Annotated in this window: 102 protein-coding genes, 1 tRNA gene, 1 other RNA gene and 1 pseudogene (2 of these 105 running past the window's edge); 45 read left to right on the forward strand and 60 right to left on the reverse strand. The window is 50.7% G+C overall.

Going from position 1 to position 115,343, the window contains the following annotated elements:
* The 5 genes from EHT87_RS14920 to lpxK all read right to left on the reverse strand — a co-directional run.
* Window positions 1-799 carry the 5' end (the start) of a PD-(D/E)XK nuclease family protein gene (locus EHT87_RS14920; protein WP_124907451.1) on the reverse strand. The gene continues 2,159 nt to the left of window position 1, outside the view, so 799 of the gene's 2,958 nt are visible here — the first part of the coding sequence; the start codon lies at window positions 797-799; its stop codon lies off the left edge, out of view.
* 176 nt (window positions 800-975) lie between these two features.
* Window positions 976-1,566, reverse strand: a complete 591-nt coding sequence (locus EHT87_RS14925; RefSeq protein WP_124907452.1) for a MiaE family protein — start codon at window positions 1,564-1,566, stop codon at window positions 976-978.
* The gene (locus EHT87_RS14930) at window positions 1,563-2,510 is read right to left on the reverse strand and encodes a DUF1835 domain-containing protein (protein WP_185716234.1); all 948 of its coding nucleotides are present in this window, start codon (window positions 2,508-2,510) and stop codon (window positions 1,563-1,565) included. Before EHT87_RS14930 ends, EHT87_RS14925 begins: the two co-directional genes overlap by 4 nt.
* Window positions 2,511-2,518: 8 nt before the next feature.
* The gene (locus EHT87_RS14935; RefSeq protein ID WP_124907454.1) at window positions 2,519-4,525 is read right to left on the reverse strand and encodes a putative porin; all 2,007 of its coding nucleotides are present in this window, start codon (window positions 4,523-4,525) and stop codon (window positions 2,519-2,521) included.
* 90 nt (window positions 4,526-4,615) lie between these two features.
* The gene (gene lpxK / locus EHT87_RS14940) at window positions 4,616-5,668 is read right to left on the reverse strand and encodes a tetraacyldisaccharide 4'-kinase (protein ID WP_229321113.1); all 1,053 of its coding nucleotides are present in this window, start codon (window positions 5,666-5,668) and stop codon (window positions 4,616-4,618) included.
* Between the two features lie 103 nt (window positions 5,669-5,771).
* Between lpxK and menC the strand changes: the two genes are divergently transcribed.
* Window positions 5,772-6,881 carry an o-succinylbenzoate synthase gene (gene menC, locus EHT87_RS14945; protein ID WP_124907456.1) on the forward strand — a complete coding sequence of 370 codons (1,110 nt, stop codon included), beginning with the start codon at window positions 5,772-5,774 and terminating at the stop codon, window positions 6,879-6,881.
* Window position 6,882: 1 nt separating this feature from the next.
* Here menC and EHT87_RS14950 read toward each other — a convergent pair whose 3' ends face one another.
* The 4 genes from EHT87_RS14950 to EHT87_RS14965 form a co-directional block, all read right to left on the reverse strand.
* Window positions 6,883-7,347 (reverse strand): DoxX family protein, encoded by a 465-nt coding sequence (locus tag EHT87_RS14950; RefSeq protein WP_124907457.1) that lies wholly within the window; start codon window positions 7,345-7,347, stop codon window positions 6,883-6,885.
* A 70-nt stretch (window positions 7,348-7,417) separates the two neighbouring features.
* Window positions 7,418-8,002, reverse strand: a complete 585-nt coding sequence (locus tag EHT87_RS14955; protein ID WP_124907458.1) for a Crp/Fnr family transcriptional regulator — start codon at window positions 8,000-8,002, stop codon at window positions 7,418-7,420.
* A gap of 5 nt (window positions 8,003-8,007) precedes the next feature.
* On the reverse strand, window positions 8,008-8,907 hold the full coding sequence (hemF, locus tag EHT87_RS14960) for an oxygen-dependent coproporphyrinogen oxidase (protein ID WP_124907459.1): 900 nt from the start codon (window positions 8,905-8,907) through the stop codon (window positions 8,008-8,010).
* Between the two features lie 125 nt (window positions 8,908-9,032).
* Window positions 9,033-9,659 carry an AlbA family DNA-binding domain-containing protein gene (locus EHT87_RS14965; protein ID WP_124907460.1) on the reverse strand — a complete coding sequence of 209 codons (627 nt, stop codon included), beginning with the start codon at window positions 9,657-9,659 and terminating at the stop codon, window positions 9,033-9,035.
* Window positions 9,660-10,029: 370 nt separating this feature from the next.
* Here EHT87_RS14965 and EHT87_RS14970 point away from each other — a divergent pair, with 370 nt between their 5' ends.
* The 5 genes from EHT87_RS14970 (at window position 10,030) to EHT87_RS14990 (ending at window position 14,249) form a co-directional block, all read left to right on the forward strand.
* Complete coding sequence (locus tag EHT87_RS14970; RefSeq protein ID WP_124907461.1) at window positions 10,030-10,434, forward strand: hypothetical protein; 405 nt, start codon at window positions 10,030-10,032, stop codon at window positions 10,432-10,434.
* Between the two features lie 472 nt (window positions 10,435-10,906).
* Window positions 10,907-11,434 carry a hypothetical protein gene (locus EHT87_RS14975; RefSeq protein ID WP_124907462.1) on the forward strand — a complete coding sequence of 176 codons (528 nt, stop codon included), beginning with the start codon at window positions 10,907-10,909 and terminating at the stop codon, window positions 11,432-11,434.
* Between the two features lie 107 nt (window positions 11,435-11,541).
* Window positions 11,542-12,324, forward strand: a complete 783-nt coding sequence (locus EHT87_RS14980) for an MBL fold metallo-hydrolase (protein ID WP_124907463.1) — start codon at window positions 11,542-11,544, stop codon at window positions 12,322-12,324.
* Between the two features lie 121 nt (window positions 12,325-12,445).
* Window positions 12,446-13,189 (forward strand): Nif3-like dinuclear metal center hexameric protein, encoded by a 744-nt coding sequence (locus EHT87_RS14985; RefSeq protein ID WP_124907464.1) that lies wholly within the window; start codon window positions 12,446-12,448, stop codon window positions 13,187-13,189.
* A 484-nt stretch (window positions 13,190-13,673) separates the two neighbouring features.
* The gene (locus EHT87_RS14990; protein ID WP_124907465.1) at window positions 13,674-14,249 is read left to right on the forward strand and encodes a DUF2911 domain-containing protein; all 576 of its coding nucleotides are present in this window, start codon (window positions 13,674-13,676) and stop codon (window positions 14,247-14,249) included.
* Window positions 14,250-14,502: 253 nt separating this feature from the next.
* Here EHT87_RS14990 and EHT87_RS14995 read toward each other — a convergent pair whose 3' ends face one another.
* The 7 genes and pseudogenes from EHT87_RS14995 to EHT87_RS15025 all read right to left on the reverse strand — a co-directional run bounded on the left by EHT87_RS14995 (window position 14,503) and on the right by EHT87_RS15025 (window position 19,184).
* Window positions 14,503-15,126, reverse strand: coding sequence for a hypothetical protein (locus EHT87_RS14995; protein ID WP_124907466.1), 624 nt, complete (start codon window positions 15,124-15,126; stop codon window positions 14,503-14,505).
* 122 nt (window positions 15,127-15,248) lie between these two features.
* A complete protein-coding gene (locus tag EHT87_RS15000; protein ID WP_124907467.1) occupies window positions 15,249-15,620 on the reverse strand; it encodes a DUF6567 family protein in 372 nt (123 codons plus the stop codon).
* Window positions 15,621-15,864: 244 nt separating this feature from the next.
* Window positions 15,865-16,485: a hypothetical protein gene (locus EHT87_RS15005; RefSeq protein WP_124907468.1), complete on the reverse strand. Its 621-nt coding sequence runs from the start codon at window positions 16,483-16,485 to the stop codon at window positions 15,865-15,867.
* 89 nt (window positions 16,486-16,574) lie between these two features.
* Window positions 16,575-17,150, reverse strand: coding sequence for a Crp/Fnr family transcriptional regulator (locus EHT87_RS15010; RefSeq protein WP_124907469.1), 576 nt, complete (start codon window positions 17,148-17,150; stop codon window positions 16,575-16,577).
* 332 nt (window positions 17,151-17,482) lie between these two features.
* Window positions 17,483-17,875: pseudogene (locus EHT87_RS15015) on the reverse strand (helix-turn-helix domain-containing protein); the annotation flags it as partial.
* 84 nt (window positions 17,876-17,959) lie between these two features.
* A complete protein-coding gene (locus tag EHT87_RS15020) occupies window positions 17,960-18,565 on the reverse strand; it encodes a hypothetical protein (protein WP_229321115.1) in 606 nt (201 codons plus the stop codon).
* A 331-nt stretch (window positions 18,566-18,896) separates the two neighbouring features.
* The gene (locus tag EHT87_RS15025; protein WP_124907471.1) at window positions 18,897-19,184 is read right to left on the reverse strand and encodes a hypothetical protein; all 288 of its coding nucleotides are present in this window, start codon (window positions 19,182-19,184) and stop codon (window positions 18,897-18,899) included.
* A gap of 44 nt (window positions 19,185-19,228) precedes the next feature.
* Between EHT87_RS15025 and EHT87_RS15030 the strand changes: the two genes are divergently transcribed.
* The 5 genes from EHT87_RS15030 (at window position 19,229) to EHT87_RS15050 (ending at window position 23,386) form a co-directional block, all read left to right on the forward strand.
* Window positions 19,229-19,687, forward strand: coding sequence for a hypothetical protein (locus tag EHT87_RS15030; RefSeq protein ID WP_124907472.1), 459 nt, complete (start codon window positions 19,229-19,231; stop codon window positions 19,685-19,687).
* Between the two features lie 241 nt (window positions 19,688-19,928).
* Entirely contained in the window at window positions 19,929-20,801 is an 873-nt protein-coding gene (locus tag EHT87_RS15035) for an NADP-dependent oxidoreductase (RefSeq protein ID WP_185716235.1), read from the forward strand.
* A 12-nt stretch (window positions 20,802-20,813) separates the two neighbouring features.
* Window positions 20,814-21,731, forward strand: coding sequence for a helix-turn-helix domain-containing protein (locus EHT87_RS15040; RefSeq protein ID WP_124907474.1), 918 nt, complete (start codon window positions 20,814-20,816; stop codon window positions 21,729-21,731).
* Between the two features lie 224 nt (window positions 21,732-21,955).
* Window positions 21,956-22,861 carry a helix-turn-helix domain-containing protein gene (locus EHT87_RS15045; protein WP_124907475.1) on the forward strand — a complete coding sequence of 302 codons (906 nt, stop codon included), beginning with the start codon at window positions 21,956-21,958 and terminating at the stop codon, window positions 22,859-22,861.
* Window positions 22,862-23,047: 186 nt separating this feature from the next.
* Complete coding sequence (locus tag EHT87_RS15050; RefSeq protein WP_124907476.1) at window positions 23,048-23,386, forward strand: EthD domain-containing protein; 339 nt, start codon at window positions 23,048-23,050, stop codon at window positions 23,384-23,386.
* A gap of 301 nt (window positions 23,387-23,687) precedes the next feature.
* Here EHT87_RS15050 and ssrA read toward each other — a convergent pair.
* Window positions 23,688-24,059: a transfer-messenger RNA gene (gene ssrA / locus EHT87_RS15055) on the reverse strand.
* 37 nt (window positions 24,060-24,096) lie between these two features.
* A complete protein-coding gene (locus EHT87_RS15060; RefSeq protein WP_124907477.1) occupies window positions 24,097-24,726 on the reverse strand; it encodes a hypothetical protein in 630 nt (209 codons plus the stop codon).
* Between the two features lie 211 nt (window positions 24,727-24,937).
* Between EHT87_RS15060 and EHT87_RS15065 the strand changes: the two genes are divergently transcribed.
* The 4 genes from EHT87_RS15065 (at window position 24,938) to EHT87_RS15080 (ending at window position 32,391) form a co-directional block, all read left to right on the forward strand.
* Entirely contained in the window at window positions 24,938-28,294 is a 3,357-nt protein-coding gene (locus tag EHT87_RS15065) for a ThuA domain-containing protein (RefSeq protein ID WP_229321168.1), read from the forward strand.
* A gap of 302 nt (window positions 28,295-28,596) precedes the next feature.
* On the forward strand, window positions 28,597-30,003 hold the full coding sequence (locus tag EHT87_RS15070) for a DUF418 domain-containing protein (protein ID WP_124907479.1): 1,407 nt from the start codon (window positions 28,597-28,599) through the stop codon (window positions 30,001-30,003).
* Window positions 30,004-30,030: 27 nt separating this feature from the next.
* Window positions 30,031-31,455 carry a DUF418 domain-containing protein gene (locus EHT87_RS15075; RefSeq protein WP_124907480.1) on the forward strand — a complete coding sequence of 475 codons (1,425 nt, stop codon included), beginning with the start codon at window positions 30,031-30,033 and terminating at the stop codon, window positions 31,453-31,455.
* A gap of 147 nt (window positions 31,456-31,602) precedes the next feature.
* A complete protein-coding gene (locus EHT87_RS15080; protein WP_124907481.1) occupies window positions 31,603-32,391 on the forward strand; it encodes a hypothetical protein in 789 nt (262 codons plus the stop codon).
* Window positions 32,392-32,430: 39 nt separating this feature from the next.
* Here EHT87_RS15080 and EHT87_RS15085 read toward each other — a convergent pair whose 3' ends face one another.
* Both EHT87_RS15085 and EHT87_RS15090 read right to left on the reverse strand, forming a co-directional pair.
* Window positions 32,431-35,766: a PAS domain-containing sensor histidine kinase gene (locus tag EHT87_RS15085; protein WP_124907482.1), complete on the reverse strand. Its 3,336-nt coding sequence runs from the start codon at window positions 35,764-35,766 to the stop codon at window positions 32,431-32,433.
* A gap of 210 nt (window positions 35,767-35,976) precedes the next feature.
* Window positions 35,977-36,513, reverse strand: coding sequence for a GAF domain-containing protein (locus EHT87_RS15090; protein WP_124907483.1), 537 nt, complete (start codon window positions 36,511-36,513; stop codon window positions 35,977-35,979).
* Window positions 36,514-36,708: 195 nt separating this feature from the next.
* Between EHT87_RS15090 and EHT87_RS15095 the strand changes: the two genes are divergently transcribed.
* Together EHT87_RS15095 and EHT87_RS15100 are read left to right on the forward strand one after the other, a co-directional pair.
* Window positions 36,709-37,914 carry a hypothetical protein gene (locus tag EHT87_RS15095; protein WP_124907484.1) on the forward strand — a complete coding sequence of 402 codons (1,206 nt, stop codon included), beginning with the start codon at window positions 36,709-36,711 and terminating at the stop codon, window positions 37,912-37,914.
* An 86-nt stretch (window positions 37,915-38,000) separates the two neighbouring features.
* Window positions 38,001-39,407, forward strand: a complete 1,407-nt coding sequence (locus tag EHT87_RS15100) for a sensor histidine kinase (RefSeq protein ID WP_124907485.1) — start codon at window positions 38,001-38,003, stop codon at window positions 39,405-39,407.
* 61 nt (window positions 39,408-39,468) lie between these two features.
* On the opposite strand, the gene EHT87_RS15105 is transcribed toward EHT87_RS15100, so the two are convergent.
* The 5 genes from EHT87_RS15105 to EHT87_RS15125 form a co-directional block, all read right to left on the reverse strand.
* A complete protein-coding gene (locus tag EHT87_RS15105; protein ID WP_124907486.1) occupies window positions 39,469-40,281 on the reverse strand; it encodes a class I SAM-dependent methyltransferase in 813 nt (270 codons plus the stop codon).
* Between the two features lie 470 nt (window positions 40,282-40,751).
* Window positions 40,752-41,915 (reverse strand): glycoside hydrolase family 43 protein, encoded by a 1,164-nt coding sequence (locus tag EHT87_RS15110; protein ID WP_124907487.1) that lies wholly within the window; start codon window positions 41,913-41,915, stop codon window positions 40,752-40,754.
* A gap of 11 nt (window positions 41,916-41,926) precedes the next feature.
* On the reverse strand, window positions 41,927-42,814 hold the full coding sequence (locus EHT87_RS15115; RefSeq protein ID WP_124907488.1) for a dienelactone hydrolase family protein: 888 nt from the start codon (window positions 42,812-42,814) through the stop codon (window positions 41,927-41,929).
* 604 nt (window positions 42,815-43,418) lie between these two features.
* Window positions 43,419-43,835 (reverse strand): DoxX family protein, encoded by a 417-nt coding sequence (locus EHT87_RS15120; protein WP_124908133.1) that lies wholly within the window; start codon window positions 43,833-43,835, stop codon window positions 43,419-43,421.
* Between the two features lie 122 nt (window positions 43,836-43,957).
* Window positions 43,958-44,530, reverse strand: coding sequence for an antibiotic biosynthesis monooxygenase (locus EHT87_RS15125; RefSeq protein WP_124907489.1), 573 nt, complete (start codon window positions 44,528-44,530; stop codon window positions 43,958-43,960).
* A 229-nt stretch (window positions 44,531-44,759) separates the two neighbouring features.
* Between EHT87_RS15125 and EHT87_RS15130 the strand changes: the two genes are divergently transcribed.
* Window positions 44,760-45,704, forward strand: a complete 945-nt coding sequence (locus tag EHT87_RS15130) for an SMP-30/gluconolactonase/LRE family protein (RefSeq protein WP_124907490.1) — start codon at window positions 44,760-44,762, stop codon at window positions 45,702-45,704.
* A gap of 400 nt (window positions 45,705-46,104) precedes the next feature.
* Entirely contained in the window at window positions 46,105-46,449 is a 345-nt protein-coding gene (locus EHT87_RS15135; RefSeq protein WP_124907491.1) for a response regulator, read from the forward strand.
* A gap of 161 nt (window positions 46,450-46,610) precedes the next feature.
* On the opposite strand, the gene EHT87_RS15140 is transcribed toward EHT87_RS15135, so the two are convergent.
* Entirely contained in the window at window positions 46,611-46,955 is a 345-nt protein-coding gene (locus EHT87_RS15140; protein WP_124907492.1) for a carboxymuconolactone decarboxylase family protein, read from the reverse strand.
* A gap of 617 nt (window positions 46,956-47,572) precedes the next feature.
* Between EHT87_RS15140 and EHT87_RS15145 the strand changes: the two genes are divergently transcribed.
* Window positions 47,573-47,917, forward strand: coding sequence for a nuclear transport factor 2 family protein (locus EHT87_RS15145; protein WP_124907493.1), 345 nt, complete (start codon window positions 47,573-47,575; stop codon window positions 47,915-47,917).
* Here EHT87_RS15145 and EHT87_RS15150 read toward each other — a convergent pair.
* A complete protein-coding gene (locus EHT87_RS15150) occupies window positions 47,914-48,186 on the reverse strand; it encodes a hypothetical protein (protein ID WP_124907494.1) in 273 nt (90 codons plus the stop codon). The genes EHT87_RS15145 and EHT87_RS15150 overlap by 4 nt on opposite strands.
* Before the next feature lie 212 nt (window positions 48,187-48,398).
* Entirely contained in the window at window positions 48,399-49,064 is a 666-nt protein-coding gene (locus EHT87_RS15155) for a YdcF family protein (protein WP_124907495.1), read from the reverse strand.
* A 371-nt stretch (window positions 49,065-49,435) separates the two neighbouring features.
* Here EHT87_RS15155 and EHT87_RS15160 point away from each other — a divergent pair, with 371 nt between their 5' ends.
* From EHT87_RS15160 to EHT87_RS15175, 4 genes are all read left to right on the forward strand, one after another.
* Entirely contained in the window at window positions 49,436-50,209 is a 774-nt protein-coding gene (locus EHT87_RS15160; protein WP_124907496.1) for a hypothetical protein, read from the forward strand.
* 563 nt (window positions 50,210-50,772) lie between these two features.
* Window positions 50,773-51,849, forward strand: coding sequence for a fatty acid desaturase family protein (locus EHT87_RS15165; protein ID WP_124907497.1), 1,077 nt, complete (start codon window positions 50,773-50,775; stop codon window positions 51,847-51,849).
* A 308-nt stretch (window positions 51,850-52,157) separates the two neighbouring features.
* Window positions 52,158-52,613, forward strand: a complete 456-nt coding sequence (locus EHT87_RS15170) for a hypothetical protein (RefSeq protein ID WP_124907498.1) — start codon at window positions 52,158-52,160, stop codon at window positions 52,611-52,613.
* Between the two features lie 15 nt (window positions 52,614-52,628).
* The gene (locus EHT87_RS15175; RefSeq protein ID WP_124907499.1) at window positions 52,629-53,777 is read left to right on the forward strand and encodes an acyltransferase family protein; all 1,149 of its coding nucleotides are present in this window, start codon (window positions 52,629-52,631) and stop codon (window positions 53,775-53,777) included.
* Between the two features lie 108 nt (window positions 53,778-53,885).
* Here the strand turns inward: EHT87_RS15175 and EHT87_RS15180 are convergent.
* The 4 genes from EHT87_RS15180 to EHT87_RS15195 all read right to left on the reverse strand — a co-directional run bounded on the left by EHT87_RS15180 (window position 53,886) and on the right by EHT87_RS15195 (window position 59,113).
* A tRNA-Lys gene (locus tag EHT87_RS15180) sits at window positions 53,886-53,958 on the reverse strand.
* A gap of 112 nt (window positions 53,959-54,070) precedes the next feature.
* Window positions 54,071-56,935 (reverse strand): PAS domain S-box protein, encoded by a 2,865-nt coding sequence (locus EHT87_RS15185; protein ID WP_124907500.1) that lies wholly within the window; start codon window positions 56,933-56,935, stop codon window positions 54,071-54,073.
* A 402-nt stretch (window positions 56,936-57,337) separates the two neighbouring features.
* Window positions 57,338-57,730 (reverse strand): T9SS type A sorting domain-containing protein, encoded by a 393-nt coding sequence (locus EHT87_RS15190; protein ID WP_124907501.1) that lies wholly within the window; start codon window positions 57,728-57,730, stop codon window positions 57,338-57,340.
* Window positions 57,731-57,946: 216 nt separating this feature from the next.
* Window positions 57,947-59,113 carry a beta-propeller fold lactonase family protein gene (locus tag EHT87_RS15195; protein WP_124907502.1) on the reverse strand — a complete coding sequence of 389 codons (1,167 nt, stop codon included), beginning with the start codon at window positions 59,111-59,113 and terminating at the stop codon, window positions 57,947-57,949.
* 160 nt (window positions 59,114-59,273) lie between these two features.
* Between EHT87_RS15195 and EHT87_RS15200 the strand changes: the two genes are divergently transcribed.
* Together EHT87_RS15200 and EHT87_RS15205 are read left to right on the forward strand one after the other, a co-directional pair.
* Window positions 59,274-60,242 (forward strand): alpha/beta fold hydrolase, encoded by a 969-nt coding sequence (locus tag EHT87_RS15200; protein WP_124907503.1) that lies wholly within the window; start codon window positions 59,274-59,276, stop codon window positions 60,240-60,242.
* Between the two features lie 69 nt (window positions 60,243-60,311).
* Complete coding sequence (locus EHT87_RS15205) at window positions 60,312-61,394, forward strand: SDR family NAD(P)-dependent oxidoreductase (RefSeq protein ID WP_124907504.1); 1,083 nt, start codon at window positions 60,312-60,314, stop codon at window positions 61,392-61,394.
* Between the two features lie 134 nt (window positions 61,395-61,528).
* Here EHT87_RS15205 and EHT87_RS15210 read toward each other — a convergent pair whose 3' ends face one another.
* The 8 genes from EHT87_RS15210 to clpB form a co-directional block, all read right to left on the reverse strand.
* Window positions 61,529-63,223, reverse strand: coding sequence for an FAD-dependent oxidoreductase (locus EHT87_RS15210; protein WP_124907505.1), 1,695 nt, complete (start codon window positions 63,221-63,223; stop codon window positions 61,529-61,531).
* Between the two features lie 23 nt (window positions 63,224-63,246).
* Entirely contained in the window at window positions 63,247-63,969 is a 723-nt protein-coding gene (locus EHT87_RS15215; protein ID WP_124907506.1) for an SGNH/GDSL hydrolase family protein, read from the reverse strand.
* Window positions 63,970-64,116: 147 nt separating this feature from the next.
* Window positions 64,117-65,547: a RagB/SusD family nutrient uptake outer membrane protein gene (locus EHT87_RS15220; protein ID WP_124907507.1), complete on the reverse strand. Its 1,431-nt coding sequence runs from the start codon at window positions 65,545-65,547 to the stop codon at window positions 64,117-64,119.
* A 63-nt stretch (window positions 65,548-65,610) separates the two neighbouring features.
* Window positions 65,611-69,090 carry a SusC/RagA family TonB-linked outer membrane protein gene (locus EHT87_RS15225; RefSeq protein ID WP_124907508.1) on the reverse strand — a complete coding sequence of 1,160 codons (3,480 nt, stop codon included), beginning with the start codon at window positions 69,088-69,090 and terminating at the stop codon, window positions 65,611-65,613.
* The gene (locus EHT87_RS15230) at window positions 69,087-70,106 is read right to left on the reverse strand and encodes a FecR family protein (RefSeq protein WP_124907509.1); all 1,020 of its coding nucleotides are present in this window, start codon (window positions 70,104-70,106) and stop codon (window positions 69,087-69,089) included. The genes EHT87_RS15225 and EHT87_RS15230 overlap by 4 nt, the downstream gene beginning before the upstream one ends.
* A 22-nt stretch (window positions 70,107-70,128) precedes the next feature.
* Window positions 70,129-70,809, reverse strand: coding sequence for an RNA polymerase sigma-70 factor (locus tag EHT87_RS15235; RefSeq protein ID WP_124907510.1), 681 nt, complete (start codon window positions 70,807-70,809; stop codon window positions 70,129-70,131).
* 649 nt (window positions 70,810-71,458) lie between these two features.
* A complete protein-coding gene (locus EHT87_RS15245; protein ID WP_124907511.1) occupies window positions 71,459-71,698 on the reverse strand; it encodes a hypothetical protein in 240 nt (79 codons plus the stop codon).
* A gap of 95 nt (window positions 71,699-71,793) precedes the next feature.
* Complete coding sequence (gene clpB, locus EHT87_RS15250) at window positions 71,794-74,439, reverse strand: ATP-dependent chaperone ClpB (RefSeq protein ID WP_124907512.1); 2,646 nt, start codon at window positions 74,437-74,439, stop codon at window positions 71,794-71,796.
* A 278-nt stretch (window positions 74,440-74,717) separates the two neighbouring features.
* Between clpB and EHT87_RS15255 the strand changes: the two genes are divergently transcribed.
* Complete coding sequence (locus EHT87_RS15255; protein WP_124907513.1) at window positions 74,718-75,503, forward strand: hypothetical protein; 786 nt, start codon at window positions 74,718-74,720, stop codon at window positions 75,501-75,503.
* Window positions 75,504-75,580: 77 nt separating this feature from the next.
* Here the strand turns inward: EHT87_RS15255 and EHT87_RS15260 are convergent, their stop codons facing one another.
* The 4 genes from EHT87_RS15260 to pheS all read right to left on the reverse strand — a co-directional run bounded on the left by EHT87_RS15260 (window position 75,581) and on the right by pheS (window position 80,384).
* The gene (locus EHT87_RS15260; RefSeq protein ID WP_185716237.1) at window positions 75,581-76,498 is read right to left on the reverse strand and encodes a TspO/MBR family protein; all 918 of its coding nucleotides are present in this window, start codon (window positions 76,496-76,498) and stop codon (window positions 75,581-75,583) included.
* 71 nt (window positions 76,499-76,569) lie between these two features.
* Entirely contained in the window at window positions 76,570-77,565 is a 996-nt protein-coding gene (locus EHT87_RS15265) for an SDR family NAD(P)-dependent oxidoreductase (RefSeq protein ID WP_124907515.1), read from the reverse strand.
* A 194-nt stretch (window positions 77,566-77,759) separates the two neighbouring features.
* Entirely contained in the window at window positions 77,760-79,055 is a 1,296-nt protein-coding gene (locus EHT87_RS15270; protein WP_124907516.1) for a DUF937 domain-containing protein, read from the reverse strand.
* A gap of 276 nt (window positions 79,056-79,331) precedes the next feature.
* Window positions 79,332-80,384, reverse strand: coding sequence for a phenylalanine--tRNA ligase subunit alpha (gene pheS / locus EHT87_RS15275; RefSeq protein ID WP_124907517.1), 1,053 nt, complete (start codon window positions 80,382-80,384; stop codon window positions 79,332-79,334).
* 215 nt (window positions 80,385-80,599) lie between these two features.
* On the opposite strand from pheS, the gene EHT87_RS15280 reads away from it, so the two are divergent.
* Together EHT87_RS15280 and EHT87_RS15285 are read left to right on the forward strand one after the other, a co-directional pair.
* Window positions 80,600-81,031: a LytR/AlgR family response regulator transcription factor gene (locus tag EHT87_RS15280; protein ID WP_124907518.1), complete on the forward strand. Its 432-nt coding sequence runs from the start codon at window positions 80,600-80,602 to the stop codon at window positions 81,029-81,031.
* 256 nt (window positions 81,032-81,287) lie between these two features.
* Window positions 81,288-81,701 carry a LytR/AlgR family response regulator transcription factor gene (locus EHT87_RS15285; RefSeq protein ID WP_185716238.1) on the forward strand — a complete coding sequence of 138 codons (414 nt, stop codon included), beginning with the start codon at window positions 81,288-81,290 and terminating at the stop codon, window positions 81,699-81,701.
* A 111-nt stretch (window positions 81,702-81,812) separates the two neighbouring features.
* On the opposite strand, the gene EHT87_RS15290 is transcribed toward EHT87_RS15285, so the two are convergent.
* Window positions 81,813-82,502 (reverse strand): outer membrane beta-barrel protein, encoded by a 690-nt coding sequence (locus EHT87_RS15290; RefSeq protein WP_124907520.1) that lies wholly within the window; start codon window positions 82,500-82,502, stop codon window positions 81,813-81,815.
* A 162-nt stretch (window positions 82,503-82,664) separates the two neighbouring features.
* Complete coding sequence (locus tag EHT87_RS15295) at window positions 82,665-83,357, reverse strand: porin family protein (protein ID WP_124907521.1); 693 nt, start codon at window positions 83,355-83,357, stop codon at window positions 82,665-82,667.
* A gap of 201 nt (window positions 83,358-83,558) precedes the next feature.
* On the opposite strand from EHT87_RS15295, the gene radA reads away from it, so the two are divergent.
* Complete coding sequence (gene radA / locus EHT87_RS15300; RefSeq protein ID WP_124907522.1) at window positions 83,559-84,932, forward strand: DNA repair protein RadA; 1,374 nt, start codon at window positions 83,559-83,561, stop codon at window positions 84,930-84,932.
* A 141-nt stretch (window positions 84,933-85,073) separates the two neighbouring features.
* Window positions 85,074-85,913 carry a sugar phosphate isomerase/epimerase family protein gene (locus tag EHT87_RS15305; RefSeq protein ID WP_229321118.1) on the forward strand — a complete coding sequence of 280 codons (840 nt, stop codon included), beginning with the start codon at window positions 85,074-85,076 and terminating at the stop codon, window positions 85,911-85,913.
* Between the two features lie 62 nt (window positions 85,914-85,975).
* Here the strand turns inward: EHT87_RS15305 and EHT87_RS15310 are convergent, their stop codons facing one another.
* Window positions 85,976-86,362 carry a T9SS type A sorting domain-containing protein gene (locus EHT87_RS15310; protein WP_124907524.1) on the reverse strand — a complete coding sequence of 129 codons (387 nt, stop codon included), beginning with the start codon at window positions 86,360-86,362 and terminating at the stop codon, window positions 85,976-85,978.
* A gap of 318 nt (window positions 86,363-86,680) precedes the next feature.
* Here EHT87_RS15310 and pgeF point away from each other — a divergent pair, with 318 nt between their 5' ends.
* Both pgeF and EHT87_RS15320 read left to right on the forward strand, forming a co-directional pair.
* On the forward strand, window positions 86,681-87,445 hold the full coding sequence (gene pgeF, locus EHT87_RS15315) for a peptidoglycan editing factor PgeF (RefSeq protein ID WP_124907525.1): 765 nt from the start codon (window positions 86,681-86,683) through the stop codon (window positions 87,443-87,445).
* An 80-nt stretch (window positions 87,446-87,525) separates the two neighbouring features.
* Window positions 87,526-87,783, forward strand: a complete 258-nt coding sequence (locus EHT87_RS15320; protein WP_124907526.1) for a GlsB/YeaQ/YmgE family stress response membrane protein — start codon at window positions 87,526-87,528, stop codon at window positions 87,781-87,783.
* A gap of 27 nt (window positions 87,784-87,810) precedes the next feature.
* Here the strand turns inward: EHT87_RS15320 and EHT87_RS15325 are convergent, their stop codons facing one another.
* Window positions 87,811-88,578, reverse strand: coding sequence for a biotin--[acetyl-CoA-carboxylase] ligase (locus EHT87_RS15325; protein WP_124907527.1), 768 nt, complete (start codon window positions 88,576-88,578; stop codon window positions 87,811-87,813).
* Window positions 88,579-88,680: 102 nt separating this feature from the next.
* Here EHT87_RS15325 and rsfS point away from each other — a divergent pair, with 102 nt between their 5' ends.
* Together rsfS and ftsH are read left to right on the forward strand one after the other, a co-directional pair.
* Window positions 88,681-89,064, forward strand: coding sequence for a ribosome silencing factor (rsfS, locus tag EHT87_RS15330; RefSeq protein WP_124907528.1), 384 nt, complete (start codon window positions 88,681-88,683; stop codon window positions 89,062-89,064).
* Between the two features lie 168 nt (window positions 89,065-89,232).
* A complete protein-coding gene (ftsH, locus tag EHT87_RS15335; protein ID WP_124907529.1) occupies window positions 89,233-91,263 on the forward strand; it encodes an ATP-dependent zinc metalloprotease FtsH in 2,031 nt (676 codons plus the stop codon).
* A gap of 110 nt (window positions 91,264-91,373) precedes the next feature.
* Here the strand turns inward: ftsH and EHT87_RS15340 are convergent, their stop codons facing one another.
* Window positions 91,374-92,147, reverse strand: coding sequence for a hypothetical protein (locus EHT87_RS15340; RefSeq protein WP_124907530.1), 774 nt, complete (start codon window positions 92,145-92,147; stop codon window positions 91,374-91,376).
* 112 nt (window positions 92,148-92,259) lie between these two features.
* Here EHT87_RS15340 and EHT87_RS15345 point away from each other — a divergent pair, with 112 nt between their 5' ends.
* Window positions 92,260-93,042: a UDP-2,3-diacylglucosamine diphosphatase gene (locus tag EHT87_RS15345; protein WP_124907531.1), complete on the forward strand. Its 783-nt coding sequence runs from the start codon at window positions 92,260-92,262 to the stop codon at window positions 93,040-93,042.
* A gap of 23 nt (window positions 93,043-93,065) precedes the next feature.
* Here EHT87_RS15345 and EHT87_RS15350 read toward each other — a convergent pair whose 3' ends face one another.
* Window positions 93,066-93,797: a carboxypeptidase-like regulatory domain-containing protein gene (locus EHT87_RS15350; protein WP_124907532.1), complete on the reverse strand. Its 732-nt coding sequence runs from the start codon at window positions 93,795-93,797 to the stop codon at window positions 93,066-93,068.
* A 93-nt stretch (window positions 93,798-93,890) separates the two neighbouring features.
* Complete coding sequence (locus EHT87_RS15355; RefSeq protein ID WP_124907533.1) at window positions 93,891-94,724, reverse strand: phosphatidate cytidylyltransferase; 834 nt, start codon at window positions 94,722-94,724, stop codon at window positions 93,891-93,893.
* 167 nt (window positions 94,725-94,891) lie between these two features.
* On the opposite strand from EHT87_RS15355, the gene EHT87_RS15360 reads away from it, so the two are divergent.
* On the forward strand, window positions 94,892-95,407 hold the full coding sequence (locus EHT87_RS15360; protein ID WP_124907534.1) for a hypothetical protein: 516 nt from the start codon (window positions 94,892-94,894) through the stop codon (window positions 95,405-95,407).
* A gap of 69 nt (window positions 95,408-95,476) precedes the next feature.
* On the opposite strand, the gene EHT87_RS15365 is transcribed toward EHT87_RS15360, so the two are convergent.
* Together EHT87_RS15365 and EHT87_RS15370 are read right to left on the reverse strand one after the other, a co-directional pair.
* Entirely contained in the window at window positions 95,477-95,686 is a 210-nt protein-coding gene (locus EHT87_RS15365; protein ID WP_124907535.1) for a DUF2007 domain-containing protein, read from the reverse strand.
* Window positions 95,679-96,635, reverse strand: coding sequence for a CPBP family intramembrane glutamic endopeptidase (locus EHT87_RS15370; protein ID WP_124907536.1), 957 nt, complete (start codon window positions 96,633-96,635; stop codon window positions 95,679-95,681). Before EHT87_RS15370 ends, EHT87_RS15365 begins: the two co-directional genes overlap by 8 nt.
* A gap of 193 nt (window positions 96,636-96,828) precedes the next feature.
* Here EHT87_RS15370 and dusB point away from each other — a divergent pair, with 193 nt between their 5' ends.
* The gene (gene dusB, locus EHT87_RS15375) at window positions 96,829-97,824 is read left to right on the forward strand and encodes a tRNA dihydrouridine synthase DusB (RefSeq protein WP_124907537.1); all 996 of its coding nucleotides are present in this window, start codon (window positions 96,829-96,831) and stop codon (window positions 97,822-97,824) included.
* Between the two features lie 8 nt (window positions 97,825-97,832).
* On the opposite strand, the gene EHT87_RS15380 is transcribed toward dusB, so the two are convergent.
* Complete coding sequence (locus EHT87_RS15380) at window positions 97,833-98,645, reverse strand: glycosyltransferase family 2 protein (protein ID WP_124907538.1); 813 nt, start codon at window positions 98,643-98,645, stop codon at window positions 97,833-97,835.
* Window positions 98,642-99,604 carry a glycosyltransferase family 2 protein gene (locus EHT87_RS15385; RefSeq protein WP_124907539.1) on the reverse strand — a complete coding sequence of 321 codons (963 nt, stop codon included), beginning with the start codon at window positions 99,602-99,604 and terminating at the stop codon, window positions 98,642-98,644. Before EHT87_RS15385 ends, EHT87_RS15380 begins: the two co-directional genes overlap by 4 nt.
* A 266-nt stretch (window positions 99,605-99,870) precedes the next feature.
* Between EHT87_RS15385 and EHT87_RS15390 the strand changes: the two genes are divergently transcribed.
* The 4 genes from EHT87_RS15390 to frr all read left to right on the forward strand — a co-directional run bounded on the left by EHT87_RS15390 (window position 99,871) and on the right by frr (window position 102,815).
* The gene (locus tag EHT87_RS15390; protein WP_124907540.1) at window positions 99,871-100,794 is read left to right on the forward strand and encodes a DMT family transporter; all 924 of its coding nucleotides are present in this window, start codon (window positions 99,871-99,873) and stop codon (window positions 100,792-100,794) included.
* 29 nt (window positions 100,795-100,823) lie between these two features.
* Window positions 100,824-101,324 (forward strand): acyl-CoA carboxylase biotin carboxyl carrier protein subunit, encoded by a 501-nt coding sequence (locus tag EHT87_RS15395; RefSeq protein ID WP_124907541.1) that lies wholly within the window; start codon window positions 100,824-100,826, stop codon window positions 101,322-101,324.
* A gap of 120 nt (window positions 101,325-101,444) precedes the next feature.
* Window positions 101,445-102,161, forward strand: a complete 717-nt coding sequence (gene pyrH / locus EHT87_RS15400) for a UMP kinase (RefSeq protein ID WP_124907542.1) — start codon at window positions 101,445-101,447, stop codon at window positions 102,159-102,161.
* Between the two features lie 93 nt (window positions 102,162-102,254).
* Window positions 102,255-102,815, forward strand: a complete 561-nt coding sequence (gene frr / locus EHT87_RS15405) for a ribosome recycling factor (protein ID WP_124907543.1) — start codon at window positions 102,255-102,257, stop codon at window positions 102,813-102,815.
* A 90-nt stretch (window positions 102,816-102,905) separates the two neighbouring features.
* On the opposite strand, the gene EHT87_RS15410 is transcribed toward frr, so the two are convergent.
* Window positions 102,906-103,106: a hypothetical protein gene (locus EHT87_RS15410; protein WP_124907544.1), complete on the reverse strand. Its 201-nt coding sequence runs from the start codon at window positions 103,104-103,106 to the stop codon at window positions 102,906-102,908.
* A gap of 657 nt (window positions 103,107-103,763) precedes the next feature.
* On the opposite strand from EHT87_RS15410, the gene EHT87_RS15415 reads away from it, so the two are divergent.
* Together EHT87_RS15415 and EHT87_RS15420 are read left to right on the forward strand one after the other, a co-directional pair.
* Window positions 103,764-106,178 (forward strand): TonB-dependent receptor, encoded by a 2,415-nt coding sequence (locus EHT87_RS15415; protein WP_124907545.1) that lies wholly within the window; start codon window positions 103,764-103,766, stop codon window positions 106,176-106,178.
* A gap of 10 nt (window positions 106,179-106,188) precedes the next feature.
* Entirely contained in the window at window positions 106,189-107,259 is a 1,071-nt protein-coding gene (locus tag EHT87_RS15420) for a DUF4249 domain-containing protein (protein WP_124907546.1), read from the forward strand.
* An 82-nt stretch (window positions 107,260-107,341) separates the two neighbouring features.
* Here EHT87_RS15420 and EHT87_RS15425 read toward each other — a convergent pair whose 3' ends face one another.
* The 4 genes from EHT87_RS15425 to EHT87_RS15440 form a co-directional block, all read right to left on the reverse strand.
* Window positions 107,342-108,841 carry a RagB/SusD family nutrient uptake outer membrane protein gene (locus tag EHT87_RS15425; RefSeq protein ID WP_124907547.1) on the reverse strand — a complete coding sequence of 500 codons (1,500 nt, stop codon included), beginning with the start codon at window positions 108,839-108,841 and terminating at the stop codon, window positions 107,342-107,344.
* Window positions 108,842-108,927: 86 nt separating this feature from the next.
* Window positions 108,928-111,789: a SusC/RagA family TonB-linked outer membrane protein gene (locus EHT87_RS15430; RefSeq protein WP_124907548.1), complete on the reverse strand. Its 2,862-nt coding sequence runs from the start codon at window positions 111,787-111,789 to the stop codon at window positions 108,928-108,930.
* Window positions 111,790-112,007: 218 nt separating this feature from the next.
* Entirely contained in the window at window positions 112,008-112,988 is a 981-nt protein-coding gene (locus EHT87_RS15435; protein WP_124907549.1) for a UDP-glucuronic acid decarboxylase family protein, read from the reverse strand.
* 140 nt (window positions 112,989-113,128) lie between these two features.
* Window positions 113,129-114,460, reverse strand: a complete 1,332-nt coding sequence (locus EHT87_RS15440) for a UDP-glucose dehydrogenase family protein (RefSeq protein ID WP_124907550.1) — start codon at window positions 114,458-114,460, stop codon at window positions 113,129-113,131.
* 317 nt (window positions 114,461-114,777) lie between these two features.
* Between EHT87_RS15440 and EHT87_RS15445 the strand changes: the two genes are divergently transcribed.
* A protein-coding gene (locus EHT87_RS15445; protein WP_124907551.1) for an acyl-CoA dehydrogenase family protein crosses the window boundary here: on the forward strand, window positions 114,778-115,343 show its beginning. The gene runs 589 nt beyond the window's last position; only the first 566 of its 1,155 coding nucleotides appear in the window; it begins with the start codon at window positions 114,778-114,780; its stop codon lies off the right edge, out of view.

Here is a 115,343-nt window from a genome sequence, read left to right on the forward strand (position 1 = left end):
TGAGCAATTTTTCTTCCCAGGTCCAGGGGCCGCTCCAGCCGGCGGCTTTGTAACTCCGCAGCATCTTTCCGGCTTCCTGCCGTTTCGATTGCATGTAATACGTGTCGGTGTCCCAGAGCATCTCCGCTTTCTGCGCCTTCACCAGCGTTTTGACGATCTGCTCTTCCGACCGGCTCAGGGCGTTAAACCCCACGAAATACAGTTTTTCGTAGGCCGGATTGTCACGCACCAACTCCTCGATCTGATCGGCCAGCAACCGATACGCCATGCCGCGATAGGCCCAGCCTTTGGCCAGCAGCCGCTCGTGCAGGGCTTCATAGGCGGTTTGCAGATTTTCGAATAATTTGAAATACCGCTGCGTGCCGACGGTTTCGAGTTTGGGCGTGCGACCGTCGGGCAGTTCGAGTCGCCACCGTTCGAGGGCTTTGGCCGCCGTCATGTAACTGAACAGCTCCGAAGGCGAAATCATGTACTGGTCGATGCGGTCGAAATCGGTAAGCAGAACACTCGCCCAGTTCAGAAAACGGCCAAATTCCAGCGATTCATCGATTTCCCTGAAGACTTCAAATAATTCAAACAGCAGACTTACCGGGTCGATCAGCAGCACGCCCGCACTCTGCATGATAAAGTCATCGACGGCCAGGACGTGGGGCGACAAAAACGGCGTATCGGCGTGTTGGCTAAGGTGTTGCTGAAAGGTAGAAACCGCCCGGCGGGTGGGCACAATCACCCACACGTTGTCCATCCGCGTTTCGTGGCGTTGGAAGATGTGCGTGGCAACCTGACTTAAAAATGACATTGACTGGTGCTGGATACAGGCTGTAATTCAGTATCCAGTTTGTTCGATTGAATATCCTTCCATCCCTTAAAGGCGACCTCGACACGGCATCATCCCGATTCAAAAGTCTCTTTCAGGGGGTTTAGGGATAAATGTATAGCCAAAAATACGTCAAAAATGACGGCTTTCCAACCCGATCAGTGAAACCGGTCGCCCCGAATTTCCAGCGTTTTCATAATCTGCGCTTCGGCTTCCAGCAGTTCCTTCCAGCGTTGCCGCACCTGCGCTTTTGGCCGGTATTCTTCCGCCAGTTCGATAAAATTGCGGTAATGCCCGGCTTCCGAAATCATCAGTTCGCGGTAGAATTTCCGTAGATTTTCATCCGTCAGATTTTCCGAAAGCAGTTTAAATCGCTCGGCACTCCGGGCTTCGATGAGGGCATTCAGCAGCAGTTTTTCCATCAACTGCTCGTTGCGGTCACTGGGTTTTCGCAGAATCTGTTGCAATTGAAAAACGTATTCGTCCCGGCGCGGACGTCCCAGCGGAATATTCCGTTTATGCAGTTCTTTCAAAACCCGCTGAAAATGGCCCCATTCTTCGGCCACAACCGGTGTCAGCACGTCGACCAGCTTCTGATGTTCGGGATACTGAACAATGAGCGAAATGCACGACGATGCGGCTTTTTGTTCGCAAAATGCGTGGTCGATCAGGATTGCGCCGAGGTTCATTCCGGCAATGTCCACCCAGCGCGGATCAGAAGGCAGTTCTAAACCCAGGGTTGTGATCATCGCTCCGTCAATTTCTCTTCTTCCCGGTCCCATCGATACGGCGAATCGGCGGTTTGGTAAAAACCGCCCAGCCAGCGTTCCACCGGGTTGAGCACCCGTCGGCCGGCAATCACGTCGGCACCGGCTTCGGTCAGACTCAGGCCGTCGTCGGTATACGCCCAAAGTTTGCCATTCAATTGGCGAATCGTTCCCGCCACGCTCAGATCCGTGATTCCATAAACGCGGTCCTGCTGCAAAAACCGCCCGATCAGACGGTCTTCGGGCAGGGGCCCTTCCATCAAAAACGCGGTGAGCAAGTGCTCGATCAGATTCAGGTTATTGTCGGTGAATGGAAACCGCTGCAAATGAAGAATCAAGGCGGTTCTCAGAAACCGCAAACGGCCGAAATCCGCATCCAGCAGGTTTTGAACCGCCAGCGGCTGTGGTCCGGCATACGCATTCCAGACCTGCACCGCCCGATCGAGTTCCTGACGTGTCAGCTCTTCGGCCTGTAAAAACAGGGTCGCCAGTTGGGCGCTGTTCAGTTGGCCGATGCCCTTAAAAAACGGCACTCCCGGAAAAGAATCGACCGAAACCAGTTTGATTTTAGTCGTTGCCAGCGGGTGTTGGGCCAGTTGCGCCAGCAGAAAAACGAGGTTGATCTGGCAGAATAAATCGTGTTCGAACCAGAGGTAGATTTCGTCATAATCCGCCGGATTGGCCAGTTTTTCAAATTCCCGGACCACCAGTTGATCATAATCGGCCGGCTGGTCAGCCGTTGCGTTGTGCCAGGCCCGGCGAATGTCCCAAAGTTCGGTTACGGAGCGCACATCCGCCTTGACGGGTCCTTCCGACAGGGCTTCCCGCCAGATAACCACGCTGGCCGGATCGGGTTGGCCCACGAGGTTCGATTCGGCAAATGCCCCGGCGGTGGCGTCGCCGTTGAGAATATGTACGGTTTTCACAGTCAGATTTAGTCGAATAACAACCAATGAACTCCAAACGAAATCGCCCGGTTGGCGGTTCGAAAATAAGGTGCACTGTAATAAAACTGATTGAACAGACCCTGGTTGGCGTTCGCCATTTTCACAAAAAGCCGCACCCGGTTGATCCGGAAATTGGCAAACGGTTCGGCCATGATGTAATCGCCCAGCCGGGTTTCATTTTGCAAATGATATTGCTGCGTGAGTGGCATGTACTGATCGGCGTAATAGGCGGATTTGTAATGAAACTGAAACCCTGCCAGCACGTACAACTTCTTGAATAACAGAAAATTATATTCCAGGCGCAGATTACCCAGTAAAGTAGGAATCCGCAGTACATCGCCGTTCGAAACCAGGGTATAATACGCCTGCCCCAGGGCCGTAAACTTCCCCGCGCTGAACCGAAATTCCAGACTCGTCCGCAGAATGCTGAACGCACTCGAAAGCTGTTGCGGAACCCCGGCCGTATCGAAATAAATATAATTTGTCAGCAGGTAATAATCCAGGCCGGGACTCAACGCCAGTTTTCCAAGCTTGACATTCAACTGACCATACGCGTGCTGCGTGCCGCGCAAATCAAACCGCGACGACAACCGGTCCTGGTGATCCCATTGGTACATATTACTGATATACCGGGTTTGAATCAGGGTTGGCGAGGCAAATACGCTCTCGTAACCGGCCGTTAGCAGCCGGCTTTCCAGGCGGCCCTGAAGCCGGAAATCCCGCCCGACCAAATACTCCACTTCGGCGGTTGCCCGCGTCAGGCTATCCGGGAAATAATACCCCAGCCAACCGCCCACAAACGTTTCGAGCCGGCTGCTTTTAAAGCTCGAATCCGGCAAAAACCGCCCTACATTGAATTTATTGGTATAGCCATAATACCGGTTTCGGAGCCAGGCGCGGTAATTGAAAGCCGACCCCCGGGTCGAAAACTGACCTTTTATCCCAATCTGATTCTCCAAAAGTCGAAAAAGCGTGGTTTGACGGGTTTCCAGCGTGTCGAAATAAACACGGGGATAGAAGGTCTTCCGATCCAGATCCGACCGAAAACCGGACGCCAATTCGGTGTCTGTAAACCGGTAACTCTGGGCCCGAAAGTCGATGGTATTGTAAATCTGAAACGCCGTATCGAGCACATACTGCTGATAAAGATGCAGATCGTTGCGGACTTCGTGGGATTTGGCGCCCGTCAAAACGGGTTTCCGTTCCAGATTGGTATTGGCCACCGTGCTGGTGTCAGATGGTTCGATGAGCTCGCCCTTGTCGACCGACCGGTGGTTGATGTTGTTGTAATGGGCCAGTAGCGTGTATTTATCGTTTCGGGAACGGTAATTGGTATGAACGACAAAATTCCAGTTTTCAGTCAGCCGCTGCGTGCCGGTATTGGTGGCCACCCGGGCGGGAAACAGATCATCCGACGTCATCCGTTGTAAATTAAATCCAAGGTTCCAGCGGGCGTGGACGTTTTGCGTAAAGTCGAAATTGATGATGTTTTGCCCGAGTCCGCCCAGCACCAGATCCATGTTGGTATACGGTGACCGGGTGTCGAAATACCGGACGGTTTGCGTCTGATAGCCGTATAAGCCGTAGGCGGAAAGACCCGTTTGCGAACCAATGCCGGGCGTCTGGTAATAGACCGGTCGCAAAGCCGTGCCCAGATACCCCAAATCGACGTAAAGATTATTGTTCCGGTTGACGTAGTTGGCCTGATGAATTCCTTCCAGCGTTGTATCGATCGCAAAAAGCGTTTTCCGGTTGTTGAATACATCACTTTCCAGAAAATAGCGTGTCGTTTTAGGACCGTAAATCATTTTCGTTGAGTCATCGAGAATGGCCCCACCGGCGTTGGCACCCTTTCCGCCCGTCGTCGTGGGTTGCCCGCCCGTCCGGTTGCCACCCTGGGGAAACTGCGGTATTCGGGTGGGCAGCTGCGCCGAAGCCGGACTGATAAACCAAAATAACAGGATACTTAAACTAAGTATATGAAGTCGGGTCATAGTGTCAGAACTGGGATTCCGCCAATTTATTGATTCGCGGTGATTACTTTTTGCGGTTATTAGGTTTTTTTAACAAGCGTAGTCGTCGGGTCAATCGCGTTCGTGCTTACGCGCCAGAACCATTTTCCGAAACTCCTCTTCGCCGTCCAGAAAGTTCACCTCAATCGGCAAGTACTGAAAAGTTGACCTATCGGCACCGGTTTCAGCCAGCAAGGGGGCCAGTTTTACAAAATCCTTTTCAGTGGTCAAAACCGTGCTCCCCGGCGGCAAGGCCCGGCGAATCCGTTCCAGATCACCGGCGGTGTAGGGGTGGTGATCGGCAAACCGCAGATGACGCACGAGCGAAAAATGCTTTCTGACGTAGTTCTCCAACGGTTCGGGTCGGGCAATTCCGGAAACCAATACCACCGGTTTTTGTATTTCGTTCCGGTCGTCCGGCTTCGACGTGGTGAAATCCACCGGGAGGCCGTACCGAATAGCGGTAAAAAAAACCGGTACATCTGCCCGCCCATAGGCCCGGATGTGTTCCCGGATCGTTTTTTGTTCCGCCAAATCCAGCTCATCGGGGCATTTGGTGACGAGCACCACATCCGCCCGTTGGGCCCCGCGCCGTCGTTCGCGCAACCGCCCGCCCGGAAAGGGCCGATCCCGATAAAACGGGCGGTTATAATCCATCAACAGCAAATTCAGGTGCGGCTGAACGGCCCGGTGCTGAAAAGCATCATCCAATATAACCAGCTGGAGATCAGGCTCCGCCAGCAATAACCTCGGAATGGCTTCGGCCCGTTTTTCTCCAACACTGACAATCACCTCGGGTTGATTCGGCAGGCGGATTTTCCCGTGTTTCCGATACAGCAGCAGGGGTTCATCCCCGACCGAATCGGCGGTATCTCCATCAGTGACAATCCGAAAGCCGCGCGTCTTCCGGCCATACCCCCGACTCAACGTAGCGATTGGACCGGCCTTTTTAAACACACTCACCAGGTAATCGACGTGTGGCGTTTTGCCGGTTCCACCAACGGTCAGGTTGCCTACACCAATGGTATAGATAGGCGGTCTTAATATGGTGGTAATATTCCTGTCATACAGAAAGTTACGTAGATCAGTAATACCGCCGTATAACCAGCTCAGTGGGTTCAGCAAATGCGTAAGCACTAAATTTTAAGTAATAATTTATTAACAAGCATATCCAGTAACACCCAAAATTACTACTTTTAATGGTGAATGCCCTCTCTACGCCCTTACTATGAGTCTCAAGGCCGATTTTTTGAAATACACACTGCATTTTACGTTCGAGGCCGGAACGTCACGAGGCATTTTAACCCAGAAAGACAGTTATTTTATTCGCATCAGCGACGACGAAGACCCGTCGGTGGTTGGGTGGGGCGAGTGCGCCCCGCTACGGGGGTTGAGCATCGATGACCGACCCGATTTTGCCGAACAACTGCGCCATACCTGCGAGTTGTTCAACCAGTTGGACCTTCAGCTTTTTCACTGGAACATCCCGATTGTTCTCCAGCTTATCAGTGATCGGTTGCCATCGATTCAGTTTGGATTTGAGACGGCGATGCACGATTACATCAACGGCGGACAACGAACGATTTTTGACACTGATTTTGTCACCGGTGCCAAAGAAATTCCAATCAATGGGCTGGTGTGGATGGGAAAGCCGGATTTTATGCGCCGACAGATCGAGGAAAAACTCGAAGCCGGTTATACCACCATTAAATTAAAAATTGGTGCGATTGATTTTCAGCAGGAATGCGCCCTGCTCGAATCCATCCGTTCCCGTTTCAGCGCTGATCAGATTACGGTACGCGTCGATGCCAACGGCGCCTTCAGTCCAACGGAGGCTCTGGAAAAACTCCATCAGCTGGCCGTTTACGACCTGCATTCCATCGAGCAACCCATCCGTCAGGGGCAACCCGAGCTGATGGCGGAACTCTGCCGCCAGTCACCCCTACCGATTGCGCTCGACGAAGAACTGATCGGTCACATGGAATATGTCGATAAAATGCGGTTATTGAAAAAGCTCCAGCCGCAGTACATCATCCTGAAACCCACGCTGTTAGGCGGATTCATTCATTGCACCCAGTGGATCGAAATTGCCAACCGGCTCGGCATTGGGTGGTGGATTACTTCCGCACTCGAATCGAACATTGGCCTGAACGCCATTGCACAATATACCGCCCAATTTAAAAACCCGCTTCCGCAGGGCCTGGGAACCGGACAACTCTACCGCAACAACATCGAAAGCCCGCTGACGATTGAACACGGTTTTTTAAAGACCGATCTTTCCAAGGCCTGGAATCTGGAGGTGCTGGCCAGCGGCCGGGGTGTTCGGATCGAAGGGTAATTCAGGCTGCTTTTTCCTGACGCAACGCACTCCACCAAATCCAGGCGATGTACAACGGCTGAAACAACAAGCGTGACCAGACATACCAGGGGGAAGCCGGTAAACCACCGGGCGGAGGTAACTGGTTGAGGGCCACATGGATGTTTGCAGGAAACATCAGAACCAGCAGCCCAATCAGTCCCCAGGCCGCCAGTCTCCGAAAACGGGGCAGCAACAGCCCCACTCCTCCGGCTATTTCGGCCATTCCGCTGATGATCACCAGGTGATGCGCGTAGGGTAGCCAACCCGCCACCATGTATTCCATTTTTTCGGGGGTCACCAGGTGCGAAATTCCAATCAGTGTAAAAGCCAGCGCTGCGGCTATGCGGCCTTTTCTGGCCGGCGAAGCCAGTTCCTGCCGGAAGGCGAAGCGGGAAATGAGCCAGAGAGCCGCCCAGAGCGATAGAAGTAACAGAAAGAAAGCCATAGTTTGGTCGAATGGTCTATGGCAAAAGTAGAACGGTAATTTCGGCGTAAAAATGACATAGGTTAGGAAATCACGGCATCACCTGCTTGCGGATCCGGCTCAAACTTTCCGGGTGGATTCCCAAATAGGATGCAACGGTTTTGACCGGAAGCTGCTGAATCAGAGCGGGTTGTTTTCGCATCAGATCCAGATACCGCTCTTCGGCGGTCTGGCTTAAAAACTGAATTTCGCGCTGCGTCCGGGCAATATACAGCCCCTCGGCCAGCAGCCGTCCGACTTTGTTGCTCTCGTCCCGTCTGGCATACAATTCCTGCAAAACCTGGTGAGGAATCCGGAGTGTTTTGGTTGGAAAGAGCGCCTGAATGAAGATCTGCGAAGGTTTTCGGGTTAGAAAAGACATGTAGGACGACACAAAATGGTCGGCAAACCACAAATCCAGGCACTTTTCGCGTCCTTCGTTCACAAAAAAAGAAGACGTTCCCCCTTCCAGAATAAAATACAGGTAATTTTCGACCTCCCCTTCCCGGATCAGAAAGCTTTTTTTGGGATATTCGGCGTATTCGAATGCGGAAATAAAGGGCTCCCACTGCTCCGGTTTCTGCCCGATGATACCGTTCATATACCGTTGAAGCCGGGCGAGGTAGTCTGGATTCATAGTTTTCAGACCCAATCAATTCCTTTTTTCAGCGAGCGCAGCGTTTCCGCTTCCCGACTACCCGGTTCGGGCTGGTAGTCATACACCCAGTTGGCTTGCGGAGGCATACTCATCAGAATGGACTCGGTCCGTCCGTTCGTTTCCAAACCGAATTTGGTACCCCGATCCCAAACCAGATTAAACTCCACATACCTTCCCCGGCGCAGCATTTGCCACGTTTTCTCGGTTTCGCCAAAAGGCAGATCCCGGTTTTTCCGCATGAAATGCGTGTAAATGGGCGCGAAAGAGTTGCCGATTTCCTGAACAAAGGCGAACAAAGCGGCCTTGTGATCGTCATCAGCCGGGCGCAGGTAATCGAAGAAAATACCGCCAATACCGCGGGTTTCCGACCGGTGGCGAATGAAAAAATAGTCGTCAGCCCAGGCTTTGTAGCTGGAATAATAGCCGGAATCATGCCGGTCGCAGGCGGTTTTTAACTGCTCATGAAACCAGCGGGCATCGTCGGCATCGACGTAATGCGGAGTCAGGTCGATACCGCCCCCAAACCAGCACTCGCCCGTACTGAGTTCAAAATACCGGACGTTCATGTGGATGATCGGTACCATCGGGCTGCGCGGGTGAATGACGATGGACACCCCCGTGGCGTAGAAATCAGCGGGTTGCGTCGTATTCATCTGCTTGAGCACCATCTCGGAAGCCGGGCCATGAACGGCCGAAAAAAGCACCCCGCCTTTTTCAATCACGGCGCCGTTCTGGATAATTCGCGTACGGCCTCCCCCACCCTCGGCACGTTCCCAAAGGTCTTCGTGGAAACGCCCGCTTCCATCGGTCTGTTCGAGGGCCTGGCAGATCCGGTCCTGTAATCCGGTAAAAAAATCAGTGATCGTTTGTTTATCGACAGCCATTCGGGGATGATGCGGTTTTTCGGGGGCAAAGATACACGGACCGTCGGACTTTAGGCCGGGCGATTCGTACTAAAAGGCTTCCACCTCAACGGACCAGGCACTCACGGACCCAAGGCCGGCGTACGTCATTCCGTAATTTTCAACGAAAATCGCACGGGCCGGGGCTTGTCAACCATCAACAGCAACCCCTGCTGAGTGAGTTGGTGGAGCAATTTGCTGGCCCGGTATTCGGAAATGTTGACCAGTTGGGCGTATTGCTTGGCGGTAATGGAGTCGGCTTTGCGCAGCGTCTGAATCAAATTGCGGACATTCGATGATTGCAACAGCTGACCATCGGGCGTGGTCTGGTTATTCAGAATCAGTTTGTTCGTCGGAACCGATTTATCTTTGGTCCGGACATAAATCGTACGCTTCCCTTTTTCGTCGATGGCATAATGCGGTTTCAGGTCACTTTCCGCCACTTCGATCAGAATGACTTGCCGCCCCACCTGGTCGATCACTTCGTAGCTCACCGAAATTGCCGGATCGATCAGAAAATCGGTGGCTTTTTCAATCTTTTGCATTTCGTACAATTCCGATTCGACTCCCGACACCCGCCCATCGTCCGACACCCCGATGATGAGCAAGCCCCCCGACGTATTGGAAAAAGCGGTCAGGGTGCGCGCAATGCGATAGGCGGTGTGGATGGTTGATTTAAACTCGAGCCGGGTTCCTTCGCCCTGGGCAATCAACTCGGTGAGGTTATAGCGCATACTCTCCTAAACTGGTTTATACCGGGATTTTGTTCGCCAATTCAAAAATCCAGGTGCCGCTCCGGGTGCGATTTTCTAGTATGGGTATCAGGCATTTATTCCACTAATTACAAAAAATCGCAGTTCATACGTCAAAATCTCCCCTTATTTTAAAATTTATCACCCTATATTTGATTGAGTTCACTATATAATGCGATAGATAATCCACATAAAGCCCGGTTGCATTTGCAGCCGGGCTTTGTAGTTTTTCCGAAAATTGGCCATTATTGCGTCCATTCTATCGGTACCTATCCGCACGACCGTGTACCGGTTGACTTTCCTGTTCAGCCGACTGCCGAAGCTGAACGCCAATCCATCGACTCTGATTCGTATGAAACGACTTTATTTGTGTTTTCTGCTAACGGCTGTTGCCTGTCAGCCAAGTAAAAATGATGAAAAAGACCAACCCAACGCCTATCGCGATCTGTTGATCGACCGGATGATCTGGAAAAAGAGCGAGGTTGCCAACCCGCAGGAAAAACCGACAAACCGGCATTGGTTTACCCTGACCAACACATCCGAAACGTATTTATACCGGCAAATCGAGGTGCGGTTTGATTATTTTGACAGCAAATACCACAAGATCAGCTCCTCAAAAACGACAATCGACAAGGCCCTCGGGCCACGGGAAGCCCTGTCACTTGGTGAAATTGAGGACGGTCCGGTTAATCCAACAGCCCATTCGGCAACCGTCACCGTTGTGAAGGCGAAGTCTGAACGGGCGAAGCCGGACTAACCGATCCGGTGGTCTGTCACTTTAAATACAGATTTAGAGCGTGTTTATTACTCCCTGACAATGAGTAAGATAAAAAATAATTAAAAAAATATCCCCAAAAAAAGGTGATAATTTCTACTTAGGCCCCTCTTATAGATGAAGGAATGCACTTGTATTTCCTTTTAATTAATAGAGATTGGTAAGTGGGACATCCCGGCCTTTTTGGCCGGGATTTGTTTTTAGGGCTGGCTTTCTGAAGCCCAACCGATTAATTTTGCTTAATAAAGTAGACAGAAAGTGGACAAACTATTTATTTAGTGAAATTTGCCAACCCGGAATAGTTATTAAGTATACTTGCCCACTTTACCATCATTCAGACCAAAAAGACTCCTGCGAATGCTGGTATTGCTTTTTTTAGTTGCGACTGTAAAAGCAAAATAATAGCTTTAATTATTAATTGAAGAAAATCCACCTTCATCCACATTTCTGAAGAATGGTACTTATCATAAACGGAACAAGAAAAGGCGTTGAATGGAAGAACTTGGTTTGCTTCCCGGATAATTACGAGGTGGCCTTTGACATCTTATCAAATTATGTAGCGGCCGGTTTAAAGCTATCGGAAGCGACCCTGAACGACGGAGGTTCGTTTCTGAATCTCCCCGTTCGCAGTTTTGACGGGCAGTCCATTAGCCCGCACCTCCAAAATCTACAGAAGGAATGGGAAGACGTTCTGGCCATCAAACCGGAACAAAGGCAAGCGGAGAAGAATAGCCAGTTTAAAGAATGGGACCGGCAGCTGATCACCTATTACGAAAAACAGATAGCGCGGGTTTACAGAAACCTGGCCTGCAACACCAAGGCGATGACAAAGGTTAATCAGCGCCGTGCGTCGGGTCTGGGATTGGAACATTATGAGTCAATGCAGCGCAAATACCTTCAATTGCTTAACCGGTATCAGACTTGCTACAAAAAAGCCCTTGTTCATCTGGAACACCTAGAGAGGCATCAGAGTCTGACGTAACCCGGAACACCCCATAGCCGTCCTTTTTTCAAAAACCGGTGGAAACTGGTACCTCTACCCGTTGATTGCATTGAGGTGATAAGCGGTTTTGCTAACTTTACTGATCTATGTCCCTGTTTATCTCCTCCCTGAATTCTGGCAGCAACGGAAATTGTTATTACGTCGGCAACGAGCAGGAAGCCGTTTTGATCGATGCCGGCATTTCCTGCCGTCAGGCCGAAACGCGGCTCCTGCGGCTGGGCCTGTCGATCCGGACGGTGAAGGCCATCTTTATTTCCCACGAGCATACCGATCACATCAGCGGCCTCTCCCAACTGGCCTCGAAGTATAAATTGCCGGTTTACATTACCGTCAAAACTCTGAAAAACTCCCGGTTATCGCTTGAGAGTGTTCCCGTCAACCCGTTTTTCGGGGGCATACCGGTCTGGATTGGCAACCTGTGCATCACGGCTTTTCCCAAATTCCACGATGCTGCCGACCCGCACAGTTTTATGATCACCTGTCAGGACACCAACGTGGGCGTATTTACGGACATTGGCGTTGCCTGCGAGCAGCTGATCCACCACTTTAGCCAGTGCCATGCGGCTTTTCTGGAGGCCAACTATGACGAAGATATGCTGGAACGGGGCCGGTATCCTTATTTCCTGAAACAGCGCATTCGGGGCGGCAAGGGCCATTTATCCAATCAACAGGCTCTCAACCTGTTTAAAGAGTACAAACCGGCTTTCATGAGTCACGTGCTGTTGTCGCATTTATCGAAAGACAATAACTGTCCGCAGTTGGTCCGGGATTTATTCCTCCCGCACCTCAATAGCACCGAACTGATCGTGGCTTCGCGCTCTGAAGAAACGCCGGTTTTCCGGGTCAGTGCCGCCCGGGAACTGGTATGATCAACCAGAAATACGACCCGTTTGCTACCTACCAGCGGAGGATGACATCAGTTTTGTCAACTCAGGGGGCTGGTTGCCACGGCACAACGTACTCATAAGCGGTTTTAGTTTAGCTTGAAAGGTGATTTTAACGGAATTCGTACAGTTTCTGGCGGAGATTTTCAATACGTCCCTTTATCCACCCGCGGAGCAGGGAGGTCTGTTCCACCAGTCCACCCCAGGCCAGTCAGGCCACCCCGTTCAGCGTGTGGGACTGGCACTCGAACCCTGGCCCGGACTTCCGCAATGGCTCGTTACCCACCGCATCGATACCCTCTGGCTACACCGCCCTTGGCGGCTCGACCTCTCTTTCCTTCCACCGAATACGGCGGTTCTGTATCACCATCTTCCGTTCGATGAACACCTGACGCTAGGGTATAACCGGTGGCTGGCAGAAGCCCTCAACCTGGCCGGAAAGCCCAAACCGCGCCTGGAAGTTATCGGCTACAAACAGATGCCGGGCTACCCTGACCGGCCAATCGGAATGCTGGGCCCGGCGTCAGAACTGGACTTCCGGGGCTGGTGCCATCGGGTGGTGGTCCAGTTTGGCGGGTATGAAGAGGCCCTGCCGGGAACGCAAACCAGACCGGGCCACCTGGCGGTTGTTGGAGCCATGAATACGGAGCTGATCCGGGAAGCTTCGGCGCGGGGCGCGGGTTTGTACCTGACGGGGCAGTATCGGAAATCCGCCCAAAAAGCAGTTGAAGAAACCGGCATTGGCGTTATTGCCATTGGCCACCGGCGGAGCGAGGAATGGGGCCTTCGGAAGCTGGCTCAACTAGTGGCGAATCGCAACGTCGCCATTGTGATGCCCACACCGGAATAAAACCGGGTATGCCGAAAAACCGCCTACGGACGACGCGCCTTGTTCCCCTCACCGGCCAGGTCGTCCACCTGTTCTTCAGTGTCCTATTATCCGGAAGGCTAATCAGGAAGTTCAACTAATCAACCAGCCGCTGAACCGCTTCCCGATCCATGTCGTCGCTGGCTTTCCTGATTTCGCTCCGGTCTAGCTGTATAGCAAGCATAAGCAGCCTAATGGCAGGAACCGGAACCATAGGATCAAAACCTGTTCGAATCAAGCACAAATTGACTTTTAAATTTACTAATCCCTGACGGGCAGGTCCGATTTGTTTCCAAAAAAGGAGCGTGTTTTGGAAGCAGATTGGGCGCACTTTTGTAAAAAATGTGGTGCTCTCCTACCAGTTTACCGGTATTTTCACGTGATTCATTCCCTGGTTTGCGGGATCGTGTTCAGATGCTGTATATTGAGCCCACAAAACGCAAAGCTTTATTTTCTGATGACCACAATGAAAAAAACCGTTCTCTTTTTCGGACTGCTTTTCCTGGCACTGACCGGAGCAAATGCCCAAACGTTTCGGGGTCTCGACAAATCGCCCATGGACATGGCCTATTACCCGGACGATTACGCCCACGACCGTAAATTTGCCCCCGCCAAAATCGGCACTGACAAGGCAATGGTGCGGATTGTCTATAGTCGTCCGGCAAAAAACGGGCGCGAAATTTTCGGAACCAAATTGGCCCCCTACGGAAAGGTCTGGCGGGCAGGTGCGAATGAAGCTCCGGAGATCAAGTTTTACCAGGATGTGACCTTTGGCGGCAAAAAAATAAAGGCAGGCAGCTATGCGCTGCTGACCATACCGAACGAAACGGAATGGACGATAATTCTCAGTTCCGACGTAGACCAGTGGGGCGCCTACAGCTACAACGAAGCCCTGGATGTGGCCCGGGTGTCGGTACCTGTGCAAAAATCGGATACGGTTCTTGAGAATTTTTCGATTCAGTTTGCCAAAAAAGATGCAAAAACCGCCACCATGTATTTGGGTTGGGATACGGTGTTGGTAGCGGTGCCGATTTCATTTTAAACCGCTTTTCGGGGACAAACCGGTGGTTTGTCCCCGAATTGATTCGGACTTCACTTTGCCATTTTTACGGCTATAGCAAAAATAAACCCTGTAAGTCAAGTATTTACAGGGTTTTGTGAAGTGAAGATACAGGGACTATTTTGATTAATAGTTGATTATTTTTTGGAATGGGTTTTTAAACTTCCTGAATTTGCAAAACTTCAGGCATTCCGTATTTGGTGCAAATAACTGCCTTCATTTAATCATTGTAGTTTTAAAAATTAAATCCGAAATGCAGCCCTGGCTCAGGCGTCCATTTGGGCCACTTGTCATCTTTTTCTTTAAAACCATCAGGCATTTCAGTGAAATAAGGACGGCCGGCAACACCAAGTGATGGCTCTATAAAAAACCGGTCCTTAAAGAGTTTAATGTGATAGCCAACTCGATACGTGTTGAATATAATAAAACCATCACCAACCTTATTACCATTTTCATTCTTATATGTTTGCCACATAGGCGCTACGTGTACTGCTGCGTAAAGACCTTTCCAAAAATACCTTTGATAAGCAAGGCCAAAACCATGTTCTCTTATGTAACCAGGAAATTTCTCTTCAGGTGTTCCGTATACCTTGTTATAAAAAGGATTAATACCAAGTGGCCAGGCATGTTTCCACGTTATTAGTTCGAGAGAAATTACATCTTTTCCTGTAATGCGATAGCCTAAATTAAGTTGAGCGAAGCCGGGTGGGTTTACCTTATCTAAATTACCCAATAAAAACATAGTACTACCAACGAACCACTTTTTGTAAGTGCTGTCTGTTTTAGCATATTGTGCTTTCAGTTGGAGCGTACTTGTCATTAGTAAGACAAAACCAATGAATAAAACTTTCTTTTGCATTTCTTTATTAATGGATAGTTAAACGATACTGCAAAAGTAGATTGGCGAGCTACCATCACTCGTTCACTTAAGTTAAGAAATGAAGTTATCCCTAAAATAATACACAGCCCACTTCTTTGAACTTACCTCGTAAATTCAACTACCTGGGCACTCACAGTTATCGTTCTTCTGACAAAGAAAGGAGCAAAACCACTGACGTGTTCCTCTGTCATCACGTTAATTATAGCTTTGGAACCATTCAGTAAGTTGGCTTTCTTCAGCATCGATGAATACGCATTTTCGTACAATTGCCTTTTTTTCATACCGCCAATTGCCAATACATAAGACACCTCCGAACTTCCGCTTACCTGATCAATTACCTTGAAGTTATTCCCACTTAAGTGAACCTCAGTGGCGTTTTGATTATGGTTGGTAACAAGGGCTGTGCCAATGCCACATGAACTAAGAAATGCCGTGAGTAATAACAACATGGAATAAAAGCCGATCTTTTTCATTGTAGTAATTAGTTATTGTTATACATGGATTAAAACTAAAATCTGAAATGCAGGACCGGCTCACCGATAAAGCACTTTTCCACATGTTGTCTTGTACTTTAAATTTTCCGGCATGTTGGTGCACACGGGAACTAAAGTACCCGAGATGGAAGGTTCAATAAAAAATCTATTCTTGAGGAGGGGAAGCTACTGCTGGGAGTTTTAGTATGTTGAAAGGTATCCGGTTAATTTCCCGATTAGGATACTAAAAGTTAAACCCAAAATGAAGCCCGGGTTCAAAAGGAAAGTAGTTAGGCCATTTATTTTCTACTAATTTAAAAGATTCTGGTGTGTTAGTTCTTACAGGCCAATAAGTTAGACCAATAGAGGGTTCAAAAAAGAACCGGTTTTTGAAAAATTTAAGCTGGTAACCCAAACGGAAGGTCAAATATAACGTGTATCCATTTCCAATCTTTTTATTATCCTCATCCCTATATTTTTCAAAAGCATTCAATGCATGAACGGATGTATAGACTCCTTTCCACCAAAAACGCTGGTATGCTACTGTAGGTGCAAGTATGCGTGCATGTCCAGGATAGTTTAGTCCCATTGCATCAAATGATGGTCCCCAAGGGATACCTATTGGCCAGGAATAAATGGATCTTTTAAATTCAAAGGAAACAACATTCTTAGGTGTTATCCTATATCCAAAATTTAATTGTATAAATTCAGGGTTATTTACTTTGGAAAAATTTCCTAACATCAAGAATGTACTCCCAACGAACCACCTTTTGTAAGTACTTTCTTGTTTTGCATATTGTGCCCTCACCTGTAAACGGCTTGCCAACACTAAGGCAAGTCCAATCCATAAAATTTTCTTTTGCATTTCTTTCTTCTTATGTGAAACGATACTGCAAAAGTAGATTGGCGAGATGCCCTCACTCGTTCACTTAAGTTAAGAAATGAAGTTGCTCTTTACTTTTTTTCCAAAATTCTTGCTCGTAGTCTGCTTAAAGATTGAGGTTTGATCCCTAAATAGCTCGCTAGTTGGTGTTGTGGCACACGTTGAATAAGATCCGGTCTATTTTGCAGTAAGTTCAGGTATCTTTGTTCGGGTGAAGAAGTCTTAAAATCGTCAAAATTGATTTGTTGTTTGGCTAACAATTCTTCCGACAAGATTCTACACATTAATTCAAACTTGGGAAATTTACTGTTTATTTCTAGTTCCATATCAGAATTTGAAACGGTAAGAATACTGTCTTCAACACAACTGATGAAATATTTAGAAGGAGCTTTATTGATAACACAATGAGGTGTTAAGGCGTCCATTTCTGTATAGAAACTTGTTGTTTTTTCTTCTCCGTCTATTAGGTAATAAATCCGAATACAACCTTTTAAAACAAAATAACTGTCTTTTGATTTCTGTCCTTCTTTTAGTAAAGTCGTCCCTTTCTTTACTGTGCGAAACAGGTCTAAAGAAAGTATTGCATTCTTCTCATCTTCTGTCAGAGAAATGTATTTTGATATAAAGTCAAATAGTATGTCGTGCATTGTTTTATAGGTTGTTACAATTGTCTTTTACACTTGCCATCGACTCATAAATATACGAACCTTTCGGTTTGTACAACAACATACTAACTAATAATCCATACCTACATCCGGGCCGAAGAAAACAGCCGCGACGGCACCGACACCATCGACATTTACAGCGCTCTGGTACTGACCTCCAACTACATTCCGGAAAACCCGATTTTCTTCAGCCACTGCCTGTTTGTGCCCATCACCGAACAGCAGAAAACCGACGAGCAGGTGGAAGCCTTCGCACGGTTCAAAGACATCGAGCAGGACGGTTTGTCGTTTGTGACGCTGGAAATGCTGAAATACCGGGCGCTGGTAGAAGCCAAGGCTTTCAACCGCTTAGAGAATGTTTCTAAATCATGCCATAACCAGATGCTGCGGACTCCACCAGGTGAAATCACGATGGCTTATTTTTTCAACTCGTTCGATACCCGGAGTTGACCCAAAGCGGGTTGTTCAATAGCCATCTTCAGAACAGCCTGCTCAATGGATTCTTCGACGCGATTTTTCGGGCATGGCTTGCGACGGCTCATTTCTTGAAGTGCCATCTCACCGCCTTGGTTGTAAAGTTCTTTAAAGCGGTAGAAACTATCCCGCGAATAGCCCATAATGCGGCAGGCTTTCGAGACATTTTGAAGTTGATCGGCCAAGTTGAGAATGCCCAACTTGTTCTTGATGATCTTCTCTTGTGTTGTCATTGGCTTAATCGTTGGTTTAAAGTTAGTAAACTTGTAAACTGTCAGATTAAGTCTTGACTAATTCATTTTATGCAAATTCATACCTCATTTAAAAATGCCTCTCGCTTTCAATACCCCTTCTTTCTTTACTTGAAATAACTCATCAACGTAAGCACCCATCAGGCAATATGCTCGGTTGTTTCTAATGGTAAAGTAAGGTTCAGGATACCACTTCTTGATATGTTCAACGTTTAAATAGCTTACATCAAAGGAGACGGGTTCAGCAAATTCAAGCTTTACTGCTTTCAATGATTTACGATGGTAATCGTCAAATTTGTACGGATCTCCACAACTAGCCCATTTACCTTCTTTAGTTTTATAAACATCGAAATATTGATACTTTTCGTGAAACCACTTTTCATTGTGATTAGATACAAATAACAGCACATTGTCAAACTTTGAAAACGCAGGCGTACCCATGTGGTCGTATGCTTCAAAGTCAATTGTGTTTTTTTGATAGCTGCCGTATACCTGCTGAACTACTTTATATTTAGCCTTAAACGCTTCATTAAACGGTATTTGACCTTTAACCACCTTGGGTTCGAATTTATCAACCTTGATTTTCTGACCAACGAAGACAAATAAACTGTCTGATTGCTCTTGCCCAAAAACTGATTGTAAACAAAATAAAGCTAAAAGCAGAGATTTCATCAAGAGTCTCATATAACTGTAATCGCTTGTTGCATAAGTAAAGGTTATGTTAATCAAGAGGAATAACTGACTGCCAATAGACTCCCATTTGACCTCTATTAGCTAGATTACTTTGTTTGAGTTGCTGAATGATAGAATCATAATCTAATCTGTTTTTCAGCAATTGGTTAAGGTTTGCACAGTCCCTAAAGCGGTCAAACACACACTCCCAGTCTGCATAATAACTTAATCAATTTCGTTCTGACCAATCTGATTGTTTAGGATATCTATAATTCGCTTCTCTACTTGTGGATCAAGGTCATTAATACCGCTCAGGGAAGAAGGCGTACCATTAGCCTCGTATCAGCGCTTCGCTGTCCTCTTGGGCAAGATCAGCATAGTGACTGTGCACTTGTTTGTAGGCATCAAATATGCTCCCTGCCTCTAGTTGATCTGTTTTTTCTTCTATCGAACCTTGAGTATTGTTGACATGAAGCAGCAGCTTTCCTTCCATTTGCTCTAACTCATTTATTGTCATGTTAAGAGTTCTATAATCAGCAATTATGTTAATTAATGATCCAATGTAAAAAAGATTGGATGACTTTTTTGCAATTACTCGTTTAATTCTGTCCTGTCGCATCGCCCCCAAATACCCCAGTTTCGCCGGAAACTAGCTGACACCCGATGCTTTCCGGCGATTTTCTTTCCTACGTGGACTACTTCCGGCAGTGGGCCATTGCCCAGCCCGATCTGAAATTTTTCCTCTACGGCGGGGTCGAAAAAGGCATGGACTATGCCCGCTCCTTTCCCAACTTCGACTATCCGATGGCCTGGCTCGAACAGCCCATCATCCTGCCCGGCGATAACTTTGCCGCCAACCACATGGCCGTCTACAAAACCGGCCTGTCGGTGCTGGTGCAGGCTCCGCTCGACGACAACGACGCCCAGGTGGCCGCCTACGGCCAGTCGTTCCGGATCATGCTGGCGCTGCTGAAAAAGCTGCGGCTGGATAAGCGCAGTAAAACCATTCTGTGCGATCTCAACAGCATCCGGCTCGAAGCCGTCAGCCTGCTGTGGGTCGATTCGCACTATGGCTGGCGCATGGAGCTGAATGTGGAAATGAACCTCAACGAATTCCTGTAGCCCTAGCCACCCTGACCCACTACCCGGTCCACCTGACTGGCAACCCAACCAGGCAGTTGTTGACATACCATCCTTTTAAAAAAAAGTTGACCATCCGTTTTTACTAAACCAAAGTCCGATTTGACTAACTCGCTTCGTTCGCCCAAGCCTACTTTTGCTCCTCTAAATTACAGCTACTATGCAAGCAATTGTTTTGAACCAAGCCGGCGGGGTAGACCAACTGACCTACCAAGCCGTTGAAATGCCTGTACCGGAGGCCGGTGAACTCCTGGTGAAAGTAAAAGCCTTTGGCATTAACCCAATGGACTTTGTGGTCCGCAGCGATGAACAAACGCTTACCGCCTTTCTAGGTACCCAACGACCCGCTATTCTGGGCTGGGATGTCGCTGGCGAAGTGGCCGGCATTGGGCCTGAGGTCAGTGGGTTTGAGTTGGGAGATGCCGTTTTCGCACTTAGTAACGGCCGAGCATACGCCGAGTACGTGACGGTGAGTGCTGCGGTGAGTGTTTATAAGCCCGCTTCCGTAAGCTACACCGAAGCAGCGGGCGTGCCTGTCGCGGCCATCACGGCCTGGCAAGCGCTGGTCAAAATAGGCCACATTAAGCCCGGCGACCGGGTGTTGATTCAGGCCGGAGCCGGGGGTGTGGGGCACTTTGCCATCCAACTAGCCAAGCACTTCGGCGCTTACGTGGCAACGACCGCTTCGGCTAAAAACCATGATTTCGTGCGTTCGCTGGGCGCGGATCAGGTCATTGACTACACCCAGGACGTGTTTGAGCAAGTGCTTCAGGAGGTAGACCTGGTGCTGGATACGCTGGGGGGCGAGATTCGCGAGCGCTCCCTGGCTATCCTCAAACCGGGGGGTACGCTGGTCACCATCATTCCCCCTCTGTCCGAGGAGCTTGTTGACAAAGCCCAACAACAGGGCATACAGCTAACCTTGCTGATTGGTCAGTCCAGCACTGAAGATATGCAATCGCTCGCTAACCTGCTAGCCACGGGAGCACTCAAGGCCCATGTCTCAACCGTCTATTCGTTTGACCAAATTGCGCAAGCCCACCAAGCCATAGAAAGTAAACGAACGGTGGGCAAAATCGTTGTGGAGATACCCTAGCTTGTTTGTCCTATGTTCCAGCCCCCGCTTCGCTTTAAGACCATCAGCCAGTTTCATGCGGCCCGCCAGTTGCCCCCGCCCCAACACCCTTGCCTAAGTCTGATTGATGTAACGGGCAGTACCCAGCCCCTGGCTGGTGAGCCCCTTCGCTTTGTTTTTGACTTCTATGCCATCGCTCTTAAGTCGATCTTAGGCGGTCAGCTACACTATGGCCAGCAGCCCTTTGACTTTGACAGCGGCATGATGGGCTTCTCAGCGCCGGGTCAGGTGATTAGCCTGGCCCGGCTTCCTGACCACTCATGGCAACAGGTCGGCTGGCTCTTGCTGGTCCACCCAGATTTTCTATGGGACACCCCTCTCGCTAAGAAAATAACCCACTATGAGTTCTTTAGCTATGCGGTCCATGAAGCGCTGTTTATCTCGGAAAGTGAACGAGCGGTTTTAACCAATCTTATCCTGGCCATCCAGCAGGAAACCCACCGGTCTATTGACGCCTTTAGCCAGGAAATCATTGTCGCTCAGGTGAGCACATTATTAGCTTACAGTGAGCGGTTTTACCAGCGCCAGTTTATCACTCGGCGACCCGTCAGTCATCAACTTCATGATCGGCTCAATGGGTTACTGGATGCGCATTTTGCGGATGAGGCTCTGGCTACTCAAGGACTGCCTAGCGTGAGCCACTTGGCCCACCAGCTCCACGTTTCGCCCCATTATTTATCGAGTTTATTACGCGCCTTGACCGGTTTGAACACCCAGCAGCACATCCATCTCAAACTGATCGAGAAGGCCAAAGAGTTGCTTTCCACTACCTCGCTGACACTCAGCGAAATCGCTTATCGGTTGGGCTTTGAACAGTTGGCCTCGTTCAGTAAATTATTTCGAACCAAGACCGCCGTTTCGCCCCTCGAGTTTCGTCGCTCATTCAACTAATTAATGAAGGGGATCAACCTGAACTGACTGCTCCTCAGCTCAAGGCTTACTAATCTACTGATTTCAGCAAATGCTCGTATCCGTTTACCCTGGGCATATCCAGGTCCAATAACACAAATGAAAGGAACACGTCAGGAAGACCCCTTTAAGCTCAGTTAATAGACTTTGCCCATCTTCAAAGAAAGTAACTTTACCGGGAAAGGTGAATTTGGTAAGTTTGCTCCATGTCAAAGCCCGAGGGTCTGCCCGAATTTTATCAGCACCACTTCCAAAACACCCCGGATACCCGGCCAACAGACCTGGGGCAGGTCAACGTCTTTCGCCTGGAAGAGTCGCTGATCCTCGGCTCCGAGCCTGTGCAGTTCAGCCGTCGCGATTTTTATAAAATCGCGCTGCTACACCACGGTCACAGTGTGTATCACTACGCCGACCAACGAGTAGAGGCAACTGGCCCCGCATTACTGTTGTTTAATCCGCAAATACCGTACACCCGACAACTGCTCTCCGAGGAAATAACCGGCTTTTTTTGCATTCTTCGCAAAGACTTCTTTCAGGAACGCGGGATGACAAACCTCACCGAACAACCTTTCTTCTGGCCCGGGAGCGTCCTTGTCTACCCCCTCACGGGTCCCCAAGCGGTAGAGGTGAGTGCCTTGTTCGAGAAAATGCTGACCGAACTCGTCTCCGACTACCTGTTCAAATACGACCTGCTGCGTACCTATGCCACTGAGTTGCTGCACTACACCCTCAAACTGCGGCCAGCCGATTCCAGTTACCAGCCTCCCGATGCCAAAGTGCGCCTAACGGCCTTGTTTTTAGAGTTGCTCGAACGGCAGTTTCCCATTGAGTCCCCCACCCAGCGGTTTGCCTTACGCTCGGCCCGCGATTTTGCCCAGCAGCTGGCCGTGCACCCCAACCACCTCAACCACTGTGTGCGGGCCACGACCGGCAAAACCACCACCGACCACATTGCTGCCCGCTTGAGCAGTGAAGCCAAAGCCCTGCTGCGGCACACGGACTGGAACATCGCCGAAGTAGGCTACAGTCTGGGGTTTGACGAGCCTGCGCATTTCAATTACTTCTTTAAAAAGCAAACCGGACTCGCGCCATCTGCTTTTCGGCGTCTTTGAATTTGGTAAGTATCCCTGTGAATTCGGTAAACAGCGGCAACGTCATCGACCGACCTTTGCAATCGTTAAACGGGCCGCATGGTGGCAGAAGGTTTTCCTGAAGAGGGGCTTTGCGCTACTCCCAGTGCAGCGGTTTAACCCTGTTTATTCACCAGCATCCGCTTTGTGCGGGTCTCCACTTTTGCCATGATAAAACTGCTTTTTACCCTGAAGCGCCGGGCCGGCATGAGCCAGCAGGCGTTTGAAGACTATCGCCGGGATGTGCATGTGCCGCTGCTACTAGCCATTCCCGAAGCACAGTACATGCGTCGATTCGTCGTCTCTTATCCCATACCCGCCCCTGGGTTTGGCGAGCCGAGTTACGATGCGGTTGTGGAAACTTGGTTTGACAGCCTGGATGACCTGAAGGCGTTGTTCTTTTCTGAAAACTTTCAGACCAAAGTTGAGCCCGACCATTCGAACTTCCTCGACATGACACAAGGTGGGATACTCGTTTCCGAAGAACTCGTCCTTATTGAAGGATGACAAGTGCCGATTGGTAAGACCGTCGCTTTATTTACATCGACCCCTGAATACCTACCCGGGCCAACCCTTTGTTTTGCGCCTTAGGGCGTCGGCGGGCGGTACATTTTCCACGAGACTCAAAGTTTGTGCTCATTCCAAATGGACTCTATTATTGGGGCGTATACGTTCCCGGCGACACCGTACCTAAGAATTTGGCGGTGTTTTGGGGTGGTTCGGACATTAAAATCTTCACTTTTCTTTGCCATTTTTGCGGATATGGCAAGAATAAGCCCTGTAAATCAAGTATTTACAGGGCTTTGAGAAGTGGAGACGCAGGGAGTCGAACCCTGGTCCAGACAAGGAAACCGTCGTGCTTTCTACATGCTTAGATGCGATTGGGATTGTCGGGAATCAGCCAGGCCCGCATCACGCCAGACCTCATCCGTAGGTGCTTGTGTCTTACTCGGCCGTTAACACCATAAACCGAGCCAGCGCTGCGAGTCGATGCCCCCTGATCCAGCCAGCAGCACGTAGGCCGGGGAGACAATGGCTATTGTTTAATCCTCCGGATTAAGCAGCCATGGCGTAGTTATATTCGCCAGTTATTGTGTGAAGGTTTGTTATACAGGAAATGCCCTCAACTCCCGGCATGCTTACACGCAGCAACAACAAGCTGTCAATTCCGGTCGTCCCCAGAAACGTGTACAAATTGTAACGCAAAGGTACAAAAATTAGTTTTCCTTTCCTGCATTGATTTTTTCCGTCGCCATCAGGCTCTTCAGCCAGGCCGTATACAACCCGGTTTCGATTGAAACCGCCCGCCCGGCGTGGGCTTGCCAGTCGCCGAAAAACGTTTCTATCTGCCGCAACATCTCGGCCAGGTGCCCCTCCTCTTCCACAATAATCGACCGGACGTTTACCTTGCTCCCGGCTTCGGTCAACACATCCTGATAAACCGGATAGAGCTCGTCGGCCCGCACCTCGATGGCATACGTCACCAGCAGATAGGCCGCGTATTTTAGTTCCGCTCCGGCCAATCCCAGCGTATCCTTCAAATACCGGCACACCTGCACATCGAGCCGGTTCAGGTAGGCGTGGCTGTCGTTCGGAGCCAGCAGATAAGCCGGTTCGTAAGTCGGGCAATCGGTTTCGGCCACTTTCTGAATCTGTTTTTTCAGATAATACGCATGCCGGGCTTCCTCAGCCGCGTGCTTGAGCATCAGCAAATCAACGGTGGTTTTGGGTTCAGCCGCCGAAATCTTGCGGGCACCGGTATTTTCCATCATCGACAGGGTATTCAGCCAGCGGGCGTGCAGCGAATCGTCGGCCACAATATGGGTTAACAGGTCTGTAAATTCCATCCAAAAATTCGAATTGATATCCTGCAAAGATACGGCACAGGCTTGGGTCACGGACCGTTTTTTTTCGTACTTTTGAAGCTTTGTAAAAGTCTATTTGAAACCCGAATTTTCATAAGGTGGTTTTCAGGACAATACGGTTTTCATTCAACTAACCTCTATGTATTCTTACAACCCCAAATCCCGGTTTCGCTTTCGGGCGCTCCTGTCGTGGATGCTGGTAGGCGGTCTGACGCTATCGGCTCTCTGGTCGGTGGCGCAGGCTCCCCAGAAACGCTTATTGGTTTTCTCTAAAACCGCCGGCTTCCGGCACACGTCGATTCCAGCCGGCCAGTTGGCCATCATCAAACTGGGTAAGGAAAACGGTTTCGCCGTTGATACCACCGAGAATGCGGCCAAATTTACCGAAGCCAACCTGAAACGCTACAACGCCGTGGTCTTCCTGAGCACTACGGGCGACGTGCTCAATGACATGCAACAAGCCGCTTTCGAACGCTACATCCAGGCGGGTGGCGGCTACGTCGGCATTCACGCGGCTGCCGACACCGAATACGACTGGCCGTGGTATGGCAAACTAGTGGGTGGGTATTTCATGAGCCACCCCGGTAATCCAAATGTGCAGGAAGGCGAAGCGTACGTCGTCAGCAAAAACCACGTTTCCATGTTCGGCTTTCCGGATCGCTGGAAAATCAAGGATGAGTTCTACGACTTCAAAAATGTCAACCCCGACGTTACGGTACTCGTGAAAATCGACGAGAAAACGTACAAGGAAGGCAAAATGGGTGACAACCACCCAATGTCGTGGTTCCACGAATACGACGGCGGGAAGGTGTTCTACACCAACTTCGGCCATCCCGACGAAACGTTTTCCAATCCCGTTTACCTGAAGCATTTGCTGGGCGGTATTCAGTATGCCGTTGCACCCAAACTGGATTACACAAAAGCCAAAACGATGCCGTTCCCGGAAGAAAACCGCTTCAACAAAGAAGTGCTGGCGGAGAAACTGGATGAACCAACGGAACTCGTCGTACTCGATAACGGTAAAGTGCTGTTCACCGAACGCAAAGGCGCCCTGAAGGTCTACGACCCCAAGACGAAAGTAACGAAAGTGGTGGCCAATCTGCCGGTTTATACCAAGCAGGAATACGGTTTGATGGGCATGAATATCGACCCGAAATTCAAAGACAATCAATGGTTGTATCTGTATTATTCGCCAGCCGTCGAAAAGTGGAAAACCGATACGGCCCAACACCTTTCGCGGTTTAAATTCAACGCGGAGACGAATGAACTGAAAATGGAAAGCGAGCAGGTTCTGCTGCGCGTCCCCGTAAAACGAAACAACGAATGCTGCCATACCGGCGGTTCGGTGGCCTGGGATCGGTCGGGCAATCTCTACCTGTCGACCGGCGACGATACCAACCCATTTGAATCGAAGGGATTCAGCCCGTCCGACGACCGGCCCGGTCGCCAGAGTTTCAACGCCTTGACCACTTCGAGCAACACGATGGATTTGCGCGGAAAAATTCTGCGCATCAAGCCACTCGATGACGGTACGTACGAAATCCCGGAAGGCAATCTGTTCCCGAAAGGAACGCCCAACACGCGCCCCGAAATCTACGTCATGGGCAACCGGAATCCGTACCGGATCTCGGTCGATCAGCGTACCGGTTTTCTGTACTGGGGTGAAGTGGGTCCGGATGCCGCCAACAACATCGACCGGTTCGGGCCTCGGGGCCACGACGAGGTCAATCAGGCCCGCAAAGCCGGTTATTTCGGCTGGCCCCTCTTTGTTGCCGACAACCGTGCCTACCGCCAGTTCAATTTTGCCGACAGCACCTCCGGCCCGGCCTACGACCCGGCCAAACCCGTCAACCCCTCCAAACTCATCAAAGGGTTGAGCGAATTGCCCCCGGCGCAGAAGGCGTTTATTTATTATCCGTATGCCGACTCGCCCGAATTTGGCCCCATTGTGGGTAAAGGCGGCCGGAATGCGATGGGTGGCCCGGTGTATTATTACGACGATTATGCCGACAGCCCGGTAAAATTCCCCCGTCACTACGACGGCAATTTTTTTGCCTATGACTGGATTCGCGACTGGATTCACCCGGTAACGATGACCAAGGACGGCGATTTCGTGAAGATGGAGACCTTCATGCCCAACACGAAATTCAGCCACCCGATCGATATGCAGTTCCACAAAGACGGCTCGCTTTACGTCCTGGAATACGGCAGTAACTGGTTCGCGCAGAACGACGACGCCCGCTTGTCGCACATCACCTACAACGCCGGAAACCGCAAACCGCTGGTGGTTGCCAATGCCAGCAAAACCGTTGGTGCGGCTCCCTTAGCCGTTAAATTTGACGCCAAAGGGTCACTGGATTACGATGGCGATGCGATTAAATACGAGTGGACGTTCGGACAGGGTTTGCCGAAAAGCACCCAGGCCGCTCCGACCTTTACGTATGCCAAACCGGGTGTCTATTACCCTACGCTGAAAATTACCGACGCGGCCGGAAATGTCTCTTCTACGAAACTGGAAATCCGGGTTGGTAACGAAGTTCCCAAAGTTGAGGTGGCCGTTAAGGGCAACAAAACGTTTTACTTCGACAACAAACCGGTCGAATATGAGGTCAAAGTAGCGGATAAAGAAGATGGCAGCCTGTCGGCCGGAAAAATCAGCGCCGAAGATGTGACGATGACCATCAACTACCTGGAAGGATTCGATAAAACCTTGCTGGCGCAGGGCCACCAGGCCAATGTCGGTTTTGCGACCGGCAAACGACTCATCGAACTCAGCGACTGCAAAGCCTGCCACAGCGTCGACAAAAAATCCATTGGACCGGCTTACCAGGAAGTGGCTAAAAAATACGCCAAAGAACGTCGTGCGGAAATGGTCAATAAACTGGCCAGAAAAGTGATCGAAGGCGGTGGCGGTGTCTGGGGGGAACAGGCGATGAGCGCCCATCCCCAGTTGAAAGAGGACGAAGCGAAAGAAATGGTGAGTTATGTCCTGTCGCTGGGCGACAAGCAGCAGGTCGACAAAAAACCGCTGAAAGGCGTCTACACGGCGCAGGCCAAAGACAAAGACGGTTCGTATCTGTTCTCCGCCAGCTATACCGACAAAGGCGGTGTCGTGATTGGTCCGCTGACGGGCAGTTCGACCGTCGCTCTCCGGAGTGCCAAAATGAAAGCCGCTACCTTCGACGGCGGGAAAGACGTTTCGAAGTTCAAATTGCCGTCGGGCAATGAAATTGCGGCCGGTGCCAAATCGGAGGGGTATTTCTTTTTTAACGATATCGATTTAACCGCCATCCGGAGCCTTACGGTTCTGGGTTCGGCCTCTTCGAAGTACATGGCCGGAGGCAAGCTGGAAATCCGGCTCGATTCGCCAACCGGAACGCTTCTGGGAACCGGCGAGGTGAAAAGCGAAAAAATGGAACCGGTCGATATTGCCTTAAAAACGCCCGTTTCAGGTCAGCACAGGTTGTACTTCGTGTTTGTCAATCCGAATGCGGGTAGCAAGCCGCTGTTTGCGCTGAATGACATTCAATTCAATGCCGAGACGATGTAGACCGGTTTTGCAACCATTTTTTTGACTTTAAAAAGCCGCCGGATGAATCATCCGGCGGCTTTTTGTATAACCAGAGTGCACGAAATTCCGGTTCATTCCATCCTTCAATCATCACCTTCCTGCCTCCCGGGTGGATTTGCGAGACTCATTGCCGTTCGTTCTTTCCGGTAAGTAGAACCGGCCACCTACCGATCCCTAAATAATTCGCGACTGGCGGCAACAAAATCAATATCTTACTTCATTCATTTCGGCGACCTGCCCGCCCCCAACTATGGATTTTCCTTTAACCTAACTGCTTTATAATGAACCCTGTACAAGCATCCCACCCGGACGCGTTTTTGCCCGAAGCTTCGTCTGAGCGGGTTCCCATGCTGGACCTTCTGCGGGGCATGGCCGTCTTGGGAATTCTGGTGACCACAATTCAAACGTTCGGACTCACCGAAGCGCAGGTGCAGCAACTGATTCGCGGGCCGCACGGAGGAACTTACAAACTGGCAACGCTGGTGCAGGTCCTGTTTGGCAACGCCATGCCAGCCCTGTTCACGATGGTTTTTGGAGCGGGAATCCTGCTGTTTCTCGCCCGGCCCAAAACCGCTGCCGGCATGGCGATACCGGAGTTATACATCCGGCGTCAGTTGTGGCTCATTGCCTTCGGTCTCATCAACGCCCTTGGCTTTCTCTGCACCAGCGATCTTCTGTTCTTTTACGGTATCATTGGCGTATTTTTATTCCCTTTCCGGCTTTTATCGACGCGGGCGTTGTTGATAGCAGCCATCATTACCGCGCTGATTTATAGCGGAAAAACGTATTGGAACTTTCGGGAACAGCAGCAAAACTACGAGAAGTTTCAAACCGTGGAAGGGTTGGAAAAGAAACAGAAAAACCTGGAAAAGAAAGGCAAAAAGAATTCGAAGGCAAAAAAACGGGAGCTGACCGATGAACAGAAAGAGGCCAAATCGGCCTGGGAAGGGCTGTTAAACGATCAAAAATTCGATCCTAAGCAGAACGACGCCACCATCAAGGCCATGCGCTCCGATTATTCGACCGTCTGGAATCATCTACTGCCAAAAATTCAGGCCACCCAGGCTCAATATTTCTACCGCCTGGGTTTGTGGGATCTGGCTTCCATGCTTTTGCTGGGAATGGTCCTGTTTCGACGGGGCTTTTTCACCAACCAACTCAGCACCCGGCAGTATGTGATTCTGGCAATCGGCGGACTACTGACCGGCCTGACCCTGAACGGGTTGGCGGCCTTCTCGCATGAATCGCTACTGAGGGATTTCACGAAATACGTGGCAACCAACGGTCTTCCCTGGCATGATGTTTTTCGACCGTTTGCCCAGGCTTTCAGTGCCATGGGCTGGGCCAGCTTGGTGCTGGTGATCTACCGGGCGGGCCTTGTGCTTTGGCTGTGGCAAGCCATCGGTGCGGTTGGTCAAATGGGTCTGACGGCCTACCTGATCCAGTCCGTAATGGGCACTTTATTTTTCTACGGATACGGTTTTGGTTACTTCGACGCCTTGCCGTTCCATCAGCTTTACACGGTGGTTGCCGAAATCTGGCTCCTTCAACTTGTCTTCAGCGTAGTCTGGCTGCGCCATTACCGCCTGGGACCGGTCGAGTGGCTCTGGGAGTCACTTAGTTACGGAAAATGGCAACCGATGCGACGGCACGAAACCAGCCCCGAAACCGCTCGGGCCCTGTCATAACTCTTTCACAAACAGAGACTAATGTTTATGGAAACCACCTCGTCTTCCTTCCTGCCCTCGGATGCGGCTACGATTTTGCCGGCTGACTTGCCGGGCTCTGCCTACGGAGCCGACCGGGATCCTCCGCGTCCGGTTGCCAAATCCGACCGCATCCAGGCCATCGACCTCATCCGGGGTCTGGCGCTGCTGGGCATTCTGATGATGAATATCAAAAATTTTGGCTTTGTCTGGTCCGGTTTCATGACCATCGTCAAGAACCCGGCCAGTACCGACTTTTATACGCTGGCGGTGGTCGATACCGCCTTTGCGGGAACCATGCGGGCGCTGTTTTCGATGCTTTTCGGGGCCGGTATGATTCTTTTCCTGACCAACAAACCGGAAACCGAATCCGGCCCGACCGTTGCCGATTATTATTACCGGCGGTTGTTGTGGCTGGTTTTATTCGGTGTTTTCAACGCTTATATTTTGCTCTGGCCGGGCGATATTCTTTATTTCTACGGCTTGTGCGGTATGTTGTTGTATCCGTTCCGGCGGCTCAAACCGGGCTGGCTAGTGGTTATGGCATTGGTATGCATTGGGGCCAATTACCTGAGAAATGATCTGTGGTACAGTAACATGCGTGAAAACCGGGCGGGCTATCTCGAAGCCGTAAAGCTCGAAAAAGCGCACAAAAAACCAACGGCGAAACAACTGGCCGCCAAAACCGCCTGGGAAAAATTTCAGAAAAATTTTAAACCGGATCCCAAAAGAGAGGCCAAACTGATCAAAGAAAGACGCTCGGATTACGGTACGGTTTTTACCAGCCTGATCCCGAACAACAGCGGCTCCGAATCGTGGGGCGTCTATTTCGGGAGTTGGGATATGCTGTCGATGATGTTTCTGGGCATGGCGCTGCTGGGCTGGGGGTTCTTTTCGAATAAACTCCCTACCTCCACCTACGCCACCACCTTGCTCATCGGTTACGGACTGGGATTTCCCCTTAGCTGGTTCTTTTTCCAAAGCAGTTTTGTCGACTGGCTTCAGGATGCGGGGAAAGTGATCGATACATACCGGGTCGACCCTTTTCAGCTGTACGATGTACGGCGGGCCTTGCTGGCGTTGGGCCATGCCAGTTTACTCCTGCTGATTTACCGTTCGGGCGTGGTTCCCTGGCTCATGAAATCGCTCACGGCGGTAGGGCAAATGGCCTTTACCAACTATCTGATGCAGAGCATTATCTGTACCTTATTTTTCCACGGATATGGGTTAGGTTATTACGGAAAACTAGCCTACCATGAACTTTACTACGTGGTTGCAGGCATCTGGGTTTTTCAGCTCATCGTTTCCCCAATCTGGCTCAATTTCTTCCGTTTTGGCCCGTTCGAGTGGCTCTGGCGCTCGTTGACGTACTGGAAACCGCAACCCATGCGAATCCGGAAAAACACCGAACCCGAAACCGTAGCAGGTTCTTAATCCAGTAGGCTCTGTCTCAACGGGATAGAGCCTCTTTTTACCAGGTATTTACTCAAACCTACCAGGTATTCATTGGGGCTGGCTGTTGATGGATGGTTGACCGTACTTTTAGGGTGTCAACGGACCCTTCATTAACCCAATGAATTCATGAAACTCACTTTCTTACTGTCCATCATCGCCGTTGCGGGGGGCCTGTGCGGGTGCGAGCCCCAGGACAACCCGCTGGTTATAAGTACCTATAACGGCCACACGCTGCAACTCATCGACCATACCACCGTACGGAGCATCGGCGAACGCAACCACCAGGCGGTGTTGATCTTCGACGGAAAATTGGTCAGCGATCAGAACATCGGCTTCCCGCTTTTACCGGAAAACTATTCAGATTGGGTAATTCGCAACTACGACCTCGATCTTTCCAGCCCCGAACAGACGCCCTGGACGGTTTACATGTCACCCAAAACCTTTACTCGGGCCGAATACGACCAGATGATTGCCTGTTTTGAAGTAAAATGGAGTGAATTCGATTCAACGCTGACTAATTTCAGCACGCCGAACTACGGCAAATCCGGTCGCATCGAGCGGATCGTTTATGGCGAAGCGCCCCAACCGATGGTGTTCCGGCCCGCCCGCCTTCGGTATCAAACCGTGTATGGCCCCGATGCCGATCCCGAAGAAACCTTCATCATCAGGCCCGACGGTACCTGGTCGTTCACGATTGCGAGCAACGGCGATGGCAGTCGTTTTGTGGCCAATGCCGCCAATGGAACGCTTTTGGCCAACAATGGGCAGTTGAGTCTCGAAAAACCGTTTGAAATCGACAACCCCATGCTGAGTGTGCGGCCCGATATGATCGATCTGTCCGACCCGGAGTATTTCCAGTCGTTCACCGACTCAACGGGAAAACCACTGCTGAGTGTTATAAAATATCCTTTTTAACAAATCACCTAAAAGTCAGCGCCTTACGGCTTTTGCAAATTACAACACGGGCAGATAAACGCTGAACGTTGCCCCCTGTCCGGGTTGGCTCGTGGCCGAGATGGCTCCGCCGTGGTTGGAGGCCACCTTTTCACAGATCGCCAGGCCAATACCGGTTCCGGCGAACTCGCTTTTCCCGTGCAGGCGTTGAAAAACCTGAAAGATGCGGTCGACGTATTTCTGGTCAAAGCCAATCCCGTTGTCCGAAACGTAAAGGCAATAATAGGCTCCGGCCGACCGGGCGGGTTTTACCGAAGGCGGCAAATCCGTATCGGCTATCATCCGGACACCGACGTGAATCAGTGGGGCCACCGGAACACCGGCCTTGTCCGTCCGGCGAAACTTGAGCGCATTACTAAGGAGATTCTGGAAAAGTTGTTCGAGTTGGGAGGCATCTCCGGGCACCGTGGGCAAGGGTTCCACCGTCACGACGGCGCCGGATTCCTGAATAGCCAGGTCCAGATCCGTCAGAACCGTGTTGACCACCTCGGTCAGCGAAACCGGCTCGATGGTGTCCTGCTGCATAGAAATTCGTGAAAAAGTCAGCAGATCTTTAATGAGTGCCGACATTCTACCAGCCGCCAACTGCATGCGGTCCAGGTAGTTGACCCCATCTCCCAACTGAGCGGTATAGTGGTTTTTAAGCAGATCACCGAACTGCCGGACCTTGCGTAGAGGCTCCTGCAAATCGTGGCTGGCAATATAGGCGAACTGTTCCAGGTTTTCATTGGAACGGATGAGCAGTTGGTTGGATTCGGCCAATTCTTCATTGGTGGTCGCCAATTCTTCAATCGTTGCAGACAACTCTTCGTTGGTTGCGGCTAACTCTTCGTTGGCGGTTTCCAGTTCCTCGGTTCGTATCTGTACCTGTTGTTCGAGGGCGAGCTGGATTTTCCGCTGCTCGGTAATGTCTTGCGCCGTGCCCACCAGTTTAACCGGTTTGCCCTGGGCATCGACAAAGACCTTTCCCTGCGCGTCGATAATCCGCACCTGCCCCGTAAGCCGGTTCACAATCGGATGCTCATTCCTGTAACTACCGGAGGCTCCGGGTTGAACAACGGCGTTGATGGCAGCGGCCACGGACTGCCGGTAGTCGTCGGGTAACGGATTATAGGCTTCGTCCATGCTCTTGGTGTGTTCCGAGAAGCCCAGCCAATTCATAAACCGGTCCGAGTAGGTGAATCGCCCGGTTTCAATATCCATACTCCAGGTGCTCAGTTCGGCCAGTTCGATAGCCCCGCGAAGCGTGCTTTCGGCTTCCTCCACTTTCTGCCGGGCCAACACCTGCTGGGTTACATCGATAGCCACCACCATCACCCCCGAAATACGGGTTGCGCTGTCAGGTTCAGATCCATCACCCTGTCGGGTTTCGTACTGGGGCTGAATGGTCAGGTCAACATAAATGGATTCAAGCTGATTGTTCCGGAAGATAGTCACCTCGGTTTCTCTGGCGACGTAGGGACTACCGGTCGAACCAACTTCCTCTATCAACTGATCGAAACCCTGCCCCTGCAGTTCGGGGAGTACTTCCAGAAACGATTTGCCAATTAATTCGCCGGGTTGCCGACCAACCAACTGCCCGTATAATGGGTTGGCCATTCGGAAACGCAGGTCAATTATGTCGATAATGGCAATGGCAACCGGCGATTGTTCGAATGATTCGAGCAGTTGCTGCCGGTTTTCTTCAATTCGCTGCCGGACAGCAACCCGTTCGGTCACGTCGACGGCCACATTCAGAATGGCGTAAACCTGGCCCTGGTCCGTGGTCAGTGGCTGGTAGGTAAAGGTAAACCAGAAGGTCTGTAACTGGCCATTCACCACCAGATTGGCCGACTGCTCGGCCGATTGATACGGTATTCCGGTGTCGAAGACCTGCTCCAGTAAACCAATAAAAGGCTGGCCTTCCAGTTCCGGCAAAGCCTCCGCCAGCTTCATTCCGATCACGGAAGGCGTTTTTCCCCATAGGGTGATCATCGCATCATTAGCCGTTTCAATGATCAGGTTTCGGGTCGAATACACGGCCATGGCAATCGGAGCTTCGGCAATCAGCCGCCGGAAGCGTGCTTCACTTTCCCGCAGCGACTGTTCGGTATTCTTGCGACTGGTTATGTTGGGGCTCACCGTTGCCAACCCGGTGATCTGATTGGAAACCGGGTCCTTCAGGGTAACGGCATTCCATTCGAGCCAGAACGGTTTTCCGGATTTGGCATTTACAAAGCGGATTTCGTGCGAAAAATGACCGGTTTTCACCAAGCTGGGCAGGATTTTTTCGGCAATGGCCCAATCTTCGGGAAAAATATAGTCCTGGATCTTTTTCCCATCAACGGTGTCCCAACCCAACATTTCCAGAGCCGCCGGATTGGCGTATTCGATCGAGGTATCGGAGGCCGCCAACCCGATGAATTCAGGACTGGCTTCCAGAATGGCAATGAGTTTCTGTTTTTCTTCCTCTGCCAGCTTTTGATCATGGACATCCACCACCGTCCCGATCATTCCCTGGTAATTTCCCTGTTCATCAAAGCGGGGGCTGCCTTTATCCACCACCCAGCGATACGTGCCTTCTTTGTGGCGTAAGCGATAGAGCGCACTAAACGGAATCTGCCTTTCATTGGCTTCAATAAAACAGGCTCCGGTTTTTTCTTGATCATCCGGGTGCGTGGCATCGAGCCAGCCAAATCCTTCGGCTTCTTCGTTCGACTGGCCGGTAAATTCATACCACTGCCTGTTCAGGTACGAACAATACCCATCCGGTTCGGTAATCCAGAGAATGGCCGGCATGGTTTCCGTGAGCTGACGCAAAAAACGCTCACTCTCCTCCAGCTTTTTTCGTCCGGATCCAGAAGTCATTGTCTCTGTGCAGGTTACCAGTACGCCATTGATCTGTCCTTCGTCATCGTAGGCCGGGCTGTAGCTAAACGTCCGGAAACTACCGTCCTGCCCGCCCTTGGGCTGGCCAGGAAAATACGGCTGATCACTCCGGGTGGCTTCGCCGGTAGTCCTGACCTGATCGATCAGCGGCTGGATGGCGGGCCAGCTCTCGGGCCAGACGGTTTCAAATTTCCGGCCCAGTGCGCCGGGATGTTTCCCCGCATTTTCCAGACTGGGGCGGTAGGCGTCATTGTAAAAGCAAATTAGCTCCGGCCCCCAGAGCAGAAATAGAGGAGAACAGGACGAAAGAATCAGGTTAAGTGTCGTTCGCAGGCTCTGGGGCCAGTTTTCAACCGATCCCAGAGGGTTTTCAGACCAATCAAACGAGCGAATAAGGTGGCCCATCTCACCCCCCCTCACTGGAAACTGCGGCAAATCACTAGGGCTATTCGTACTGGTGAAGCTCATAAAATACTCATCCCGTTGGAAACGGAAAAATCCTTTTCGAATGTAAGTCGACAAATTATATTTACTACGAATAAAACGATCAAATTTCGATTAAATGGCCCAAAACTTCCGCATTAAATCGGTGTTTTCCATCAGCCCCTCGCCCACCCCATTCGGATTTCGGATAAACGCCCAGGTTAAAGGTCTGATCTGAATGTATTTTCCGGCCTCTCAGTCAGCCGTCCCATAAGCCGCAATTACCGGCTGCAACTGTGGCAGGATGGCTTCGATCTGCGCCTTTTCTTCAGCAGTCCAGTGTCGGGGATTCCCAAACAGGCAGGGCTGCAAAATCCCCCACAGTTTGTTATCCCGTTGAATGTGAGCATGAACCAGCGCCCGGTGGCCGAATGTTTCCCGCTCAAACTGCCGGTTCAATACGTCGGGGCCGGCAGTGTCCACATCATCGACATAGACCGACGGTTTCATCGCCAGTGCCGCCCGAATCAGCGGGTCTTCGGCGGCCAACGCCCCGGTATCGGCTTGCCAGTTGGGCTGTATTGTATTTTTGTCGGGTATCGTCTCGTTTTTACGCCAGCAAAAAGCAGTTCGCCCCCGCCCCCGATCGGGTTGCCGGACATACAGAAAACAGCGATCGGCGTCGAGGGCCGTTCCCACAACCTGCACCACCTGGTTTAGGATTTCGGCGGGGTTTTGGCCCGATGTAACAAGTTCGTCGATGGTTGCCGACAAGGCGTGTAGCGGTATCATCCGTGTTTAACCCGAAAATCCGGTTTTGGGTTTTCCAGCATGCTTCAGCCAGGCGCGTTGATCCGGTGCCGTCGGGTAAAAAGAGCCGAGGTGGGGTCAACAAATCGGTCGGTTGCGAAAAGCAGGTTGTCGTGCGCCGTACGGTGGTTTTTCCTGTTTAATACCTACCTTTGCAGCCCACTAGGCGAAGTCTGAATGCAGGTAATTGAGGTTGGCCAAAACGCCAGATACCAACGTGAGTTTATCCAGTTTCCGGTACGGCTTTACCGCAACGATCCCTGTTGGATACGGCCGCTGGATACGGATGTAGAAGAGGTTTTTGACCCGACCCGCAACAAGCGGTTCGACAACGGTGAGTGTGTCCGGTATTTGTTGCTCAACGATGCGCAGGAAACCATCGGGCGGGTCGCGGCTTTCGTAGACCGCGACATTGCAAATCTCGATAATGACCAACCGACGGGTGGGCTGGGCTTTTTTGAGTGCATCAACGACCGGGCAGCCGCGTTTCGGCTCTTCGATACGGCCCGAAGCTGGCTCCAAAACCGGGGCATGGAGGCCATGGACGGCCCTATTAATTTCGGGGATCGCGACCGCTGGTGGGGCTTGCTGGTCGATGGCTTCGAACGTGAACCGAACTACTGCATGCCCTACACCAAACCGTACTACATTTCGTTCTTCGAGGAGTACGGCTTTCAGGATTATTTCAAACAGTTCACGTTTGGTATTCCAACCACCTGGTCCAAGCTGACCAGTATGTCGCAGGCCGTTAAAGACCGCGCCCGGCGCATCTACGAAAACACCGATTACAGCTTCCGAACGATTGATAAGCGGCAACTGCCCGCAGCCGCCGAGCAGTTCCGGCATATCTACAACGCAGCCTGGGGGGGGCATAGCGGTGTCAAGGAAATGTCGGCAGAACAGGCTCAGGTACTCATGCAGAAACTGAAGCCGGTCATCGACGAGAAAATCATCTACTTCGCCTACTACGGCGATGAACCCGTCGCGTTTTTCGTTTGCCTGCCCGAACTGAACCAGGTCTTCAAGTACGTAAACGGGAAGCTCGATTGGATCGGTAAACTGAAGTTTTTGTGGCACATGATTCGGAAAACAAACCGGAAAGCATTCGGGGTCGTGTTTGGCGTATCGCCCGCCCACCAGGGGAAAGGTCTCGAAGCGGCCATTGCCCTGCGGATGCCCCACGAAGCGGCACACAATCCAGACTTTCAATATACTGAGCTGGAAATGAACTGGGTGGGTGATTTCAACCCCATTATGGTGCGGTTTGTGAGCCAGTTGGGCTCAACCATTGTCAAAACCCACGTCACATACCGCTATTTATTCGACCGCACCAAACCGTTTAAACGCTGCCCGGTCATTGGTCGACGGAAAGAAAAGGAATAAGTTGATTCGCCAGGGCTTTCGTGGCTTTCGATTAGCCTATATTGCATTTCATTTGATGCGTTGATTTACCAACCTACTCTCAGTTCATGCATTTTACTACCTGGAACCTGCTGTTTACGGGTATGGTCAGTTCAATCCTGTTGCTCAATTTAGTACAGTGGAGTATCTACCGGGAGCGGATTTATGGGCTTTATGCCGTATATATGCTGGCCTGGCTGATCTATTTCAGCCTGCGGGTAGACGGCCTGAACGCCTACGTATCGACGAGCGTACAGAGTTTTGTTCGGGCCACGGCACCCATGCTGGCGTATGTGGTGTATTTCAGTTTTATTGATTCTTTGCTTCAGCTTCGCCGAACGATTCCGCGTCTGCTGTGGCTGTTTGACCGGACAAGAGTTGTTATTCTGGGCTATTTCGGATTGATGGCGGTCGTGTGTTTCGTCTACTGGGATGCCTCAATTTATAACCTGGCTCACATCCTGATTCGCCTGATTATCATTGGGTTGGCGACTTACGCCATTCCGCAAATGAGTCGTTTGAAGGGCGTCGTTCCGCGCTACCTGGCCCTGGGCTCGGGTCTGCTGCTGGCGGGGGCCATTGCCTCTATGCTGATGTCAACAGGGTGGATCTATACCATACGGGCAGACCCGTTCTGGTTTGCACCGCTCACCTATCTGGAGTTTGGAATCATCGGCGAGTTAACCTGCTTTACCTTATTGCTGGGCTATAGCCAGCGGAGGGGTGCCATCAAGAGCGCGATTGTTGAGCAGGTGCTCGCCCGCGAACGGGAGCAACGGCAACGCGAACAGGTTGAAGCCGAGCTGGTTACCGAAAAATTACTGCAACAGATGTCGGCCGTTCAGATGAAGGCGCTGCGGTCGCAAATGAACCCGCATTTTTTATACAACTCGCTGAATGCCATTCGGTTGTTTGTGCTCCAGAATGACAGTGACAACGCGGATAAATTTCTGGTCAAGTTTGCCCGGCTGATGCGGCTCATTCTGGAAAACTCCCGCCAGGAGTGGGTGACTTTAGCCAGCGAACTCGAACAGCTGCAGTTGTATTTAGAATTGGAGCAACTCCGCTTCGGCAATAAATTTGACTTTTCCATCGAAACCGACCCCGCCCTTTCGCAGGAAACCGTGTCGATTCCGCCGATGATTATCCAGCCTTACATCGAAAATGCCATTCTTCACGGTATTGCCTACAAGAAAAGCCGGGGCAACATAACGGTATGCATCCAACCCAACGGCCAGGGGCTGGAATGCAGCGTCGAGGATGACGGGGTAGGACGCCGGAAAGCGGGCGAACTGAAGAGCAAAACCGTCGCTTCGCACCAGAGCGTGGGCCTGAAAGTGACCGAAGAGCGGTTGCAGTTGATTAGTCAGCAAACGGGCCAGCCAAGCCAGGTAGTTATCCTGGATAAAGTAGACGCCAACCAGCAGCCGACCGGCACTAAAGTAGCGATTCACTTACCGATGCTGTCGGACTAATTCGAATCACGTTCAACCGGCCGACGGGCGGTTTGGCTAAAATCATCTTTGGAACCGGGGCTCATCGCACCACCGTCACGCGCAGGAACGTGGCCGGTATGGACGTAGTGGTCTGGTCGGGGCTGGTATTTTGATTGGTAAACAGTTCTTCCAGTTCACGCTGCAAGTCCGAGGCTTTCCCATTTTTTTCAGCGGCCTCAAACGCATTCATGGTGGGGCCGTAGTAGTTTTTGAACTTGCTGACGAATTCTAATGGAGAATACGGCGCGTTAAAGGTAAACGTATCCCTGAGGAAACTGATGTTTTCTTTGGGCACACCGGCTTTTTCAAACCGTTCGATAACATGACTTTCAATACCCCACAACATCGGACTGATGAAACCTTCCGGCGGTGGTGGAGTGTAGGCCGAACTGATCTTTAAAATTTGCGCTACCAGCGTAGGATCGCCCGGAATCCAGTTTCCCATCACAATCCGTCCGCCGGGGCGGGTCACGCGGACCATTTCTTTGGCTACCTCAAACGGCCTGGGTGCAAACATGGCCCCGAATATGCTCACGACGAGATCAAAACTCTGATCCTGCAACTCTTGCAAATCGGTCGCGTCGCCTTCCTGAAATGTGACATTGGTGAGCCCACGCTCCTTGGCCCGTCTGTTGCCGGCTTCAACCAGATTCCGGGCAATATCGACTCCTAAAACCGTAGCCCCCAGTTCGGCTTCGGGAATGGCCGTGGTGCCGTCACCACAGCCGAGGTCGAGCACCTTAACATCTCTGGTGATACCCAGTTGGGCCACCAGTGCCGTCCCGCTTTCGCGCATGGTTTGGGCCAGTTGGGTGAAATCCCCTTTTTCCCACAAAGCTTTGTTTGGATTCATGTCTTTTTTTGATTTAGTGAATGAAGATTATTACCTTTTTAGCCGCCCCTCGATAGCTCCATTCGGCCAGACGGGCCCGCGTCCTTTTCTTACTCTAGTTACTACTTTATTTTCATAAATCAGTAGAGGCCCTTTTCGGGTATCTCGCTGGTTTCATGGACGTTGGATGGTGACGTACCGGATGATTGTCCGCCTTTTGCCCTCCTTCGCGGAATGGAATCCACATGCTGGCATTACCGGGCGGAAGAATGCCCGATTTTGGCCTCAATAGCAATCATACCATACCGGTAGTGAAATTCGCCGGTATCCATTTTGGTCAGGCGCTTTCAGAATCCAGGGTACAAAGGACCGCCTTTTCTCTACCAAAAAAATCACCGAATTCCGTGCTTTTTTGTCACGGAATTCGGTGATTTTTTTGGTAGAGCCAGTGGATAAACCGCTGCGTTACGGGACGACCCAATCAAAGGGACTCACTTAGTATGGACCGCCACGGGTACGCCTGATGGGTATTTTTGAGGGGTCGTGGTGGGACCAAAGACCGTTATTTTGCCATTTTTCACCTGCATGCGGTCAATACAGACCACTCTTTCATCGCCGGTTTTGGCGGTTCTGGCGTGGTAGACGCAGAACATCTCTTTGCGGTCCGGCGAGTAGGCAATGCTGTTGTGCCCCGTTCCCGTAACCGTTCCTCCCTGGTCGGTATTTTTCTGCAAAACCGGATTGTCATCCGACTTTTTAAACGGCCCTAAAGGAGAGGTAGACGTGGCATAACCAATGGCATAATACCGGCCACCGAAATGGTTCGCCGAATACATGATGTAATACATGTTGTCTTTTTTAAACGTAACGGAGCCCTCCGTCCAGCGACGGTTTACTTCGCGGGCCGTAACCGACCGGCTTTCCCATTCGGCCTGTTTGTCGCTGAGCCGCACCGGGGGGCGCAGCAGTAAAACCGGTTCGCCGATGACACCGGAGAAGTCGGGTTTGAGCTCGACGCCGTACACCCAGCTTTCCTCAACTTCCTTGAACCACCCTTTTTTCCGGGCTAAATCGGCCACTTCGCTTTCGACCAGGTGTTTGTAGCAGCAACGCGAATAGTATAAGTAAGCTTTTCCGTTCGATTCGAAAAACACATTGGCATCAATGATGGGATACCCGGGATCAAAAACCGGTTGGTTGGCCAGATCAATGAAAGGCCCGGTAGGTTTGTCGGCCACAGCCACCCCAATACGGAAATTCTCCACTTCCCGGGACGGGTTGACTTTCCATTGCGCACTGTAAAACAGGTAAAATTTCCCTTTCACCTCATACACTTCCGGGGCCCAGTAGGCCCCGTCCCAGCTTGCCTTGGGATCGCTCCAGCCATTTTTGTTATTGTGAAAATACACCTGCCCTTCCGGCTTCCAGTTCACCAGGTCTTTGGATGAATACGCAGCAAATCCCTTATCGGCTCCGCCGGTTCCATACAGGTAATACGTACCCCTGGTATACAGAATGTAGGGGTCGCCAAATTGGACGGGTAACGGATTGGAAAACGTGGTTCCGGCCCTGTCACGAACTGGTGTCGTTTGCGCGTGGGACGGGCGAAACCAGAGGGTGGTGATGCCAAAAAACAAAAACAGGAATCTTTTCATGGGGGTACCTATTACGCCAATTTTGCATTGAAAAAGTCGACGGTCCGTTTCCAGGCCAGTTCGGCCGCTGCTTTGTCATAACGAGGGGTCGTATCGTTGTGAAAGCCGTGGTTGGCATTGGGATACACATAGGCCGTGTACTCTTTTTTATTCTGTTTCAAAGCCTCTTCATAAGCAGGCCAACCGGCGTTCACGCCTTTATCCAGTTCGCCAAAGTGCAGCAGCAGGGGCGCTTTTATTTTAGGAACATCCTCGGTCGCCGGTTGACCGCCATAAAACGGAACCGAAGCCGCTAAGGTGGGAATTTGTACGGCCATCATGTTGGAAATCCACCCGCCAAAGCAAAAACCGACCACCCCAACTTTGCCATTGCAATCTTTGTGGTTTTTCAGATAATCATAAGCGGCTTTGAAATCTTCCAGCATTTCATTGCGGTCGCGTTTACTTTGCAACGCGCGGCCGTCATCGTCATTCCCCGGATAACCGCCCAGTGGGGTTAAGGCGTCCGGCGCAATCGAAACAAAACCGGCCAGTGCCGCCCGCCGGGCAACATCGGCAATGTGCGGATTCAGCCCCCGGTTTTCATGAACCACAACGATGCCGCCGAGTTTCTTTTTCGTATCGACCGGCATCGACAGCAACGCTTTGATGTTTCCCCCTCCTTTGGCAGACTGATAGTTGATGTAGTCCGATTTCAGGCGGGGATCATCCGGTTTGATCTGGATTGCGCCCTGGTAATTGGGCATGAGAAATCCCATCAGGGAGGCCACGGTAATACCGCCTACCGCATACGCAGAGAGCTTTTGTACGAAGTCGCGCCGGTCGATCCGATTGTGTGCATAGTCATCATAAAGGTCGAAAACTTCCTGTTTGACCTCTTCTTTCCTGATTTCGCTCATGTTGGTTTGTTTATGATTTCCTCTAAATTAACGAATTCGACATCATCGGCGTCAGTCCCGTTCCGTAACGTTGCCCGTTGCTGCTACTCCGCTTCCGCTTCTTCCGTCAAAAGCAGGCAGAGGCCCCTATCCTAATCGTTTAGCGTGGCCTTTATTTATCCGCCAGTATTGGACGTCGGTCACCCGGGTTGAATCTACGGGCCGGATGACGGAATAATCGCAGTCGGGCGAGTGTCAGCCGGTTGTTGTTGACCGGGAATGGCGGGTCTGGTTCTGCATGAAGTACATCCGCTGGAACAAACCGGAAGAAGCGTCTGGCGATGCGGGGAAGGGAATCCTTATTTTTTGAAGAAATTTTCAAACACTTTTAACCCGTGCCGGTTATGTATTTGTAAATCGCTGATGGGTGGGGATACTGTGAAAAGTACCTGATTGAAAAAATAACCATCCATAAAGCGGTGACAAGAGCCAGGTGACTTCAAACGTCGTCTGGCTTTCTTTATTTTGCCTCCGGCCGATCGTGACCGGCCGGAGGGATCCGTAAAAAGCCGGAATGGCTACAAGTCCCGTATCGGTGCCTGCCAACAGGCAGACAATGAATCCGTTACCGGCGCAAGGCGGGTTCAAATTCGGCTTTAATCCGTCGATTGGCCGGCCGTATAGCCCACGACCAAACGGTTAACAGCGCAAATACAAGCGGCCCGACCCACTGATAGAAAGCATCTCCGGAAGCGATGTGCGAGATAACCGCCCCGGTTAGCAGGAAAAAGAAACCGGCGTAAGCCCATTCTTTCAGTAGTACGTAGCCGGGCAGGAGGAGAACAACTCCCCCGACTATTTTCCAGGCCCCGATGATTTTCATCGAATACAGTGGATAGCCCAGATGAATAAAACCGTCGGTGTTGAATCGAGCCTGAAAAAATTGGGCAAAACCGCCTGCTTCCATGCCGAATACCAGAAGCCCCGTGATTACCCAGTAAGCCAGGTGCCTCCCCTGGTCTGTTTTGTGATCGAGTACCATGTGAATCAAGTGTTTGGTTGACATGGCCATGATGACTGAGAAGTGATAAATTGGACCGTGGTGGCCCACTTTTTTTGTATAAGGGGTTGAATCGTTCCGAAACGGTCTGTTTTCTGGCTGAACTAGGAGCGGTAGAGCCAGTTGGCAACCAGACGGACATAGCGCGGCATAATCACAAACGTCATGAGTCCGACAATGATCAGGCTCGTCATAAACGGCTTCAGTAACGGAACCCCTGCTAAAAAAGGCAGGGCCGAAAAAACGGGCGCGAGCAGCCAGGAAACCAGAACGGATAACGGAAAAATGGCCGACAGTGTGAGGAGAAATTGTTTGTAAGGCGGTGCGGCTTTTTTGGTTTCGGGTGGCGTAAACCAAAATTCCAGACCGGTTTTTACTTCGATTTTTTCTTCGGTATCCAGAAAAGGACGCACCTTCTCGATCATCTGCCGGCGCGTATCGGACTCCAGCCAGTTCCGCAGCGTAGCTTCCGAAGCAAAGTGAAGCACAATGGTGTAGGCCTGGGTCTGGCCGTGGGGTCGGATGACATTTACTCCCCGATGTCCGGCAGCTCCCTGAGCCAGCGGAACCATCTCCTTTAGCCAGTTCTCATAAGCGTGAATCTGATTTTTGTAGGGACGCTGGACAATGATGGTCGTCACCGCGCTGTCGATTTCAATGGGAATACCGGCTGCCATAGAAAGGAAGTTATGCCGCTAAAAATAGTGGAAAATAAACATACGAAGTCCGGTTGTGCTGCAAAATCTAGGGATGCAATTGTCTGCGAGCGCTGGCCAGCCCCGGTTTTTTAGCGCCCAACGAACGCTTTTGCTTTGCCCTTTGCCCGGTGGATAAGGAAGTCGATCATTACAAAGACGGTTTGTGGCGCTGGCGGTTACTGTATAATTCACCCTAAAACCACATTCGATGAACCGTTCTATCCTTTTTGCTTTTCTGCTTTTAGTCGTCTGCAGTGCCTGCCTAAAAGACCATATTGTTGATCCAATCGAGATCCGGCAATCCAGTTATACGATTCCGGGCGAGACTTTTTTTCCGGAAGGAATTGCGTATGATGCCAGCCAGGGCGTCTTTTATACGGGCAGCCTTGGCAATGGTGATATTCTGAAAGTAGATGTTCAGACGGGGTCGAGTAGCCTGTTTGCTTCCGGAGCGGCTCAGGGACGGGCCACCTGCAACGGTATGAAGCTCGATTCAAAAGGGCGTTTATGGGTTTGTGGGGGCACCCAGAATAAAATTTATGTGCTCAATCCCGATGGCTCGCTGCTCAAAAGCTGGGATCTGTCTACTTTTTCGGCAACCGGATTTATCAACGATTGCATTCTCGATGGTCAGTATGTGTACTTCACCGATTCGTGGAACCAGCAGATTTACCGCACCGGTGTTGCCGATGCGCAACCGGGCGATATGGAACGATGGCTAACCTTTACCGATCAGCAGATTCCTTATACGCCGGGCGGTGTCAACGCCAACGGGATTGTGCTCACGCCCGACGGCGGTTATCTGATTGTGGTGGTCTCGTCCACCGGCAAATTATACCGGATCACGGTCAACAGCAAAGCCATTGCAGAGATTCAACTCGACACCCCCGTAACCGCCGGCGATGGGTTGTGGCTTGAGCAGAACAGGCTGTACGTTTCACGAAATGTGACCAATCTGATTTTCCCGGTAACCCTTAGCAATGATTTTTTGCAGGGAACCGTCGGGGCGGGTTTTGGCAACAACCTGTTGTTTAATACCACTCTGGCCAAAGCAGGCCCTTATTTTCTGGTAGTCAATGGCCAATTAAACCGCCGATCGGGGCCTACACCGCCGGTTTTACCATTTACCGTATCCCGCGTGACTATCCCCTGATCATCATCGACCCAACGACAAAGCCGATACGAAAGTAGCCATCTGCGTGTTGGCTTTTGTAAACTCCGCTTTCAGCAGTGCTCCGGCCAGCCGATGCGTCAATCCTTTCGGCGGCCTTTATCGAATCAGATTGTATTGGCCTTTTATCGCGTTCCTGGCTTATTTACAGTTAAGCCAAGAACGCGATAATGTCAGCCGTTTCTAACCGGAGAGAAACCGTAAAGCGGGTGTACTTATTCTCTTTTCTCACCCGTTTTTTCCGTTTTAAAAGGATCTGGTAGTCACCGCATAATCACCTTCTTTCTCCAAAAAAGAATTTAATTACTTAAAGCGTCAATCGCTCTCCATTTAGCCGGTACTATTCAGTAACTTTAGCAAACAGCAGACATTTCTAAAAGGAATGAAGAATGTATTGATCTGTACATTTGTTGGCCACGCAGATGCGCATTTGCACATGGACAAAGTATTAACCCACATTGGTGCCATTGGCAATCTAAAGTTTTTCCCCAACGATTTATCGCTTTTCAACCATCTATCCAAGACGCAGCACTATCCTGATCTCATTACGATTGACCTTCACCTTCCCTTGAAAGGCGGACTACAGACGCTGAAATCGATCAAAAAAGACCGGAATTGGAAACATATTCCGGTATTAATGACCTGTTCCGAAGCTTCCAGATTTGAAATCCTGGCTTGCTACAATGCCGGCGCGGATTCGTGTTTTGTAGAAACAATCCTTTTTTAATTTTGAAACAAGGCTATAGATTGCTTTGGCTGTATTCGCCATCAAGTGGATAGTAAACCGGTTCAATAAATTAGTAAAGCGGTTTTTAACTACCATTGACTTTCTGCGCAAAAAGTAAAGTTTTGTCCGCGCAGGGTGATGCCTGGCAGTTCAAACCCTATTCAACTGTTCGATGTACTTGCTTCTTCGAAAAGACGCATGGCCAGCAGCCCATTTCCAACGGCACCACCGGCACGAATCGCGGCCGCAATGAACACGGTTTCGGCAATTTCTTCGCGAGTGGCACCGGCCTGAACGGCATTATTGATGTGCGATTCAATGCAATACGCACATTGGGTGGTTAGCGCAACGGCCACCGACATGAGTTCTCGATACTTTACCGGAATGACGCCATCTTTTCGTTCTGCCGTATGCTTGAGGTTAAGAAAGGCCGCAGCCTCTTTGGAAGCCGAACGAATCAGCATGTCGGTATACGCCCGGTCTTTCGGAGTTTGGTATTCGCCCATTGAAGTTTGTAGAAAAGGGTGTACTATTTATAGAAACAACATCATTTCGTTGATGTCGTAAAAGCAAGGTATAAAAATATGACGGATTTCCAGTCTTTAAACGAAGCTCTGGAACCCGCCGGTTTTCGCGGCAAAAACAAACGATTTCAGGTTTTTAAACAAAAGAAAGCGTAGTGGATGGGCAACGGTCAGGGTTAAAAATTTGATTTACCGGCCCCGCAGGCAACTTGCAGATTAATAAGCCCGGAGCTTTGATGGGAAATCTCCCGTTTCTGACGGGCTTTCTCCCGTTTCTGCACCCATTGGCTTGTAGTTCACCGGCTCCCGCTTTACGTTTGCCAGTCCCTTGTGCAAGTTAGGGTGTGAATTACAACTACGCGAAAAGCCAGGCAGGTAGGGCCTGGCTTTTTTTCAAATGCCCGGCCTATCACCCGGAAGACGCGTTCTACGGATGGCGGCCGATTCGGGCGTTCTGAAAAAGACACTCCGTGCTTTCCAGGTCACAAAAGAAATAACACGCACATACCAAGAGAAGCCTACAAAATCTCAACTTTTACCGACGCTCAACGGGCGGACTATTCGCTTAATTTGAAATCACTAATCAAGACCCTAAGCGAATGGATTATCAAACCCAAATCGAGCGGGCCTACCAGGCTTTTAACGACAGAAATATCGACGGTGTGCTGGAGCTAATGCATTCAAACGTCCAGTGGCCCAACGGTTGGGAAGGCGGTTACGTCAATGGACACGATGAAGTAAGAACCTACTGGCTCCGGCAATGGCAGGAAATCAATCCTACGGTAGTGCCGGTTTCGGTGCGGGAGAACGACCACGGACAAATTGAAGTAACTGTTCATCAGGTCGTTAAAACCCATGCGGGCCAGGTGCTGATGGATGGGCAGATTATCCACCTGTATACTTTTAAGGAAGGGAAAATAAGCAGGATGGATATTCAGGACTAGGTTTTATACTTTCTAAGCAATTCCTGAAAAGCCGTTACATATTCGTTAAATTGGCGGGCGAGCCAGTGTTTCCGTTCATTTTCCTGTTGCCAGACCGCTTCCAACAGGTGAACGGCATAATAGACACTGCCCCCATGAAGGACGTGCTCCCGTTGCAGATCCGACACATAGGGTTCGAGGTAATCAGCGATTTCCTTTTTTTCCGAATCCGATAACGGTTTTCGTTCGTCCAGCAAGTGAATAAAATAGGTAACCCGTCGATTGGTCATCGTTTCAGAGTGCCGGTGAATCTGGCGTTTTAAACGATACTTCAATCGCCGAAGGCTTGGGGCGGTTAAGCCTAATGAGCCAACGGCCCAACCCGCCTTCCGTTTTAGTCCTGCAAAGGCAAAACCGGGTTGGTACAAACGGGTTGTGCGTCTTTTTCGGGATAACGAGCTATTACGACTCGGTTATCGGCCCATTCTATGCAGATTGTCAGCTACTTAATCAAATGCTGATCATACCCGGCCGCCACCAAGGCTTCGTAGGCTTCCCAAACGTCCTGCGGTATTTCCTGCGGAATCTGAAACCCTTTCTGAGGATACTCTTTGATACGCTGTAAATCGCCCACCATGATCATAATGATCGCTTCCTGCGACAAATCCGGATTCGAATAGGTCGTCAGGTATTCCTCATAAGAAACCTGCGGGGAGGTGACCTGCACCGATTTTTGGGGCCATACTTTCCGGAAAGTGGCGTAACTCCGGCGTTCCATATACGGCTTCTGTACCAATAGAAAGCTTGCCGGGTCCAGGTTGCGCTCGGCGAGCAGCTGCCGGGTGAAAAGCACATTCTCCCCGGTATTGGTCGATCGATTTTCAATCAGGATGGCCTCGGCTGGAACGCCCAGACTCCGGGCGATCTGGGCAAACTGGTCCGCTTCGGGCTCGCTCCAGAGGGTTCGGGTAATGACCCCAAGGCCCCCGGAAAAGATCAATAGCGGAGCCCAGCCTTCCAGCCAGAGTTGCGCTCCGCGTTCGGCTACCCGTTTATCGTAACTGCAAAGAACCAGGATGGCATCGGATTTTTCTACCGGCTGATTGAGTTGGTGATACTGCCATAACTTTTGGGCCAGCGCGTGAACGGAAGGAGAAATTTGAGACATAAAAAGCACACAATAGGAATAGAACAGCGAAAGGTAGCGCAGCCCATTCAAATTGGCAATCAATTCATCTGATTCCTATCTGTCAGGGCGTTGCCAGCGGTCAGTGCCCATTTTCCATTAAATAAAAAGGTTTAGATTTATCCGCCTTATAATGGTATATTTTCTCCACCTAAGCTACTACGAATCAAGACAAAAGCCCATGATCCTACTTCCGGCTGCAACCACGAAGGTTTTTCCCGATTTCTGAAAGTGGCGACTGTACGCTGGCCGTATCAAACCCGCCCCATCAATCTCACTCAGCCTCCTGCATGGGTACGGTTGTGCCAACAGTTTCCCTGATAAATAATATCTCACGTCCTGCGCACATTCCTATGAAAAAACTTTTATCCCTGCTGATTTTGGTGTTGCTGCTGAGCTGCAACAATTCATTTTACCATGTGGCCACGGTGCAATCCGAACAGGTCAAGCCCATCGACAATAATTTTGTTTTTGAAAATGAGCACCTGAAAGTGGTGTATAACCTGTGGGAAAAAGGCGGTCGTATGCGTTTTTTGTTGTTCAATAAAACGGACCTGCCGATCTACCTTGATTGGTCGAAAAGTTTCATGGTACGCAATGGCACCCAAACCCTCTACAGTCAGCTTCCGGCTTTCACCAAACGAGCTTATGTCGACACGGTTCACTACCAGTATCAACAACTCGATATTTTGCCGTATCGACTAACGGCCCGGTCTAACCAAATCACGGAACTGCCTTCCCGAATTTACGTGGCTATTGCCGATTTCCCGATTCAGCAGACGGTAGTGAATGCAAAAACCAAAGAGAAAGTCATTACGTATTCGCAGGAAAACTCCCCGCTGCGCTTCGGCCAGCAGTTGACCTATTCGTTCGATCAAACCCGCAGCAATCCACATCAAATCACGCATTCGTTCTGGATTAGCCAAATTCAGGTTTTGCGATCCGGTGAGTTGTTCCGACAATACGGCCCATTGTATAAAGGCCATCCCAATGCGCTTTACGCGGTCGAAACCCGACTGGCGGCTGGCAGAAGTGTCGGTATTGCGCTGTCTTCAGTGGCGGTAAGCTATCTTCTCATAATGGAAAGCATGAAACACATGTTCGATGGCGTATCGCTGTGTTGCTGAGGCACGAATGCACGTACGCTTGTCGGGCAGATAATGCTTTAATTAATGACTGATCCAGTCGCCGTAGATGTACCAATCAACAGGCGGCCTTTTACGGGCTTGCCCGTGGTTTCATTTATAAAATAAACCGCTTTTTTTAGAAAAGAAAGGAACTAGTTAGTAGCTTACAATGTAGTTAGTTTATTACATAGACAATAGCGGCTTTTGCCGTTCAATCGAGTCTCTTCCTCAACTATCCGCAGTGTATCGCAGGCGACAATCGTCGGGTGATTTTACTTTTTGACGACGATCTCCATAGCAGCACGTTTAAATTCCTTCAGATTCCAGCACCCTGTAAATCAGGCGGCTTTGCAGGAGTCTCCTGTTCGCCGGAAAGATCCGCCGTTCAAGAGCCGATCGATCTACCATTTTTTATCAGGGCCCAAGTAGGTGGTTGCGTAAAACCGGTTCAAAATCAGCGATCAAGCTGCCCAGGACGACTCATCCCTGGAAGTAATAGACCATACCCTTACCATTCCTGCGTCAATGGCAGGAAATTCCCGAATTCTCAACTGACATCAACCATGCAACTTAAATTCAACAATACCACCCGGTCGCAATTCTTTTCAACGGCCCGACAGCGAGTCGACGCATACTTCAAGGAAACAGGCCTTTCTCCCCACGCCAATGGCGCCATGTGGACCAAAGCCGGGTTCTTTTTGATTGGCTATGCCCTGCTGTATGGCCTCATTCTGTCCAATCAATTTGGCCCCTGGGTCATGCTTGGCCTGGCCATTGGTTTAGGCATGTTTACCGCCTTCATCGGCTTCAATGTTTCCCATGACGCCCTGCACGGTGCGTTTTCGTCCCGCAGTTGGGTAAACCGGCTGCTGGGGGCTACTTTCTACCTGGCGGGCGCCAATCCCTACGTGTGGAAAATTACGCACAATGTCGTTCATCATACCTACACCAACATTCCCGGCCACGACGAAGACATTGAAATTGCACCGGGTTTAATCCGGGTCGACACCGACGAGCCGGTTCGTTCCTGGCAGCGCTTTCAGCACTGGTACGCTTTTGGGTTGTATTCACTGGCTTCACTCTCCTGGGTTTTTAGCAAAGACTATCTGAAATTTTTTAAACCCAAGATTGGTCAGCAGGATAATACCAACCATCCCCGTCGTGAATACATCACGTTGTTCGCGTCAAAAGCCGCCTATTACTTTTTCTTTCTGGCACTGCCTTATCTGGTGCTCGACCTGGCCTGGTGGCAATTGCTGATCGGTTTCGTGGCCATGCATCTGGTCGAAGGACTGGTCCTGGGACTGGTTTTTCAGTTAGCGCACGTCGTTGAAGGGACGTCGTTTCCGGTGCCGACCGAAGGAGCCGGTATTCAGGAAGCGTGGGCGATTCATCAGATGCGGACCACGGCTAATTTTGCGCCCCGTTCAGCCATTGCGGCTTTTTTCTGCGGGGGCCTAAACCGCCAGATTGAACACCACCTGTTTCCTAAAGTCTGCCATATTCACTACCCGGCCCTAACGGCCATCGTGAAGCAAACCGCCCACGATTTTAATTTGCCGTACCTGGAAAATCCTTCCTTTTTCTCGGCACTGCATTCGCATTACCGGTTGCTGAAAAAATTAGGTCGGGCGGCTTAAATCCGGCCGAATCCTGTAAAACCAGTCAACGGGTTGCGCTGGGCAACCGGATTTTAACCGGCGTTTTTCCATTAGCTGTGACTTTCGCCTTGCCGTTTCGTCTTATTTACACTGACTACTCAGAGAGGCTGCTGACTGTCAGACGCCCCCGGTCCTATCGGGGGCTTTTTCATAATCGGCAATCCTGTTGATTATGAATTTTCGGAATAGAGCCCGTTCAGTAAAAGGTTTTCTTAATAGATTTTTTTAATTTACACCGATTCCAACGAAGTGTCTCATTTACAGGTCCTGATAAAAACGAATGAGCCATGAAGAAATTTTTCGGAACGATTGCCCCTTTACTACCGCTGCTTTTCCTGGCGATAGGCTGTAAAAAAGACAATGGTTTTGATGCAGGCGGGCCTGTTACCAGCTATTTATTAGGTAAATGGCAATTGGAAAAGATTGTTTCTCCATCGGGAACAAAGGTCGGCCCACAGATTGGGTACTCGGAAATGGTCGAAATTGGAAACGATGGATCAGGTGACTATGAGAAACTATTCAGAAATGGCTCTCTTCTGTTTACCGATAGTTGGTTACGATCACCTGCTCCGGTCGCCAGTTCAAAAAACCTGACCATTACCGTGTTTTACTTCAATCACGGAAAACGCTTTTTTAAGCTCACTGGTAAAGGGGATACGCGAACGATGGAAGCTTCCGATTATATTCCGGAAGCCGGTGCCAGGCCCGATACCGTGCGGTATTTCTATAGCCTGATGCACTAGTCCCAACGGCCTCCCATGTCGACCACTGAATCTTTTCCCCCGGTCAGTAGTGCCCAACCCAAAATTCACTATCTCGATTATATCAAAATCCTGTTAACCGTACTGGTCATTTTGCACCACGTTTGCATTACCTACGGCGCACCAGGTGGCTGGTATTTCCGACAACCCACGACCCAGCTCGCGGCTCGGTTTGGGTTAACGCTGGTTGTTGCCACCAATCAGTCGTTTTTTATGGGGCTTTTCTTTCTGCTCTCAGCTTACTTTGTCGAACCCGCTTACCAGCGCAAAGGAGCCCCTTGGTTTGTGATGGACCGGCTCAAACGGCTGGGTATTCCGCTGGTATTTTATTCCCTGATTCTCTCGCCAATCATGAATTTTTTAGTATACCGGTATGGACAGCATAAACGGGCTACGTTTTGGCAATTTCTAATGGGCTACGACAACTGGATCGATCCGGGCGTCTTGTGGTTTGTTGCAGCGTTACTGGTGTTTACCCTGATTTATGTGGTTCTTCGGCAACGCTCTCCGCTCCAGTATGCCATCAACCTTCCTTCCATGCGCGGTATTCTGTTGTTTGCGATTGCCGTTGGGTTGATCAGTTTCCTGGTTCGATTGGTTTTTCCGGTCGGCTGGACAATACCCGGACTGGGCTTTCAGCTGGCTTACTTCCCTCAATATATAGCCTTATTCGCGGTAGGTGTGCTGGCTCGCCAGAATGAATGGCTCGATCAACTAACGCTCCGGCAAGGAAAGCGGTTTGGTTGGTTAGCCCTGGCTTTGGTCGGCATTGGTTTCCCCTTGCTGTTCATTGTAACGACAACACTGCAACTGCCAATTGGTAATTTTAATGGAGGATGGAACGGGCAATCCCTGCTACTATGCCTCTGGGAGCAACTAGTGGGTATTCCTATCTGCGTAGCTTTGCTCAGCTACAGTAAATACCATTGGAATGGCAGTAATCCCTTCTTGAATAAGCTAACCCGAAGTGCCTACAGTACCTATATATTCCATCCACTGGTCATTATCGGATTGTCACTGTTGGTAGCGGACTTGCCTTTTGATCCCTTGCTAAAGCTCACTTTGGTTGCTCCATTGGCCGTCATCGGCTCTTTCATCATCGGCCGCCTGGCGTTGAAAGTTCCGGGAGCCAGCACGATTCTTTAAGTACTTGCCCAGCCTGACACGAGGAAAATTCCGCTTTTGTGTAACAACGGGTCCATCAAACAAAAAGCCGCTATGATGAAATAGCGGCTAACTCAGTGTTCATGCGAGTGACCCCGGACAGGTTCGAACTGTCGACCCACTGATTAAGAGTCAGTTGCTCTACCAACTGAGCTACGGAGTCGGGTAGTAGTAATCAGGATGCGAATGTAGTCGGTTCCGGTAATAAAACAAATACCGGCCGCACAGTTTCTATCCTACACGACCCCGTGTTTTGATCGAATCCCTCTTTGCCATTACCCCGGAAGCGCTTCGCCGGAATTTGCCTCCAATGCAGATTTCACCACCGGCAATTCCGACTCCAGCACCTGAATATACTGGTTGGTCAGGACAGCAATTTCAGCCATGGCCTTTTTCTCGGCAATCAATGCTTCCGTGGCCGTAATGAGCCGGGCGGCTTCGTTGAGGCCAAAAGTCTGAATAACGGCTTTCTGGGTATGAATCAGTCGCTTAACAGCAGCGACATCGCCCTCTTCCAGCGACTGCCGTAACTGCTCAATTTCCGTCGGCGTTTGGTGTAGAAATAACGTCATCATTTCTACGGCAAAATCCATATCTCCCCCCACTGCCTCCAGCAGAGGTTCCACCGAAAAACTGGGTTTTGGTGGCGTAAACAACTTTTCAGTCATAACTTTGGCCGTTGCGGTCGGCAAATATTTACGCATAATTCGTTGTAATTCTTCTATTTGAAACGGTTTTGGTATAAAATCATTCATACCCGCCTGTAAACATTGTTCCCGCTCATTGGCCAGCGCGTGGGCGGTCATGGCAATAATCGGCACCCGGCTTTTCAAGATCGTCCGGATGTGATTGGTCGTCGTGTAACCGTCCATGACGGGCATCTGAATATCCATCAATACCAGATCGACCTCCTCCTTTTGAAGTACATCCAGGGCTTTCTGGCCGTTTTCTGCCACCTGGGCGCTATACCCCAGACGGTTGAGTACCTGCAGTGCCAGTCGCTGGTTCATCAGGTTGTCTTCCACCACCAGAATGTTTACCTCACGGTCGGGGGAACCTGACGCATCGACGGCCAGATCGCCCTCGTGCTCCGCCGGGTGGGGAGCCACTTTGTACGGAATTTCCAGCGTAAAAGTGGACCCTTCACCCGGTTTGCTTTCGACCCGAATCCACCCTCCCTGCATCTCCGTGAGGGATTTCACAATGTTAAGACCCAATCCGGTGCCTCCATAATACCGGGTTGTAAAATCGCTGGCCTGGCGGAATCGTTCGAAAATATGGGGAAGAATATCCGTTTCCATTCCAATACCGGTGTCCTCCACCGTAAACCGGAGCCGAACCTGGTCCTGCGTTTCTTCCGTTGTTTCAATGTGCACCGTCACCCCACCCTGTTTGGTAAACTTGATGGCGTTGCTCAGTAAATTGAGTAAAATCTGTGTCAGTCGCGTGGGGTCACCCAGAACAACCGGGGGCAAAACGGAATCGGTAATGACCTTGAGCTGAAGTTTTTTGTCCGATGCCATTGAATCGAGCATGGTTCGAATCGAATCCACCAACGATCCGACACTAAACGGAATGCTCTCCAGGGGCAACATGCCCGCTTCAATCTTGGAAATGTCCAGAATATCGTTGACAATCGTCAGCAGGTTTTTACCCGCCGTCCGGATGAACGTCACGAACTCTTTTTGCTCCGAATTCAGGGCCGTTGACTCCAGCAAGTTGGAAAAACCCAGGATGGCGTTGAGTGGCGTTCGAATTTCATGGCTCATATTGGCCAGAAACTGCTTTTCCGTATGCCGGGCCCCTTCGGCAATCTGAGTAGCCTGGGCCAGTTGCTGTTCGAGTCGTTTTCGCTCCGTAATATCGTAGTGGATGCCCATCGACCCGATGACGGTGCCGCGTTCGTCTATAATGGGGGCCCCACTAATCAGCACCCAGATGCGTTCCCCGTCTTTCCGTATCAACTGCAATTCGTACGAATTGGCCCCGCCATCTTGCCGGAACGTTTGCTGCTGGCCTAAAAACTCATCGAATTCCTTGGGCACCAGTAATTCGTTGGCCCGCTTCCCAATCAGTTCTTCTTCGCTATAACCCACCATCTGGCAAAACCGGTCGTAGGCCTGCCGGATGATCTGATTGGTGTCAACTTCGAGCAAACCGAGTTCCATCCGGTTCATGATGCCCCGGTATTTTTCTTCACTCCGGCGAATCCGCTCATCGTAGCGGTATTTTTCCGTAATGTCGGTATACTGCCACAGATGGCCCCGGTAGTGTCCTTCCAGAAAAATCGGAATGTAATTTCGTTCCAGTACCCGCCCATCGATCAGATTGACGGTCTCATTTAAAATGGCGTGCTTCTGACGAAGCGCATCCTCCATCTGGAGACTAAAACTTTCCGGATTCGTAAAAATGCCCTGGGGTGGATTTGCCAACTGCAAATAATCGTTTCCAATCAGTTCGTCGGGTGTCAGAGGAAGATGAAACAGATCACAATACAACTGATTGACGATGACGATCCGGCGGTTTTCATCTTCAACCAGCACGCCCGTTTGCAGATTTGAAATGAGTGAAGTCAGCCGGGCCTGGGTAGTTCGCCAGGCATCTTCACTGCTGATCCGGTTGGTAATATCGCGGGCAACCGCCACCAGTTCCGGCACTTTACCGTCGCCTTCAACGATTCGCAGGGTTTGACCGATCCATACCATACGTCCATCTTTGGCAATGACCGGAAATTCGGTGTACGAACGCGGTTTCTGGTTTTGGATCATCGACTGGTAGAAAGCCACCACGGATGTCCGCCAGGCGGGAGCAACCAGATTAATGAAACTCAGGCCGATAATTTCATCTTCGGTATAGCCCAGACTTTGTTCGACGATCGGATTCACGAATGTAAAAAAACCATCGATCGAGGTTTTAAAAATAATATCCGGAACCGATTCGACCACGTGACGGTAATGCCTTTCACTTTTTTTCAGCGCGTCGATCTGACCTTTCATCTGCTGCAAACGCGTTTCACTCAACAGAAGTTGCTCATTCGCGTTAGCAAGCTGACGGTCTTTTTCTTCCAGAATAGCCTCGGCTTGCCGGCGAGCTTCTTTTTCGAGAGCAAGCTGGCGTTCGAGGTGTTCTATTGGGGACATAGTACTTGTACAAGGGTGAACTGAACCGTACCGGTATAGGTCTGGATACGCTCTTCGATTTCTGGCGGGTGTGGATCAGTCTGTTTTTATTCAATTAATCGACAATAAAGCTTGTTTGGCTTCCACCGGGGATCAAACACTCACTACCTGCTATCTTTATCGTCAAGCTCATGATTTTTTTTCACTAAAATAGGTATATACTGAAGTAATCAAGCAACAATTATGCCGTGCCGCCTACCGGGCCAGTAAGAATTACACCCGGTTTTCAGGAAAAAATACGTTTCTTCAAAAGAAGACGGGGCGTTTCAGCGCCAAATTACCAGACAATCAATTTATTAAATAAACGCAAAAAATCCGGCTTTTCAGCCGGATTTTTTATTCAATCGCTCACTAGTCAGCGCCTTAGTTCATACTCACCAGACGGGACGATTCCACCACCGGCGCACTGGTTTGCAGTTTCACCGTTTTGATTTCGGTGTTAAAACCGTCCGAGATTTCAACTTTGTAAACACCGTCTTCCAGTTGATTCAAATCGAACCGGATCGCCGTTATTTCGTGGCCCTGACCAACTCTTTTGGTAGCCAATGTGCGGCCTTCACTGTTTACCAACCGGATATTGATTTTGCTGTCGGTTGCTTTCTGCACATTTACACTCACTTTCATGCTGTTGATCATCGGGTAAACCGCCGATTGAAAAGTGGATTTTGGTTTGGCGTTTTCTTTATGATCATCCGCAAATGCAGTCGATGCGGCAAAAGTCAAGGCGATTAAAGCGGAAGCAACTAGCGTTTTCATAAGATTTGTTGTTTACAGGATGTGTTCGTGTTTGTTGTTTACTGCCGTTATCGGCCGTTTTGATGATTCAAAGGTTGTATTTTAAAAGGTACCTTGCTATGCATAGTACTTTGGCGGTTAAAATAGCCGGTTGAGTGGTCGATATGCAGGATGAACAACCGGCAGAAACAGGAGACGCTTCCGACTCGATCCGAATTCTGCAGGTTTCGGTAAAAATCAGGCTTTCTTCAGGGCCTTTTTTTGCTGCCCGATTCCGAACTGATCGCCCGCAGCCACGGCTTTTCCGCCACTAAAATGGATCTCAACCATTTTCTCGCTCTGAACCCAGTTGCTGTGTTGATCTTCGAGCGTGTGAACAATCTTCCGCGTTTTCACGTCGATCACGTCGCCCGTCGACGGATAGGCATATTTCCCGTCCAGACTGAACGTAATCCAGCCCGGCATGTCGCGCACCAGAATCGAGGTTTTCTGAACCGGTGGCATAACCGTGTTGTCGAAAACGTGCACCCGGTTATTGGCCCCGTCACAGAGCCAGATTTCCTTTTCGTCGGGCGTCATGCCAATCCCGTGACTCGGACAACCATGCCGCTTCACGTCCCCAATGTTGAAGCCTTCCACTACCACCCGGTGCAGAAATTTTCCACTCTCCAGATCGCCCACCTCAAAACCCAGTAAGCCGTTGACGTTTACATACACCAGCGTCTGGGAGCCATTGATGGTAAAAGGACGAATATCGGCCCCAAACGGCCCCACTTTTTTGGTAATCGTATGCGTTTTGGCGTCGGCTACGTTCAGCATCGTCGATTTCAAACCAGCCAGATACACCAGCTTTCCGTCCGGTCCGTAAATCGTGTTGTGCGAACCGGAATGGGTAACGATTTTGGTAATGACATCCCCGGTTTTGGCATCCACCACCGTCCAGAACTCTTTTTCGAGCGAAGGCATATAAATCGTCAGGCCATCCGGCGAGATCGAAATCCGGTCGACACCGCCCTCGTACTGTTTTTCCCACAACACCTTTTCGGTGGTCAGCTCAATGCACTGCAGGGCTTCAAGGGTGCTAATGTAAATACAGTTGGTGGCCAGGCTGACATCGACACCCTTTACATTCGACGGTTTTCCATTGGGCTGCAACCCCTTCGTCGGAATGAATTTCACAAACCGGTGCTGGTTATCGATGTCGAAAACCTGAATACCGTGGCCACCATAGCCGAGGTAATTCCGGACGCCCGGTGTAGCCACATACAGATACCGCTGCACTTTCGGCGCGATCTTTGGCCCGGGGCCGGTCCCCTCTACCTCAGCCGTAAAAACCCAGGCCGTTGCGGAGGTAAGAACCAGGCCGCAGAGGAGGTAAAGCAAAATCATTCGTTGCGTTTTCATAGCAGATGAGTTTAGGAAAGGTGTCTGGCAGACTGAAGAATGATTCCATCACAATTTACTTATGACGGTATTCCCGGCCGCTCAGCCTGTTTCCGGCCAGGCGTCCAAAACATCTGAATTGACAGGGAGTTGCTATCTATACAGACATCCTGCTAACCTCATGCGATCAAAAAATCTGAAAATTCTGGCCTTTTTCCTGCTCTGCATCCCGTTCGACACCGCAGTTGCCCAGTCGGGCGGAGTGGATTACCCGTATCCGGTGCGGTTTTTTAACCTGACGATCGAGTCGAAGCCCGTTCGGATGGCCTATATGGACGTGAAACCGGCCCAACCGAATGGCAAAACCGTATTGCTGCTGCACGGCAAGAATTTTAACGGATATTATTGGAAAACCGTCATCCACTGGCTGACAACCAAGGGGTACCGCGCCATCGTGCCCGATCAGGTCGGCTGGGGGAAATCGTCGCACCCCGCTATTCAGTACAGTTTCCACCGGCTGGCCTTCAACACCAAACGTCTGCTCGACACGCTGGGAATCCAGCAGGTAACGGTTCTGGCGCACTCGATGGGCGGCATGCTCGGTACGCGGTTTACCCTGATGTACCCCGGAACAGTGGAAAAACTGGTCCTGGAAAATCCGATCGGTCTGGAAGATTACAAGACCTTTGTACCCTATCAAACCATTGAACAACAGTATCAAAAGGAAAAATCGGCCACGCCGGAGTCCTACCGGCAATACCAGAAAAGTTATTATCCTGTCTGGAAACCCGCCTACGATGATCTGGTGCGGGTGCAGGCCAGCGACCTCAAATCGCCCGACTTCAACGCCATCGCCTGGTCCAATGCCGTAACGTACCAGATGATCTACGAACAACCGGTTTGCTACGAATGGGGACGTCTGCAAGCTCCTACCCTGCTCATTATCGGACAGGCCGATCGCACGGTGGTCGGTAAAAACCTGCTTTCCAAAGAAGAACAGGCGAAACACGGCCGGTATCCGGAATTAGGCAAACAGACGGTCCGGCAGCTGAAATCGGGCAAATTGGTCGAACTGGAGGGCGTTGGCCACATTCCGCACATCCAGGAACCGGAGCCGTTTTTCAGAGCTTTGGGAGATTTTTTGCGATAAGCGTGAATTATTTCCAACCATCTGACCGTCTGCGCAGTTAGGTTTAAACGAATCAACCACTCACTCAACATGAATACCAGAGCGAATAAAACAGCATTGATCACCGGAGCCTCGAGCGGCATTGGCCAGGAATTGGCCAAATTGTTCGCAAAAGATGGCTATAACCTTGTACTTGTTGCCCGGAGTACCGACAAATTGAATGAAATTGGTGGCCAGTTCTGGGACGAATACGGCGTCGAAACCGTGGTGATCACGAAAGATCTTTCGGAAGAAAATGCCGCACAGGACGTTTATAATCAGGTAAAAGAAAAGAATATTCCGGTTGATATTCTGGTCAACGATGCCGGTGTCGGGCTCTACGGTCTGTTTGCCACCGAAACGGACTGGGAACGCGAAAAGTCACTTATTCACCTGAATGTGTTGACTACCACGCTGATGACCAAGCTGTTCCTCAAAGATATGGTGGAACGGAACGAAGGCAAAATCCTTAACCTGGCCTCCCTGGTTGCCATAACGCCGATGCCGTTGATGGCGGTTTATGCCGCAACGAAAGCGTATATTTATAACTTTACGCAGTCGCTGATCAACGAACTCAAGGACACGAATGTCAGTGTGACGGCTTTGCTACCCAACGCGACAGACACGGATTTCTTCAATAAAGCCGGGGCGTCGAACACCAAAGTCACTGAGAATCTGGACGATCCAAGTCTGGTTGCCAAAGATGCCTACAACGCCTTGATGAAGGGAGCGCCCAAAGTGGTGCCGGGCGGTTTGGTCAATAAAGCCTATGAAGTGATGTCGTATGTGGCTCCGCAGGAAACGATGGCGGGCATGATGCGCAAGAACATGGAACCGAAGAAAGAACCGGTTACGGACGAAAAAGGAAACAAAGCCGCCTTGACCTGGGGAATTGGCCTGGCCGCCGTCGTGCTCGCCGGAGCCGCCTTGGCCCTCGCCTATTCCAACAGCAGCGCCTACGACAAGGCCCGGTATCGGTACAAAGCTGGCAAGCTCAAATCCGGTGCCGACGACGTATATGATGACGTTAAAGATACCCTGATCAATGGGTTGAACAGCGTTAAAGACGCCGTTAGCACGGCCAAAGAAGTGGTTGCCAAAGCCAAAGAAACCTTCGCCGACGTGCTGGCCTAACCTTCCTCAAAAACTCCGCAACCCCAAAAACCGACAACGGCAACGGGGTTGCGGAGTCTCTAAAAACGAGCCTGTTCCGGCTTTGGATCTATAAAAAGTTCGTTCCCAATCGGGGCGATCACCGATTTGCTTTCCTACAGCGTCAGTCGCTGCCCATCTTTTAGTAAAACCGCTTTCAATTGTGCATAAGGCACCTTTTGCACGGACGTTTTCTTCTCAATTGCCAGGACGGCTGCCGTTGCCGCCGATTGGCCCAGAATCATGAAAACCGGTTCCATCCGGATGGAGCCATAGGCAATGTGTGTACTCGACACGCAGACCGGCACCAGCAGGTTTTTACACTCGTTTTCCTTGGGCACAATCGAGCCATAGGCAATTGAATAGGGCTTGTCGGGATGAACGCCGATGTCGCCTTCGTTCTGTACAAAGCCGTCTTTTTTGACAAACCGCTGCGAATTATGAGCATCCAGAGCATATGATCCCATGCCCACCGGATTCGGCACAACGGTTTTGCCCAGCGCGTCGGCTTCCTTCATTACAAATTCGCCCCGCATCCGCCGGGCTTCGCGGATGTAAAGCTGGTGCGACCAGCCGCCGTTATCTTTAAATTCATCCTTCGGCAAACCCCACTGTTGCATGGCTTCGTGGACGTCGGTCGGCACCTTCGGATCGTTCTGCAAAAAATACATCAGTCCCTTCTGATACAGCTCGTGGTCGCGGATAATCTGCTTCCGGCGCTGGTAGGTCGCTTCGGGATAATCGTAATTTTTACCAATGTAGTCGGTACTGAACGGGCCGTGGTTGTTGGTGTCGGTTTTCCGGTTTGGAATGGGATCGAATTTGTTGAACGTTTCCCGCCAGCCCGTCGCGAACACACGGGCCAGCAATTCGTACCGGCTGGGGTCGTAGCCTTCCGGTTTCGGGAACGGAATCCGGTTTTCCGGGTGATTGCTCAGGCACATCCGAAAGCAATACGCCTGGATTTTGTGATCGCCGGTGCCATTCACACCCGGTTCGTCAGCCGACACTTCGGGCAACAAACCGCTTTTGGCATCACCCGCAACCTTATAGGGGCTAACCTCTTTCTTGAAATAATGGCCATGCTGAAAAACGCCGACCTGCACCCCGTTGTGCGTCTCGTTATACACGCTGTTGGCTTCCCGGCCGACGTGGTAGTTCACGCCCGCAGCCGCCATCAGATCGCCTTCGTAAGTGGCATCGATGAACATGCTCCCTTCATAAACCGTCCCGCTCAGGGTTCGGAACGACTTGATGGCACCGGCCCGTTTCTGAACACCTTGCGCGGAACGATCCAGCCATTCGTCGCGGTAAACCGTTAGCTTATTTTCCCGGACAAAATCTTCAAAAACCTGCTCGGCTGCGTGCGGTTCAAAAATCCACATCGTCCGGCTGGTGCCGTCGAGCGCGGGCGTTCCCTGGCCTTTGTTGCCATACTCCGACCGTTTTTGCCACTGCCACGAGTTATCCATCTGGTAATGCTGATAAAGCCGCTGGTAAAATTCCCGGGAAAGCCCGCCGATTACTTCTTTGTTTCCGGTATCGGTAAAGCCCAGTCCGCCCGACGACAAACCGCCCAGGTGTTTGTCCGGCGAGACAATGATCACTGATTTGCCCATTTTTTTAACCTGAACAGCCGCCGTGACCGCTGCCGATGTACCGCCGTAAATAATCACATCGGCCCGGCGGGTTGCGGTCGGTTTAACGGAGGAAGGACGGTAGCCGGGCAGGATGAGGAGCAAGCCAAGCAGGCAGCCCGTGGCCGACCATTTTTTCAGGAATGCAAACGCGAAATGTGGGTAAGAAATCATAGAAATTCAGGAAAAGCAGCCGCTCAGGCCGCAACGAGTTTTTGAAGATAAGCCGGGTAATTTCTGCCCTCACCGTCGCCGTGGGTAATGCTGTCGCCGAAACAGACGATGCGGTTTTTTAGCAATTGCCGTTGAACCAGAAAGGTATAAACCGCCACAGCCATCGTCCGGTAGCCGTCGGGCGTTGGGTGAATCCCATCGGTTTTGTGGCTGTTGGCTTCGTTTTTGATCAGACTGCTCGCATCGAGGCCGATGTTTCCCACGGTTTCGAAAATATGGTGCATATCCAGCAAAGACGAATGGGTATCCGCAGCTACTTTCCGGATAACATCATTCATCGCCATTTTTCGGGCCATGTGGCCTTCCGGTTTATAAAAAGCCGGGTCGTGGCGGGTCATCAGATAGGGTTCGTAAACCGGCAGAATGGTCATCAGCATCACCTCACTCCGGATGGCGGTCAATCGGGTGCAGATGGTCCGCAGATTTCTTTCGTAGTCCGGCAGCGGAACGTGTTTTTTACTGTTCACGTCATTGGTACCCACCATCAGAATGGTCAGTTCGGGCTGCTGCGCCAAACAATCCTTGTCGATCCGGGCAAGCAGATCGACGGTATTGTTCCCGCCCACCCCCGCGTTGATGATCACCGGAGCCGGCTCGCCGGTTTTCGGCTGGCTGTTTCCCGTCAGAGGCTGACCCAGAAAGGGCGCGATGGCCAGAGTACTTTGCAGAAACGTTCGACGCTGCATGAGTTAAAGGGTTACGGTTTATGGTTTTCAGTTTACGGTGGGCCACCGGAGTGGTAGCTGACGCATTATTTTTCATCCCTATTCATCGGTACCTATTGATTTTCAACTGTGAACCAAAAACGTACACTGGAAACCGTACACCGAAAATCAATACCCCGGATTTTGTTCCAGTTTAGGGTTCACATCCCGCTCCGTTTGCGGAATCGGGAAAAGGTAGTGATGCTCGGCCACGGTGATGGCCGGGTTCTGGGCTTTCATCGCGCTGATCAGTCGTTTTGTACGGACCAGATCATACCAGCGGTGGCCCTCAAAGGCCAGTTCGAGCCGACGTTCCAGCAGCAAACTATCCCGAAATTGGGCCTGACTCAGATTCGCCGTCAGGTTGGGCAAACCCGCCCGGTTTCGGATGCGGTTGATGGTCGAATAGGCATCGGTGCTGTTGGGAGCCTGCTCGTTCAGGGCTTCGGCATACATCAGCAACACATCCGGGTAGCGAATGATGGGGTAGTTATTGCCGCCATCCGCATTGCCGGTGGCGGTCGGGTCCAGGTATTTATACACGTAACACGGAAACAACACGCTGGCCGGAGCGGCTGGAGTGCTGGTGGCCGAATAGAGTTTTAGCGTCACATTCCGGCGTTTGTCATCGGCCCGGTAGGCTCTGTATAAATTTTCTGTAGCCGGATCATCGCCAAAACCGGCCACGCCGTTGACGCGGTCGAAATTGGGGCGCATGTAGCCCTGCATCCAGCTGCCTTCCCCAAAACCGCCACTCTGGGCCTGCATTTCGAAGACGGCTTCTTTGCCGTTTTTGTTGGCAATCAGAAACGCATCGGCAAAATTGGCCCACAAATCATAGACGCCCAGGTCGATTACCTCTTTGGCTTTGGCCGATGCTTTGGGCCAGTCCTGGCGGGTCAGGTAGACTTTCGCCAGGAATGCTTTTGCGGCTCCTTTCGTAGCGCGGCCCCGGTCGCCAGCCGAATAGCTGTTGGGCAAAACCGCTTCGGCATCGGTAAAATCCTGAATCACCAGTTTATATACGTCATCCACCGACGCCCGGGCGACACTTAAATCATTCAGGGAAGTGGTTTCGGCCGTCATCAATGGCACTCCGCCGAACAACCGAACCAGCGTAAAATAATAAAACCCACGCATGAACTTGGCCTCGGCGATGTAGCGGGCTTTCAGCGATTCGTCCATGGGTATGGCCGGTACGCGGGTAATCACGGCATTCGCCCGGTTAATGGCCGAGTAAACCGTGGACCAGATCGACTGGAAGGTATTGGTAGCGGGCGTAAAGGTGTATTTGTCGAGGTCGTTTTTCGGCTGGTTCGCGGTGGAGCGGCCATTGCCCCACTCGGCATCGTCAGTAGCCTGATCCTGCAAAATCCACATTACCTGACCGTACAGATTGGCGTTGTTCAGCGGATCATACACCGCACTGACGGCGGCTTTCGCATCGTCGGCGTTTTGGTAAAAATTGGCGGGCGTAAAACTCGATTCGGGCTTTTGGTCCAGTACATCACAGGACGTCACCAGGCCGATCAGGCAGAGAAGGAGTAGGTTCTTTTTCATATTTTTGATTTGAACGATGGCCGATGAATGAGCAGACGCAAGCATTCATCAGCCATCGTTCGTTTAAAATCCAACATTAAGTCCGAACAGAATCGTTTTGGCGGCCGGGTAGCTGGCGTAGTCGAAGCCCTGGCTCCGGCTGTCTTGCCCAAACCGGTTTACTTCCGGATCGTAGCCCGAATACTTGGTCCAGGTCAGGTAGTTCTGCGCCGTGGCATACACCCGTAACGATTGTATTTTTAGCCCTTTGAGTACGGACGACGGCAGATTATACGCCAGTTGAATGTTCTTCAGACGCAAATACGAACCGTCTTCAATTTGCCGGGTCGAAACGCGGTTGGCCGGGCGGGTTGTCGAAGCCCGCGGAATATCGGTATTCGTATTCGTTGGCGTCCAGCGGTTTAGCACATCCCGGTCCTGGTTGGTGGTTGCGTTCAGGTACTCCAGTTCATACCGGTTGGCGTTGAGGATGTTATTCCCGTAAACGCCCTGAAAGAAGGCCGTCAGCTCCACGCCTTTATAGGAAAATGTATTGCTGATGCCGCCGATAAATTTGGGCTGCGCCCGACCAATGATGGTCCGGTCATTGTCGTCGATCTTTTTGTCGCCGTTCAGGTCAAGGTATTTGCGGTCACCCGGTTTTTTGGCCTGCGGATCGGCCAGAGCCGTCAGTTCATCGGTGGTTTGGTAGAGGCCGTTGGTCACGTAGCCGAAGAAGGAACCCAGCGGTTCGCCCACCCGGATGATTCCGGAATTGAGGCCCTGGCCGATGTTGGCCACGCTGCCGGCGAAAATCTGCGGAGCGCCCCCAATGTCGAGCACCTTGTTGCGGTTAAGGGCAAAGTTCAGGTCGGTATTCCACTTGAAGTCGCCCACCAGATTGCGTGATGAGATACTGAGTTCAATTCCCTTGTTCTGAACTTTTCCGAGGTTCTTGATGGCGCTCGAAAAACCCGACGTACTCGGAACGGTTACGTTCAGCAACAAATCTTTTGTCCGTTTCAGGTACGCATCGGCGGTCAGCGTAATCCGGTCATTCAAAAAACCGATGTCCACACCCAGGTCAGCCTGGGAAGTCGTTTCCCACGACAGATCCGGATTGGCAATCTGGTTGGGTCCCAAACCGGTCGAAACCGTGTTTCCAAAAACGTAATTCTGGGTGGCCAGCAACGAATACGCCGGGTAGTTGCCAATACCGTCCTGGTTGCCGGTTGCGCCGTAGGTTACCCGCAGTTTCAAGTCGCTTACAACCGGGTTGTTCTTCAGAAAGGCTTCTTCGGAAACCCGCCAGGCCAGAGCTGCCGACGGGAAATACCCAAATCGTTTGTTGTTCCCAAACCGGGAAGATCCATCGGTCCGGAACGAGGCCGTCAGCAAATATTTGTCCATATAGCCGTAATTAAGCCGCGCCAGATACGATTGCAAACCCCAGGTACCGATGCCCGATTCGGGAGTTAAAGGCACCGAACCCGAAGCCAGATTGCTCGATCCCAAATTATCGTTGACAAAATTACGCGCCTGCGCCCGGTTGGATTCCGTCCGGTTGGCCTGCTGGGTGTAGCCAACCAAGGCTGTTAGGGTGTGTACGGTCTTGAAGGTGCGGGTGTAGGTCAACAAATTCTCGTTGAGCCAGGTGAGCGACTGCGAATTGAAAATAGCCGCAGCGCCCCCCTGCGCCAGTCCGCTCGAAACCGAACGCGGCAGGTACGAATCCTGCTTTTGCAACACGCCGTCGATCCCGAGAGAAACCCGCAGGTTCAGCCCGTCAATAATCTGGTAATCACCGAAAACACTGCCAAAAATCCGGTAGGCGGTATTGCGGTTTTTGTTATCGCGGGCCAGCGCCACCGGGTTGTCGGCGGTGAAAGCCAGCGCGGGGTCCGTCAGCAAATAAGAGCCGTCGGCATTGCGAACCGGCAGGATCGACGGGAACTGGAGAGCCGCCATCGTCACCAATCCGGCACTGCCCAAATCGCCGTCAGAACGGGCCTGGTTGGCAACGGTTCGATTGACAGTCAGGCTATTACCAATTTTAATTTTACTAGTTAACTTCCGATCCAGATTGATCCGAAACGAATACCGGTCGAAATCGGAGTTGACAATGACCCCATTTTGTTTGAAATAACCGCCCGCAATGGCGTATTGCGTTTTCTCATCTCCTCCGCTAAACGAAAGCTGGTAGTTGGAAATAGGTGCCTGACGGAAAATCTCATCCTGCCAGTCGGTTCCCACGCCAAACGCTTCGACCTGCGTTGGGGTGTAAACCGCCGGACGCCCTTCGTTGGTGTTGGCGTCGTTGACAAACTGGGCGTATTCCCGACCGTTCAAAACCGGGTATTTCCGACGGACATTCTGAACGCCGTAATACGTATCGAACGAGATCGTCGACTTCCCGGCTTTGCCCCGTTTCGTCGTGATAATCACCACCCCGTTTGCCCCCCGCGATCCGTAAATCGCCGTCGAAGACGCATCTTTCAGAACGGAAATCGATTCGATGTCACTGGGATTCAGCGTACTCAGCACATTGAAACTGGAACCGTTGCTGGCTCCGTCATTTTTGAAGGGAATACCGTCGATCACGTACAACGGTTCGTTGTCGCCCTGAATCGAGTTGCCCCCACGAATCCGGATGCTGGTCGTACCGCCGGGTGCCCCCGAATTCTGAGTAATCTGCACACCAGCCGCGCGTCCCTGTAAAGCCTGGTCGAGGGAGGTAACGGCCACTTTGCGAATTTCTTCAACGGGAACCGTGGCTACTGCGCCGGTCAGATCGCTTTTTTTGACCTGCCCGTACCCCACCACCACCACCTCGTTCAACGATTTGGTATCCGGTACCAGTTGAATGTCGATGACGGAGCGATTTTGCACCACCTGTTCCTGACTGACATAACCCACAAAGCTGAATACCAGCGTGGTAGCCTCGTTGGGAATGCTCAGTTGGTAACGGCCCTGGGCGTCGGTTGTCGTGCCGCGGGAGGAGCCTTTTACCACCACGCTCACGCCGGGCAGGGCTTCACCGGTTTCGCTCGTAACCCGTCCGGTTACCCGGACATCGGTTCGGATAATTTCGGTTGGCTGAATGGTCGATAGATTCGCAAAGCCATCCAACGAAACGGGACTCGTTCCGGCGGTGGCGGGTGTAGTCGCCAGAGGTACACTGATCAGCAGCCGATCGTTGTTTTTGGGCGGCAAAATCAGATACGCCCCGGAGCGCAGCTTTTTAAACCGCATGCCCGAGCGCTTCAACAAAAGAGTGAGATTGGTTTCCAGCCGGGCGTTCAGATTGAGCGGTTCGGCCGGACTCAGATGCCGTGCTACGGCCGATTCTTCAAATAAAATATCGACGCCGTAATACTCCTTCAGTTGTAACAGGGTCTGTTTCAGGGGCTGATTCACGCCAATGGCGGGCGTCGTTTTTCCGGACTGGAGGTTGTCGGCCTGCTGGGTGGCTCGGACGAAAGCCAGCGTTTGGGCTTCGGTATGGCCATAGCTCATGCTGAGTAACCAGCCGGTTGCCAGCGCGAAGGGTAGCGATTTTCTCATTGGGTAATTGGGATTTCGGTAGGCGTTGAAAAAATGAGATTCTGGTCACGGTGGCTGAGTTTCAGGTTCAGCAATTCGGCCAGGGCTTCGGCCAGTTCATCGGATGATCCGGCCCGGATCGTACCGGTTAGCTTCCGGCGGGCCAGCGCCGGATTGGCCAATTGAACATCGACACCAAAAACTACACGGATTTGGTTTACCACATCGCGCAGGGAGGTATTGTTGAAACTGAAGAGTCGATACCGCCAATGGGCAAACCGGGTCGTGTCGGTCTGTTTCTGCAATTGCAGCGCCCCTTTTTCGTCGAGCCGAACCCGGTCGCCGGGCTTCATCAACAGATTTTGGGTAGCCCGATCAACCGGCGCATAATGCAGATTTACTTTCCCCCGTTTCAGGACAATTTCGGCATGGGAAGTCCGGCTTCGCACCGAAAATTCGGTCCCCAACACCTCCACTTCCAGGCCGTTGGTAGCCTGAACAACAAAGGGCTGGTGAGTGGAAAGGTGTTTGACATCAAAAACCGCATCGCCCGTCAGCGACACCCGACGGGAAAACCAGCCGTACCCGATGCGGGGCATTTGCAACGATGAATTGCTGTTGAGTGCCACGGTCGAGCCATCGGGCAGATCCAGTGAACGAAGTTGATACGAGCCCGTCGTAATGGTCTTGTAGAGAAGCGGTTTCCGGAAAATCCAGCCCCCGGCACTCAGTATAAAAGCAAGGCTGGCGGCTACCAGCCAGCGACCCGGGTGCCCGAACGGGCGGGATGCCTCCGGCAGTGACCGTAAAAACCGGGGCGGTTCTATCGCCGGATTATCAAGCCGTTGGCGGTACTGGTCGAGATGCCGGGCCAAATCCGGAGCGTATTGCGGAAAACTCCGCTCCCACTCATCCAGCCACTGAAAATACGTTTCCCGGCTGGCCGGACGCATCAGCCATTCGCCGATCACCTTCTGTTGAACCGACGTTGCCTGCCCGGCAAAGTAGGTAAATAGCAATTCTTTGGTAGGTTCCATGGTGAAGTGTTTGTCGTTGAGGCTACGCGAAAACCGTCAGCAGAAGCAGCAGAACGCTAATCAGTTTTTGTTGGCGGAGGAATTGCCGAACGCTCGAAATGGCCTGTAGCAAATGATTTTCAACGGTTTTGGGCGAAAGCGCCATCTCCGAAGCAATTTCTTTGTAGGATTTTCCTTCGAACCGGCTCAGCAAAAAGACCCGTTGCCGCTGGGGCGATAACTGCTGAACGGCTTGTTCGAGGGCGCGGTAGAGTTCATCCTGTTGCAAAAGCCGGTCGGGCTGCATCGCGTCCAGATCAGGCTGGTCGAGGTCATCGGGCAAAGTTTCCTGGCGGCTCAACTCCCAGCGCAGGCTGTTGTAGGCCCGGTTTCGGACGGCCTGGTAGAGATAGGCCCGGTATGAGCCTTTGACCTGCTTATACAATTCTTTCTGGTAAAACGTGAAGAACAAATCCGCAACCACATCTTCGGCGACCTGCCGATCGTAGACAAACCGGATCGCGTGGCTGCACAGGGGCGCGAAATATTGCCGGAACAGCAATTCACACCCCAGTTTTGGGTCGGTGGTAAACGCATTGCGGATAAACAATTCGTGATCGGCGGTTACCGGAACCGGCGTTTCGGCATCGCTTCGCGGCAATGGAGCGGGCCCGACGGAGGCCGGATCGGGTGAACGCCGGAATGGAAATGCGTTGGGTGGCATCGGTCAAAGGGTCTGGTACCAGGAAGACAAGTTAGCGCCAAAAATCCCCCAATCGATTTTTATTTTTTATTTATAAAATGCAAAAAGGACACATAAAAAGTGACGTTACCCGCGCTGTCATTGTCTCACGGCTGTTATCTTAATCGCCAGACCATGCCAAATACGTATACACAACTCTATATCCAAACGGTTTTTGCCGTCAAATACCGCCACGGCCTGATTCGGAGGGAGTGGAAAGAAGCGCTAAAATCAGGAGGATCATCACCGTACCAGAACGTTTCTGGAAGCGTACACCTCCTTTCTGTACAAGTTCAATGTGCCTTACGACGAACGGTCTATTTTCAAACCCGTGGAGGATGAACAGGATGTTGACAACACAGCCAGATCAGTCTATCCAAATTGACTTCAAGTTTTTATCAAGCCTATCGTCACCGTGTTGTTTTGGCACATAAAATCTTCACGAATGAGACCGTCGCGTTAGAGACGAGGTGATGGGTGTGGCTTGGTTGGTTACAAACTTTAGGTCGCTAGCGCGACCGGTATTGTAATGGCTGAATAATACTGCCAGAATTGAATATACCATCCATCAAGTCCAGACCATTTGGTGGCATCAATTCGACTAAATAATCGATAAAAGCATTTGTATCAATTAAATATCTCTCTCCCATTCGTTGCGCATTTCTTCTAGTTGACGGTGCAGATCAGCTGCCACTTCTGGCGGAATCGAACCTCGGAACTGTTCTGACAGCCGCCCGGAAATCCGGTTTTGTTTCGGTTCTTCCACGGGCTTTGCTTCTTGCGGAATTAGCCGGATGATGTCTAGATTTTCGAGGTCTCGCAACAAGGGTACGGCTTTCTCGTTCAGAACCTCCACAACGAACGTTTGCATAATCATTCAATTTTCATCAAGATAAGCAGATAACCAATCTGAAACAAAAAACGCCCGGCTGATGAAGCCGGGCGTTTTCACTCTCATTCCCTGCGTTAGTCCAGCGCCGGAATCACTTTGTCGAGATTATAAAACAGGATGTCTTCCTTGCCGTCTTCGGTTTCGTTCAGCATCATGCCAACCACCGCGTTCTTCTGAATCCGGCCCGCCAGAATCTCCTTCGAGAGGGCGTTCAGGATGCGCCGTTGCATGACGCGTTTCAGCGGGCGGGCACCAAACTGCGGATCGAATCCTTCTTCGGCCAGCTTATCGAGCACGTCCTGGTCGGCTTCGATGCTGATGCCCTGCTCGGCAAGCCGCTCCTGAATGTGCTTGAACTGCAGGCCCACAATCTTGCGGATTTCGCGTTTGGTCAACGGCTGGAACATCACCAGTTCGTCGATCCGGTTCAGAAACTCGGGACGCAGCGTTTGTTTCAGCAATTCAAACACTTCTTCTTTTGTATCCTCAATGATCTGATCGCGGTTCCAATCTTCCATTTGCGCAAACCGCTCGCGGATGATGTGGCTACCGATGTTCGAGGTCATGATAATAATCGTGTTCTTGAAACTGGCAACCCGGCCTTTGCTGTCGGTCAACCGACCATCATCCAGAACCTGCAACAGAATGTTAAACACGTCGGGATGGGCTTTTTCAATCTCATCCAGCAAGATGACACTGTACGGTTTCCGGCGCACGGCTTCGGTCAACTGGCCACCTTCGTCGTAGCCAACATACCCCGGAGGAGCACCAATCAGGCGACTGACGGCGTGGCGTTCCTGAAATTCCGACATATCGATCCGCACCAGCGAGTTCTCGTCGTTGAACAGGTAATCGGCCAGCGCCTTCGCCAGCTCGGTTTTACCAACCCCCGTCGTTCCCAGGAAAATGAACGAACCCAGCGGACGTTTGGGATCCTGCATGCCGGCGCGGCTCCGGCGAACGGCGTCGGCCACCGCCTGAATGGCTTCTTCCTGACCGGCCACCCGTTTCGACAGTTCGTCTTCCAGATGCAGCAGTTTCTCGCGTTCCGATTCCATCATGCGGCTGACCGGAATGCCCGTCCATTTGGCAACCACTTCCGCAATATCATCGGCGGTGACTTCCTCCTGCAACAGATTCTGGCCGTCTCCTTCTTTTTTAACCAGCTCATCCAGACGGCTTTGCATTTCGGGTAACCGGCCATAACGAATCTCGGCCACTTTTCCGTAATCGCCCGAACGCTCGGCCTGTTCGGCTTCCGACTTCAGTTGATCGAGTTGTTCTTTCAACGTCCGGACTTCATTGACGGATTGTTTTTCGACTTCCCAACGGGCTTTCAGACTGTTTCGCAGCTCGTTCAAATCTTCAATCTGCCGGTTCAGTACGCTTTCCTTGTCGCGGTCGGATTCCCGGCGAATGGCTTCCCGCTCGATCTCCAGTTGCATGATCCGGCGGTTCAATTCGTCAAGTTCTTCGGGAACCGAGTCGATTTCGAGCCGCATTTTGGCAGCCGCTTCGTCCATCAGGTCAATGGCTTTGTCGGGCAAAAACCGGTCGGAGATATAGCGGTTCGAGAGTTCCACGGCGGCAATTACCGCGTCGTCCTTGATCCGGACGCCGTGGTGCAACTCGTATTTTTCCTTGATCCCCCGCAGAATCGAAATGGCGTCTTTCACATCGGGTTCGTCGACCAAAACCGTCTGAAACCGGCGTTCCAGTGCTTTGTCTTTTTCAATATATTTCTGGTATTCCTTCAGCGTGGTGGCACCGATGGCGTGCAATTCACCCCGGGCCAACGCCGGTTTCAGCAGGTTGGCGGCATCCATAGCGCTGTCTCCTCCCCCGGCACCGGCACCGATCAACGTGTGAATTTCGTCAATGAAAAGAACGATTTCACCCTCAGAATCAGTCACTTCTTTAATAACCGCCTTCAGTCGCTCTTCAAATTCACCCTTGTATTTCGCACCGGCCACGAGTAACCCCATGTCGAGCGAAACGATGATCTTCGACTTCAGGTTTTCGGGAACGTCTCCCTGCACAATGCGCTGGGCGAGTCCTTCCACAATAGCGGTTTTCCCGACGCCCGGTTCACCGATCAGCATCGGGTTGTTTTTCGTCCGGCGGCTCAGGATTTGCAGCACCCGGCGGATTTCTTCGTCCCGGCCAATGACGGGGTCAATTTTTCCCTTTTCGGCCAGTTCATTCAGGTTTTTACTATACCGCTCCAACGAACGGTATTTTGCTTCGGCATTCGGATCTTTCACAGGATTATTTTTTCCGCGTAATTCTTTAATCGCTTCTTTCAGTACTTTTTCGGTAAACCCGACATCTTTCAAAAGTGTCGCCACCGAATCTTTGCCACTCGACAAGCCCAGCAGAATCAGTTCGATGCTCACGTACTCATCACCAAACTCTTTCAACAAGCTGGTTGCCCGCTGGAGGGCCGAGTTCAGGTCATTACCCAGGTAAATAGACGGCGTTCCCTGAGCACCAACCGATACTTTCGGATACCCGTTCACAATGGCGTCCAGCGCCAGGGTCAACCGGCTGGAATTGACTCCTGTTTTCTTGGAGAGAAAGCCCATCGTGTTCGGGTCTTCGTCCAAAATCGCTTTCAGCACGTGGCCGGTTTCCACCGACTGCTGCTGATTCCCCTGCGCAATCTGGGCCGCCTGCTGGATGACCTCCTGCGCTTTAATGGTGTAATTAGTTAAGTTCATGGTTGTGGGTTAAACTACATCGGGATAACATCCTCATCCCGGTTTGCGTTTTACTTGATAACAGGTAATTAACAAAGAACAGGCCAGCGAAGATTTCCGGTCAATTTGGCGGAATTTGACAAAAAGAAGCGGTTTTTCTTGCCATTTTGACATTGTTAGCAGGTAGTATGCAGACGTTTGAACCGATAGAGTGATCAAATCTGACGGCATCACCATACGTGCTATGATTTAATCGGTACAATTCCCATTTTTACAGGGTTGAATTCCTAAACCAGTCCATGAAGATTAGAACAACTTTACTCCCTTGCGTCGCGGTTTTCATTCTGCTCGGTTGTGGCGGTGATGCCAAAAAAGGCGATCCTGATCCACAGGTTCAGACGTGTCTGGTTAGTGAGGTTCCGGACACCTACTTTGAGTCTGGTTCCGTTAGCGTCGAGTATGATGCAAGCCGTCGGGTTTCCGCCATCAAGCAATCTTCTTTCAATGTATTTTCCTTTACGTATGACGCCAGCGGCAAGATTACGAAGTTTCTGGCGGGGATATCCCAATACGAAAACCTCGGTGCCGAAGAACATACCATTACCTATGATGCCAGTGGCCGTATTGCCACCATCAACGCCGTTGAGAACGGGCAAACCGTTACCGCTACCACCAGCTTTGACGCCCAAAACCGCATCACAAAGATTGCGGTCATTGATCCAAGAGGGCAACGCAATTACTACAAACGAATGGAATACGATGCTGCGGGCAATGTAACGAAGGTGTATTACGCCAAGGATAAGGAGGCCGAAAAGTTGTATGCAGAGTATAAGTATGACGATAAAAAATCGCCATTTTTCAACCATCCCGCTTTTCAGCTCATCCCGCTCATTTCATCGCTGGCCGATAAAAGTCATTACCTGAGCGTCAATAATCCGGTTCAGTATAAAGATTACGGCTATAGCTATACGGCAACCTATCAGTATACCAATGACTTGCCAACCCAACTGTCACTCTTGCTGCAGCAAACCGGTAATCCATCCGTGGTGAACAAGCAAAAAGTGTATAAGTATACCTGCCAGTGAGTGATTTTGTTTACAGGAGCTGACGTGTTGTTTCCGCACACGCCAGCTTCTGTAAACCCGATTCGGAAAACAGTATCCTAAAGCGAGGTATACGAATACGATTCGGCTTCATTGTTGGGGCTGTCCTCTTCCCACCAGGCATCTTCTGTTTCCACATCGGCATCGGTATCTTCCACTTCATGCGGCAGAGGGCCGAACGTTCCACGCGGCAGGGCTTGCACCAAAATCCCGGCAGTAGCCACCGAAAAAGCCGCAGCCGATAAAGCAATGGCGTTATTTTTTCCGTATTGCTTCGTCGCAATTCCGGCAAAACCCGCCACAAAGGGCAGCAGATAATACGGATCGTTGAGTCTACGGGCCACGGCATACGCTACGCCAGTCGTTGCGCCCAGCACCCCAATAAACAAAGGCGTATCGCGACGCGGCTCCGGCTTCCAGAGTTTCAGATTGAGCAACAAATTGGGCGTTCCAACCACCGAAGCCGCCGTCAGCCAGCCTGCGTACAGACTGAAGGGAATTCGCAGGTATTTCTCCGGACTACCGACTTTTGTTTCACCGATTTCCAGTTGGTCATGCAGCGCAAAAGCCAGTGGCAAACTGGCTTTCGTTACCAGATCGGAGCCAATCATACTTTCCATGCGCGGGTCGGAAAAAAGCCGCCCAAATAGAGCGTTGAGCACATAACTTCCGGCCAGCCAGGGGGCCGCCTTCCGAAAACGCGGATTTTGCTGCTGCGATGGCAACGCCTGATAAATGGCATAGGCCGCCGTTCCGGCATAAATGGTTGACCAGACTACCCCAAATGTCCAGCCCGCCGGAATGATGGGATTTTCATCGAACACACGCCGGTATTCGGGCAAAACGGTGTCCTCTTCCTCCTCTTCTTTTTTCTTATTTGAAGCTGTCGCCGGTCGGCCAGCAGTTGCGGTATAAATGATGCTGCCAACCACCAGAACAGCCGTTCCAATGCGCCATAGTAATGAGGTATTCTTCATGTTCATCGAGTTGATTGGGTGGAAATAGTAGAAAGCCGCCTGCCTGAGCGGCTTTTAAAGAATCGAATGACTTAGTTTAGTGACAACGAATCGAAAAGTGATTTCCCGGCCAGTCTGGTCTTGCGCCGAACGGAACTGGCTTCTTTTTTCCAGCTATGATCCATGGCACCAAACGCCCACAACAGGGTTGTAGCGGCCACGAATCCCACCGCAATGGCCGTAATGAGCAGGCTTTGATCCTGGTCTTCCGATTCGCGTTCCGGTTTCGATTCGCCGGGTCGCTCCATCTGTTTCCGCATGGAACCGGCGATGAGCTCATCCGGCAATACGTGCGACATGGCTACCTGCGCCTTGTTCATAAAACCGGAAACTATTTTTTCCTTGCCTTTCATCAGGGCATCATACCCATCTTTGGCAACTTTTGCGGGATCGGTTTGCTGCGCCTGCTGGTGCGCCCGCGTTCCTTCGGCACCCGCTTTGTTGAAAAAGTCGGTATTGGTAGCGCCGGGCAACAAAGCCGTCACCGTCACATTGGTGTCTTTCAGTTCGTTCTGCAAAGCCTCCGTGAAGGAAAGAATGAACGATTTCGTAGCGCCATACACCGCCATCAACGGGTTGGGCATAATGGACGCCACCGAGGCAAGCATGAGTATTTTGCCCTCGTTGCGCTGAACCATATCTTTTAGAAACAGTTTGGTCAGGTGAACCAGTGAGGTTGCATTCAACTGAATGATACTCAGTTCTTTCTGCAAATCGGTTTCGTTGGCAAACATCCCGTATTCACCCATACCGGCGTTGTTGACGAGCACGTCGACCGTAATGCCCCGCCGTCTGGTTTCGTCATAGATGGTCTCCGGCGACTTAGGGTCTACCAGATCAGTGGCAATGGGCGTAACGGTAATGCCGAACTGTTGTGCATACGCTTCGGCGATCTGATTCAGGTTCTCGCCGTTGCGAGCGACCAAAACCAGGTTGTACCCATCTTTCGCAAATAAATTTGCCAGTTCGTGACCAATACCGCTCGTCGCTCCGGTGACAAGGGCCGTTTTTCCCGTTTGTGCTTCCATACCCTAATCAGTGGTTAGTCAGTTGAATAAACAGACAGCAACCGCCGATACACGAACCAGCGGTATCGGCGCTTCCCTGTTGGTAGCAAACAACCAGGAACGGGAGATGTTGGAAAATTTTTGCGTGCGGGACGCGGGAAGGGACAGGATTGGCAGGAGCACAACGTCTTTCGAGCGGCTCCTGCCGATGTTCTTTATTTGATAACCACTTTTACATCGATTTGCTTCAACCTCGGTTTACCGATGGCGGTGGTGTCGCCGGGTTTGATTCCCGTACCCAGGCCAATCGCATCAATCCGAATGTAATTGACACCCGATTTAATCAGTTGATTTTTAATATTCAGTACCCGCGTAACCGATAAAGCTTTATTTCCCATCGGTGGAATGGCATCGTTGGCGTAACCAACCAGTCGAATTTGTACAACCGGATTGTTTTTCAGCAACGTCGACAACTCCCCTACAGCCGCTAAACCCGTGGGTTTAAGCCGGTCGGTTCCCGGTTCGAAGTCGAGTGCCGGAATTTTAAAACTCCGTCCTGCCGGAGCCTGCGGATTGGTCAGATAACCCGCTAAAGCAGTGATTGCGGGGCTGGTTGCCCCGACGGCGGTTGAGGCTGTCGGCAAAGCGGTTGTTGCCCCCGAATCGGCCCGTGCGGTATTGGTCGGACGGAGTCTGGCCGAATCTGCCGGGGCTATGGCTGCGGAATCAACAAATTCAGTCGATGTAGCTTCTTCTTCGTTGGCCGATGAATACGACTGGGTATTATTCCAGATGTAGTATGCGGCACCTGCCAAAGCCAGCACCACCAGGGCTCCGATTCCCCATTTCACCAGCGAACCGTTGCCTTCTTCTTCCGGTTCGGGCGTAAACCGCTGGCGTTCCTGAATGGGCGACCGGTCGGCCACTGCCGAGCGCTTGGCCGGGGTCACCCCCACCGCCAGCAATTGCTGGATGTTCAACCCCTCGGCAATCCGGTCGAGCAGCCGTTCGGGGGTCATTTCGATGAGGTGATCACGCTGGTCGGCCAAAAGTGCGGCCAGGCTGTCAGCGTCCAGCTTTTTTTCCACCACCAGTTTATTCAACGTTCCCAGAACCAGGGGTGTAACCAGCCCCAGCAGTGTAATAGCCGCCGAGTTCTTGATGTTTGCATAACCGGAAATGGCCAGACCGATGGCACTTTTCATGGCTGGAAGCAAATGACTGATGCTGTTACTACCCAGTTCGGCCAACCGATTGATTTGCTCCGGATCACGCAGAAGTTCGGGAAAGGTGGCCACGAGATTGCCATCGAACTTCCCCTTCTGAATTGCATTATATAATTGATTCACCCCGATTTCGGTCGTTGTCCGTTTCATCAGACCGGCAACTACCGTATGAATCAGCCCTTCAAGAGCGATCCGGGTTTTTTCCGGATTTTCATCAACGTAGTAGGCCGCCCGGGAAACGACCGGATCGGTTAAATTTTCTTTCAGTTCGACTAATAAATTCATAAAGACGATATTGCATGGGAACTAACACATCAACACAAGCACCACATCCGCATACACGAAGCTGACGAATACAATATGAATGATAAAGTTAGACAAAAAAAAGAAGCAAGAAGCGGGAACTGGAAATCAGGGATAAATTTTAGACAAAAAAAAGAAGTGAAAGGATAGCAGTAAGAGAAAAGACGTAATAAATAGGAAAAAAGAAATTTGAAGTTAAAAACCCTTCAACCGTTATTTCCTATTCCTTTCTCTTACCCTATCCGGCGTCACTTCTGTTTATGCGCCCTGAAACTGACGGAGGAACCGAACATCATTTTCGGTATACAGACGCAGGTCGTTTACGCCGTAGCGAAGTTGCGTAATCCGCTCAACGCCCATTCCAAACGCGTACCCGGTATATTCTTCCGGATCGACCCCACAGTTGATGAGCACGTTCGGATCAACCATGCCGGAACCGGCAATTTCGACCCAGCCACTGTATTTACAAATTGGACAGCCCGATCCGTGGCAGATCTGACAGGAAATATCAATTTCGGCGCTGGGCTCGGTAAAAGGAAAATACGACGGACGGAAGCGAATCTTCACATCTTTGGCAAACATCTCCTTCACAAAATGATAGAGCGTGTCTTTCAGGTCTTTAAAACCAACGTTCTTGTCTACGTACAACCCTTCAACCTGGTGGAACATGCAATGGGCACGGGCCGAAATAGCCTCATTCCGATACACCCGCCCCGGCATAATGGCGCGGATCGGCTGAAAGGTGGTGTTGAATTTCTGATGCTCCATCAACCGGATCTGGACATTCGACGTATGCGTCCGTAAGAGCAGGTCGGCCGGGGCACCATTGCTCTTCTTGTCGACGAAAAACGTATCCTGCATATCGCGGGCCGGGTGATTGTCCGGAAAGTTCAGCGCACCAAAGTTATACCAGTCGGTCTCAATTTCGGGCCCGTCGGCAACGCTAAAGCCGATCCGCCCGAAAATACTGATAATCTGCTGGCGAACCAGGTTGAGCGGGTGTTGCGCTCCATACAGGTTGGGAATAACCGGCAGGCTCAAATCAACCGGGGGCTGAACGTCCTCACTGAAGCTGTTTTCCAGCGATGTGCTGGATTCTTTAAACCGCTGCTGGGCAAAATCCTTGAGCGAATTCAACTCCTGACCCACCGCCCGGCGGTCTTCCTGCGGCACCTGTTTCAACTTCTCAAACAGGTCCGTAACCACGCCTTTGCGCCCAATATACCGAAGTCGGAATTGTTCCAACTCGTCTTTCGATTGAATCTGAAAATGTTCAATCTCCTGATAAATTTCTTTGACTCTATCCAGCATACGCTCTCTAATCAATCCGGGTTGTTGCAAAGATAACCATTTTCTGTGCTCCGTTAAACATTCCTATTCACCGCTCGTCACAGGTCCCGGTACGGTTGTTGGGCACTGTATTGGCAACAGGCGACTGGGGCACATCCGTAAAAATCCCGCACAATCAGAGGCAACCTGTTCATTATCAAACGTATCCATTGTTACACAAACTTACTCGATTAATTATGGAATCCATCCTGAAGGAAAACCTTTTCGACCAAGTGTCCACAAAATTCCCCAAAAGTGTGGAAAAAAAGTCCACCTCCTCAATTGCCCAGAAGCTGCTTATTCCTTTTTACGATCGAAAAAGAACTATCTCACTCGAAGAAATTGTCCGATTGGAAGGTTCCGGAAATTATACCAATTTTTTCCTCAAAGACGGCACCCGCATGCTGGTATCCCGCACCTTAAAAGAGTACGAAGAATTGTTGGATGGAGAGGCTTTCGTACGGGTTCATAAATCCTGCATCGTCAATCTCTGCTACGTACGTCGGTTCTATGTCAAGAAAGAAGGCGAACTGGAATTGAACGACGGACAGCAGGTTAAAATTTCGCGTCGCCGGGCGCAAAACTTCATGGATCGGATCCGCAACTTTTTACCGGCAACCATTCACTAATTGTAACCGCGCAATACCCGCATGGTACTGTGTAGTATACGCAAATCAGTAACACGTAGAAATACGTAATCGGTCAAGGAGATATACGGAATGTAACCGTACAATTTACAACCCAAAGGCTTGATTTTCAGCCGCTTAACCAACACGGTAAGCCACTGGAAATCAAGCCTTCTTTTTTAGTGAACGGCTATTTGGACTAGTTTTGTCATGTCAGTAACAACAAAAAACATAAACAAAACTCTAATCGCAAATCGCCATGGAATCGTTAGCATATCCTTCCTCTTCGACACTGCAACCGTTGTTTCCCCGGATGTATCAACGGAATGCCAATCGCATTGCGCTGCCTTACCTGAATCGTAACATTATGATCTCGGTGGATGACGTGGTTAGTCTGCACGGAGAAGGTAACTACACCTTCATTACGACGCGCGACAAAAAGCGGTATCTGGTTTCCAAAACCCTGAAAGCGTTTGAAACCATGCTGGATCAGACGATGTTCCTGCGCATTCACAAATCGACAATCATCAACCTGGCTTACGTGCAGTTCAGTGTTTTTGCCACGGAGCGGATCGTCCGGTTGACGGATGGCCAGGAGGTGACCATCTCCCGGCGCCGGATGAAGGAAATCAGCCAGCGGTTAAACTTCTTTATGCAATCCTTATTTAACTGATTGCTTTCGACACGACTACTTATTACGGTTTATTTTGGGTTAGTTGAGCAGAACAGCCGTTGTCGGCTCCCTTTGGGACGTGACAACGGCATGTTTTTTTGCCCTTTCCGCTCAAAACGCATACCCTAATGTCAACTGCCAAAGCGTCGATTTTGTCGTAAATCGCTCATCGTTTCCGGGCGTTTGAATACCAATTTGCGAGAGGTCCGACAGATTTCCTTCATACCGCAGATCGACCTGAAAACCGGCTAAACTCAAACCCGCTCCGGCCTGATACCCAAATACGGCCTGTTTAAACGTCTCATCGATTGGCTGCGTCGTATACTGTTTAAAGGAATCCTTCAGATTTTTATTTTCCGAAATCGTCAGCGACATCATTGGTCCGGCATTCAGGCGCAACGGACCGAGCTTGAAGCCGACCAACACCGGCACATCGAAGGTGGTAAATTTGACATCGATCGATTGGGTGGCCAGACCGGTTTGAATCAGATCGAATTTCCCGCCTTTCGCAGAAATCAGCAGTTCGGGCTGAAGGTAGAGTTTGCGGCCAAAACGAAAAAAAGCACCACCAACGATGCCGGTCGTGCGGTTATCGTTATTTCGAAAAAAGTCGTACACAATTTGCCCCCCCGACATCACCGGGATGCCGCCACTCGTTAACCGGGGTGTTTTCAACTCCAGGGAATTGAGTTGCGAGAAATTAGCGCCTACTTTCAGGCCAAAAGTGAAGAATTTGCCGCCCCCAAACTGGCCGAAAGAGAGGGAAGGCACCAGGGCGAGAATCCATAAAAAATGTTTCATTAGCGTTGTTTTTTGGATGAGAATACTTGGAAGGCAAATTACTGGAAAGGCCCCAATTCTGTTGCAGAAACTGTGCAAACGGTACTTCAACGGTATTCAAAAACAGCGCCCCGTAATCGGTAAAAACGATTACGGGGCGCTGAACGGAAGGCTTTATACGATTTAGAATAGTCGCAAAGCCAGGGTTACCTGCCACGACTTCAGCCGCTGGCTAAACTGGGCCGAATTGGCATCCCCGCCCAGATTCACGGCGGCCACATCGGACAAACCGCCTTCCCGACGGACGTCGATGCCCAGCCGTCCCAGATCGAGGCCAACCCCAACCTGATACCCGTAGGTCGCCTTGGCCAGTGCATTATTCAAACTGCCGGACGTATAATCCCGCAGGGCATCGCGCAGCTTCTGATCGTCGCTGATGCGGAACGATACGATTGGGCCGGCCACAACCCGGAGCGGACCACCTTTTAACCCAAGCAAAATCGGCACATCGAAATTGGTGGTTTTGATGGATACGGTTTCCGTGGTCGGCCGCCCGTCGATATCCCGAACAATATCAAATGAGCCCCCTTTCGACGAAACCAGCAATTCGGGCTGGAGGTAAATATTTTTTCCAAACCGGGTATAAATCCCGTAGGCCCAACCGGTTTTACTATTGAAACTTTCCTTCAGGTTATCGCGAATCGTCTGGCCGCTGACATTGACCTGGGGAGTTCCGTTGGCATTCAGCCGGGTGGTCACAAAATCGCCGGTCGTAAACTGCGACAGGTTCACCCCTCCTTTGATACCAAAACTAAACTGAGCAAACGTTAAGGTTGGAAGGATCATGACCAGACCCAAAAACAGGATTTTTTTCATCTGAAGCGAAGTTTGAGTGAATTGATAACGTGAACGATGGCAAATGTGCTATGCAAAACCAGTTTTTTTTGCTATATTGTTACTTTACGACTCCATCACTTTCTTTGCAGAAGCGAGTTTCTCACATGACACGTAACGGAGGATCTACCCCTATTTTGTCATCGCACCCTGCTTAGAAGCGCGATTGTAACCAAAGGTTTAATGGCAAAAACAAAAACAACTTTTTTCTGTCAGAATTGCGGCACCCAGGCTCCCAAATGGCTGGGCCGCTGCCCGGCTTGTGGCGAGTGGAACACCTTTGTGGAAGAGGTAATTACGAAGGAAGAACCCGTAGCCGGTAACTGGCGCCCCTCGGCTACCACCAAAACGGCCGCCAAGCCGAAAGCCATCCACGCCATCAATTATGAAGAACAGGAACGGACACTAACGCCCGATGCCGAGCTAAACCGGGTTCTGGGTGGCGGTATTGTTCCGGGGTCGCTGGTGCTGATTGGCGGAGAACCCGGTATTGGCAAATCGACCCTTCTCCTTCAAATTGCCCTGGGTTTAAACGACACGCGGGTCTTATACGTATCGGGGGAAGAAAGCGAACAACAGATCAAAATGCGCGCCGAGCGGTTGCCGGTTCCGGTCAGCGACTGCTACATCATGACCGAAACGTCGACGCAGAATATTTTCCGAACCGTCGAACATTTTGAGCCGGAAGTCCTCATTATCGACTCCATCCAGACCATGCATTCATCGCTGGTCGAGTCGGGGGCGGGCAGCGTTTCGCAGGTTCGGGAGTGTACCGCCGAATTTATGAAATACGCCAAGGAAAGTGGCACACCGGTTTTTATTGTCGGGCACATCACGAAAGATGGTTCGCTGGCGGGCCCCAAAGTGCTGGAGCACATGGTGGATACGGTTTTGACGTTTGAAGGGGACCGGCACACGACGTATCGGATTCTGCGAACCACCAAAAACCGCTTCGGGAGTACATCCGAACTCGGCATTTACGAAATGCAGGGTACGGGGCTCCGTCAGGTTACCAACCCTTCGGAAATCCTGATTTCCCAACGGGATGAAGCCCTGAGCGGTATTGCCATCGGCTCGATGGTGGAGGGAAACCGCCCGCTGCTGATCGAAATTCAGGCGCTGGTGAGCATTGCCAATTACGGAACTCCGCAACGGAGCAGCACAGGATTCGATGCGAAACGACTGCAGATGTTGCTGGCCGTTCTCGAAAAACGCGGGGGCTTTCGGCTGGGTCAGCAGGACGTATTTCTGAATGTGGCGGGTGGCCTGAAAGTGGAAGATCCGGCAATCGATCTGTCGGTTTGCGCGGCTATTGTTTCGAGTTACGAGGACATTTCCATTCCATCGTCCGTGGCGTTTGCCGCCGAGGTCGGTTTGGGGGGCGAAGTACGTGCCGTTCACCGCGTAGAATCGCGGATTTCGGAAGCGGAGAAATTGGGATTCAAGCAGATTTTTATTTCAAAATACAACATAAAAGGGCTCGATTTTAGCAGTTACAAAATCAAAATCCAGCCGGTCAGTAAACTGGATGAGGTTTTTCAGGGTGTTTTGATGTAACTGTTTTTCCGATCGGAACGAGTAGACAAACCCGTCAGTGGAGGCCAAAAGAAAACCTGGTTAATCACGGAAATACCGTAATCCGGGTTTAGATTTCTTTTACTTTTACGGTGTAAAATAAATCCTGACTACATGAAACGCATGAAAAACGTTGTGCTCCTGGCCGGTTTGCTGGCTTTCTGCACCTTATCATCTTTTGCTCAACGCAATCCTGAAGACAAAGCTGGCTGGAAACTCGGCTCCCAATCGTATTCCTTCCGCCTGTTCACCTTCGCCGAAGCAATCCGTAAAATCGATAGCTGCGGACTGAAATACGTCGAGGCCTTTCCGGGTCAGACCATCGGTGGTGGTATTGAAGGCAAAATGGACTTTAAAATGGATGCGGCAACCCGCCAGGCCGTAAAAAAAATGCTACAGGACAAAGGGCTGACACTGGTTGCCTTTGGTGTGGTCAATGCGCCCAACGAAGCCGACTGGAAATCGTTGTTCGAATTTGCCAGAGATTTGGGCATTACCAACATCAACACCGAACCCAAGGTGGAACAGATGCCTTATATTGGCCGTATGGCCGACGAATACAAGATCAACGTTGCGCTTCATAACCACCCAAAACCGTCGCATTACTGGCATCCCGACTCGGTGCTGGCGGTTATCGGCACGAGCAAATACGTAGGTTCCTGCGCCGATATTGGCCACTGGGTTCGGTCGGGTTTGGATCCGGTCGATTGTCTAAAAAAATTGCAGGGCCATATTTTGGGTATGCACTTTAAAGATGTGAAAAAAGATTCGCCGGATGGCAAACACCACGATGTAATCTGGGGAACTGGCGATTGCAAAGTGGATGCGGTCATTGCCGAACTCAAACGCCAGCGTTTCAAAGGCCCGATTTCGGTGGAATATGAATACCACTGGGAAAACAACGGTCCCGAAATTGCCGAAAGCGTAAAGTACTTTCGAAGCGCTTACAACAAGGTTCAGTAAACCAAAAAGAGCCCCAATCGCAGGATCGGGGCTCTTTTTATGAATTGGGAATTGCCGGATTATCAGCGCAATGAAATTAAACGCTCAGGTTGAACCGGTGTTTTGGTTTGAAGGTTAACTTCTTTGATGACCTGTGAAGCGCCATCGCCTACAACTATTTTGTACGTTCCATCTTCCAGCTGGCTCAGGTCAAAACGGGTACGAGTAGCCGTTTCGTTTTTATTCAACCGGTGAGTAGCCAGAACCAGCCCTTTGGCGTCCAGAAGTTGGACGTTCAGGAAAGAGCCTTTTTCTTTGGCAACCAGTACATTTACTTTAGCTGCTTCCAATGAAGGATACATGCCAACCTGGTATGAACCAGCGGCTTTTTCGTTGTCGGTATTGGCAAAAGTTACGGTGGATGCGCTTACCGCCAGCGCTACGAATACGGAAAAAATGAACTTTTTCATGGTGTGTGTTTTTACGTGTTATTTGTTGTTTACGTCTTGATTGACGATTCAAATATAGCAGGGTAATTCAATGCTGAACGACACAAAGTACGCTAACGGTTGATCGAAACAGACGAACGGTTTATTTTATTGATGAGTAATCAAACGGCAATCGCCAAAAACAAAGATAACACACAGATAATCAGACAATTAACTTAGCATTTAATACTGCATTTTCAAGAAATAGGCTTATAAAAAGCGGGAATTATGGGTCTTAATTCAAAATTTTGATGAGCTAAAGATGGATAATGCAGAATTATATACAACCGATGATGCGAAATGACGGCCTTAGAAACCCTTCACTTGATTCCCACGGTTTTTCAACCCTTTCGGAACGTAACTGCCGCCGAAAGTACGCGTCATGGCGGAGTCAGCCCTTTGCCATTCGCGTCACTCAATGTTGGCCTGAATACGGCGGATGCGCCCGAAAATGTGCAGGAAAACCGTCGGCGCTTTTTTGCCAGCCTCGCTATTGATCCCGAACAGGTCGTTTCTTCGCACCAGGTTCACCAGGATCGTATTCTGAAAGTCACTGAACCGGGACGGTTTGAAGGGTATGACGCCCTGATTACCAACCGCCCCGACCATTTCCTGACGGTTACGGTGGCCGACTGTACCCCCATTTTGATTTATGATGCCGGTCAAAAAGCCGTTGCCGCCATTCATGCCGGTTGGCGCGGCACGGTAGCGCGAATCGTCGAAAAAACCGTTGCCGCCATGCAGGAGCAATTTGGTACGCAGCCCGCCGACTGCTACGCCTATGTTGGAACGTGCATCGACCTGTGTTCCTTTGAAGTAGGCAATGAAGTGGCCGACCAGTTTGACAAGGCGTATAAACAGTTCGACCCTGCGCAACAGAAGTTTCGGATCGATTTGAAAGCCGCCAATGTGGCTCAACTCGCCAAAGCCGGTCTTCCGATGGGTCAAATTGGAATCTCGCCGTATTCAACGGTTTTACACAACCTGGATTTTTATTCCTATCGGGCCGGGAACGGAACTACGGGCCGGATGCTGGCGGTAATCGGCATTCGTTCAGCCGAATGATGCCATCAGCCCGGAGGTGCCGGTAAACAAACCGGCTCATTCCGAGTTCTATTGGCTACAAACTAAACTCTTCAAACGCCATGGGACTGTTAATGACTATTCTGGTAGGCGCCATTGCCGGGTGGCTGGCGGATATCGTTTTTAAGCGCTTCTCATTCTCCTTATTCACGGAGATTTTACTCGGAATTGCCGGAGCCTTTGTTGGCGGCTGGATTTTTGGGAACACATTTTCAACGGGCGCCGGTGGCCTTCTCGACCGGGTTTTGACCGCCTTTGTCGGTGCGGTGATCATTTTGGGTATTGCAGCTCTCATTAAAGGATCACGCAAGACCACCTGATCCGATTTGCATGTCACTCGTCAGTGATCAATCGATCACAAACTCCACTTCTTTAAACGCGAATAATCGCAGTTTTTCCCCTACCTGAATCGCTAATCGACCGGTTTCCTCCACGCCGACGATGATTCCTCGAAAGCGTATGCCTTCAGCAATAAAATCACTTTCTTCCTGGTAACGGAATAAACGTTGCAGGTAATTCGTTTTTAACAAATCACGTTGACCCGATCGTAAAGCCAGATACCGGCCTTCGAGCGACTCTGCCAGCGATGGAAATAACTCGGGCAGAACGAAATCCTGGTCATTTGGTGTTTCATTACTGAGGGATGTCGCAGTTGGCGTTTGAAACCGGGTTTGATTGATATTTAGCCCAATGCCGACCACCGACCAAGCGATTGTATAGCCATAAAGCGTATTTTCAATTAAAATTCCACCAATTTTACGCTGTTGTACATAAAGATCGTTCGGCCACTTTATTTTCAGCCGGTCGCCAACATAACCAGACAGCCAATCACTGATACCGAGTGAAACGGCGATGTTTAGCCAGAATTGTTCAGAAGCCTGTAAGAACGAAGGTTGTAAGATGACCGAAAATGTCAGGTTCTGATTGGGCTGTGCTTCCCACTGGTTCCCCCGCTGGCCTCGCCCGGCGGTTTGGTTACCGGTAATGACGACCGCTCCGTCCAGGGCGGTTTCGGTAGCAATGAGGTCGGCGGCAACGTCGTTGGTTGACTGACAAGTTGGCAGATAATTAATTTTTTGACCAAGAAAAAGGGTTTTGGGTCGAAACTTGTACAAATTTTTAATACATTTAGTTGGATGAATGCCGAATTATGGTGCAAAATCTGGTAAATAGCCACGTACCCGCTGCTTTCGGTCTTTGCAATTTAAACCAGTAGCATGAGAATTAATAAACAAAAGGACTTATCATCCGAAGAATTGTGCAAACTCGTCGTGAAGGGAATGCAGGAAAAGAAAGCCGTTGACATTGTTGTCATGGATCTGCGCGACGTAAAAAATGCAATTTCTGACTACTTCGTTATCTGCTCGGGGAACTCCGATACGCAGATCGACGCCATCGCCGATTCTGTCGAAGAAGAAGTATTCAAAGCCAGTCAGATTAATCCCTGGCATGAGGAAGGAAAAATGAATCGGGAATGGATTCTTCTTGACTATGTGGATGTGGTTGTCCATGTTTTCAAAAAAGAACGCCGGGTTTTTTATGACCTCGAGCAACTTTGGGGTGACGCTGAAATCCACCTGGTGGAGGAAACCTTTGCCTGATAAAAACGGTCTGATCCGAAAGGCAGGTAATTGAACGAGTGCTTATCCGCTCATACGACCATCTACCCCGGTTACTCTCCGCTTATCGAAACCCGAACTCAGTAGAAACAATCCATTGCCAAATGGTGTTTCCTTTTTTGTGTATTTAGCCGTAATTCTGTTGCAAAAATGCCTGATAATAATAGAAATCCACTTTCACCCAGAACTCCCCGTCGGCCCAACTTCCAGGGCTGGATTGTAGCGATCCTGATTGCAGCGATCCTCGGGATAACCTTTTTCAACCGCAGCAGCGCCGTCCGGGAGACGACCATCCGCGGATTTGAAAAGATGGTTAAGAATAAGGAAGTCGAAAAGATCGTCATTGTGAACAATGATGTTGTAGAAGTGACCCTGACTCAACAGGCGCTCCAACAGAAATATCGTACTCAGTTCCAGGACAAATCCTATTTCAATTCCGAATCCGGTCCCCATTTCAGTTTCCGGGTATCGTCGGCCGAGTCTTTCAAAAAAGACCTGGATCGCATTCAGGAGGGGGTTCCTGACAACGAGAAAATTGATTACAAAATCGAACAGCGCAGCGACTGGAGCGGTTTTCTGCAAACGTGGGGCTTCTTCATCGTCATGATTCTGGCCATGTATTTCCTGCTGGGAAGGATGTCGGGAGGAGCCGGACCGGGTGGTCAGATTTTCAACATCGGAAAATCAAAAGCCGCCTTGTTTGATGCTGAAAACCGGGTCAAGATTACGTTCAACGACGTTGCGGGCCTGGATGAAGCCAAAGAAGAAATTAAAGAAATTGTCGATTACCTGAAAAATCCGACGAAGTTTACCAAACTCGGCGCCAAAATTCCAAAAGGGGCTTTGCTGGTAGGACCTCCGGGTACGGGTAAAACGTTGCTGGCAAAAGCCGTTGCGGGCGAAGCGGGCGTTCCGTTCTTCTCGCTGTCGGGTTCCGACTTTGTCGAAATGTTTGTCGGTGTAGGGGCCGCCCGCGTTCGGGACTTGTTCAAGCAAGCCAAGGAAAAAGCACCCTGTATCATTTTCATCGATGAAATCGATGCTGTTGGCCGCTCACGTGGCCGCGGATCGATGCCGGGAGCGAACGACGAGCGTGAAAATACGCTAAACTCACTCCTGGTTGAAATGGATGGTTTTGCTACCGATTCCGGTATCATTATCCTGGCCGCTACCAACCGCCCCGATGTATTGGATTCGGCTCTGCTGCGTCCCGGTCGGTTCGACCGCCAGATCAGCATTGATAAACCGGATATTGTTGGCCGGGAAGCCATTTTCAAGGTTCACTTGAAACCGATCAAATTGGATCCGGATGTCGATCCCAGAGAATTAGCGGCTCAAACGCCGGGCTTTGCTGGTGCCGACATTGCCAATGTGTGTAACGAAGCGGCCCTGATTGCCGCCCGCCGGAATAAAGAATCGGTCGATATGTCGGATTTCCAATACGCGATGGACCGTGTTATTGGTGGTCTGGAAAAGAAAAACAAGCTTATTGCGCCGGAAGAAAAAGAAATTGTGGCTTACCACGAAGCCGGTCACGCGGTAACGGGCTGGTTCCTGGAACACGCTGATCCGCTGGTCAAAGTGACTATTGTACCGCGTGGTGTGGCCGCTTTGGGTTATGCGCAGTATCTGCCCCGTGAACAGTATTTATACCGCACCGAACAGCTCATCGATGAAATGTGTATGACGCTGGGTGGCCGTGCCGCTGAAGAAAATGTATTTGGTAAAATTTCGACCGGTGCCCTGAGCGATCTCGAACGGATTACCAAGCTGGCGTACAGCATGGTGACGATGTACGGTATGAATGACAAAATTGGCAATGTTTCGTTTTACGATTCAAAACAAAGCGAATACCAGTTCAATAAACCGTATTCTGAAGCAACCGCCGAAGCCATCGACGATGAAGTTCGCAAAATAATCGATCAGGCGTATGTCCGGACGAAAGCGCTTCTCGCTGAAAATCGCGAAGGATTGGAAGCCGTAGCGAAGGAATTGCTTGAGAAAGAAATTCTTTTCCAGAAAGATCTGGTTCGCATTCTTGGTAAGCGTCCTTTCCAGAAAGAGACTACATACCAGGCTTATAAAAATAACAGTGAAGTGGTTGAGGAGGAAATCGGTACCAACAGTAAACCGGAGCAAACTCAACCCCTGCCAACGCCGGATCTGCCAGCCCTGTCTTAATCAGGAGATCTGATCCCATTTGAAACAAAGAAAGCCGACTCTCGTCGGCTTTCTTTGTTTTGGAATAAGCGGAAAATTAAATGGCGGAGTTGGGTTGATCCGCATCAAAATCACTCTTTAAATCGATACCCGGTTACATCGAAAAAGTGGCTGGTTGGGCCAAAATAAATAAGTTTCAGTGTACTCGTGGCCGGTTTTCCGTTCACTTTTTCAGAATAGTATTCTTTTTTAGACTGCACCAGTAATTCATTGGGTGCCAGTGACGCGGAGAAATTAATGCTATGGGCATCCGGCAGTTTGGCTTCCAGTGCGAGTTCATTGAACAGGTACAGGGGGTAGGAGTTGAACGGAACTTCGGCTACCCAAAGCCATTCAGTGTCTTTACGGCCCAGGCTGGCGGTATATTCGGTCGCCGTGAGCCCATATTGGCTCCCTTCACGACCCGTAGGGCGATACCGTTTCTGGAACCGGTTCCGGCAGGCATCGGCGTGATTCGGGGCATAATAAGACCGTCCGACGTTATACCGCATAATAATCTTTCCTTCATACTTGTCGGCAACATAAACCCGGTAGCTTCCGTCGGCCTGCCCGGTTACGAAAGTATACCCGCCTACTACGCCGGGAAAACTTAGATTGGCCAGTTTCCGGTCAAACCCAAACTGACCGGTTTTTGTGTTCAACAACACCTGATACCGAACCACAGACCCATTATAATCGGTTTGCTCATAAACCAGTACACGATCAAAAAGCAACTTTTCAACTGCTGCGGGCTTATTTTTCGTTACCATCGCCAACTGCGATTGGGCTTGTGCCGACTGGCCTCCCTCCTCCGATAAGCCCATCAATCCTACTAAACCAACTAACGCAATAAACCGTTTTTTCATATCATCTCTTCAAACTAGGGGTTAAACGACGGTCTCGTCTTTGAGATTGCAATATGCGAGTTTCGGAGGTAAAGAAGCAATGTGTTACCTTTGTATTCCTGAAAAAATATTCATGCTTTCTATTGAACACCTAAAGCTCCCACCGGACCGAGCTGTTTACTTTGCTTCCGACTTTCATTTAGGAATGCCCACCCCCACACTCAGTCGCGAGCGGGAACGCCGGGTTATTCGCTGGCTCGATGCGGTTAGTGCAGACGCCGAAGCCATTTTTCTGGTCGGCGATGTGTTTGATTTCTGGTTTGAATATAAACACGCCATCCCGAAAGGATTCAGCCGTCTCCAGGGAAAACTGGCCGAATTGTCAGACCGTGGTGTAAAACTGACCCTCTTCTCCGGAAATCACGATATGTGGATGGCGGATTATTTTACCGAAGAAATGGGCATACCGGTTTACAGGCTGCCGAAATCTTACCAGATTGGCGACAAACATTTCCTGATTGGCCACGGCGACGGCCTTGGCCCCGGCGATTTTACGTACAAGCAGCTCAAAAAAGTATTTGAAAATGGGCTGGCCCGCTGGCTTTTTCGCTGGCTACACCCCGATCTCGGCTTGCTTTTTGGCAATGGCTGGTCCCGAAACCGCAAAGCGTCCGATCACAACAAACCCGATCTTTTCAAAGGCGACGAACAGGAATGGCTCTGGCAATATTGCAGGGAAATAGAAAACCGCCAGCACCACGATTACTACATCTTCGGGCACCGTCACCTTTCTTTGGATCTGAAAGTGGCCGAAAATAGCCGGTATATCAATTTGGGAGAGTGGATCAATCTCAATACGTACGCCCGGTTTGACGGACAAACGACCCGGTTATTGACGTTTGAAGAAGCCCGGTAGCCTATAGAGAGCTACCGGAAAGCTCAGTTGTTTTTCAGAATATCCTGCCGCGACAATCCTTCCGGCGGAGTCGCATTGAGTTCCTGCCGGAAGTCTTTTTTCTTCAGATCCCCGTTTTTGACCGATTTGATAAAACTGGCCCAGGCGAACGGATTCAGGAACGGAATGGTCGTCAGCTGGCCGCGGCCCGTCATGGATTCGCGGCCAAACCATTGCTGGTTGAGGTAATACCGGTAATTACCGGCCGCGCTCATCGGAGTCAGGGCGGCCAATCGCTGCATAGACTCGGCACTGAGGTTGCGGGCCATGTTTTCCCGCTCTTTTTCATCCGGCAACTTCAGATTGACAAAAGCCTGTTTGAAGAGTTCTTCGGTAGGATACGGATAGACTTTTACTTCCGTCAGCATTTGCACATCTTCCTGCATAGCCACAACCGCCGAATAGGACTGCTCCGTGAGCCTCCGCGGAATGATGTGATACTGCTTTTTAAAACCGAGGTAACTAAACACGATGCTATCGCCCGGCAAAACCGGAATGGCAAAATAACCAATGCTGTTGGACAACACGCCACGACCAGCCCGCGGAATGGAAATATAGGCTTCCGGCAAGGGCTCCGACGTTTTCCCGGCCGTTATAATCCCGGTAAACATGATGAGTTTTTCCTGCCCCTGCGCCCGAACAGCGGTACGGCCCGTCAAAACAAATGCCGACGCGATGGCCAGAACGGTTACTATTTTTATAAACGAAGTCTTCATGTCTCAATCTTAAAACGCCGGTCTTGAAGGCGTATTGTCTATCATTCTGTTGCGCCCGACAGCGAGATGGCAACGCCAGGCCCTGTCCAATTTTTACGCAAACAGTTTCAAAAAGGTAATAATAAACGGGGCAGCCAGTAAAAGCCCGTCGAAACGATCCAGAAAACCCCCGTGCCCCGGAATCGTCGAGCCGGAATCCTTGATGGCGATGCTGCGTTTAAACAGCGATTCGACCAGATCACCGTAGGTACCCGTTACAACGATAATCGCTCCCACACAATACCATTCCCAGGGGCGAAGATCATCGACAAAAATAGTTAAAAAAAACGCGATGATGGCAGCCGCCAGGGCCCCGCCAACGGATCCTTCCCACGATTTTTTGGGTGACACCCGTTCAAATAATTTCCTCCGTCCGAATTTAGTGCCGGCAAAATACGCCCCGATATCACTCGCCCACAACAGCAGCAGGCAACCCAGCATCAAGCCCGGATGGTAGGTGCCGCCCCGCAACGCCAGTACGTTCAAAAGCGCAAACGGTACGGCCACGTATATCAACCCCAGGAATGTAAATCCAATGTTGGTAAATGGTTTTAAATCCCGCTTTTTATATAACTTAATTAAAAAGATCATGGATGCCGCCGGACAGATCAGAAAGTAGCTGTCGTAATCAACGATTTGTTTTTCAATTAGATACGTCAGAAAACAGATCAAACAACCCACCGCTGTGCCGTAATACGTCAGCGGTTGATTGCCATCCAGACCGAGCAATTTGTAAAACTCCAGTTGTGTCAACGCACTGATTGCACAGAACAACAAAGCAAACGTCCAGTCACTATACCAGATACCAAATATGATGATGATGACACCGCCAGCAGCCGCAATTACGCGTTGTTGCAGGTTCGTCATCCGATTCAAACGTGCTTTCATGTAGTAATTTAACTACAAATCAGGGTGGTTTATCCGGCGAAAATAACAAAATACGAACAGGTCATTCATACATCGGTTTCTCTTTCCGTCTATTTTTATCTTTATTTACAGTTCTCAATCAAAAGAGTTCAATTCGTCACTGTTCTACTCTCCGATCCCCGTCCTGTATGTTCTTTGTTCTGCTTGGTCTGTTTTTTCAATTGGCAGGAAACGGTCAACAACCGGATACTGACATTCGCTCACTCCGTTGGGGCATGACCAGCAAAGAGGTTCAATCCGTGGAACAATCGACTCCTTTTCGCATTACTGACACGACACTCCAATACCGCCAGCACTGGTTTTATAATTTTCCGGTTTCGGTAAAATTTGCCTTCGTTAACGATCAACTGGCAGGTGCACTGTATATTTTTACCGATCGGCACATCCGCGCTCAACAACATTGGGACGACTACCAGGCCCTTTTCAAGATCTTGTCGGATCGTTACGGCACGCCCTCCGGCGATTACTGGTCCTGGAATTATCCGTTGTATAAAGACCGCCCCGACCATTATGGTGATGCCGTTTTGCTCAGCCATCTGAGCCGGTCGACCGTTTGGGAAACCCCCCGAACGGTGATTACACTCGAAATGTCCGGTAAACCCAAAGAAGGCATCTATACGGTTATCTCTTATGCGAAAAAATGACCGTGAGAAGTGGATGGCCAAACGGAAATGGGATACCATCCCTTCCGTTCAGAAGTCCCCATTCTCCTTTTAATACTCTAAATCGGCTGAAATCAGGTGGATTTTGGCAATAGCGGCATCCTCTGCCTGTACATAGACCTCACAATTTCCCAAGAGGTAATTACTGTCTTTCTTATTGACGACAACAGCATTGATTTTGTGTTCGGCTAGCAACACTTTTGCCAGTTCGGCGCGGTAGGTGGTAGGTGTCACCAGTACTTTTTCCCACTGATCAGACATATGGCTGGGACGGCGATTGATTCGTTTTTCGAAAAAAGGCTAAGAAACCTATTGTTAAAAGTAATGAAATTAACGCGCCGGTCAAAGGAACCGAATTCGTATTTTCGATATCGACCGAAATCATCCGACGGTGGTATAACCAGACCATCAAAACCGTAAACCCGTTGTTAACCGCGTGTGCCAGAATTGGCACCCAGATATTCCCCGACCACACATAAATGTAGCCAAACAAGGCTCCGAGCAGCGCCCGGGGCACAAAACCGTAAAACTGGACGTGAATGGCACTAAAAATCAGAGCCGATAACCAGATCGCTACGTGAACATTTCCGGTCCACTGGGCCAGTTTCCGCTGCACCATTCCCCGAAACAACACCTCTTCGCCAATACCCGGAATGACGGCGATCACCAGCAACGCAATGACCAGATCGAGTGGCGACGTAAAATTGGTCAGAAAGGTCGTCAGACCCGTCATTTGGTCTTCCTTTTGCTTCATCCATTCTTCAAGACCGGCGAGCATCTCCGGAAAGTCCATGTTCTGGTTCCATTCGATCATCAACCCGTTGAAGGGCATGAACGTAATCGTCAGCAGGGCAATCAGACCCAGTGACTGAACCATCGGTAACGGACGGACATTGAATTCCGACCAGGGGCGATGTTCGATCAAACGGAGGTATACCAGACAGGGTAGCAGAAATGAGCACAAATGACTCACGGCCTGAATCAGCATCAGTAAATGCCAGCTTCCCGGATAGCTGGCGGGATTGGTCAAAATGTCGGTTATATCGGCAACGGATTTGCTCCCATTTGCCGAAGCCCAGCCGGCGATAAACAGCCCGGCCAGCAAACCGCCCAGTGACATCCCCAGCAAAACAAACCCCAGCAGAACCAGCAGGCTACGAAATGGATGCAAGGGAGGATTGGGCGAACGGGTTGGGCGGAAGTTTTCCATAATTGATGTAAATTTACGCCCAAACCCGTAAGGAATTTAAAACCAGACCGGTTTTTTCTAAAATAGTCCGGCCGGTTTGATCATTAAATCAATACGGGGTTTTAAAGCAGCGTTTTAACCCGCACCAGCCAGCCGTCGTTTGGTTTGCGGGAATTCGGCAGAACATCTTTTGAAAATACAGTGTTAGCGGTATATGGTTAAAATCGGAACAATCGAACTGGGTGAATTCCCGCTGCTGCTGGCTCCTATGGAGGACGTGAGCGATCCGCCGTTCCGGGCGGTTTGTAAAGCCAATGGGGCAGATTTAATGTATACGGAGTTCATCTCATCGGAAGGACTCATCCGCGACGCGGCCAAGAGCGTCCGGAAGCTGGATATTTTTGAATACGAACGTCCGATTGGCATTCAGTTGTTCGGGTCAGATATTGAAACGATGCAGGCCTGCTCCGAAATTGCAACCCGCGCCAATCCGGATCTGATCGATATCAATTACGGCTGTCCCGTTAAAAATGTGGCTTGCCGGGGCGCCGGGGCGGCTTTGTTGCAGGATATTCCGAAAATGGTCAAAATGACCGAAGCCGTCGTGAAAGCCACCCATTTGCCCGTAACGGTAAAAACACGTCTGGGCTGGGACGATAACACGCGGAATATTCTGGAAGTAGCGGAACGATTACAGGATATTGGTATTCAGGCCCTGACGGTTCACGGTCGGACGCGGGTGCAAATGTATAAAGGGGAAGCCGACTGGACCTTGATTGGCCGGGTCAAAGAAAATCCCCGTATCAAGATTCCTATTTTTGGAAACGGCGATATTGATAGCCCCGAAAAAGCACTGGCGTACAAAAATCGGTATGGCGTTGACGGGATCATGATCGGACGGGCCAGCATCGGCTATCCGTGGGTTTTTAACGAAATCAAACACTTTCTGCGAACGGGCGAACACCTGGCCCCTCCTTCACTAGCCGACCGTGTGGCGGTTTGCAAGCAGCATCTCGATTTTTCCATTCGCTGGAAAGGTGAAAAAACCGGTATTTTTGAGATGCGCCGGCACTATACGAATTATTTTAAGGGTCTGGAAAACTTTAAACCGTTCCGGCTCCGGCTCGTTCAGGCAGAAACGGCAGGAGAAATTGCCGGTATTCTGAATGAAATCAGTGAACTATACGAGGCCGAACTGATCAGGTTGTAGGACTGGTCCTACAACCTGTCGAACGCCAGTTCCGGTCTGGTTTTCAGCTTTTCGTCGCCGTCGTGCAGTTCCTGAAGCTTCGAATATTTGATAACCGGATAAACCGCCGATAATAAAGCCCAGACAAAACCGGGATACCCATCGAGTAGCCCACCTTTGAAAAAATAGATTTTCAGAAACGTAAACAGGAAGCGTAGTCCTTGCAGGGGGATATTGGCTTTCTTGTGCCGTAAGGCCATTTCTTCGGCACTTAGGGTAGTATACTGATTCATTTTCAGCACATAATCGTGTAGCGATCCGTAACTGTAATGAATCAAAAGGCCCGAAAGCTGGCCAATGGGCCCTTCCACCTGGACGGACTCATGAACGGGTACGGGCGTGATATGGCCTTTCCGCCGGTTGAATAGCCGCAAAACCGGTTGGCGGTTTTGGCCGCTATGCTGTAAAACCCGGCCCAGAAAAATCAGGTTTCGGGGCAGTGTATACCCGGCACAAATCGGTAAATCACTGATAAACAAGGCAGCAATTTCGTTGGCGAGTTGCTCGGATACGATTTCGTCGGCGTCGAGCACCAGCACCCAATCGTTTTTGGCCTGATTGACGGCATATTGTTTCTGAGACCCGAAGCCGTTAAACTTGCGGTAGATAACCCGGCAATTAAACTGTCTGGCAATGTGCAGGGTCGCATCGGTGCTTCCCGAATCGACAATGACAATCTCATCGGCCCACTCCGCTACGGACTCCAGTGCCTGTTTTAATGTTCTTTCGGCATTCAGCGTAATTACCACAATGGAAATGGGCACTCTTCCGGGAATTTTCATAATGGCTGTAATGAAATAGTTAGCTGATGATCAACTGATTGGCTGGAAATAACGGTTAATCCCTGACGATAGCGCAAGCTTTCGCGACCGGGCGAGCCGCGCAGGATAAACCAGGCCAGCTGAGCAAAATGACTGCTTTTAAAGGCTTTTCTACCCACTTTCAACGTATAAAAAAACTGAAGCGACACCTGTTTGAGTAGTGTCTCATTTTTACGGAAATAATAGAAAAGAGAAATGTAATATTCTTTTTCAATGAGCAGATTCTTCCGGGTGCTTCCTCCGCCCAAATGCCGGAACCGCACATCCGGAACCAGCATGGCTTTCCACTCCCGCTCCCGGAGCCGTCGGCACAGATCTTCTTCCTCACAGTATAGAAAATAGGCAGGATCAAATCCGCCAACCTGCCAGTAAGCCAGCGACCGCACAAAAAGAGCGCTACCGGTTACAACCGGCACCCGAACCGGTTCCCGGTATTTTTGCCAACGGGGCAGATAATCGGCCGGATTGAACCACCGGACCACGGCTTGACCCAGCAATTTTTCGCTTAACGTAGGAAAATAATTGAACGACGGCTCATGGTCATTCGTCCGGTTTATCGCCTGGCCCGTACAGACGCCCACCGATTTATTTTCCTCCATAAACGCGTATAACCGGCTGCAAACATCATCCAGCAACTGGCAATCGTTATTCAAGAAAAAGTAGTACAGTGATGCGGGATCAACGTGCTGTAAACCCAGCATATTTCCCCCGGCAAAACCGAGATTAACCCGACTCCGTATCAACTTTAAAAACGGCAGTTTTGTCAACGAATACAAGCGGCCGAAATCCTCGGTTTGCGAACCATTATCCACAACAACAATCTCATAATCAGCGATCTGTGTCTGCTCCCGGATGGAGGCAATGCAATCCTGTGTATGTCCGCTGGAGTTGTAATTCAGAATAATAATGGACACTTTCATACCCGGTCTGAGACAGATAAGTTTCTAGCTATACGCTGATTATTTTTATTGTTTTGTAGAGATGGGGCACTACTTGTCAGGACAGGAATCCAGCAATTAGCGTTGCATACGGATACGTTAAAAATTCAAAAACCGTTGCGCCACAATGAATTACAGGTAGCAATGAAAACTCCATTCGGCGGTAATAGTTTCTATTCCAGCCATTTGGCCAGCAACTATTTAGTCACCGGTAGAACCAAAGGGCCTCGTCTGGTGGTTTTCGAAATATGACAAAACCATTTACCGAAAATTCTTTCCCTGCCACAGAACCCGTTTCGGCTCCCCAGTCGAAACGCCTGCTTCATGCCTGGTTACTTCTCATTCTGGTCGCTTTGATCTGGGGTACGTCATTCATTCTGATTAAACACAGCCTGGAATCTTTCTCACCAATGCAGGTCGGAACGGGGCGCATTTTTCTGGCTTTTCTCTTTTTCCTGCCGTATCTGGTCGTTCGGGGAAAACAGTTTCCGCGCAGCCGCTGGCTTCCGCTACTGGGTTCGGGGCTGCTCGGCTACCTGATTCCCGCCATTCTGTTTGCCACCGCCGGTGCGCACCTGAACAGTTCACTGGCCGGGACGCTCAACGCGCTCAGTCCGCTGTTTACGTTTCTGATCGGCGTACTGTTGTTCGGTAAACGGGCCAAACTCTTGCAGGTCAGCGGTATTCTGCTGGGGTTTGCCGGATCGGTTTTCCTCGTATTTTTTAGCGCCACAGGGTCATTTTCCTACAATGGCTACGCGTTTTTAATTGTTTTGGCCACGCTTTGTTACGGTTTCAACATCAATATTGTAGCCCGGTATCTGACCGATTTACCGGCGTTATTATCGACGGCATCCACATTTGCCATGGTCGGCCCCCTGGCGTTGCTCGGTCTGGCAACCACTGATTTTCCGACGCGGGCCGTTGCGCCGGGCTCCACCCCTGCCCTGCTGATGCTGATCACCCTCGGTATGGTTGGCTCCGGTTTTGCCACGATCCTGTTTAATCGGATAATTCAATTAACTTCCGGTGTTTTTGCCTCCACGGTGACGTATTTAATCCCGGTCGTTGCCGTAATTTGGGGGCTTTTCGACGGCGAACCGCTCCACTGGCCGCAGGTTGCCGGTATGGGAATCTGTTTGCTGGGTGTCTATTTAATCAACAAAAAATAACTGAGCCTTAACCCCTAACCTCCTTGTCCATGTTCCGCACTTCCGTAAACGATCAGGAATCGTTTGAAATCGATTTTTCCAGTGATCAACCGGTTTTGAACGGCCAGCCTTTCCAGTGGGATCTGGTTCGTCTCAACGACCGGATGTTTCATATCCTGCATAACAATCATTCGTATACCGCTGAACTTCTGGACCTCGACGCCAGGGAGAAAACCGCTACCCTAAAAATCAACCAGTCGGTTTACGCAGTTAAACTACAGGATCGCTTCGATTTGCTGCTGGAACAAATGGGCATGAGCGCGGCCAGTCTGACCAAAATCAACGACATTAAAGCGCCTATGCCGGGCCTGATTCTAAGCCTGAGCGTTCAACCCGGCGATGCGGTCCGTAAAGGGGATACGGTGTTGATTCTGGAAGCGATGAAGATGGAAAATGTCATCAAATCCCCCGCCGACGGCACCATAAAATCCGTCCGCATCAGCCGGGGGCAAACCGTCGAAAAAAACCAGGTATTAGTGGAATTTAGTTAAGCGTTACCCGGCAAGAGTTAAACGCTGGTGACGCCTTCTGACACGTCAGGGCCTTTTTAAGTCTTCAGGCATAACTCCTAACGTTTAACTTTTACTATCTTTGTCGCCAAACTTTCCTTCATGACTCAACTCAAATATAAACGCATTCTGCTTAAGCTTAGCGGAGAAGCCCTAAGCGGAGAAAAAGGGTACGGTATTGATCCGGCGGTTTTGGAAGCCTACAGTCTGGAAATCAAGCAGGTTGTTCAAATGGGTGTTCAGGTTGCCATCGTCATCGGCGGGGGCAATATTTTCCGGGGAATCCAGGGTGAACGCAGCGGTATGGACCGGGTTCAGGGCGATTACATGGGCATGCTGGCCACGGTGATCAACGCCATGGCCATTCAGAGTTCCCTCGAACAACACGGTTTGTATACGCGCGTGATGTCGGCCATCAAAATGGAACAGGTCTGCGAGCCATATGTGCGCCGTCGGGCTGTCCGTCACCTTGAAAAAGGCCGTATTGTCATTTTTGGAGCCGGAACCGGGAATCCCTACTTCACCACCGATACGACAGCCAGCCTGCGGGCCATCGAAGTTGAAGCGGATGTGGTATTGAAAGGCACCCGTGTCGACGGCGTTTATACCGCCGATCCGTTCAAAGACAAAACCGCCACCCGGTATACCACCATTTCATTTCAGGACGTTTACGAAAAGAAACTGAATGTGATGGACCTGACGGCTTTTACATTATGCAAAGAAAACAACCTGCCGATTATCGTTTTCGATATGAATAAATCAGGCAATCTGATTCGGCTGGTCGAAGGCGATGACATTGGTACACTGATCACCGGATAAATTTTTGACAAAATGATGAATGATGGACGATGAATAGAATCGGTGCAAAAATTCATCGTTCATCATTCCTAATTCATCATTATTTTTAAATCAATGGAAGAGATTGAGCTTTATCTCGAAGACGCCCGGGATACGATGGAAAAGGCGTTGAAGCATTTGAACATCGAGTTATCCAAAATTCGGGCGGGCAAGGCGTCACCCTCCATGCTGGACGGCCTTCAGGTGGAGTATTACGGCATGAATTCTCCCATTCACAATGTCGCTTCGGTCACCACACCTGATGCGCGAACCATCGCCATCAAGCCTTTCGAAAGGAAAATGATCAGCGAAATTGAGAAAGCCATCCGGAACAGCAATCTGGGATTATCGCCAACCAACGACGGCGAAAACATCCGTCTCAATATTCCGGCTTTAACGGAAGAACGACGCCGGGACCTGGTTAAAAAAGTCAAAGCTGAAATTGAAGTTGCCAAAGTTAACATCCGCAACATCCGAAAAGATACCAACGACGGCATCCGTAAACTGACGAAAGAAGGCGTTTCGGAAGATGAAGTGAAGAAGGGCGAAGAACGCGTTCAGAAACTTACTGACAGCCACATCGCCAAAATCGATGAAATTTTTGCCGCAAAGGAAAAAGACATTATGGTGGTTTAGATACCTTAAATACAAACACCGAACGGCTGAACATTACCTGTAAACTTCAACTTTTGCAGGTAACGTCCAGCCGTTCGGTGTTTAGAAGCATTACCTCGCTTCTTTTGATTCCACCGGCCCGGAATCGTCCTCTTTTCCTTCAACCAGTTCAGTCCTGATTCCAGTATCGTTATACCGGTCTTTCTGCGTAGAGAAAATGGGGCCTGCTCCGCCAATACCGATGCCCATCAAAGCGAGCAGAATAAGCACACCCAAGCCCGCCAGCTTTAGCAGCTTTTTAAGTTTTTTCATACCAAAATATCTGATAACCGGCTGTCGATCAACAGCCTGATGACTTTTTAAGATAGTTTAAAGAAGACTGATGGTGTCCATCAGTGGAGGTGTAACTAGACCCGGCAGAAAGCCACGGCATCCTCGTCGGAGCTTTGGGGAATGGTCTTGACAGGAAGAAAGTTGCAAGCCGGTTTACGGGCAACTACCGGCTTTGAAAAAGTCCTGAATTTCGTTTTTTCGAGTTGATTGAACACGATTAAAACGGGCACCTGATTTAAAAATGGAGCTCGAAAGACAGCCTTTTTTACGGTTACCTTTCGGCGGTATTTGAAACGGAAAGGTTTCGTAGAAGTTACCGGCCGGGTTGAAGCGACGGACTCAATCCGTATCGGCCATTGCCTGAACGCGGAATCGCCAAAACTCCCCCAAAGCAGAAACAGCCCGCAAAACAGCGTTACGAACAGTACCCATTCTGCCAGCCGATCCCGGTAGTTCATTTTCTGAAAATCAACCATTTCGCCCGCAAGTTAGGTTAATTTTTAATGGCAGCACCGGTTTTAACCCCTGATTGTTCCCGCAGCCGAATGTTAGCCAACTAGTTCAAAACAATCCTGCTATATTGCAAATCTTTCATTTGTTGCTATCTTGTATCAAGATCTAAACCCGTTCTGATTTGTGACCTTTTTACGCCTTTCAACCCACCTCATCGCGCTTGGATTCGCTATTTTCTGCAGTGCCACTGGCGCACTCGCCCAGTCTACGCTTTCCCGGGTCATTTCCGGGTATATTCGCGAAGCCGGCACCAACAAACCCATCAGCGGTGCCTCCGTATTTGTTCAGGAAACCCGCCGGGGAGCCATCACCGACCGCGAAGGATTTTATAACCTCACCGTTGCCAGTGGCACCTACACCCTGTCAATTTCGCACCTGGGCTACATCCGTTTTGAGCAAAAGGTTACCGTCCCTCCCAATCGCAACCTGAACAACATCAGCCTGTTACCCGATACCCAACTCTTGAATGAAGTAACGGTAAAAACGGAATCGACGGATCGGAATGTCAAAAAAGTCGAGATGGGCGTCACGCAGTTACCCATTCAAAGCATCATCAAAATGCCGGCTCTGATGGGCGAAGTCGATATTGTGCGGAGTTTGCTGCTCTTACCGGGCGTAACCACCGTGGGCGAAGGCGCCACCGGGCTCAATGTTCGGGGAGGCAGTGTGGATCAGAATCTGGTGCTGCTAGACGATGCGCCCATCTACAATTCATCGCATTTGATGGGGTTTTTCTCGGTATTCAATCCCGACGCGATTCGCGATGTGACCCTGCAAAAAGGCAGTCTGCCCGCCCGGTATGGCGGGCGAACGTCGGCCGTTCTCGACGTGCGGACCAAAGAACCTGATCCCGAAAAATTGCGGATCAGCGGTGGGGTTGGACTGATCTCGAACCGGCTGGGAATCGAAGGTCCCCTTGCCGGTCGAAAGCTTACGTTTTTTGCCGATACGCGCCTGGCGATCAATAACTTTCTTTTCAAACTCGGGCCGGCCGGAATTCGGGATGTGAAAGCCAGCTTCTATGATGTTACTGCGAAGCTAAAATACCTGCCTAACGAACGCAATACCGTCTATCTGTCGACCTACGTCAGTGACGACCACTTGCTGCTGCCTTCAGATTCCCTGTTGTCGGTCGATGTGTCTTCCACGCAAACGGGCTTCGATTACCAGACCGCCAATGGTTCACTGAAATGGATACATACCTTCAACAACCGCCTGATTATGAACCTGTCCGCCGTAGTTTCGCGCTACCGGTCGGCCACCAGCGTACCCGACACGAGCAACGAATTCCGGTTGCAATCGGAATTGTTATCGAAAATTGGCAAGCTTGAATTCAATTATCAAACCGATCGCCACCACTGGTCCTTTGGTCTTCAGGCCACCCATTACCAGTTGTTACCCAACACCCTGACGCCCGGTCCGGTATCCAACGTCCAACCGGTTCATCTGCCTGCCGAACAGGGTCTGGAAGCCGGTATCTATGCCGAAGATGAAATCAATTTGAATGAAAAAACGTCGCTTATTGCCGGATTACGGTATTCGCATTTCCTATTCCTCGGCCCAACCGAAGTACGTACTTACGCACCCAATGGCCCGCGTCGACCCGAAACACTGGCCAGTCAGGAGCTGGTGGCACGGGGATCGGTTGCGCAACACTACGGCGGTTTTGAACCGCGTCTCGCCCTGCGCTGGGCCCTGCAATCGGATCGTTCGCTGAAATTTTCATATACCCGAACCCGCCAGTATCTACAGCTGATCTCGAACACGACGGCGGCATTGCCCACCTCGCGCTGGAAAATGAGTGATAACCACATTCGCCCCCAGGTGGCCGATCAACTGTCGGCGGGTTATTTTCGCAATTATCACAACGACACGTACGAGGTTTCCACCGAGGTTTATTATCGCCGAAGCCAGCATGCGATCGACTACCGCGACGGGGCCAAACTCCTGCTGAATCCAACCCCCGAAATCGATCTGGTGCAGGGCCGGGGCCGGGCGTACGGCGTGGAGTTGATGTTAAAAAAGAACAAGGGTTTTCTGACGGGCTGGGCCAGTTATGCCTACACGCGAACCCAACTGCTGATCGACGGCCCGTACGTCGGTGAGCGGATCAATAACGGCCTATGGTATCCCGCCAATTTTGACAAACCGCACGCGGTAAACGTGCTGGCAATCTACCGGCCATCGCTCAAGTTTACATTTTCGGCCAATTACACCTACAGCACGGGCAGGCCGGTGACGGTCCCTTACGCCAAAGCCCGGGTTAATAATCTGATCACCCTACCGGTTTACCTCGACCGCAACCAGCAGCGCATTCCGGATTATCACCGGCTGGACATTTCGCTTACGTGGGAAAAAAATCCGGCTCGAAAAACGCACTACTGGTATAGCTGGACCTTCTCGGTATACAACCTTTACGCCCGAAAAAACGCCTATTCCGTGTTCTATCGGTTTAGCAGCTACTCCGCCGGTGACGCCAATAAGTTATCCATTTTTGGGTCCGCGATTCCGTCACTGACCTACAATTTCAAGTTATAACTACGACCGGATGAAACTTGTATCCCTCTTTATAACACTGGTTTTGGCAACATTGCTTTGCCAGTGTGTTACGCCGATCAACCCCGACGTCCGGACCCTGGCACCCACCCTGGTGGTGGATGGACTGGTGACGGACCAGCCCGGCCGAAGTCGGGTAACCCTCAGTCTAACAGCCGACTATACCTCGACATCCCTCAACTACCTGGTAGAAAAAGCAACGGTTTTTGTGACCGATAATACCAATCAGCGTACTACTTTTGGTGAAATATCGCCCGGCTATTATCAACCCGATGCCAGTTGGCGGGGGAATAGCGGCCAAACGTATACGCTTCACATCCGGCTTTCCGATGGAAGGGAGTACCAGTCGAAGTCGGAACGGCTTAAGCCCGTTGCGCCCATCGACTCCATCTATGTTGACTACAGCCAGCAATTGAAGTTGGGCACCGATTCGTTTGATAAAGGGTTTGATGTTTCTCTCGATTTGAAAGATCCGGCTAACCCGGACGACTGTTACCGCTGGAGTTGGGTCCATTACGAACCTCTTGTTTACTGCGGTCTCATCAAAATTCTCGAATGTCCAACCTGTAACACGTACACCACCTATGGCTTAACGTGTTGCAACCGCTGCTGGGACGTTATCCGGTATCAAAACCTGATCAATATTACCAGCGACAATGCCATCAATGGCAATCGAATCAGTCGGCGGCCCATTCTGCGGGCACCTTTTAATTCGTACCAGCCTTACTACGTGGAAATCGAGCAGCAATCGCTGACCAAGGAAGCCTTTACGTATCTATCTTCCCTAAAAGACATGGTTCAGAATACCGGTGGCATTTTTGATGCTGCCCCCGCTCTACTGGTGGGCAACATCAGTAGCGTCAGTAAATCCGATGAACTGGTATTAGGTTATTTTGGAGCTTCGGCCATGATCATTCGTCCGCTTTACATCGACCGGAGTAAAGCCCCCGGTACGCCCGATATCATTCTTGCTCCTCCACCGCAGCCGCCCCCCACGTCGTGTGCAGAATGTGTAGAAACCCCCGGCCGAACCCAAAAAGCACCGAAATGGTGGGTGTTTTAGAAGAAAAAAGACCAAACACGGACGAACGAAGGCCTGGCCCTGTTTCGATAGGCCGTGTTTGGTAATCCGTATGGGGTAGTCACTACCACCCCGGATTCTGCGTCAGGTTGGGATTGAGCTGGCGTTCTTTGGCCGGAACAGGAAATAGGTAATGCTTTTTTTCATCGAAAGGCCGGCCTTTCGACGTCAGTTCGAGATACGCTTTTTTCCAGCGAACCAGGTCACGCCAGCGGTGCCCTTCCAGCCCCAGTTCCACAACCCGCTCGTGGGCGATCCACTCCATAAAGGCGGTTTTCGACAAACCGGGGTCGAGTTCCTTCAACCCCGCGCGTTTCCGAACCCGATTGACGGCAGCATAGGCATCGGCGGTTGGTCCCGAGGCCGAATTGGTGGCCTCCGCAAACATCAAAAGCACGTCAGAAAACCGCAAAAGCCGGATGTTGACGTCCGAACCCGTCGTCCAGTCGAACTCGTTTCCGCCATCTTTCTGGTATTTTCGAACCGCAAAATCAACCGGCAAAATATCAAACCAGGATTTGTATTCGAGTACTTTGTAGTAATCCAATCCGTCAAATTTGCTGCCTTGTGGCCCAAAAACCGACGCCAGCAATCGGGTATCGCCCGTTTCGAACTGCTTCACGTACCATTCCGACGGAATGACGTTGTTGTAGGCCCGGCCCCGCACGCCCATTTCCAGCGGTCGCAAACCGCCCGTTCCGCATTCGTCGCAGAAGGCCCCCGGATCAACGGTGGTCGAAAACTGAACTTCGAAGAGTGACTCTTTATTATTTTCGTTGGTATTCGTGTGGTTATCCCGGTAATTCGGCACCAGATCGTACACGTTCGAATCGATGATTTCTTTGAACAGTTTCGCAGCAGCCCCATAATCAGCCGGGCTGTTGGTCAGGTTGGCCCGGTAAAGAGTCGCTTTTGCCCGAAATCCTTTGGCGGCTCCGCTCGTTGCCCGGCCAATTTCGTCCCCTTCGTAGGAAACCGGCAACCGTTTTTCAGCCTCTTCAAAGTCTTTCAAAATGGCGGCATACACCTGTGAAACCGCAATCCGGGTGGGCTGCTTCTCCTCGGGCTTACTCACATCGACCACTTTCAGAATGAGCGGAACATCGCCAAAATTGGTGACCAGAATGAAATAATACATCGCCCGCAAAAAGTAGGCTTCCCCCAGCAACCGGCTTTTTTTGGCCTCATTCATCGAAACCCCGGGAATGCGGGTGATCGCCAGATTAGCCCGGTAAATGCCCTGATAACAACCCGTCCAGAGGAAATTAAAGACCTCATTTGAAGCATCGGCTTCGGCTTCCCGCATCAAAACCAGGCTCGGGCTGGTCGAAACGGTTGCGCTGGTTTCGTCCGACATCAATTCCTGGGTCAAATGCATGATCTGGGAATACAGATCCGGCGATGCCAGCGTCGCATACGCAGCATTGACCGCCTTGAGCGCATCTTCTTCGGTTTTATAATAATTGTCCGTGGTCAGTTCATTGACGTTCTGAACGTCCAGCGCTTTGTCGCTACAACCGGCTACCAACCCGGCAATTAGCAAAAGTGTACTTATTTTTTTCATATGAGCTCTGTTTACAGTTTTCAGTTTCCGGTTGGCGACGCCTTCAGCTTTGCGTCAGTCAACCGGAAACTGAAAACCGTAAACCATTAAAAATTAAGTTGTATACCGCCCAAAAACATCCGCGACTGCGGTTGCTGGGCCACATCGAGTCCTTCGGACAGCGCCTGATTGCTGGCAAATTCGGGGTCGAAACCGGAATATTTTGTCTTTGTGAACAGGTTTTGCGCACCAACATACACCCGCAACCGGCTGGCACCGAAGCCCGATGTCAGCGATTCGGGCAGTGTGTAGCCCAGTTGCAGGGACTTCAGCCGGAAGTAACTGCCGCTCTCAACAAAGCGGTCCGACGGGCGAAAATTGCGGGTTCCGGACGCATCGGCGCGGGGCTGCGTGGTCGACGGTTTCTCGCGCGTCCAGCGGGCGAGCACCTCCGTTCCGGCATTATACCGCCCCTGGTAGCCATTGAGCCAGTACGCATTGGCATTGTACAGCTGATTGCCCGACGCACCCTGCAACAAGACCGACAGATCGACTCCCCGGACACTTACTGAAGCCGTAAAACCGTAATAGAACGTCGGAATCGGACTACCCAGAAAGGTTTTATCGTCGTCGGTAATTTTACCATCCTTGTTCAGATCAGCGTACCGAATGTCGCCGGGTTCCGTGCCGGTCAAGCTGGGATTCTTGCTGATTTCGTCGCGGGTTTGAAAAATCCCCACCCGTTGAAAACCGTAGTAACTTCCCACCGGCTGGCCCACCGCCGTTGCCGTCACCCTTTCGTCTTGCACCAAGCCCCCAAAAACCGGCGTTGGCCGGTCGCCCAGAGAAATTACCTTATTTTTTTGCCAGCTGGCAAACCCGGTAAGGCTGTAGGAAAACCAGTCGTTGCTTCGTTCGGTACTAAAACTCAGATCGATACCGGAATTATCGATTGTTCCGGCATTGGTGAGCGGAGCCGCAGCGCCAACCGAGGCTGGCAGCGGAACTTCCACCAGCAAATCCGTCGTTCGTTTCCGGAAATAATCAACCCGAAGTTTTACGCTGTTATCCAGCGCCGTGACATCCAAACCCACGTTGCTCAGGGTCGTCGTCTCCCAGCGAACGCCGGGATTAGGCAGCGTATTCGGAAAAGCGCCAACACCCAGAAAAGCGTTGGTCGGACCAAAGGGATAATTGTAATTTTGCGCAATCAGGGATGCATATTGAAAATCGCCCACGTTATCGTTACCGGTTTTACCCCAGCTTGCCCGTAATTTTACGGTATTCAGATACGGCAGCGCTTCCATAAAATGCTCTTTATTGAGGTACCAGGCTGCTCCCAGCGACGGGAAAGCCCCGAAGCGGTGACCCGGCCCGAACCGGGACGAACCATCGCGCCGTAAAACCGCCGTTAACCAGTATTTCCGGCCGTAATCGTACGACAATTGCCCCATCAGACTCACGACGCGGTAAAATGCGTAGGAACCGCCCACCGTTCGGTTCCGCGACGACTGGCCCGCCGTCAGGGAGCGGATATCGTTGCCGGGCAGATCATCGGCGAAGGCCGAAACATCATTCGTACGGTAGGTCTGACGACTTCCGGCCAGCACTATCGCCAGGGAATGAGCATCCAGCGTGTGCGTATAACTCAGTTGGTGATGCAGCAGGGTGTTGTAACCGGTCTGTTTGGCCCGGGCCAGCGACGCCGTCAGGTTAATATTATATTCTCCCATGTTGAAAGCGGGCATGGAATAGGCGCGGTCGAAATTTCGCAGATCGAAGCCCAGCGTGGCGCGGTATTTCAACCCATCGAAAATCGTCCATTCGCCGAATAAATCACCAATCAAATTCAGCGACGTTTGCCGGTCGTTGGTCAATACCGACAAGCCGATGGGGTTCAGCGCGTCGTTGCTGGCGTCCAGATAGGTCGTTCCATTATAACCGCCGATCCGTTTGGGGTTGGTGATCGACAGATACGGCGCACTTTTTAGGGCCTGTTCGATGGGCGTCCGGCCGCTGGTTCCGTCATTGGCGTGCTGAACCGACTGGCTAACCGTCATGTTTTGCCCCACTTTCACGTTGTCGGCCAGATCAAAATCCGTGTTCAGCCGCATCGATAACCGCTCAAAATCAGCGCCTAAGATAACGCCGTCCTGTTTGAAATAATCGGCAGCGATCAGATAACGTGCCGATTCATTGCCACCCGCCACCGACACGTAAGCACTCCGAACCGGCGCGGGGCGAAACAAGGCGCCAAGCCAGTCGGTATTGGTTTTCAGCAGGGTATCCAGCGACGCCTGGTTGGTCAGTTTAAAAGCCGGAATCAATCCGCCATTGGAGCGGCTGTCGTTGATATAATCGACATACTGGCGCGAGTTGAGCAGTTGGGGAGCCTGGTTCGACCGCTGAACGCCCGTAAACAGATCGACGGTGACGCGGGGTTGGCCGGTATTTCCTTTTTTGGTTGTAATAAGTATGACTCCGTTGGCGCCCCGCATGCCATACAAACCCGCTGAGGTAGCATCTTTCAGAACTTCAACCGTCTCAATGGCGTTCGGGGCCAGCCAATTCAGGTTATCCGCTTGTCCGATAATCAGGCCATCAACTACGACTAAAGGGGTGGTATCGCCGAAGCGGCCCGGCCCATGAATCTGCAGGGTTGCGGCCCCACCCGGTTTCCCGGAATTGGACCGCACCAGCAAACCGGCGACCTGTCCCTGCAACGCCTGCAAGGCATTTGCCGTGACGATTCGATTGAGTTTTTTACCGGAAACCGTATCCGCCGAGCTGGTGTTTTGGTAGGCAGTCAGTCGGCCATTTCGGATGGAAAGCGAGTCATCGGGTTGGGGAATTAGGGTAGCGAAGGCAGGTAACTGAGCAGATAAAATAACGCTACAACTGGTGATAATGAGCTTGTTGCACGCTTTCTTTACCATTGAAAAACACCGAAAAAGCGGTGGGTGTATCATACCTGGAACGGGTTAGAGGAGGTAATGCCGAAAGTTAATTAACTCTTCCGTATCAAGAATAATACCAATAAAAAAATTAAAAAGCCCGCACGGTCCTGGAGATCATGCGGGCTTTAACGTACCGACGGACTAAAGTCCGTCTTTTGAAGATAGTTCGAATAATCTGACGTTTAAAATACGGACTAAAGTTCGTCGGTACGCGGGCTAAGTATGTCTGTTTATTTCTTTTCAAATTCGCGGTGGTAAGCCGCTTTATACAATTCTTCTTCCGGCAGACTCCGGAAATAATCATACGTAATCCGCAACCCTTCTTCCCGCGAAACTTTCGGTTCCCAGCCCAAAATCTGCTGGGCGCGCGTAATATCCGGACGCCGTTGTTTAGGATCGTCGGTGGGCAACGGCTTTACGATCAGCTTTTGCTTGGTGCCCGTCAGTTTAATAATTTCTTCACCAAATTCACGAATCGTTATTTCGCCGGGATTGCCGATGTTGACCGGATAAGCATAATCGCTCAATAAAAGCCGGTAAATGCCTTCAATGAGGTCATCGACGTAGCAAAAGGAGCGGGTCTGGCTTCCGTCGCCAAAAACCGTCAGGTCTTCCCCACGCAGGGCCTGCCCAATAAAAGCGGGCAAAACCCGTCCGTCATTGAGTCGCATCCGGGGTCCGTAGGTGTTAAAAATCCGTACAATCCGCGTTTCCAGACCGTGGTAGGTATGATACGCCATCGTGATTGCTTCCTGAAAACGCTTGGCTTCGTCGTAAACACCACGCGGACCAACCGGGTTGACATTGCCCCAATAATCTTCGTTCTGCGGATGAACCGCCGGGTCGCCGTATACCTCCGACGTGGAAGCGATCAGAACCCGGGCGTTTTTAACCCGCGCCAACCCCAGGCAATTGTGAATTCCCAGCGAGCCCACTTTCAGCGTCTGGATCGGAATTTTCAGGTAGTCGATGGGGCTGGCGGGCGACGCAAAATGGAGAATATAGTCCAGATCGCCCGAAACATGGATAAATTTCGATACGTCGTGGTGATAAAACTCAAAATTAGGCAGGTGAAAAAGATGCTCGATGTTTCGAATATCGCCCGTAATGAGGTTATCCATGGCAATGACGTGGTAGCCTTCCTTGATGAAGCGATCGCATAGATGCGACCCCAGAAAGCCAGCCCCGCCCGTAATTAGTACGCGTTTCATAAATAATTAGTCAGTTTTAGTTTATCGTTTATAGTCGAACAGCCTGCTGGTTTTCAGTGACTGAAAACCATAAACTTTAAACTATAAATTGCTTGCTTGATTTCTTAAATGAGCGTTTTAGCGTTTTTTTCCGATCCTGATCAGACACTTTGCGCCACTTCCGGCGTCACCGTTTCACGACCAATGCTGTAATAGGTATACCCGACTTCCTTCATCTGGTCGAGTTCGTAGACGTTACGACCGTCGAAAATCAGCTTGTTTTTCAGCAACAGGTTCATTTTTCCGAAATCCGGCGTACGGAACAGCGGCCATTCGGTCATGATCACCAGCGCGTCGGCATCGTCCAGGGCGGCATACGACGTGTGGGCGTAATTGATCTGATTGCCCAGGATGTTCCGCACATTGTCCATCGCTTCGGGATCGTAGACGGTCACTTTGGCTCCTTCCTGCAACAACGCCCGGATGTTTTCCAGCGCCGGCGCTTCCCGGATGTCATCGGTATACGGTTTGAAAGCCAGCCCCCAAACTGCAATGGTTTTTCCGGCCAGATTGCCGTCAAAATGTTTTTTGATGATCGGTAACAGCTTGCTTTTCTGCTTGTTGTTCACTTCCATAACCGACTTCAGAATCTTGAAATCGTACTCGTATTCCTGAGCGGTTTTGGCCAGTGCCTGCACGTCTTTCGGAAAACAACTGCCGCCGTAGCCGATCCCGGCAAACAAAAACCGCTTGCCAATCCGGCTGTCAGTTCCGATACCCCGACGAATGTCATCGACGTTGGCACCCGCTTTTTCGCAAAGGTTGGCGATTTCGTTCATGAATGAAATTTTAACGGCCAGAAACGCGTTGGCGGCATATTTAGTCATTTCGGCGGAACGTTCGTCCATGAAAATAACCGGGTTGCCTTGCCGAACCAGCGGAGCATACAGTTTATTCAAGACGGCTTTGGCTTTATCCGATTTCGTACCGATCACCACACGGTCGGGCTTCATAAAATCATCCACGGCCACACCTTCGCGCAGGAATTCCGGGTTCGAAACCACATCGAAGTCGATCTTGGCACCCCGCGAAATGTGCAGCCACACTTTTTCGGCCGTTCCCACGGGAACCGTACTTTTATCGACGATCACGGCGTACTGCTTCAGCAACGGCCCCAGATCATCCGAAACTTTTAGAATATATTTCAAATCGGCCGAGCCGTCTTCGCCCGGAGGAGTGGGCAGGGCCAGAAAAATAACCTCAGCGCCTTCAATCCCTTCGGCCAGGTTGGTCGTAAATTTCAGGCGACCTTCAGCGGTATTCCGGTTGAACAATACATCAAGGCCCGGTTCGTAGATGGGAATGATGCCGTTGTTCAATTTCTCAACTTTTCGCTCGTCGATGTCAACGCAGACGACCTGGTTTCCGGTTTCGGCAAAGCAGGTTCCTGTCACAAGTCCGACATACCCGGTTCCAATAACTGCTAATTTCATAGATAAGTGATTGTAGTATATACTAAGGATGGTTGAAAAAAGGCAAGTGATTTGTACTTTTTATATACCTTGTTTGCAGGACACAAAAATAGATTTTTTTGCTTAATTCTGGTGGCTCATTCCGGAATTTGTGATTCAGAGGTCGACTTTTCCCGGATAGTAGGCTGGTTCAATGCCAGTTAACCGCACGGATACCCACCCCCTGAATTGGTAGAACCGTTACCGGACTGATTTCGGAAGGAGTTTGGGGCTATCAATTTAATTTTGTAAATTATTACTAAAATACGTATAAAAATACCACACAGCACAGCTCGCTCATGACTTCAGAAATTGTAGAAAACCAAGTAGAAGCTATTTCGCAGCTGATTGCGCAAACCGTTCGTGACTTTGCTGCCCGCCAGATCCTGCCTTTTGTTCGGGAATGGGATGAAAATCAGCATTTTCCGCTCGAAACCATGCGTCAGTTGGGCGAATTGGGACTTCTGGGCATTTTAGTACCGCAAGAATACGGCGGGTCCGGGCTGGGTTACCGGGAATACGTTGGTGCCATTGTTGAACTGGCTAAAGTAGATGGTGCCATCGGATTGTCGATGGCGGCCCATAATTCCTTGTGTACGAACCACATTCTGACGTTTGGCAATCCGCAACAAAAGCAATTGTATTTGCCCAAACTCGCTACTGGTGAATGGATTGGTGCCTGGGGACTGACGGAACCCAACACCGGTTCTGACGCGGGAAATATGCGAACAGTTGCCGTTCGGGACGGCGACGATTGGATCCTGAACGGTGCTAAAAATTTTATAACGCACGGTAAAAGCGGCCATGTGGCGGTTGTCATTGCCCGAACGGGAGAACCCAATACGGCCCACAATGCCACGGCTTT

The sequence above is a fragment of the Larkinella knui genome (genome assembly GCF_003858645.1).
GTDB lineage: Bacteria > Bacteroidota > Bacteroidia > Cytophagales > Spirosomataceae > Larkinella > Larkinella knui.

What these genes read in the sequence shown, in the direction of transcription:
- EHT87_RS15150 (WP_124907494.1), bottom strand. Translation starts at nt 48,186, where the DNA reads ATGACCAATCGACGGGTTACCTATTTTATTCACTTGCTGGACGAACGA.
- EHT87_RS15155 (WP_124907495.1), bottom strand. Translation starts at nt 49,064, where the DNA reads ATGTCTCAAATTTCTCCTTCCGTTCACGCGCTGGCCCAAAAGTTATGG.
- EHT87_RS15075 (WP_124907480.1), top strand. Translation starts at nt 30,031, where the DNA reads ATGGAAACCACCTCGTCTTCCTTCCTGCCCTCGGATGCGGCTACGATT.
- EHT87_RS15340 (WP_124907530.1), bottom strand. Translation starts at nt 92,147, where the DNA reads ATGAAAAAACGGTTTATTGCGTTAGTTGGTTTAGTAGGATTGATGGGC.
- EHT87_RS14970 (WP_124907461.1), top strand. Translation starts at nt 10,030, where the DNA reads ATGAAACGACTTTATTTGTGTTTTCTGCTAACGGCTGTTGCCTGTCAG.
- rsfS (WP_124907528.1), top strand. Translation starts at nt 88,681, where the DNA reads ATGAGAATTAATAAACAAAAGGACTTATCATCCGAAGAATTGTGCAAA.
- EHT87_RS15385 (WP_124907539.1), bottom strand. Translation starts at nt 99,604, where the DNA reads ATGAAAGTGTCCATTATTATTCTGAATTACAACTCCAGCGGACATACA.
- EHT87_RS15000 (WP_124907467.1), bottom strand. Translation starts at nt 15,620, where the DNA reads ATGAAAAAGATCGGCTTTTATTCCATGTTGTTATTACTCACGGCATTT.
- EHT87_RS15105 (WP_124907486.1), bottom strand. Translation starts at nt 40,281, where the DNA reads ATGAATCCAAACAAAGCTTTGTGGGAAAAAGGGGATTTCACCCAACTG.
- EHT87_RS15050 (WP_124907476.1), top strand. Translation starts at nt 23,048, where the DNA reads ATGATAAAACTGCTTTTTACCCTGAAGCGCCGGGCCGGCATGAGCCAG.
- EHT87_RS15205 (WP_124907504.1), top strand. Translation starts at nt 60,312, where the DNA reads ATGAATACCAGAGCGAATAAAACAGCATTGATCACCGGAGCCTCGAGC.
- EHT87_RS15160 (WP_124907496.1), top strand. Translation starts at nt 49,436, where the DNA reads ATGAAAAAACTTTTATCCCTGCTGATTTTGGTGTTGCTGCTGAGCTGC.
- EHT87_RS15245 (WP_124907511.1), bottom strand. Translation starts at nt 71,698, where the DNA reads ATGCAAACGTTCGTTGTGGAGGTTCTGAACGAGAAAGCCGTACCCTTG.
- EHT87_RS15260 (WP_185716237.1), bottom strand. Translation starts at nt 76,498, where the DNA reads ATGAAGAATACCTCATTACTATGGCGCATTGGAACGGCTGTTCTGGTG.
- EHT87_RS15365 (WP_124907535.1), bottom strand. Translation starts at nt 95,686, where the DNA reads ATGTCTGATCAGTGGGAAAAAGTACTGGTGACACCTACCACCTACCGC.
- EHT87_RS15390 (WP_124907540.1), top strand. Translation starts at nt 99,871, where the DNA reads ATGACAAAACCATTTACCGAAAATTCTTTCCCTGCCACAGAACCCGTT.
- EHT87_RS15425 (WP_124907547.1), bottom strand. Translation starts at nt 108,841, where the DNA reads ATGAAAAAAATAAGTACACTTTTGCTAATTGCCGGGTTGGTAGCCGGT.
- EHT87_RS15045 (WP_124907475.1), top strand. Translation starts at nt 21,956, where the DNA reads ATGTCAAAGCCCGAGGGTCTGCCCGAATTTTATCAGCACCACTTCCAA.
- EHT87_RS15295 (WP_124907521.1), bottom strand. Translation starts at nt 83,357, where the DNA reads ATGAAAAAAATCCTGTTTTTGGGTCTGGTCATGATCCTTCCAACCTTA.
- EHT87_RS15360 (WP_124907534.1), top strand. Translation starts at nt 94,892, where the DNA reads ATGTTCTTTGTTCTGCTTGGTCTGTTTTTTCAATTGGCAGGAAACGGT.
- EHT87_RS14980 (WP_124907463.1), top strand. Translation starts at nt 11,542, where the DNA reads ATGTCCCTGTTTATCTCCTCCCTGAATTCTGGCAGCAACGGAAATTGT.
- hemF (WP_124907459.1), bottom strand. Translation starts at nt 8,907, where the DNA reads ATGGCTGTCGATAAACAAACGATCACTGATTTTTTTACCGGATTACAG.
- EHT87_RS15380 (WP_124907538.1), bottom strand. Translation starts at nt 98,645, where the DNA reads ATGAAAATTCCCGGAAGAGTGCCCATTTCCATTGTGGTAATTACGCTG.
- EHT87_RS15115 (WP_124907488.1), bottom strand. Translation starts at nt 42,814, where the DNA reads ATGAGCGAAATCAGGAAAGAAGAGGTCAAACAGGAAGTTTTCGACCTT.
- EHT87_RS15225 (WP_124907508.1), bottom strand. Translation starts at nt 69,090, where the DNA reads ATGAGAAAATCGCTACCCTTCGCGCTGGCAACCGGCTGGTTACTCAGC.
- EHT87_RS15030 (WP_124907472.1), top strand. Translation starts at nt 19,229, where the DNA reads ATGCTTTCCGGCGATTTTCTTTCCTACGTGGACTACTTCCGGCAGTGG.
- EHT87_RS15320 (WP_124907526.1), top strand. Translation starts at nt 87,526, where the DNA reads ATGGGACTGTTAATGACTATTCTGGTAGGCGCCATTGCCGGGTGGCTG.
- EHT87_RS15060 (WP_124907477.1), bottom strand. Translation starts at nt 24,726, where the DNA reads ATGGAATTTACAGACCTGTTAACCCATATTGTGGCCGACGATTCGCTG.
- EHT87_RS15305 (WP_229321118.1), top strand. Translation starts at nt 85,074, where the DNA reads ATGAAAAACGTTGTGCTCCTGGCCGGTTTGCTGGCTTTCTGCACCTTA.
- EHT87_RS15145 (WP_124907493.1), top strand. Translation starts at nt 47,573, where the DNA reads ATGGATTATCAAACCCAAATCGAGCGGGCCTACCAGGCTTTTAACGAC.
- EHT87_RS15090 (WP_124907483.1), bottom strand. Translation starts at nt 36,513, where the DNA reads ATGATACCGCTACACGCCTTGTCGGCAACCATCGACGAACTTGTTACA.
- clpB (WP_124907512.1), bottom strand. Translation starts at nt 74,439, where the DNA reads ATGAACTTAACTAATTACACCATTAAAGCGCAGGAGGTCATCCAGCAG.
- EHT87_RS15120 (WP_124908133.1), bottom strand. Translation starts at nt 43,835, where the DNA reads ATGGTACTCGATCACAAAACAGACCAGGGGAGGCACCTGGCTTACTGG.
- EHT87_RS15065 (WP_229321168.1), top strand. Translation starts at nt 24,938, where the DNA reads ATGCTGGTAGGCGGTCTGACGCTATCGGCTCTCTGGTCGGTGGCGCAG.
- EHT87_RS15040 (WP_124907474.1), top strand. Translation starts at nt 20,814, where the DNA reads ATGTTCCAGCCCCCGCTTCGCTTTAAGACCATCAGCCAGTTTCATGCG.
- EHT87_RS15210 (WP_124907505.1), bottom strand. Translation starts at nt 63,223, where the DNA reads ATGATTTCTTACCCACATTTCGCGTTTGCATTCCTGAAAAAATGGTCG.
- EHT87_RS15100 (WP_124907485.1), top strand. Translation starts at nt 38,001, where the DNA reads ATGCATTTTACTACCTGGAACCTGCTGTTTACGGGTATGGTCAGTTCA.
- EHT87_RS15175 (WP_124907499.1), top strand. Translation starts at nt 52,629, where the DNA reads ATGTCGACCACTGAATCTTTTCCCCCGGTCAGTAGTGCCCAACCCAAA.
- EHT87_RS15195 (WP_124907502.1), bottom strand. Translation starts at nt 59,113, where the DNA reads ATGAAAACGCAACGAATGATTTTGCTTTACCTCCTCTGCGGCCTGGTT.
- EHT87_RS15080 (WP_124907481.1), top strand. Translation starts at nt 31,603, where the DNA reads ATGAAACTCACTTTCTTACTGTCCATCATCGCCGTTGCGGGGGGCCTG.
- EHT87_RS15255 (WP_124907513.1), top strand. Translation starts at nt 74,718, where the DNA reads ATGAAGATTAGAACAACTTTACTCCCTTGCGTCGCGGTTTTCATTCTG.
- EHT87_RS15165 (WP_124907497.1), top strand. Translation starts at nt 50,773, where the DNA reads ATGCAACTTAAATTCAACAATACCACCCGGTCGCAATTCTTTTCAACG.
- EHT87_RS15270 (WP_124907516.1), bottom strand. Translation starts at nt 79,055, where the DNA reads ATGAATTTATTAGTCGAACTGAAAGAAAATTTAACCGATCCGGTCGTT.
- EHT87_RS15235 (WP_124907510.1), bottom strand. Translation starts at nt 70,809, where the DNA reads ATGCCACCCAACGCATTTCCATTCCGGCGTTCACCCGATCCGGCCTCC.
- EHT87_RS15025 (WP_124907471.1), bottom strand. Translation starts at nt 19,184, where the DNA reads ATGCGACAGGACAGAATTAAACGAGTAATTGCAAAAAAGTCATCCAAT.
- ftsH (WP_124907529.1), top strand. Translation starts at nt 89,233, where the DNA reads ATGCCTGATAATAATAGAAATCCACTTTCACCCAGAACTCCCCGTCGG.
- EHT87_RS15185 (WP_124907500.1), bottom strand. Translation starts at nt 56,935, where the DNA reads ATGTCCCCAATAGAACACCTCGAACGCCAGCTTGCTCTCGAAAAAGAA.
- EHT87_RS15345 (WP_124907531.1), top strand. Translation starts at nt 92,260, where the DNA reads ATGCTTTCTATTGAACACCTAAAGCTCCCACCGGACCGAGCTGTTTAC.
- EHT87_RS15370 (WP_124907536.1), bottom strand. Translation starts at nt 96,635, where the DNA reads ATGGAAAACTTCCGCCCAACCCGTTCGCCCAATCCTCCCTTGCATCCA.
- EHT87_RS15005 (WP_124907468.1), bottom strand. Translation starts at nt 16,485, where the DNA reads ATGCAAAAGAAAATTTTATGGATTGGACTTGCCTTAGTGTTGGCAAGC.
- EHT87_RS15230 (WP_124907509.1), bottom strand. Translation starts at nt 70,106, where the DNA reads ATGGAACCTACCAAAGAATTGCTATTTACCTACTTTGCCGGGCAGGCA.
- EHT87_RS15170 (WP_124907498.1), top strand. Translation starts at nt 52,158, where the DNA reads ATGAAGAAATTTTTCGGAACGATTGCCCCTTTACTACCGCTGCTTTTC.
- dusB (WP_124907537.1), top strand. Translation starts at nt 96,829, where the DNA reads ATGGTTAAAATCGGAACAATCGAACTGGGTGAATTCCCGCTGCTGCTG.
- EHT87_RS15190 (WP_124907501.1), bottom strand. Translation starts at nt 57,730, where the DNA reads ATGAAAACGCTAGTTGCTTCCGCTTTAATCGCCTTGACTTTTGCCGCA.
- EHT87_RS15020 (WP_229321115.1), bottom strand. Translation starts at nt 18,565, where the DNA reads ATGAAATCTCTGCTTTTAGCTTTATTTTGTTTACAATCAGTTTTTGGG.
- EHT87_RS15310 (WP_124907524.1), bottom strand. Translation starts at nt 86,362, where the DNA reads ATGAAAAAGTTCATTTTTTCCGTATTCGTAGCGCTGGCGGTAAGCGCA.
- EHT87_RS15410 (WP_124907544.1), bottom strand. Translation starts at nt 103,106, where the DNA reads ATGAAAAAACTTAAAAAGCTGCTAAAGCTGGCGGGCTTGGGTGTGCTT.
- EHT87_RS15285 (WP_185716238.1), top strand. Translation starts at nt 81,288, where the DNA reads ATGGAATCGTTAGCATATCCTTCCTCTTCGACACTGCAACCGTTGTTT.
- EHT87_RS15290 (WP_124907520.1), bottom strand. Translation starts at nt 82,502, where the DNA reads ATGAAACATTTTTTATGGATTCTCGCCCTGGTGCCTTCCCTCTCTTTC.
- EHT87_RS15350 (WP_124907532.1), bottom strand. Translation starts at nt 93,797, where the DNA reads ATGAAGACTTCGTTTATAAAAATAGTAACCGTTCTGGCCATCGCGTCG.
- pheS (WP_124907517.1), bottom strand. Translation starts at nt 80,384, where the DNA reads ATGCTGGATAGAGTCAAAGAAATTTATCAGGAGATTGAACATTTTCAG.
- EHT87_RS15395 (WP_124907541.1), top strand. Translation starts at nt 100,824, where the DNA reads ATGTTCCGCACTTCCGTAAACGATCAGGAATCGTTTGAAATCGATTTT.
- radA (WP_124907522.1), top strand. Translation starts at nt 83,559, where the DNA reads ATGGCAAAAACAAAAACAACTTTTTTCTGTCAGAATTGCGGCACCCAG.
- EHT87_RS15070 (WP_124907479.1), top strand. Translation starts at nt 28,597, where the DNA reads ATGAACCCTGTACAAGCATCCCACCCGGACGCGTTTTTGCCCGAAGCT.
- EHT87_RS15440 (WP_124907550.1), bottom strand. Translation starts at nt 114,460, where the DNA reads ATGAAATTAGCAGTTATTGGAACCGGGTATGTCGGACTTGTGACAGGA.
- EHT87_RS15220 (WP_124907507.1), bottom strand. Translation starts at nt 65,547, where the DNA reads ATGAAAAAGAACCTACTCCTTCTCTGCCTGATCGGCCTGGTGACGTCC.
- pyrH (WP_124907542.1), top strand. Translation starts at nt 101,445, where the DNA reads ATGACTCAACTCAAATATAAACGCATTCTGCTTAAGCTTAGCGGAGAA.
- EHT87_RS15200 (WP_124907503.1), top strand. Translation starts at nt 59,274, where the DNA reads ATGCGATCAAAAAATCTGAAAATTCTGGCCTTTTTCCTGCTCTGCATC.
- EHT87_RS14965 (WP_124907460.1), bottom strand. Translation starts at nt 9,659, where the DNA reads ATGCGCTATAACCTCACCGAGTTGATTGCCCAGGGCGAAGGAACCCGG.
- EHT87_RS15420 (WP_124907546.1), top strand. Translation starts at nt 106,189, where the DNA reads ATGAAACTTGTATCCCTCTTTATAACACTGGTTTTGGCAACATTGCTT.
- EHT87_RS14990 (WP_124907465.1), top strand. Translation starts at nt 13,674, where the DNA reads ATGAAAAAAACCGTTCTCTTTTTCGGACTGCTTTTCCTGGCACTGACC.
- EHT87_RS15095 (WP_124907484.1), top strand. Translation starts at nt 36,709, where the DNA reads ATGCAGGTAATTGAGGTTGGCCAAAACGCCAGATACCAACGTGAGTTT.
- EHT87_RS15215 (WP_124907506.1), bottom strand. Translation starts at nt 63,969, where the DNA reads ATGCAGCGTCGAACGTTTCTGCAAAGTACTCTGGCCATCGCGCCCTTT.
- EHT87_RS15125 (WP_124907489.1), bottom strand. Translation starts at nt 44,530, where the DNA reads ATGGCAGCCGGTATTCCCATTGAAATCGACAGCGCGGTGACGACCATC.
- EHT87_RS14925 (WP_124907452.1), bottom strand. Translation starts at nt 1,566, where the DNA reads ATGATCACAACCCTGGGTTTAGAACTGCCTTCTGATCCGCGCTGGGTG.
- EHT87_RS15280 (WP_124907518.1), top strand. Translation starts at nt 80,600, where the DNA reads ATGGAATCCATCCTGAAGGAAAACCTTTTCGACCAAGTGTCCACAAAA.
- EHT87_RS15430 (WP_124907548.1), bottom strand. Translation starts at nt 111,789, where the DNA reads ATGATACACCCACCGCTTTTTCGGTGTTTTTCAATGGTAAAGAAAGCG.
- EHT87_RS15355 (WP_124907533.1), bottom strand. Translation starts at nt 94,724, where the DNA reads ATGAAAGCACGTTTGAATCGGATGACGAACCTGCAACAACGCGTAATT.
- EHT87_RS15085 (WP_124907482.1), bottom strand. Translation starts at nt 35,766, where the DNA reads ATGAGCTTCACCAGTACGAATAGCCCTAGTGATTTGCCGCAGTTTCCA.
- EHT87_RS14975 (WP_124907462.1), top strand. Translation starts at nt 10,907, where the DNA reads ATGGTACTTATCATAAACGGAACAAGAAAAGGCGTTGAATGGAAGAAC.
- EHT87_RS14950 (WP_124907457.1), bottom strand. Translation starts at nt 7,347, where the DNA reads ATGGCTTTCTTTCTGTTACTTCTATCGCTCTGGGCGGCTCTCTGGCTC.
- menC (WP_124907456.1), top strand. Translation starts at nt 5,772, where the DNA reads ATGAGTCTCAAGGCCGATTTTTTGAAATACACACTGCATTTTACGTTC.
- pgeF (WP_124907525.1), top strand. Translation starts at nt 86,681, where the DNA reads ATGACGGCCTTAGAAACCCTTCACTTGATTCCCACGGTTTTTCAACCC.
- EHT87_RS15265 (WP_124907515.1), bottom strand. Translation starts at nt 77,565, where the DNA reads ATGGAAGCACAAACGGGAAAAACGGCCCTTGTCACCGGAGCGACGAGC.
- EHT87_RS15130 (WP_124907490.1), top strand. Translation starts at nt 44,760, where the DNA reads ATGAACCGTTCTATCCTTTTTGCTTTTCTGCTTTTAGTCGTCTGCAGT.
- EHT87_RS15110 (WP_124907487.1), bottom strand. Translation starts at nt 41,915, where the DNA reads ATGAAAAGATTCCTGTTTTTGTTTTTTGGCATCACCACCCTCTGGTTT.
- EHT87_RS15435 (WP_124907549.1), bottom strand. Translation starts at nt 112,988, where the DNA reads ATGAAACGCGTACTAATTACGGGCGGGGCTGGCTTTCTGGGGTCGCAT.
- EHT87_RS15135 (WP_124907491.1), top strand. Translation starts at nt 46,105, where the DNA reads ATGAAGAATGTATTGATCTGTACATTTGTTGGCCACGCAGATGCGCAT.
- EHT87_RS15010 (WP_124907469.1), bottom strand. Translation starts at nt 17,150, where the DNA reads ATGCACGACATACTATTTGACTTTATATCAAAATACATTTCTCTGACA.
- EHT87_RS15140 (WP_124907492.1), bottom strand. Translation starts at nt 46,955, where the DNA reads ATGGGCGAATACCAAACTCCGAAAGACCGGGCGTATACCGACATGCTG.
- EHT87_RS14995 (WP_124907466.1), bottom strand. Translation starts at nt 15,126, where the DNA reads ATGCAAAAGAAAGTTTTATTCATTGGTTTTGTCTTACTAATGACAAGT.
- frr (WP_124907543.1), top strand. Translation starts at nt 102,255, where the DNA reads ATGGAAGAGATTGAGCTTTATCTCGAAGACGCCCGGGATACGATGGAA.
- EHT87_RS14935 (WP_124907454.1), bottom strand. Translation starts at nt 4,525, where the DNA reads ATGACCCGACTTCATATACTTAGTTTAAGTATCCTGTTATTTTGGTTT.
- EHT87_RS14955 (WP_124907458.1), bottom strand. Translation starts at nt 8,002, where the DNA reads ATGAATCCAGACTACCTCGCCCGGCTTCAACGGTATATGAACGGTATC.
- EHT87_RS15035 (WP_185716235.1), top strand. Translation starts at nt 19,929, where the DNA reads ATGCCTGTACCGGAGGCCGGTGAACTCCTGGTGAAAGTAAAAGCCTTT.